We start from the raw sequence: 109,548 nt of genomic DNA, 5'->3' as shown, positions 1-109,548 counted from the left end.
CTGCCAGGAGACGATCGGGATTCGTCGGATGCACGGCGACGCTATTGACCAGGGTGGTGGCCTGCTGCCCGCCGTTGAGATTGGCCCAGGTCCCACCCGCGCGGTTGTAGCGCCAGACGCCGCCATTGTTGACGTAGATCAACTGCCCGTTGCTATCAAAGGCCATGCCATGACCGCCAGCGCGGGGGCCATTGCCAGCGGAAGTGGAAATGTCTCCCCAACTTCCGCCGCCGTCTGTGCTGAGATAGACGTGATTAGCTCCAGAGGGATTGCCGGTCCCGCCGATGGCCACGATGTTGGGATTGGCCGGGTCCACCGCAATCGCATTGTTTTGCTGACCCAAGCCTGCCAGCATGATTGCAGGCTGGGAGGTTTGACTCCAGTTCCGCCCGCCATCAGTGGACCTCCACACTCCGAAAAGGTTGCCGTTCGTCCAATTGACAATCATCGCGTAGATGGTGGAGGGAGTGGAGGGAGGGAACGGCGCGGGGGTGTGGCCTGCGATCTTGATCACACCCTGGCTAACATTCCCCGTGGGGAAAGGATTGCTCCCACCTTGGGAATAGACATGCTGGCCGCTGCTGTTGACAGGATTGCCATCGCCAACAAACCAGTTCGTAGTCGCAGCTGTGCCCGCCAGATGCGGATTGAGCAAGCGGTAGACGGCGTTGCTGGTGCGACCCGCTTGATTAACACCGAAGGGGTACCCCTGAGCGGCGAAGAGAGCCGGGACCACGTTGCCGAAGGCATTCACACTGTAGCCCAAATACAGATCAGTCCAGGCCTCGTTGACGAAACTGATGCGCCAGTCGTCATCCGGCCCTGGCGTACCGGGCGCTGTGGTGGGGAAACCGGTGTTCGGTGACGGCGGGCTGCCACTGCGCGTCGAGGAGACAATCGTTGTCAGGTTGACCCAGGTTTGCGATCCGTCATATCGCCAGACCCCCGCAGACCCTGGCGGAGTGGCGGCATTGTTAGCAAGCCGGCTGGTAGCGACGTAAATGCGGTTTTCGTCAAAGGGATCCACCACGATCTTGTTGACCGCTTGACCCTGCAAAGGATTGGGGATACCGACAATGTTGGTCAGGAGCGTCCAGGTCCGCCCGGAGTCGGTGGACTTGTACACGCCCGTGCCGTAGTAGGAATCGAAGGTATTATTCCCTTCCCCGGTTCCGAAGTAGATGACGCGCGGGTTGCTCGGGGCGACGGCAATGGCCCCGGAGAACATGGCCGCGGTATTGTCGAAAAGCGGCATCCAGGTGAGGCCGCCGTTTTTGGTCTTCCAGGCGCCGCCCCCCGCGGTGGTCACATAGATGACGTTGGGATCGGACGGGTCCACGGTCACCCCGGTGATGCGTCCCGTCACGGCATTATTGCCCGGCGTTGGGCCGTTGTTGATGGGCGCCGGACCGAGGGAAACCCAGCGGGTGGGAATGGCCGTCGGGGCATCCGCCAGCGTGGGACCGCTCCCCTGCAAAATCAGGGATTCCCCCGCGACCGTGAGATTGCCGCGTATCTGCAACTGGGCACCGGAAGCGACGATCGTGCCGCCGTAGCCGTCACGGACGGTGGCGACCGTGGCGGTCGTCCCTCCCGAACCGGCGGCAGACAGCGCGGGCTGATCGGCACCCGCCAGGACATCGTCAAAGGCAATCGTCAGTACATTCCCCGTGCGGGAGACACTGACGCGCCCGCCCACTCCGCCAATGCTGGGCAAGGCATTGAGGGCGCTCTCGACCTGCGCTGCCGTGGCGCCGAAGGGCAAAGCCGAGGTGCTGTGGCCCTCAAAAGTCAACGTAAAGCTACCGCTGCTGCTTCCTCCTAAAGTCACGGTCTGGACTTCGGAAGCCCCAATTCCGCCCAGGGCCTTGTTGTGGGCGATCGTCAAAACTCCCTGCCGTACATAAGTTGTGCCCCGATAGGTATTGTCCCCCGCCAGGACCAACTCGCCGGTGTTGCCGGAGCCAGTCAATCCTACATACAGACTTGAGCCGCTGGAGGCGGGATTGGAAGCATCATCCACCCGGCCATAGAGGCTCAAGCGGGCATTGTCCGCCACGTCGAGGAACCCATCCGTTGTCAGGGTCACCGGCCCGCGCCAACTGTGATCCCCGCTCAAGACCGACAGCGGTGCCGCCGTGCCGCTCACCGTGATCAGGAGATTGCCAGGAGCACCGCTCGGCGTGGCCGTGAGGAGGGGAAGCACCTGGCCTCGAAGCGTGCCGCCAAAGACCACCGTGAAGATATTCCCCGTCTGGGTCACAGTGACGTTGCCGCCCACACCCCCGATGCTCGGCAGGGCATTGAGGGCCGTCTGGATGTCCGCCGCGGTGGCATTGTAGAGCAGCGAGGCAGTCGTATGGCCATTGAAGGTCAAGGTGAAGGTCCCGGCGGAGCCGTTGATGGCAATCTGTTGGCCGGGGTCTCTGAGGATGAGCCGCTCATCCCAGATTTGCAAGCCCGCGGAGATGCCGCCGTTGTTCTGCGGGATGGAAGGAGCCAGTTCGAGCCGGGCGCCCGGCTGGACCGTGGTGCTGGTTTGCGTGTAGGTTTGGGTCTGGGGCGTCGTTTCAGTTCCGCTTCCTTTCCGTCCCAAGGCCGAATCATGCTGCACGCGCAGGGTGCCGGAGCGCACCTCGACGTTGCCGCCATAGGTGCCGTCCCCTTGAAGGGCCAGCATACGGCTGCCCATCTTGACCAGATCCGCGGACTGAGCGGCTGCCGTCGGGCGGATAACCACCTGGAGCAAATCCCAAATGGTCCCTGGAGGCTGGCCTCCGGGATTCATCACTAACTCGACAAACGTTGACGTTCCAGGCCCATAGTTGACTGTGATCGTACCGGCGCCATTGATCAGACCCGTGTCGAAAATCTTGGTACCCCCGCTCGCCTGAGGGGGATAGTAAATCTGCAACTGGTCGGGTATGGAGTAGAAGTCATAGTCCACGGTAATAGTCCCACCGAAGCCCCCCGTGTCGATGAGGAAGCGCTCTTCCTGTTCGGTGCCGCTAGCAGAGAACGTCAGTCGCAAGGGTGGCGGAACGAAGTCCGCCATGCTGCCCGTGATCGTCAGGGTGCTGGCACCGGGCGGGTTGTTGAGGAGGTCATCCACGCCAATGCCGACACGAGGAGCGCCTGGACTACGACGCAGGAAGATGTCCCCGCTGATGACGTTGTTGCCTCCCAGACTTAGAAGCGCCCCCTGCTGCAACATGGCGAAGGGATGCTGGATGCCTTCTCCCGAAAGGATCAGGCGGCGATTGGCCAAGTCGAGATCGCCACTGCCCGGCACCAAATGCAGAGCTGCTCCCCCGAACACGGTGATGCTGTTCGGTTGGACCGTCTCACCCCGCCTGATGTCCGCAACACGAGGTCCGAGAGATTCGTTATTGCCGACCGTAATCCATCCTTGTTCGATACTGGTCGGTCCCAGTAACTGCGTATTGGCCGTGGGCAACTGCAATTGGCCGCCGCCGAGCTTCACGAAGCTGACACTCGGCAATGCATCAAGACTGTTGACCGTGGGCAGGGTCAGACTGTAATCGAATTGGAGATAGCTGCTATCGGCCGTGGGATGGCCGGGGCGAGTGTCCGGGTCCACGCCAATCGAACCCACAGGGGTCAAGTTCCCCAAAGTGATGTTGCCGACCCACTGGTTCAAGCCGCTGCGGCTGCGCAGCGCCCCGGTATCACTGATCCCGCGGCCATTGAGGAACAACACCTTTCTCCCGATCAAGCCGTACATGGGATTGACCGAGGCCGTCGCAGACCCTGTGGTCGTCACCGAGAGCAAGGGCAAGGGAACAGGATTGAGAGGATCATTGAAGGTCCCGCCATAGAAGATACGGTAAACATTGGCATTTTGCGTGACGGTAAACGATCCTCCCACTCCGTTGACGCTGGACAAGCTGTTGAGGGCCGCTTGCACCATCGCAGCGCTTGCCCCCACGGGCAAGGGGGAAGTCGATGCCCCATTGAAGGTCAAGGTGAAGGTGCCGCTCGTGCCGTTGATGACCACTTCCTGTCCTGGCCCGTTGTAAGACTCGGAGTCAAAGCCCAGGTTGCGGCCGTGGCTGCGGGCAGGCGTACCATCCAGACCGCTATCCACTTCCATCTCCAGCGCCGCCCCGTTGTAAACCGTCACCACTCCGCCCGTGACGGGTCCCAGAGCGCGCGAATCCCGCATAGTAAGGGCACCGCCGCGGATCTCCGTGGCACCACGGTAGGTGTTGACATTGTCCAGAATCAGCCGGCCTGGAAGCGTCTTGATCAGGTCCGGAATGTCAGAGCCAGTCCGCCCCGGATCGTCGCTGACCACGCCGGAAATGGTCAACTGCGAGTTGCTATCTGCCCCAATCGTCACGTCACTGGTGTTGGGAAGCGGGCTGCCCAAGCGCACATCGCCATTCCAGATATTGGAACCGCTCTTGTTGTGCAGCGCGCCGAGATTGTTGAAGCCCGGACCGTTCAGCTCCAGCAGATTGTTGAAAACCTGGAAACCGATGTACGGATTGTTGACGGGATGGTAAGGCTGCGTGGGGTCGCGCAGGATACCGTTCGGGTCGCCGACAGCCAGAATGGAAGGCACGAATTCGATCTGGAGCGTGCCCGCCTCGCCGGAAACGGGATTGTAATTGACAATGGTGCGAGCCTGCGGCGTGCCGCTTTGGGGAGAGCCAAAGATGGAACCGGCGCCGAGCGATTGGGGATCGCGAATCGTCAGAGTGCCATTATTGATGACGGTCAATCCGCGGTAGGTATTGCCGCCCGTCCGGCTGAAGATGAGCTGGCCGGCACCCACCTTGGTCAGATCGTGTCCGGTCGCCGTGTCCGTCACCAAGCCGGTCACATTCAGGATGGTATTGGCCGCCACGCCGATGCTGCTGTTACTATCCAGCGTGATCGTCCCGGCCCAGGTCGTGTTGCCCGCAGCGTTGAACAAGGCGCCATCACTGCTGGGGCCGAAACCATTGAGGATGAGCGGTTCGTTGATGGCCGCCGCCACATTCCGCACTTGCAACTGCGCATTGGGGTTGACCACGGTGTGCGCCGTGGTGGTTCCCAGGGCGTTGACGTGAGTCATGACCAGGCGGCCTTCCTGAATATCCACCACGGCAGAGTAGGCGGTGTTGTTGCCGCTGAGGGTCAGGGTACCCGCTCCCAGCTTGGTGAGGTTGGCCGCGGTATTGCCGCTGATCTGGCCGCTGATGGTCAGCTCCGCAGAGGTACCGACCATGACCGCCACCGCCGTGGTCAGGTTGGTATTGAAGGTGATGCGGTTGCCAGTGGCTCCATTGCCGACGAAGACATTTCCTGCCAGTTGAATGGCGTTACCGCCGAGATTGTAGTTGCTGCCAGAAATGGTGATGGAACGGACGACCAGTCCGGAAATGTCATTGTTGGTGTTAAGTCGTGAAGCACCTGTTTGAAATACCAAGTCGGGATTAGCGGCACTTGTCGGCGCCACCCCCCCCTGCCAGTTCGCGGGATTGCTCCAGTTGTTATTGCCACCTGAGCCAGTCCAAATAAACGTGGCGGGCGTCACCCGTTCTTCCAGCATTTCCAGGTGAAGGCCCCGCTGCTGGGCGCGCCGCCCCGGAACCGAGCGGCGACCGGACCACATCTGTCGGATCCATCGCTTCCAGGTCTGGTGACTCATGGTGTCCACTTCCCGATGAATGACTGGAAAATGACAAAAACAGTCCACACCACGAAGATGAGGGTGTAATTCCAACCCTCAATAGTTCTCCAGGTTTCGCAGCAGGCAAACTTTATCGCACCGGTGTCGGCCATCCTTACACCACTACCACGGGAGACGCTGCACCGTGTTTTGCTCTCGCCTTAGTCGATCCCTGACTTTTAGCGAATACCCTGCCCGTTTCCTGCCACACCTGAACAGGCGCCGCGTCCTGCTCTCCTCGCCTATCCCTAATACTCCGAACCGGTCCGGAAAGTTTGCGCCGTTCCGGCAACTTCTGTATCTTTCTGTGATTATCATGCGCGCCATTCGCAGGCGGCGACAGGGAAAAACGCCATCCCAAAGCCACGCGACTCAGGTGAGCCAAAGGCAAGCCATGCGCAGACTATCCCATTGATATATCCCGATTCACCCGATCAAGCGGACAACCCTTCTGCTTCGACTTGGACGGAGCATCCCAACTGGCCGGCCGCTGGAATAAACCGCGAGGCGCTTCAGAAAGCGTTCGCAGGCAGCCGATTACATTTGATTTGAGGCTCAAGCGAAATTGTTGCAGACAAGCTCAGGGACGAGCGATGCGATACAGATGGGTGCGGGTGCGCAGGATGAGGCTGTCTTCGCTCACGGCAGGGCTGGCCATGAAGCCGTCCTCCAGGCGGTTTTCCGCTTCCAGGACGAATTCCCGCCCGGCTTTGACGACGAAGGTCTTGCCATTTTGGCTGCAATAGTAGATGAAGCCGTTAGCCCAAACGGGCGAAGCCGAGAACTCCCCATCAAGGCGTTCGCTGTAATACACTTTGCCGGTGCGGGCATCGAGGCAGGAGGCGATCCCCTGGTCGCTGACCATGTAGAGCAGGTCGCCATCGAGCAGCAAGGAAGGCCGAGTGGGCACGCCTTTGCCGGCACGCCAAACGACCGCCGATTCTCCCAGCACTCCGCGCCCCGTCGGACGGATAGCTAACAAGCGGGCATTGTGGCCGCTGGTCAGATAGAGCAAGCCATGCCCCATCACTGGCCGGGCGGCGCCATTCATCCCCCCGTGGCTGATCCGCCACAATTCCTCCCCGCTCTGAGGATCGTAAGCGATCGTACATTCCGCCGAGGGGCACACCAACTGCGGCCGGCCCTCGACCACAAACAAAGCCGGTGTGGCATACGCCTTTTTGTAGTCGCCGTTGTCCGTGCTGTATTTGATCTCGCGGTTGCGCTTCCACACCGTCTTGCCCGTGCGCTTATCCAAGGCCGTCACATACTGCTGGTCGAAACCGTCGAAGATCAGGTAGAGTAGATCGCCATAGACGACAGGCGAGGAGGCCGGGCCGCGGAAATGATTGCACGGCAAGTCGCGCCGTTCCCAGAGCACCTGGCCGCTGTTCGTATCGACACACCAGGTCCCGTGACTGCCAAAGTGGGCATAGAGCCGCCCGGCTTCCACATAGGGCGTACAACTGGCATAACTGTTGAACGGATGGCAGTAAGCGGGATTCTCTTCGGTTCCCAAGCGGAGGTCGTAGAGGACGCGGCCTGTCTCGCGGTCGACGCAAACGGCGTAGAAGCTGACGCGTGCCACGGGATTAGGGGGCGGGTCTCCTTTTTTGGGCGGCGGGGCCTTGTCCGCTTTGACTTCATCCGCGGTGGTCAGCCAAATCTGCTTGCCCCAGACGACGGGGGAGGACCAGCCTTTGCCGTGGATGCGGACCTTCCAGCGGACATTTTCCTGCTCGCTCCAGGTGGTCGGCGGCTGGCACGACTGCGGAGCGCGGCCATCGGCGGTCGGACCCCGATAACCGGGCCAATCCGTCGCCCACGCGGCCGCCAAGCCCCCAAATAGCATCCCCCCGATGGCCCACACGCCCCACCCGCCTAAGCCGCTGCACCGCACCCCTTGCTTCCCTCCTGACTTCATCACCGCTGCCTCCCCCTCTTCTCGTGAGGACCGAACACGAAAAAGACCCGACGCGAAAAATCCTTTCTCCAACCGCTCGCAGGGCCGCTGCGACTGTCCTGCTCACGCTGTCAATCGTGAACAGGCCGCAGAATAGCGCTATCCTACAATCCCTTCCCGTAACCGGGTATCCTGCCGGTGGATTCGGCGAAGCCCCGCCGCTATGGGGTTCTCCCTGCACCCGCTTTTGCCTTCCCTCGCAAAGGTGTGCCTATAATGCGTTCACAGAGTGGTTCCCCAAGCGGAGCCGCGGAATAGGAAAGCCTCCGGACTTGGGCCGTGGGGCCGCGCAGATTGCATGACACGAAACCGGCTCAAAGCGGCCGAACTTCCCTCGCAGTGACTGGAAAGGTACGAGAAAGTTTCCTATTCCTATGAGTACGGAGCGCCTGTAGCTCAGCTGGTAGAGCAGCGGCCTTTTAAGCCGTTGGTCGTGGGTTCGATTCCCACCGGGCGCATTCCCTAAACTGGCCTATCTTACCTGCTGCGTGCTGGACACCGTCCTGTCCCGTTTCTGTAAAGCCCCGGTCTCTGGCCCTGGAAAATTGCCCCGCCTGCTGGAAAACTGCTCCGGCTCTTTGGGAAACTCCTCCGACTCTTTGGGAAAGTACCGTCGCCGTTACGGCTGTTCGGTTTCCACCCACATCGCCGCCCCCTGTCCGCCGCCGACACAGAGAGCCGCCAGACCGCGGCGCAGGCCCCGTTCCCGCAAGGCCCGTAGCAGAGTTAGGACTAGCCGGGCGCCGGAGGTCCCCACCGGATGCCCCAGGGCGATGGCCCCGCCGTTGACATTGAGTTTTTCCAGCTCCAACTCACCGAGCGGCTGGTCCTCCTGCCAGTGCTGGCGAGCGAAGTCCGGAGAAGCCATAGCGCGGCGGCAAGCGAGAACCTGGGCCGCAAAGGCCTCGTTGATTTCGATCAGGTCGAAGTCGCTCAAGCGCAGGCCGTGGGTGCGAAGGAGCTTGCGGATCGCGAACACCGGTCCCAGGCCCATGCGGCGCGGCTCGCACCCCGCCAAGGCGTAACCCCGGATGTAACCGAGGACCGGGCGATCGGGCCAGCGCTGCCGTTGCTGCGCGACGGTCATCAGCACCAGGGCCGCCGCCCCATCGGTGATTGGGCAACTGTTGCCGGCGGTCACCGTCCCTTGCCCGCTGCGGTCGAAGATCGGCGGCAGCTTGGCGAGAGCTTCCAGGGTTTGCTGGGGGCGCGGTCCGAGGTCGCGCTCCACCGCCTGAGCACCTGTCACTTCCGCCGGCACCGGTACCACTTCATCCTGGAAAAAGCCGCGCTTCCAGGCCTCCGTAGCCCGCTGGTGGCTGAGCAAGGCGAAGCGGTCCTGTTCCTCCCGCGAGATGCCGAACTCTTTGGCCAGGATTTCCGCCGTCTGGCCCATGTTCAAACCGCAGACCGGGTCGGTCAGTCCCAGCTCCAGGGCCGGGATGGGGCGGAGGAAAGAGGGGCGCCAGCGAGTCAGCAAGCGGAGTTTACCCCACCAGCCCGCCCGCCCCCATTGCACAAACCAGTCCTTAGCCCGGCGGCTCCAGAGAAACGGAATGTTGCTCATCGACTCCGTACCGCCCGCCACGACCAACTCGGCCCGCCCTTCGCACAAGATATGCCAGGCCGCGATGATCGCTTCCATACCGGAGGCACAGTTGCGGTTGACCGTATGCGCCACCCGGTCGTAAGGCACCCCGGCGCGCAGGGCGATCACTCGCCCCAGGTTGGAAGCATCCGGCTGGCCTCCCACGTTGCCAAAGACGACTTCCCCGACATCCGCCGGGGTTAGCCCCGCCTTCTGCAATGCTCCCAGCAAGGCGATCCGCCCCAGTTGGTCCGCCGGAACCTGGGCTAGGGCAGTGAAAGCCTTGGCAAAAGGAGTGCGTGCTCCCGCTAGCACCGCCAGGGGCTCAAGAGCTACAGCCATGATGCCACCTCATCTGTCCAGGAAAGAATCGAACGCCACCGTCCAAATCGGAAGCCATCGTTGGAGCTGATCCCCCTCCTGCTTCCCGCGGTCAACGGTTTGGGGACGGCGGAGCGCTCGCCGCGGCGTCTGACGGAGTTGAGGCCCTGGCGGGGGTGTGATCCGTCCCGGCTGACGGGGCTGAGGCGCCAGCTTCTGCCGAAGCGGGGGCACTCTCCGCCATCTCTTCTCCATCCTCACCGCTGAACTTCTCCCGCAGCAAGCGGCGCAACACCTTGCCCAAGGCATTACGCGGCAACGGCAACTGGCTCACCTCCACCTTGCGGGGCCGCTTGTGCACCTCCAGATGCTGCCGCGCAAACGCATCGAACGCCCGCCGGTTGAAACTGATCCCGGGACGGGGAACGACCACGGCGGCCACCAGCTCGCCCCGATCCGGGTCGGGCACGCCAAAGACGGCCACATCCTCCACCTGCTCGAAGCGCCGCAACACCGCTTCCACATCGCCGGGATAGACGTTGACCCCGGAGGTGATGATCAAGTCCTTCTTGCGGTCGACGATGCGGAAGAAGCCGTCGGCATCCTGAGTGGCCAGATCGCCGGTGTACAGCCAGCCGTCGCGCAGGGCCGCCGCCGTCGCCTCCGGATTGTTCCAGTAGCCGCGCATCACCTGCGGGCCGCGGATGAGCAACTCCCCCACTTCCCCCGGCGGTAGCAGCCGCGTCCCCGTCTCCGCATCGACGATGATGGCGTCGGTGTCCGGCAGCGGCAGGCCGATCGTCCCCGGCCGGGCGCTCCCATCCAGCGGTCCAGCATGCGTCACCGGACTGGCTTCCGACAGGCCATACCCTTCCACCACCGTCGCACCGGTATGCCGGGCGAACTCCTCCGCCACCGCCTGCGGCAGGGCTGCACCCCCCGAAATCACCGAACGCACCCCCGCCACGTTGTACTTCCGCCGCCGCAACTCCTTGTTGAATGCCGTCAGCATCGCCGGCACCGCCGGAATGATCGTCGGCCGCTCTTGCTCAATGAGCCGCAGGACCTTATCGGCCCGAAAACGATGGTGCAGCACGATGGTGCCGTTCATCGCCACAGCGCTCAGGCCGCAACACATCAAACCGTAACTGTGGAAAAAGGGCAGGCAGGCCAGAATCACATCCTCCCCAGTGCGCCGCCCCGTCCAGTGATACAACTGCCAGGCGTTACTCAAAAGATTCCGGTGCGTGAGCATCACAGCTTTCGGATGCCCTGTCGTTCCGCCTGTGGGCAAAATGTTGGCTAGGTCCTCGCCTTCCACCGCTTCCGGTTCGCTCGTTTCGCTCCCCTCGGTCAAAAAGTTTTCCCACTCGATGGCGTTGGCCGGCAGGCTCCCGCTCAAACCCAGCCGCTGCACGCGCGCCATCCGGTACAACTGCCGGTCCCACCAGGGCAGATAGGCATCGATGCGGGTCGCCACCAGGACATCCGGCGCGCCCGGCCCGACATTGCGCACCAGGGGCAGAAGCAAATCCAGGCAAATCAGGATGCGGCACTGGGTGCTCTCCTGGAGGGAAGCCACTTCCTCCGCCACCATGAGCGGATTCAAAGGCACCGCCACTCCCCCCGCCATCCAGATGCCAAACAGGCTCGGCAGATATTCCGGGCAATTTGGCAAAAGCAACCCAACCCGCTCTCCCCGTTGCAAGCCGCGCCGCCGCAGCGCCCCGCTTACCCGTCGGGCCAACGCCAGCAGCTCCCGGTAGCTCCACTCATGGCCGAAAAAGCGCATCGCCGCCCGATCCGGCAACCGCGCCGCCGCTTCCTCCAATAGCCAATACACTGGCCGCGAGGGATACTCCAGGGTAGCCGGTACGCCCGCCGGATAATGCGCCAGCCATGGACGATCTCGCTCGCCTGTCACTACCATTGTTCGCCCCCCTGCGCGGCCCCACGGAACCCCAACCCCACCTCCCCTTAAGAAACCCTCACCTCGACCGGATACTGCTGTCCTTCGCCCTTCACACCATTATTCGATACCCCACCTCCTAAAGCAACCAAATCTTCCCCCGCCTTCGCTCAGTCGACACCCCGCCCCCTTTCCCCCGCGGCCCCGTCCCTAACCCTTCCCGATCCGATGGTAACGGAGCGAGCAGCTCACCTTTCTTCTCCGCGGCATCCTACTATCGACCGACTGGAACCATTCCCTCCCCCGCCCCGCCTGACACCTGTCTGCCGCCACTATCTGAAAATATGTATCAAAAATCGATAAACGTCAAATATGATGTTCAATTTTCCATAATTGACTCATTTGTCAAGTCAGCATTATACTCGGAAGAAATGGCCGTGGTCTTCCGGAGTCGCTGGGCTGCACCACGAATGCAATCCGCTGCCATCCCACTCCCTGCGGGATTCCCTTTTCGTCCGACGGGCTGGAATCGGAGATCGTCCCGGCAGTCTGGCACCCTCCCCGGCATTCCATACCCTATTACCGGCAGGGGAACGCGGGCCAAGGATGGGGACAGGTGCAAGACGCACCGCGGCCACTTTCCCTCCGCCAGTGAGGAACAAGGGAAAACCGCTTGGGGACCGCCTCGAATCGAAGCGGCGTAAGAGGGGCTGATCCGCAGCGCGGAAAAGTGGTATGATGAATGGAAAACCGGTACCCAGTCCACCGGTATGGGAAGGGTCAGCCCGCGGGGCACCGGCAGCGAAAGCCGCCAGGCCAACAGTTTGGGATGCCCGCAGCAAGAGAAGGCCTCAAGCCCTCGCAGAGCTAGGAAGATATGAAACAGCCGCAAGGAGAGAAGCGATGAGTCAAGAGCCGCGAGCGGCGGACAGTGCGGATACTTGGGAACGCCTCAGCGATCTGTGGCAGCGCTTCACTCAGGGGAAAATCATCAGCTACCGCTGGATGGCAGCGATTGTCATCGTCCTGACCCTCAGCGTGGTGGCCTGGTATATCCTCTCGGAGCGTCGGGCGGCCAACTCGGCACGCTGGGCCGAACTAGCTCAGGCCTCCTCCCTGGAATCCCTCAAGCGGCTGGCCGAGGATAGCCGTTACGCGGCCACCATGCCGGGAAAGGTCGCACGCCTCCAGTGGGCACGCTCGCTGCTGGGCGACCAGGGACTGGAAATGTTGCAGGCGAGCAATGCGGAAGTCCGACAGCGAGGAGTCGAGAACATCGAGAAGGCCCGGGAGCTGTTCCTCCAGTTGCAGAAAGACTTTGCCCATGATCCCATCGTGCAAGCGGAATGCTGGCTAGCCCTGGCCAAGGCGGAAGCGGCCCTGGTGGGAGTGCCCCGCCAACCCGACCAACTGACCGAATTCAAAGGGGACGTCGGCAAGGTCAAGGAGTACCTCCAGCAGTTCCTCACGGCGGCGGAAGGCACGCCCTGGGCGGCCCAAGGCCAGAAACTGCTCGAAGCCCTGGAGAAGGAAGAAAGCGAGTTCATCACCGTCCAACGTGCCTTGCTGACTCTGTCACCGGCGTTTCCGAGCACGCCGATAATGCCCCCCTTGCCGCCGGGAGGGGGAAGCGAACTGCCCACACTGCCGGTCCTGCCGGGAAGCCAATGAGCGGGTTCTTTCCAACTTCTGTTCCTTCCGCTGGAAGATGATGCGGACTCGGCCCCGCGGCGATCGACCCTCAGCAGGCAGCGGCAAACGTCTGGATCGGCCAGCGATCCGTCACCAACGGCCATGAACGAGTGGGACCTGGAACTGGACGAAGAGGACCTCCCTTCTGCCGCCGAAGCTCGGCCTTGCACCTCGGTCCGCCTGCGCGAACCCCTGGAACTGACGGTGATGGTCAAGGCGGAAGGCATGCGCCTAGACCAGTACGTGCACCTGCATGTCGCCGACCATAGCCGCACAGACATCCAGAAAGCCATCGAGGCCGGGCGGATCACGGTCAACGGCAAACCCAGCAAGCCGAGCTACCGCGTGCGCAAAGGGGACCGCTTGTGGATCGACCTGCCCCCGCCGCTCCACGACATCCCCGTCCCCGAAAACATCCCCCTCGACATTCTCTATCAGGATGCCTCTCTGGCGGTGATCAACAAGCCGCCGGACATGGTGGTCCATCCCGCCAAGGGGAACTGGAGCGGTACGCTGGTCAACGCCTTGCACTGGCACTTCCGGGACCAGTTAAGCACGGAGGGGGGCTACCTGCGGGCCGGCATCGTCCACCGCCTCGATAAAGACACCAGCGGGGTGATCCTCGTAGCCAAGGAGGATGCCGTCCACCGGGAGCTGGCCTGGCAATTTGAAACCCGCCAGATCTTCAAGGAATACGTGGCGATCACCCAAGGGGAACTGGACCGCGATGCCGACTACATCGAAGGGGCCATCAAGCTCCACCCGCACGATCGCCAGCGGATGACGGTGTCGAACGACCCGGATGCCAAACCGGCCTTGAGCTATTACGAGGTGCTGGAGCGCTTCCGCGGTTACACCCTAGTCAAGGTCCAGCCGCGCACGGGGCGCACCCACCAAATCCGCGTCCATCTGCTCCATGTGGGCTGCCCCGTGCTGGCCGATCGCCTGTACAGCGGTCGGGACCGCCTGCTGTTGTCGGACCTCTCCCCGGAGACGCCCGGAGCTGAGGAAGTGGTGCTCCTCCACCGTCAGGCGCTCCATGCTTACCGCCTCCGCTTCCGCCATCCGCGCACCCAGCAGTGGATCGAGGTGGAAGCCCCGCTGCCTGAGGACATGCGGCGAACCCTGGAGGCCCTGCGCCGCTATCGCCCCTGGCGCTCTCCGCCGGCGGACCGGTGACCCCGAACAGTTCGCAACACATCAGCTCCTCGTGCGGACAACCCCCTCGCTTCATTCCCTCTGCAACCGCTCAGGAAGGAACTGGTTCGTTGACAGGAGTGTTATCAGGAGGAGGCGGAACCGGCGGCGGAGCTGCCATCGCCCCGTGCTCGCCGCGAACCAAAGCCACCGCCAGGGTGATGAGAACGAACGCCAAAAGCGTCCGCCACGTCGGCTGCTCCCCAAAATACCACCAGGCGAACAACATAAACACCGTCAGAGATATCACCTCTTGCATCACCTTGAGTTGGGTCGCCGACATATAACGATGACCAATACGATTCGCCGGCACTTGTAATGCATATTCCGGCAGTGCAATACACCAGCTCACCAGTATGGCGATCCACAAGGGCTTATCCTTGTATTTCAAATGGCCATACCAGGCGATCGTCATGAATGTATTGGAAGCAATCAGAAGCAGAGCTGTGTACATGATGTGTTATGTGTTCTTCAATCCAGAAGAAGGCAGGATATTAATTGGTCTTCTTCATTCAGTTTCTGGAATGCCAAGCGCCTGAGGACCATCCCCAGGGGATTAAAACTGTTGTAGGTTCCTGCCGGTGATGGAATCAAGGGCGCGAGGCGGAGAACCCCGCGTACCGATCGGGAGGCAGTTTCAGGGTGTCTTCCGATCCGGCGGAGCAGGACTTTGTGCTGACGATGGTGTAACACCACTCGATGCTGACGGAGGCGTGACAGCCGGCGGCGTAACACCGGAGGGTGAAGAGGTGCCTGCCGGAGTGGAGGAACCCGGCGGCGGGTAAATGGTGATCTGCGCCCGGGGCCGCATCTGCTGGACCACCGCTTCCCGCAGCCGCATGGCAAAGAGCAGCCGGACATCTTCCTTGACATCCTCGAACTTCTTGGGAGTGCCCGGCTTACGCGCGGTCACCAGGATGAGGTGATACCCCACCTCCGTGGCCACGACATCGCTCATTTCATACGGCTTGAGCGAAAAGGCCACTTGGGCGAACGGTTCGACCATGGCTCCCGCCCGCGGGAAAAAGTTAAGATCGCCGCCATCCTTCTTGGACGGGCACTCGGAGTATTGCTTGGCATAGGCGGCAAAGAGTTCCTCGATCTTGGCCGCGCGCGCCTGTTCCTTGGCCAGGGCATCCGCCGTGGGGGGCAGAGCGGCCACCGCCTTCGCTGCTTCCTGCTCGATCACCTGCTTGATGCCGCGCAAGCGGGCCGCCGCTTCCTTCTTCTTGTTCTCATCCGCACCGGGATTGATCAAAATATGCCGGGCACGAACCATAGTGCCATCAAAGATATCTGGGCTGCTATCAAAGAGCTTTTTCAAGGCTTCATCTGTACCTTGTTGCATCACAAATTTTTCCCATTTCATCTGAGCTGTGACTTCCGCACGGAATTCCTCCTCCGTCAGCAATAAAGCTTCCAATTCCTTTTTGTAATCCTTCTTGGCCGCTGCTAACTCATCCTTAAGCTCTTGAATGACCTTGTCCACTTCTTTAGGATCGATTGTGACCTTAATGGCGGTCAGATATTGATCGATGAGGACATTTTCGATGAGATGAGCGAGGATTTCTTTGCGGGCCAAGGCGTGATGTTCGGGTGGGAATTGCCGCAAGGCGCGATAGACAGCCTTTTCGGGAATGGTCTGCCCGTTGACCACGGCGGCGGGTCCATTGGGGATCGGGGTCGGTGCGGAGGGGGTGACAGGCGGCACGACTCCCGTGGGGGTAGCCGACGCAGCGGGCGGCCTCCCCGCTGGCGGCGCACTGGGCGGTGTCTGACCCCATGCTATCACCGTCATCGTCCCGCTCAAAATCCCGACTGACAGACCGCGCACCCAACCACGCATCGCTGGCTCCTTGGTTTCCCCTGTCCCGACCCTGTCACTGGCGGTCCAACCCACCGCACGTCTCCCAAACAGACAGGCCTTGTTCCAGCGGGACAGTTTCGTACCGCCCCCATAGCAGCCCCGCCGCCTCTGTCAAGAGCAAACGGCCCCCTTGGCCATGCTTCCCTCCCGCTGCCCGGTTCAGGGCCGTTTCCCCCTCCGGTTCGGTTTCACCCTCTCGCCTGCCCCTTTCTCCCCGCAGGGGCTTGCCAAACCGAGCCGGCGAGTGTATTGTGGAAACACACGACGCTGCCAGGGCTTCTTCGGCCAAGTGGCGGAATGGCAGACGCACCCGACTCAAAATCGGGCGGGGAAACCCGTGTGGGTTCGACTCCCACCTTGGCCACTCTCTTGACCTCTTTCTGTTCATCCCGACGAAGCGAAAGCACCCTGGTAATTTCGATCATTTGTCGTTTGTTCAGCCAGTTCCTGGCCGTGGTCCAACCCGAAGCACCATCAAGCGGCGGGCCATTCCGAGCAGAAGATGAGATGAGGGTGAAGGGACGAAACATCCCTGGGAGAAATGACACCGTCCGCGGTTTGGGAAAAAATATCACGAAACGGTCAGCGAACTTCCTCAGTAACTCGGTATCTTGAGAGATACGGGAGGCTGCAACGGCGGCTGGCCCAGCTCGGCCATCGAGCTTAGCCCTTGGAGGAGGCCCGACCATGGGCGCCGTGGAAGTCCAGCAATTGGTCAAAGATTACGGGCGGGGCATCGTGGCCCTGCGCGGCGTAAGCCTGGAGGTAGAAGCGGGCCAGATTTACGGCCTGCTCGGTCCCAACGGCGCGGGGAAAACCACGCTCATCAAAATCCTCTTAGGCATCGTCCACAAAACCGCTGGAAACGCCCAGCTTCTGGGCCGCCCGGCCGGAGATGTCCAGGTGCGTTACCGCGTGGGCTACCTGCCGGAGGACCATCAGTTTCCGGGGTATCACAGCGCTTGGTCGTTGCTCGATTTTTACGGCCAGTTGTACGGTTTGAGCCGCAAGGAGCGGCAGCGGCGCATCCCGCCGGTTCTGGAGATGGTGGGCTTGCTCCCGCGCAGCCGCACTAAGATCCGCACCTATTCCAAAGGAATGAAGCAGCGCCTCGGTGTCGCCCAGGCTTTGCTCCACGAGCCGGAAGTGATCTTTCTGGACGAACCGACCGACGGAGTGGACCCGCTGGGGCGGCGGGAAATCCGCGAGATAATGGCCCGGCTACGGCAACAGGGGCGGACGATCTTCCTCAATTCCCACCTGCTAGGGGAAGTCGAGCTGATCTGCGACCGCGTGGCCATCCTGCGGCAAGGGGAACTCCTTCGCGAAGGCACGGTCCATGAGCTAACCCGGCAGCAGGGCTGTTACGAGATTGGCCTGGCCTCTGGGGAACAGCTCCCGCTGGAATTGGTGCAGCGGCTCGGCTATGCCGTGCGTCCTCTACCCTTGCCCCCGACGCCGCCCGGTGCGCCGCCCCTGCCGCCCCGCTGGGAAATCCTCCTCCAGGATGGCCAAACCATCGATCCGCTGCTGCAATTTCTCGCTCAGCAGCAGTTACACCTGCGCCACCTGGTGGAACGGCGCATCTCCCTGGAGGACGTTTTCATCGGCATGCAGGCTCAAGGGGCACCGCAAAGTTAGGCGTGAACGGTAGCGCCGACCCTAGCTCGTCGAACTGCGGGGACACACCCCGTTTCCCAGCGAGCACTTTAGCCAGCGGAATGCAACATCGACGCATTCGAGGTCCCCTAGATTCAACACAGACAATCAGGAGACAAGCACATGGGGCATCATCTGCGGCAATTCGGGGCCATCCTGCGGGATTCCTACCGCGAAGCGGTCGATAGCTGGATCATCCTGATCATGCTGGCTTTAGGGGCCGTGGTCATCGCCTTGTGCGCCAGCATGGGATTTGAGCCGCTGCCCGCCGAGAAGGCCTTTCCGAAGATCGTGCAGTCCTTCACCCAGTTCCTGCCCCATCGCGGCCAAGGGCGAAACATCGAGTATGCCGACTGCAACTTCCTGGCCCGCGACATTCAGAAAGTCGAGGAAGGATTCCAACTTATCGTGGAGGTCCAGGCCAAGCCATCTGCTCCGCTGCCGGAGGAGGGAAGGAGGCCAGATATTTTACCGCCGAAAGGACCCGCCAATCCTCCCGGTGCCGAGCGGGATGCAGACACTTTCCGGGAGGCCGTTGCCCGCTGGCTGCAAAAGGAAGGCCAGCAGAAAACCCGCCCCGCCCCAGAGCCCCCGTTTTTCCTCAGGCGCCCCCAAGTCTCAACCCAGGAGCAGCAGGCCGTGCAACCGGCGGATATGGAAGAATTCCTCGCCCAGCAGTTTCAATTCCATGCCGCGATGCCGGCCCAAGTCCGTTTCCGGGAAAAACGCACCACTCCACCGAACAACCACACCACTTACATCTTCGACGTCACTGTTCGCGGCGGGGTCTCGGTCCGGGGCTGGCCTCATACTATGACTATGTTCTTCGGCGGCATCACCCTGACACGGGAAACCAATCTGGGTATCATCTTGTATGTCATCGAGGATCAAATTATCAACGGCCTGGGAGGCGGTATTGCACTCTTGCTGAGTGTCATTGTCACTGCATTCTTTATTCCTAATATGCTAAGGAAAGGTAGTATTGATCTCATCATCTCCAAGCCCATTGGCCGGATGACATTGTTGGCTTACAAATATATTGGAGGCTTAATCTTTGTATTGATCATCACCACATTTACCGTGGGCGGCGTGTGGCTGGCCCTGGCCCTGCGCAGCGGCTACTGGAATCCCGCTTTCCTGGCCGTCATCCCCCTGCTCACCTTCGCTTTCGCCATCCTCTACGCCGTCTCCATCCTGGTGGCTATGCTCACACGCAGTGCTTTCGCTTCCATCATCGTGACGTTGCTCTTCATGCTTTTCCTCTATATTGTCGGACAGGTAAAATCCATACTCGATACTTTCAAAAAATCGAATTCTCCCAATGATATTTCCACCTGGGCAATCACAACGATAGACACATTGAATAATGTATTACCACGATATAAAGACCTAGATAAACTGACGACGAAAATTTTGTCCGAAGGCACATTGACTACTATTGAGTCTGCCACTATCGGCTTGCACGGGATTGAATATCCGTCCTGGTGGAACACTTTGGGTGTATCTTTGTTGTATATTGTGGTGCTGGTGGGTTTGGCCGGATGGTGGTTCCGCAGCCGGGACTACTGAGGCAGGTCCTCGAAGTGTCAGCGTTCTGTCATTGTATCTGCCTTCCGCTGTTCTCTTCCCCCGCCGCAGGCAACTTCGAGCCCGCCGCATGGGCATTCCTGCTGTCCGTGCGGTGTCAGTTGGCACTGCCAGGATCAGTGGCGGTCCGGAAACTGGTATCGAGGCGGCGGCCGTGGAGGCGGGCGAAGGCGTCCGGGTCGATCGCCTGGAAGCGGACGCGATCTCCAACGGCCAGGGGGAAAAATGCGTCGTCCAAATCGACGATGGTCAGCGGCGTGCGGCCGATGAGGCGCCAGCCGCCGGGGCGGGGCAAGGGGTAAATCCCGGTCTGTTTCCCTGCCACGCCGACACTGCCCGGCGGGACCTCGCGGCGCGGATTGGCCAAGCGGGACACTCCTTGCAACGACGGGGGCAAATAACCCAGATACGGGAAGCCCGGCACAAAACCGATGGCATAAACGGTGTATGTGACACTCTGATGGCAGCGGATGACTTCCTCCGGCGTCAAACCACTCTGGGCTGCTACCTGGGGTAGGTCGGGAGCGAACGGCTCCTGGTAACAGACCGGGATGGTCCAAAGGCGTCCCGGAAGCGGAAAGCTTTGCGAAGCAGCGGAATCTGGCCGCGGCAAGGACAGCAAATAGTCCCGCACCTCGGCATAACGCACCCGGCGGGCATCATAAAATACCCCCACGGAAACATAGGCGACGACGACATCCTCCAGCCACGGCGGAGCGCGGCGGCGGAGTTGCTCGGCCCAAACCCAAGCGGAGGCTTCATCCGGCCACGCCACCAGCACGGCCTGATCCCCCAGGGGGACCAGCGGCAAATCCGGTGGCAGCGGTGAAACAGCGTGCGGCATCATGGACAGGATTTTCTCCGCCGGCTCCAGCGAGGAGCCAATCGACATGCCGAGATTCTACACAGGACGTGTCCCCGGGCCTACCTCACCAGAAACGAAGCGGACAACTATATTTTACCCATGATAATCTTCCTCTGTCAAAACAGGAATTTCTCTATGGATTGTAAATCCACGATTCCGAGCGGCATCACCAAGAGGTAAAGATGAGAGAAGCAGGGATCATCTCAGCGGGGCGGACGCTGATTTTGGCTTTTCGTTTGGGCTGGCAGTTGGAGACGAATTGGGCGCGGCCCTGGCTGTTTATTCTTTACATGTTCGTCAAGCCGATTTGCGGTTCCCTGGTGCTGGTGTGCATGTATTATGCGGCCCGTGCGGCGGTTCCGGGACGGGTGCCCCCAGAGTATTTGCCGTTCCTCTACATCTCCAATGCCGTATATAGCCTTGTGGGCCTCGTCATGTTTGGCCTAAGCTATGCTGTGATACGGGATCGAGAACATTATCGCATGTTGAAGTACATCTACATCAGCCCCTGCGATTTCCGGCTCTATATTGCGGGTCGAGGGCTAGCCCGGATGGTGGAAGGGGTGGTGAGTGCGGCGGTGACGATCGCGGTGGGTCTCGCCGTGTTCGCGGAGATGCGGCAGGAGTGGCGGCTCGATGCGGGCTGGCTGGCCGTCTTTGCAGCGCTGGGTGTAGGGGTGCTTTGGGCCAGCGGCCTGATGCTCGCGGGGATGTGTTTGAATCTGACCCGGCAGGGGATGTTTTTGAGCGAAGGGGTGGCGGGGCTGGTCTATCTGCTCAGCGGGGTGCTCTATCCCATCAGCATATTGCCAACATGGCTTCAGGGGGTGGCGCTCGTGTTGCCGACGACCTGGTGGGTGGAGGGGATGCGCCGGGCCTTACTGGGACCGCTGCCAGAGCCGCTGCAAAGCCCTTTGAGCGCCTGGAGCACGGCCGAAGTGGCGGGACTGCTGGCCATCACGACCGCGGTGCTGCTGGGAGTCGCAGGAATCGTTTGGCGCTGGTGCGAACGGCGAGCGTGGCGCCGCGGCCTGCTGGAGGAGAACGCCGGCGTGTGACGCTCTTCCCATCCGTGACACTCCGCCGTCAGCCGGAAGTATTCGTCGGGGCTGTTCCGTGTTCGACTGGCAGGCCGGCCTGGACCCACGCCCGCCAGCCTCCCTCCATGCTGACCACGTTGGTGTAGCCCATCTTTTGAAGATTGTCCGCAGCCAAGGCCGAGCGGTAACCGCCGCCGCAGTAGAGCACCAGAGGCGTTTGCGGATCGGGAAACTTGCTCTCGATGTCCCGTTCGATCACTCCCTTACTGAGGTGGATGGCTCCGACGGCATGCCCCGCCGCATATTCACTCTCTTCCCGCACATCGATGAGCACGAAACGTTCACCGGCCTCGATCCGCCGCCGCACGTCCTCCACCGTGCATTCGCGGATGCGGCTGCGGGCCTCGGCCACCAGTTGCAGAAACCGGGGAGAATGTTGCTTGGCCATGAATGCGTTCCTCGTCAGGCGCAGCAGTCCGCCCGGCGGATTCTCGATCGGCCGGCAGCTCCGCAGACTGATAAAGCGACCTGCTGAGTTGGCGGACGCCGCCGGGACGGACAGGGACGGAGCGGTGGCAGCAAAGCCCCGGTGTCAGTAGCGGTAGATAGCGGCCAAACCGGTTTGGGTCGGCATGCGCTCATGGGGCACCACAACGACATCGCCCCCGGCTCGTAGCACCATTTCCGCCAGGTCATCCAAGGCGTCATCGACTTTGGGGTCCGCTAGATCGCCGTTGCGCAGCTCGCCCGTCGCCGGATCGATGACACCAGGAATGACCTGATCGGCATCGATGAGCAAAAGGCCGATCCGCGCCGCTACCGCAGCATGGGCAGCATCCGCCAGGTCCGCCGCACCGGCTCCCCGGCTATACGCCGTCCCGAAATCCTCGCACAGCTTCTGCAAGCGCTGGAGGTAGATTGGCTCGACCACCTTCCACGCCTTGCTCCGCAATTCTTCCAAACTCAGATGGAACGGATCGCCCAGGACGCCTTCGGGCAACAGATCCTGATGGCGGTGACAGGCGCTGCGGAACGGCGATTGATGCTCGGCCAGCGCGGCCAGGACCACCGGCACACCGTTGAGCGGCAGGCGGTCCGCCACGACCCGGAAGAACCGCTGGGTATCGATGTCGATCTCGTCCTTGCGGGAACCGCTGCCGTGAGCAATCGCATGTTGTGCGGCGTCCGCGGAGTGCCGGTCGCGGTGCGGCTCGGTCAACTCGCTACCCAGCACCTCGGTCAGCGTCAGGGGGAAGCCATTGCCCTGGAGCGGGTCGAGCTTGTACCGGTTCCCCTCGAACAGGGCCGCCCGATCGCGGGACAGGGCCAGCACCCGGAAGCGATCCGCCGATTGCACATGCCGCAACAGCGGTTTGACATGGAACGAATCGGCGGCCACCGCCCGTTCCGGCATCGTCCGCGGCAGGGTGAAGACGTCGAACCGCTTGGGAGACGCCAGGACCGCCAGGCCGTCGAGCGTGTTGCGCCAGAACAGGGCGTTACCCGCTAACTGCTGTAGCTTGTGCCGCAGCTCCTCCGTCTGCCGCTGGGGATAGGCCTTAGCGAGCGATTCCTCCACCTGCTTGACTAAGTTCTTGAAGCGGATCGGGTCCTGCTCATTATCCGGATAGGTGCGGTGCGTCGGCAGATAGATCGACACGCACGGCGCCTCCTGGGCCTGCAACAACTCGCGCAGATATTTCGGACCAAGGATCGGCATGGCGAATTCTCCTCAATCACGGGCTGCCGGCGGGGGAACCTCCCGGTGAACTCCATCAGTCGGGACCTATCCTGTGTCCCCCATTGCGGTCCTCTGTCCCGTATATCTAGTGTGCGAACCGCCGCGGTCCGAGGGTAGGGGTCCCGTCTTTCCGATGGCAATCCTGGTGCGGGAACCCGAAGTCAGCCGGAGCGGGACGAGCGGTCCTCTCCCGACGGCGCTGTCCAGGGGTTGTCCGCACCATACGCGGCTATCCAGGGGCGGTCCGATGTCCCTGTAGCGTCAGCGGAAGTAGCGGTTGAGGATGTTCTCCAGGTATTCCTGGCGGCCTGAAGCATTCGGCGCGGCTTCCCCTTTCTGGAGCATGTAGGCTTCCAGGCTCTCGAAATTGGCCCGGCCGCTTTCGATCTCCGCCCCGATGCCGCTGTCCCACGAGGCGTAACGCTCCCGCAAAAACTTCTCCAGCAGCCCTTCCCGCCGAATCGCCGCCGCGATTTTCAACCCCTGAGCAAACGCATCCATCGCGCCGATGTGGGCATGGAACAGGTCCACCGGCTCGAAGCTTTCCCGCCGTACCTTGGCATCGAAGTTCAACCCTCCCGGCGCCAAGCCTCCCTGCTGAAGCACCACCAGCATGATCTGCGTCGTCAAATACAAATCCGTAGGGAACTGGTCGGTGTCCCAGCCTAACAGCAGATCGCCGCGATTGGCGTCGATGGAACCGAGCATGCCGTGGACGCTGGCGTAGAGCAACTCATGGACCATCGTATGGCGGGCCAGCGTCGCGTGATTGGTTTCCACGTTGAAGCGGAACTCCTTCTCCAGCCCGTAGCCGCGCAAAAACGCCAGGGCATGGGCGCAGTCGAAATCGTATTGGTGGCTGGTGGGTTCGTGCGGTTTCGGCTCGATGAGCAGCGGCCCGCTAAAGCCGATCTTCTTTTTGTACTCCACCGCCATGTGCAGGAAGCGGGCGTAATGGTCCAGTTCCCGCTTCAAATCGGTGTTCATCCAGGTGACGTAACCTTCCCGCCCGCCCCAGAACAGGTAGTTGGCCCCGCCTAGCTCCAGGGTGACCTCCATCGCTTTCTTCACTTGCGCCGCGGCATAGGCAAAGACATCCGCATTGCAACTGGTCGCCGCCCCATGCACATACCGCTTGTTGCTGAAAAGATTGGCCGTGCCCCAAAGCAAACGGATGCCCGTGCGCTGTTGCTGCTCCTTGAGACGGCGGACCACCACGTCCAGATTGCGGTTGGTCTCGGCCAAATTCGCCCCTTCCGGCGCCACATCCCGATCGTGAAAGCAATAAAACGGCACACCCAGCTTTTCCATAAACTCGAAGGCCACATCGACCCGCTTGAGGGCCATCTCCAGCGAATCGCTTCCATCCTCCCATGGCCGCACGGCACAACCCGGACCAAACGGATCGCTGCCCGTTCCCCGGAAGGTGTGCCAGTAACAGACGGCGAAGCGCAGATGCTCCTTCATCGGCTTGCCTTCCACCACCTCCTCCGGGTTGTAATGGCGGAAGGCCAGCGGATTTTTCGACTCCGGTCCCTCGTACTCAATCCGGGGTATGTCGGGAAAGTAGGCCATCGTCAACGCTCCTCACTGGAGAACTGGCAGACTGACGCAAGCTGGACACGGCTACCCCCACAGCTCCGCGATCGCTACGCTGATTCCCTGCGGCCATGCAGACCATCCTCTTTGTACCTCCCCCGCCAGCCCGCAGAGCTGCAAGGACGCTGTGCTGTGAACGTAGCGGATTTGACCCTCCGCGGGTAGAGCGTCCCCCTTCCCTCTGCTCCCCCGCGCGAAGTTTGCCGCAACGCTTCACCGCGAGACTTCCCGCTTGCGGAAAATGATGATGTGTTGCCACGGCAACGTCCCGATCGTGCGTTCGTGCTGCAATTGCGGGAACAGGCTCATCTCCCGCAGCACCTGCCGCTCGCTCATCTTGTGCACGGTCAGAATCGGCACCCGGTCATCTTCCAGGCGGAACTCTACGAAGACGATCCGTCCGCCCGCCTTGAGCGCCGCCACCAGCTTTTCCATCATCTCGTAGGGATACTCGAACTCGTGGTAGACATCGACCATCAGGATCAAATCGACGGCCTCGGCCGGCAAGCGGGGGTCCTGGGGCGTGCCGCGGATCGTCTCGATGTTGGTGAGCTTGAGGCGGCGGGCCTTGGCGGCAATCAGGTCGAGCATCTCCGGCTGGATGTCGCACGCCAGCACCTTGCCGCGCGGTGCCACTCGCGGAGCGATCCGCACGCTGTGATAGCCGCTGCCCGCTCCCACATCCGCCACCACCAGGCCATCCTTCAGCTCCAGGGCCGCGAGCAACTTCTCCGGTTCTTCCTCCCGGACGCGCTCAGGACGCTCTAGCCAGCCGGCGCCGCGATAACTCATGACACGGGCTATCTCCCGCCCCATATAAAACTTGCCGATCCCATACGGATCATGCTGCTGGCGGTACTCGTAAAGAGGGCGCGGCGGCGGAGCCACTTCGCCCGGTTGCGACCAAACCGGCGGCACTAGCAGCAGCAGGACCCCTAAAACCCACGCTGCTAACCCCAAACCCCAAGCCGCCGCACCGCTCGTTCCACGCTTTCCCTTGCTGCCACCGCTGGCGCCTTCCCCCCTCGGCCTCCCACGCATCGTGTCCCCCTCCCACGGAAACGCTGCCTTCCGCTTCGCCCTCACCGGAACCTATGCCCTCTTCTCCCCCTGCCGCAGGATCGAAAGGGCAAGCGCTTCCCGCTCCTCCGCTCGTCCTGGCTATCCCGCCCCGCGGCTTATCCAAACCCATCCTAGCAAAATCCCCTGGAAAAAGCCGGGAAAAAATTTTTACTGAAAAAATTTCCATTTTCCGGTTGACAACTTTGAATTCATGTAGCATATGTATAGTATCAGTGGTCAAAAGAGCAGTAACTGGAGGTCCAGCCATGCGTCCGCTCAAGCCCTCGAATGCCTACAATCGGAATTTTTCCGGCGGGGAGTATCGCCCGGAGGAGGAAGAGTTTCTCCGTGCTCTGGCATTGTACCAGAAGCGGCAGGGGCGGCGCTTCCCGACCTGGTGCGAGGTGCTTTACGTGATCCACTGCCTGGGTTACCGCAAGGTGGCACCGGCGGTGGAGCCGCTGGACGAGGTGGCGGCCTGGCGGGAAGGGACTGCACAGGCGGAAGAGGCGGCGGAGGTGGAAAAACTAGTGGCCCAATTGCGCCAGCGCTGGGGCATCCAGGCGGTGCAACACCGGCGGAAGTGACGGCAGCAGCCCAACGGAACCGGATCGGCTTCGGAGAATCGGAGACAGCCAAAGGAGAACGGACCATGTGGCGGCATCTGTGGCAATGGTGGAAAGGCAAGCAGCGGTCCCGTTTCGACGGCGCGCCCCTGGGCACAGCGCTGCGCTTCCCCCTGCCGCAAGGCGGTTGGTGGCAGGACAACCCCCTCGAACAGGTGCGCAACTTCCGCTCCTGGGTTTATGTGGCTGTCCATGCCATCGCTCAGGAGGCGGCCCGCTATCAACCGCGCGCGATCCGCTCCACCGGACCAGGCGATGACGAACAATTGCCACTGCCCCAGCACCATCCCCTCTGCCGACTCCTCCGTCATCCCAACCCCTGGTTGACGCCGTGGGAATTGTGGTATCTCACCCTCGTCTATTTGGAACTGACCGGCAACGCCTACTGGTACGTGGCCCAATCCCCGGATGCCGCCGGGAATCTGCTGCCCCAGGAATTGTGGATCATCCCCGCTCCGTGGGTCCGCATCCTGCCCGATGCCCGCCAGTTCCTCCGCGGTTATGAAGTCGCTGCTCCTGGCCAACCCAGCGAATGGTTCGCCCCGGAGGAAATCATCCATCTGAAATATCCCAATCCGTTGAATCCACATTATGGCTTGTCTCCTTTACAAGCCAATGCTTTGACCATTGATGCTCATACGGAATTGCTCCAGGCACGCTATCAGACGTTCCAGGCTGGCCCCCGCCCCGGAATTGTCCTCCAAACGGAGCAGATTTTGACCGAGCAGACGGTCGCCCGGCTGGAAGAACGGCTGCAAGCCAAGTTCCAGGGCCGGGAAAGCTGGCATCGGCCCCTGGTGCTCGAACAGGGATTGCAGGCCAACCCTTGGACTCTTACCCCGGCGGAAATGGACTTTGTCAACTCGGCCCGAATGACCCGCGATGAAATCCTGGCCATCTTCCGCGTCCCGCCTCCCATCACCGGCATCGTCGAAAACCTGGGATTGGGGGCCGACATCTGGCTCGGCGCCCGCGTCATGTTCTGCGAAGGTACCATCCAGCCAAAACTCGACCTTATCGGACAGATTTTGACACGCTATTTAGCTTCCCGATACGGTGAAGACATTTTGATCGAATTTCCGGATTGTTCTCCGCGCTTGCGCCAGCAGCAACGGGAGGAAGACGAACAGGACGTGCGCTGGGGGCTGCGCACGATCAACGAGATTCGCCAGGGGCGAGGCTGGAAGCCGTTGCCAGACCCCCGGCTGGACCAGGTGCTGCTCCCGCGCGAGTTAGCGGGAAGTTGGGCGGAGCCGGCCCCGAGGGAGCAACACCGCCCGCCCCAGCGCCGGAGGCGAAGGCGCAGGCAGCTAGCCTTCCCGCCGGAATTGTCCCACAAGGCGGCAGCGGAACCAGCAGGTGCAACCTCGGCACTCGCCGCCAGCAGTGCGAAGGCAGCATCGGAAGCATCCCGACCTGCAGAACCATTTCCCCCCGCGGAATCCTGGGGGGCTGATTGAACCCGGAGGACCAAAGCTATGGGCATGACACGAATGGAAAGTGCCGCACGAACGCTGGCCGTGGACCCACAGCGATTCACGGTCCGAGCTGTGATCAGCACCAGCGACCCCGACCGCGCCGGCGATGTGGTCGTTCCCACCGGCTTGCGGAACCTGGAGGAATACCTGCTCAATCCCGTGGTGCTTTGGGCCCACCAGCGCGGGCCGATCCCACCGATCGGCATGTGCCTGTGGCTCGATGTCCAGCCGCAGCGGATCGTGGCCGAGACCCGCTTCGCCCGCGGTTTGCCCCTAGCCGAGGACATCTTCCGCCTTTACGAGCAAGGCATCTTGCGCGGCTGGTCCATCGGCTTTGTCCCGCGGGAAGTCCAGCGCGAGGTACGCCCGGACGGCTCGACGGGCCTGCGCATCCTCAGTTGGGACCTGCTGGAATACTCCGCCGTCCCGATCCCGGAAAACGCCGCCGCCCTGACCCTAGCCTTGGAGAAAGGTTACATCCGCGACCGCCGCCTGCAACGCTGGTTCGACCGCTATCGCGAGGATGTCTTATCGCCTCTGTATCTTCCCGACGTATTCTCTGAGCGCAATGTCCATCGGAAATAGTAATAGAAAAATTGAAATTAATCGGATTTGACAATAATCGAATTTTTCGGAAAATCCAGGCCGTATCGCAGATTGTTTTTGTCAAACGAAAATTAGCCTGACGATCAGCGGTGCGGCGGATGGCGAGTGTTGGTTTCCGGTTCCCTTGTGTTCTTTCAGGAGGTTCAGCCATGACCGGTGTGTCTGTGTCGAGCAGTGGTGGTGTCCCGGAGAAGTTCCACAGCCGGGAGGAATTGGTGGCATTCATTGAACAGGAGGCGCGCGCGGCGGTGAGCCGGGCGGCGCAGGCTCCTCCAGGCGGGACGGTCCGTGTGGAGCGGCGCGTGCCGTGGGTCACCAGCGGGCCGGTGCTCCAGGACTCGGCAGGCTATTCGGTGCTCAAGGCGGCTGCTTTGGCCCTGGGGTTTGTCGGTCCGGAGCAGGCCAAGGAGGAGCTGCACGTGCACGAGCAGTTGCGGCAGTTGTACGGCGGCTACGGCTTCGTGCCGCATCAGGGGCAGCAGTCGTTTCTGGTGCCACTGGCGAGTGCCCATCTGCCGGCCTTCGAGCCGCAAGGCCAGCGCCTGCGCGAGGAGCTGCGGCAGAAGCTCAGCGCAGCGACGGAGCGCTACGATCCGGACGAGGCGGCCTGGCTGCGGCGACGCACCTCCCCGTGGAGTAAGGCGCTGGGCACCGTGTCGGATAGCGCCGGGGGAACGCTGGTCGCTGGCCCGCACGTGGGCGAGCTGATCGATTTGCAGCGGAGCCTGGAGGTGTTCTCCGCCGCGGGAGCACGGGAGGTGGCTTTGCCGCCGAACGGCCGCCTGCAATTCCCCAAGCTGACTGCTGCCAGCACCGCCTACTGGGTGGGGGAAGGGACAAGCATTCCAGAAAGCCAGCCGGCAACCGGCATGCTCAGCCTCCAGGCGAAGAAGCTCGGCGTGCTGGTGCGCCTGAATAACGAACTGCTACGGTTTGCCAGCCCCAGCGCGGAAGGACTGGTACGCTACGACATGGCGCGGGCGGCAGCGCTCAAGGCGGACCTGGCCATGCTGGAAGGGAGCGGCGGCACACAAATCCAGGGGCTGCTGACTTATCCGGACATCGTGGTGCATCCGGCCTCGGCACCAGGAACCAACGGGGACCTGTTCCAGCCGCAGGATGTCGCCCTGATGGAAAGCCGCCTTCCCGACGCGGTGGAGGCTCCCACCGCTTGGGTCATGCGCAAGAGCATGTATGCCGCCCTGATGAATCGGCGGACGGACGCTATCAGCACGGGGGACAACCGCGGCGTGTTCCTCTTCCGCGAACCCCAGGCCGGAGACCCGAATCCGCCCAAGCTCTTCGGCACGCGCGTGGTCCGGTCCGCCCAAGTGTCCAACAGCCGAACCAAAGGCTCTGCCTCCAACCTGACCTACATTCTGCTCGGCTACTTCCCGGACTGGATCATCGCCCGCCTGGGGATCATGGAGTTTCTCGCCAGCGGTCTGGGAGACAGTGCCTTGCAGAACGATCAAACGGTTTTGCGGGGCATCCAGCACATCGACGCTGGCCCACGGCATGCGGCCAGCTTCGTGCTCTGCGATCAGTTGGTCATCGCTTGAGCGCTGCCAGTTCCTCGTGGCCAACCCGGAGGTAGCCCATGCGAAGATGCGGCGCGGGGAGAGGCACACTGCCGGTCCAGGGGGGCGGACGGTCCGCGACCGGTGGGGACGAGGCCGACTCCTCGCGCCGCCTGGTCTCTGCCTCCTCGATTCTCTCAAAATCCGATGGTTTCTATTGTATTGTCAAATATCCAAAACAAATAACTCAGAATTATTATGACAATTTTACTCTGTTGATTTTTCTAAAAGGAGGTTCACACATGCTGGAAACCTTGGCGAATGTGAAGCTGGCGCTGGGAATCAGCGGGACGGACAGCGACGGCCTGCTGGAGCGCCTGATGACCTCTGCGGGGGAATGGATTCGGGAGTACACCGGGCGGGAGTGGACCGGCGGGACCTTCACGGAGGTGCACGCCGCCGGTTACACCCTAGTGTTTTTGCGCAATTTCCCTGTGGAGACGCTGGTGAGCCTCAAGGTGGACCCCAAGCGGGAGTTTGGGCCTTACACGGAGCGGCCGTTGACCAGTTTTGTGGTGCACCGGGAGCGGGGCGTGGTGGAATCGGTGGATGGGCCGTTTCTGGAGCCACAGGACGGGGGCAACGGAGATTGGCCCGGCGCGTTGCAAGTGGTGTACACGACGCCGAGCGGAGCGACGCCGGTGGCGGTGCGGGAGGCATTCATTCAACTGGTCGGCTACTGGTACCGCTTGACGCGCACGGCGATGGTCCAGAATCACGAGTTGCTGGTGAGCCAGCAGAGCGGCACGGAGATGAAGACCTGGCCGTGGCCGGCGGTGTCGGGATTGCCCCGGATGCCCGCGGGGGTGGTGCAGTTGTTGCAGCCGTTTCGCGCCCCACCGTTATAGGGGAGTCACTGGGAGGCGAGGGGATGAAAAGCGCCAACGGGAACAGACGGAGGAGCGTTAATGGGGTTGAGCGGTGGAACGGACGCCGGCGGGAAAGCTGGGGCCGGAACCTGCTGGCTCCCCGGCGGCGCACATCCGTGCGGGAAAGGTGGTATAGTAAAGACAGTCGCACTGGAGGCTGCCAGGAATTCAGGTGGATGAGCCGCCGCGTGAATGCCAGCAATCGTTCCCACCCGGATGATGAAACCTGCTGGGTCCGGTCCGCGCAAGCCGGCGACCGTCAGGCGTTCGCTCAGCTTGTGGAGCGGTATTGGGACCGCTTGTACCGCTGGCTGTACCATCTGGCGCAGGACCGGCACACTGCCGAGGACCTGACCCAGGAGACCTTCCTCAAGGCGTTGGCCGGGCTAGACTCGTTCCGGGCCGGGAGCAATTTCCGGGCTTGGCTTTTCCGCATCGGGCATAACAACTTTGTGAACCGCAAGCGGGGCGAGCGCCACGGGAACCACCCGCTGCCGGAGGATGTGAGCGGTACGGCCCAGGTGCGGGCGGAGGTGGCCGCGGAACAACGGGAATGGCTGGAGCGTGTGGAGAGCGCAGTTGCGAGTCTGCCGCTGGATTTCCGAGCGGCCCTGTTGCTGCGGGTGTATGAGGGGTTATCGTTCCGCGAGGTGGCCCGGATTTTGCGGACCACGGAGGAGACAGCCCGCTGGCGGGTATTCAAGGCCCGACAATTACTCCTCCAGCAACTGGCCCCGGAATTACTCCCCCCCAAGACCCGCGACGGACCGGAAACCGCTTGAAAGGAAGCGCTTCGGCCTGAAAGAGCCTGGAAAAACAAGGGAACAGCGAACAGCCAGGACGCAAGGGAGACCCCATCATGAGCGATTCTTCCGGCCCGCGAGAATGGACCTGCCGGCAGTTCCGCCGGGCGGTGCTGGCACTGCCGGACCCGCGCTTTGTTCCCAGCCGCCTGCGTCAGCATGCGGAGCAGTGCGCGGATTGCCGGGTCTGGGCGGAGCAGGCCGCGGAATTGGAAAGCGCTTTGGGTCAACTGCGGGTTCCCCCCAGCAGCGGCGGCAAGGCACGCTTGCTCGCGCAATTGCGGCCAGCGTCCGGGACCGTTCCCTCCTCCCTACGCTATTCCCCACCGATGCCGAGCCGGTTCCCAGGGCGGCAGTGGAGGCTGCGAGCCTGGCTCATCACGGCGGGCGCTCTGGCCGCGGCAGCCGTAGTGGTTGGGATCTATGCCGGCGGGTCTGGGTCTGGGCCGCAGCCGGAGGCGGCGCATTCCGGCGTCTCGTATCCTTTCTTGGAGCAACTGGTGGCGCATGATGTCGCCTTGGCCCGCGCGAGTACCGCCGGTCAGCGCCTGCAAGCCCTCAGCGCCCTGGCGGACACCGTGGCCCAGGAAACCCAGGCCTTGGCCCGCATCGCTAGCCCTGAAGAGCTGCGGGAACTCGTCCGCTGGTACGACAAAGTGGTGGAACGCGGGCTGATTCAGCAAGCTGAGGAATGGGCTGCCCAGATGCAAACGGAACGGGAACGGCAGCAGTTATTAGAAATGGCGGGACGACTCGCCGCCACGGCCCAGGCCACGGAGAACTTGCTCGATACGGTCCCTCCACACGCCCAACTGGTCCTGCGGCAACTGGCCCAGACCGCCCGCGAAGGCGAACACAAAATCAAGCGCCTCAGCGGCACGTAAGCCCAGTGGCACGTAGGCCCAAAGTGACGGAACAGAAGATCGAATCGATGGAAGGAAACCGGCGCAAAGGTGGACGGTCCAGGAATCCGGTGAGGAAGCCCGGTGAGGTCAAGCTTCGGAGGAACTGGCAAGGGAGGGCGACAGAGCACGGGTGAGGTGAGGTGCCACAATGAAGGCGAAACGCTGGGGGGTGACCACAGGGGTGATGCTGGTGCTGAGCGCGTGGGTCGGCGCTCAGGCCCCTGGGCGTGTGTTGCCCGCGGCGGATCGTGCCCGCCTGTTCCAGCATCACCGGGTGCTGGCTGGGATGCTCGTGGATCACGGTCTGGACCTGGCGGCGTCCCGCCATCCTCTGGATCGGGCCGAGGAATGCCAGCGTACGGCGCGCACGCTGGGCCAGGCTCTGCACCGGGCGGCTCAGGAACAAGACACCTCCCGCTTGAATCAACTGAGCGAGCTGCTCGTTCTGGTCATCCGCGAGGGTTTGGCTCCCACGCTCCATGAGGCTGCCCGACTGATTTCCCCCCAGTCTCCGGAAGCGAAACGCTTGCGGGACATCCGGGATCGCAGCCGGGGGGAACTGGCCCAGCTTCGCCAGCAACTGACTCTGGAAGAAGCCGCGGAGAGGGGGTTGCCCTTGCAGACGGTACTGGAACGGCTCACCAGCGCGGAAAGCCAACTCCGCCTGCTCGGCGAGGAAGCCTCCACCCCCGCTTCCTCGTCGCGGTGAATCGACCTGTCCCAACCACTCGAAGTGACAGCTCCGTTTCCTGACCGGCCCTTGGGAGCGTCATTTTCCCGGAAGACGCGCTTCGGACTACTTTTTTCCCGAAGGACGCGCTTCGGACTACCCCGGATGGGAGCCATAGATGGGAGCCATAGGGGAGCGGTTTCGGACCGTTGAAGGTTAGGGCGATTGGCCCGGCGATTGCGACGGCAGTTTCCAACGGTTTTTTTGGAAAGGTACCTCCTACCGGAGAGTTTTCGGGAGGGCCACCTGTGGGCGTGTCAGGGAGTACCCGCCGTGTCTCCCTTGGGGAGATTGGGGGTCGCCTTGAGGAGGCGCATCATGTTGGCCTTGTAGGCTTCGACGCCGGGCTGGCCGTAGGGGTTGATCTTCATGAGGCGGCCTTCCACGACGGTGGCGAGCATCAGCATTTGGAACACCTGGCCGAGGGTGTATTCGTTGAGGGTGGGCAGGAGGATGTCGGCGGTGGGTCGGGCGGCTTCCCAATAGGCTTGCATGGTCCCGGCGTAGGCGGCTTCGAGTAGATCGGGATAGCCTTTGCGGCTGAATTGGTTGAGATCGTCCTCGTTGTGTTCGGCCATGCCGAGAATGACCGGCGGATGGCGCGGCGTTTTCACCACGAGGTTGTTGATGAGCTTGTCGCGGCTGCCTTCCTGATGCTGCTGCCCGCGGCTGTGGAGATCGCGGGTGTTGACCACGGTGAGGGGAGTCGCCCCGCGGCCTTGCTTGCCCAGGGATTCGGCGAGTAACTGATCGTACCACCAACCGATGGCTTCGAGCTTGCGGGACCAAACGGCCAGGACGCGGATCGGCTTGCCCAACTGTTCGGTCATGAGGTAATTGACGGCGGCGAATTGCAGCACGGGGTTGCGCTCGAAGGACTCTTCAAGGAAGCGCTTGGTCATGGCGGCGGCGCCCTGGAGCAACGCCCGCACATCCAGACCGACCACGGCGGCGGGTAACAGTCCCACCGGAGTGAAGATGCTGTAGCGCCCGCCGATGTCGTCGGGGATGGTCAGGATTTCCTCTTCGCCATACCCTTCGGCCTGGAACCATTCGCGCAGTTTCCCCTTGGGTCCGGTCACGGGCACGACCAGGCGGCGGAGCAATTCGGACTTGGCGCCATAGCAGCGGGCCAACTCCCGCCAAAGGACGCGGAATGCGGCGGCAGTTTCCAGAGTACCGCCGGACTTGCTGATGACAATCAAAGCCCAGCGTTCCTCCGGGATGTCCGGATCGACCAGGGTATTGTCCAGCAGTTCGATGAGTTCGTGCAGCGTGTCGTTATCGACGTTATTTCCTTCAAAGTAGATGCGGGGGCGGTTGAGGCGCAACTGGGCCGGCATTTCATTGTGGTAGCTGTGGCAGAGGGCGTCGATGAGGGCCTTGGCCCCCAGGTAGCTGCCGCCGATGCCGAGGACCACGACGCGGCCGGCTTCCTCCCGCAAGCGCTGGGCGATCCGCAGGAGTTTCCCTAACTCGCTGGCATCCTGGCGGCGACGGTAGGCATCGAGCAGCTTCTGGGGCAGGTCGATGAACCCGGCCTGGAGGGGTTGGTCCCTGGGAGGCACCGTTTGCAAATCCCGCTCGGCAGCCACTCGGCCTCGCACAGCCAGCACATCCTTTTTGATCTGTTCCAACTGGGCCGGGTCCAGGAAATGACGGGCTTGCAATTCCGCGAGCGGCGTCCAGGCGTCCGCCACCGGCAATAGCAGGCGGCGATAATCGTATTCCACCGATTCATCCGGCAATTGCATGACGGCGTCCCCCCCTATCTGAGGATCGGGCTTACCATCACTGTACGCTGCAAGCGAACCGCTGTAAACTTGGCCTTATGACCACCCAGGATTTGATCCGTGAGTTACGGGAACCGGCAGACAGTAAAATCGTTCTTCTCGTCGCCGACGGACTGGGGGGACTTCCCCTGGAACCGGGCGGCTTGACCGAGCTGGAAAGCGCCCGCACGCCGAATCTGGATGCCTGCGTCCAGGAGGGAGTTTGCGGCCTGTCCATTCCCGTGCTGCCGGGGATTGCGCCGGGCAGCGGTCCAGGCCATTTGGCCCTCTTCGGCTACGATCCGCTCCAGTATCGCATTGGTCGCGGCATTCTGGAAGCCTTAGGGATCAACTTCCCGATCGGTCCGGAGGATGTGGCGATCCGGGGGAACTTCTGCACCCTGGATGGCCAGGGACGGATCACCGATCGGCGGGCCGGCCGGCCTTCGCAAGAGCAGAACCTGGCGGCGGTCGAACGTCTGCGGCGCATTCAACTGCCGGGAGTGGAGCTGTTCGTTGAGCCGGTGCGGGAGCATCGCTTCGTGCTAGTGTTGCGGGGGACGGGACTGGGGGACCAGGTCAACGACACCGACCCGCAGGCCGTCGGCGTGGCACCCTTGACGGCCCAAGGTGCAGACCCGGCCTCGCAGAAGACTGCGGAGCTGATCAATCAGTTCACCGCCGCCGCTCGGCAAGTGCTCGCGGATTGCGCTCCCCTCAATGGGGTCACCCTCCGAGGGGCAGCCCGCCGGCCTGCCATTCCCGCCTTTACCGAGGTGTACGGCCTCAAAGCCGCCGCTCTGGCTGTTTATCCGATGTACAAAGGCCTGGCCCGACTCGTCGGCATGGACGTGCTCGACGCCGGGGCATCCCTCCAGGAGCAGATCGCCACCCTCGGCCGTGTCTGGAAAGAGTATGACTTCTTCTTCCTCCACTACAAATACACGGATTCGACGGGGGAAGACGGCAACTTCGCCGCCAAGGTCCAGATGATCGAGCAACTCGATGCTGCCATCCCGCAGATCCGCGCCTTGCGGCCCGATGTTCTCATTGTCACCGGCGACCACTCCACACCCAGTAAGCTGCGGAGCCATTCCTGGCATCCGGTGCCCACCCTGCTTCTAGCCGACACCTGCCGCCCGGATGAAGCGACCAAGTTCGGGGAACGAGACTGTCTGCGCGGCGGGTTGGGACAATTTCCCGCTCAGTATCTGATGCTCCTGGCGATGGCTCACGCCCGCCGCCTCGGCAAGTACGGCGCATGAACCGCCTGCCGTTCCTTCCTGCGTCAGCGATGACTTTTTCCCGTGCTCCAATCCCTTCATCGTGCTGCATTCCCTTCTGACTGCTTCGCATGGGGGAAAACCACACAGCCGCCGGTGAGGGTTTACCCGGAGTCACGCTTCCATTTCGGCTCCCGCTCCCCTGCGCAGGCGGCGGGTTGACGAGGGTGAATAGCCAAAGGATGACGAGGAAATGGGAGCAGACAGGGCGAAGGCTCGCGGCTGCCTGCTGCTCCTGTTCGGATGGCGGCTCGTAGAATGCCGGTATGAGGGGAAGTGTGGACATTGCGGTGGTGGGCGGCGGGGTGATCGGCCTGAGCTGCGCTTATGAACTGGCCTGTCGTGGCTGGCGAGTCGGAGTGTGGGATCGCGGGGCACTGGGCCAGGAAGCATCCTGGGCGGGAGCGGGAATCATTCCACCAGGTCAGGTTGACAAGGCGGCCCTGCCGTGGGAACGGCTGCGGGCGATCGGGGCAGCCCGATTCCCCTCCTTGGCCGAAGAACTGCGGGAGCTGACAGGGATCGACATTGGCTATCGCCGCTGCGGCGGGATCGAGTTCCTGGAAGCGGAAGAAGCGGCGGAAGTGACGGCCCTGTGGTCAGCGGAAGGCATCGCCTTCGAGCGCTGGGAAGCGGAGGAATGCCGGCGGCGGGAAGCAGGAGTGATTCCGCCGGAAGGTATGACGGCGTGGTATCTGCCGGGTATGGCCCAGGTGCGCAATCCGTGGCTGATGCGCGGCTTGATCGCTGCCTGCGAACGCCGGCAGGTGGAGTTGCATCCGCAGGAGGAAGTCGTGGGGCTTGCCGGTTCGCCGCCGCGGGCGCAGGGCGTGCTTTTGGCGGATGGAAGTGTGCAGGCTGTTGAGCGCATCTTGCTGGCCGCGGGCGCCTGGACGGACGGCGTCCTGAAGCACCTCGGCAGCGTCGGCGCGGGTATCCATCCGGTGCGGGGCCAGATCGTCCTGGTGCGCTTCGCCCCGCCTCTGAGCCACCGCATCCTCATAGTGGGCAAGCGGTACATCGTCCCGCGCGGGGATGGCCACTATCTGGTCGGGTCCACCGAGGAGCCGGAAGCTGGCTTCACCAAAGCGAACACCGCCGGGGCCGTGGCGGAATTGCTCGATTTTGCCACCCGCCTGCTGCCCCCTTTGCACCAAGCCGAACTGGTGAAATGCTGGAGCGGCCTGCGCCCCGGTTCGCGGGATGGCTGGCCCATCATTGGCCCGTTGCCCGGCTGGGAGAATGTCTGGATGGCCGCGGGCCATTTTCGCGCCGGCGTCCAGCTTTCCCCCGGTACTGCCCGGCTAATCGCCGAAGTCTGGAGCGGCCAGACACCCTGCGTCCCGCTGGAAGCCGTGGGCTGGCACCGGCCCTTTCCCTCCGGGCCGCGCGCCTTCCGTTCCTGACGCAAAATCCCAAATACACCGGCAAGAAGGGACAGACGCTCCGAGCACGACCGTTTCCCTGCCCGCAAAACAGGAGTCACCCTTCTCCCCGCCTCATGATAATCTGATAAAGGGCATACTCCCTAATCTAAACGTAATCATCAATAGAGAGAAGGAAGGTCCTCCTCAGCTTGGCGGCTTCCTCAACAGGAAGGCAGGAGCCTCCCCACAGCGTGGCGTCCTCAACCTGGGAGAACAGGAACCGCGGCGACGACCTGCAACAAGGAACAAATATGGCATTGTCCTTAGCCTCACTACGGCAGACGGTCACGGAGTTGGCCGAGTCTCTGGACTGGCTGGAAGAGCACCTGCGGCAGCAAGCGGAAGCCGGCAGTTCCGCCGCCGGGGAGCTAGCCTTGGCCTCCGCTCTGGTGCGCAACGTGATCGCTCCTTTTGCGGAGGGAGCCAGCGCACCGCCCTTGCATCTGGCCGTGGTTGGCGGCGCCGGAACGGGCAAAAGCACGGTGGTCAACTTCCTCCTGGGCCGCCCCCTGGCTCAGTCCAACCCCCAAGCGGGCTTCACCCGGCATCCGACCGCTTTCGTCTTGGCGGAAAGCCTCTCCGCAGTGTGGCCGGCGACGCCGGGATTCCTGGACGGCTTGCAAGCAGTCTCCACGCCGCGCCCCGCCGATGCCGACGAGGACATCTACCAGGTCCGCCATCTTCCCCCGCAGGCGGAGGAACCGCTGCGCGACTGCGTCCTCTGGGACTGCCCGGACATGACCACCTGGGCGGCCCAGGGCTACCTCCGCCGCTTGCTCGAAGTCGCCGCCTTGGCCGACTTGCTCGTCTACGTCGCTTCCGATGAGCGCTACAACGATCTGGTGCCGACGCAGTTTTTGCATCTGTTGGTGCGGGCGGGCAAGCCGGTCGTCGTCGTGCTCAACAAGGTGGCGCCGGAGCAGGCGGAGCGGCTCATCGAGCATTTCCGGCAGGAAGTCCTGGGCCGGCTCCCCCGGCGGGCCGACGGCACCTTGCCCCAAGTGCCGGTGCTGGCCTTGCCGCTTCTCACCGCGGACCAGCGGCGCGATCCCGCCGGTGCCGGTGCAGACCTGCGCATTCCCCTGCTCAATCAGGTCCTGGCTTTGCTCGATAATCCCCCAGCGGTCCGCCAACGTCAGGTGCAGCATGCTTTGAGCTTCCTCGAAGTGCTCATCGCCGGTCTGGAAACCGCCGCCCGCAGCGAACTGGAAGAATACCAGGGCTGGCAGGAACTGGTCCGCCAGGGACGGCTGGCCTTCGAGCGGCGTTACGAAGTGGAGTATCTGGAGGCGGAGCGCTTCGCCCTGGTAGATCGCTATCGCCAGGCGTGGATGGAGCTATTGGAGCTGCCTGCGGCGGGGCGGTGGCTCAGTGCCGTGCTGTGGGTGCTGCGCACCCCCTATCGCGCGGCGCGGGACTATGTCCGCCGCTGGTGGGAGACCGCCGTCATTCCCCCGCTGGAGGCGGACGTGTTGCGGGAAGCCGCCCTGGCCTGGCGGGACGGCCTCCATGCCGAAACCCTCCGCCGCACCGAACGCCACCCCTTCTGGCAACGCCTGGCCCAGCGCTTCCCCAGCGAACTGCTCCCGGCCTGGCAGCAGCAATGGGACCGCCACTGCCAGCAATTCACCCGGCAGGAGCAAGGAGAATTGGAACAAAGCTGTCAGCAGCTTCTGGAACACTGGCGGGCGCATCCGGGCCGCTTGGCTGCCGCGCGCGCCGGCAAGCTCCTCTGGGACCTCACCGGCCTGGGCGCCACCCTCTACTTCACGTGGCCGCTCGACTGGTATCACTTGCTCCTGGTTCCCCTCAGCGTCTCGCTCACTCATCAGGTGGTGGAAGGGATCGCCACGATGCAGGTGGACGCCTTGCGGCGGCGCCTGCGGCAGCAGCGGGCAGCCGACCTGCGGCAGGCCCTGACCGGCCCCCTGGAAAACTGGCTCCAACATTGGCCCGCGCAGGGGAACACTTCTCTGGCCCGCCTGCACCAGGTGCTCACCCAGGCTCCCCAAGCCCTCCAGCGCCTGCGCAGCGCCGTGGCGGAACGAATCTCCCACACTGCTGCCGCTCCGCCGCCGGCCCCCGCCGCCCCCAACGCCCAGCCCGGCAGTCTGCCTCCCCTTGTCCCAAGCCGTGCGGAGAACCCATGAACGAACAGCTCCCCACCGCTGGACCCGCCCCCGCATCGGCCGGTTCGCCCCCCGGCCCCTCGGATTCTGCCGCCCCCACGAACGCCCCCCTCGATCCTGCCGCCTTTTTCCCCAGTCTCACCGCCTTGCTGCGCATCCTCGAGCAGAGCTTGCACCAGTGGTTCGACCGGCCCCACCCCTTCCCCCTTTCCGCCGTCCAAAAAGCTCAGTTGCTCCAACTCTTCGAGGATTTGCGCCGCCAACTTGACCTGCTCGCCGCGGAGCACCCCTTGCTCCTGATCGTCTTCATGGGAGGAACCGGCGTCGGAAAGTCCACGCTCCTCAACGCCCTGGCCGGCGCTCCGATTGCCCCCGCTGATGTTCAGCGGCCGACCACACGCGAACCGGTGGTCTATCTCCATCACTCGATCCGGCCCGAACGGCTCGATCCGGCCCTGCGCCTGTGCCGCCTGGTACCTCACGATCGGGAAGAACTCCGCCACAAAATCCTCGTCGATACGCCGGACCTCGACTCCAACGTGCCGGAAAACCGCGACAAACTCGCCGCCATTTTGCCCATCGCCGACATCGTGCTCTACGTCGGCTCGCAGGAAAAGTATCATGATCAGCTCGGCTGGGAGCTATTCCGGCAGCAACGCCGCCGCCGAGCCTTCGCCTTCGTCCTCAACAAATGGGACCGCTGCCTGACCGACGAAGAGGGATTGCGGCCCGATGAGGACCTGCTGCGGGACTTGCAGGCCGAAGGATTCACCCAGCCGCGTCTGTTCCGGACGGCTGCCCACCGCTGGGTCCAAGCTCAGCAAGCCGGCCAGCCTGTGCCCCCGCCGGACTTGCCGCCCCAGGAGCAGTTCCTGGAGTTGCGCCGCTGGATCGAATGGGGACTGACCCGCCGAGAAATCGAAGCCATCAAGGCCCGCGGGATCGAACAACTCCTCGACACCTTGAGCCACACCTTACAGAGCTTGATGCCAGCCGACCTCCAACCGCTCCTTCCCCGGCTGCAACGTGCATGGGAAAATCTCCTGGCCGAACAGGCCCAGCAGCAGAGCGCCTCCCTGCTCCGTCTTCTCGACCCTTACCAGGCGGACATCGAGCATTACTTCCACGAACGGGACCAGCAGCGCTTCCGCGGCCTGATGGCAGCCTATTTGCGGGCCACCGTCTGGTTGCGCCACAGCGGCTCCCGGCTGCGTCATCCTTTGCGTTCGGCCTTGCCTTCCTTCACCGGCTCGGCCCGCCGCCATGACGCAGATGCGGCGCCGCTCGATTCCTTGCATCAACTGCTGCCCTGGGAGGGAATCGGACCGCTGGCAGCTTCTTCCCTCTCCAGCCGCGGGCAAGACCTGGCCCACCGCCTGCTCCTGGCCGCCCAGCCCCTCGGCCTGCCGGCCGCCCTGCTTCAACCGTACCTCGACCAAACCCGCTCGACCGGCGAGGGAGAACGCCGCCTCCAGCAAGCGATCGCTCAGGCCCTGCAAGATGTCGAACGGGAATTCCTGGAAGCCCCCGGACCCCGCCGACTCCTCCGCCGACTCCTCATTCTCGTGGCCAACTACGCCCCCGAACTCGCCTTCCTCGCCACCGCCGCCATCCTGCTGTGGCAATTCATCGTCCAGCAGCAGGTCCCCGGCCTCTTTTCCCTCAGCCTTGTCCTGCTCATTCCCCTGCTGGTGCTCGTCACCCTGCACCTGCTCCTGCATCTGCTCCTTCCCTTGCACTGGGAGCTTCTGCGCCAGCGCCTCCAGCATCACCTCCAAAAACGTCTGCACCAGGAGCTGTGCGAACAGTATCTGCCCTGGCTGGACGCCATCGTCCGCCAGGTCCGCGAAGAGCGGCAGCAGCTTCAGGAGTTGCTCGAAGAGTTGCGCCGCATCCGCCACTGGATCACCGCTCATGCCACCCAGGGCGAGATCGCTGGACTTTATGGCCAGTGACGCCGTACTGTCTCCTCAGCGGCCAGTGACATTGCCCAGACACACTCATCCAGGGTGCAGCCGCCCGTGCGAATCGTGAGACATGAAATCCCCCGAAGCACGCCTTTGTTTCCTCAACGGAGCCATCACCCCCCCTCACTTTTCCCCCGCCTGCTCGCATGTCAAGCAGCAACGGAAATGATATAATTATGGGCAAAATGTGTCGGCAATGTGAAGGCGATCCCGCGTTCTCTCACGCCCTTTCCCTGGACTAGCCGGATGAATGCCATGGCCGAGGGCAAATGGATCGAAGGGTTGACGGCAACGATGCCGGTGTCCGCGGCAGCGCACAAGGTGCTGAGCATCCGTCTCGCGGTGGTCCGGCACTATTTGCCGCTGGCGGCGGAGCGGCCGGAGGACGACATCGAGCATGTCCACCAGTTGCGCGTGAGCACGCGCCGGGCGGGCGCCGCTTTGCGCGTCTTCCGGGACGTGTTGCCCAACCGCCCCCGTCGCCGGGTCCGCCGCCTTCTTCGCCGCCTGCGCCGCGCTGCCGGCCAAGCTCGTGACTGGGATGTCTTCCTCCTGAATCTGCCCCAGGCCCGCGCCTTGCAGACCGCCGCCAGCCGCCCGGCTGCCGACTTCCTCCTCGGTTATGGCCTGGGACAACGGCACGCCGCCCAGCTCCTGCTGGTCCAGGCTGCGGAACAGGAGGGAGCTGACCTCAACACCGCTGCCGACGAACTCCTCGAAGCCCTGGAACAACCCCGTGATAACGACGACCCGCCCCTGCGCTCCTTCGCCCTCGAACAATTCCACCCCCTCTTCACCGACTTCCACCAGGGTGTGCTGGCCGACCCCGCTCAGCCGGCGGAACTCCATCAGTTGCGCATCAGCGGCAAGCGCCTCCGCTATGCTCTGGAAATTTTCATCCCCTGCTTCCCGGAATGGTTCCAGCAGCAGCTTTATCCCGCCGTCGAAGAGTTGCAGGAACTGCTCGGCACGCTCCAGGATGCCGTGGTCGGCTCCGAGCGGCTCAAAGACCTCGCCGCGCATCTACGGCGGCACTTCCCCCACTACTGGCCCCGCCTCCGTCCCGGCCTCGACGGGCGCATCCGCTCCCTCCGCGCCCAGATTCCCGCCCTGCGCAAAGCCTTCCAGAAATGGCGCTCCCGCTGGCTGGACCTGGCCGAGCAAGTCCATGAAGTCCTGCCCGCCCTGACCGCCTCCGCTGCCCGCTCCTGACACCCCGCTGTCCCGAACGTCGCGCCGACGTTCCCCTCTTCTGTCAAAAGGTTCGCCTCTTCGCCTTGCGCACCTCGCTCATCACTCCGGTGTCTCGCCCGCCCTTAGTCACTGTCAGCTCTTTGGCAGCGGCGGACTCAAATCCGCAGGCGGAGGCAAACGCTCCCCTGGCACTCCTCCCGCCGGCGGACCCAGCGGGCCAGGACCCACACTCGGCGGGCGCACCGGCGGCGCCTCCAGCTTGCTCGGAAAACAACAATCCAGCGCTCCCGCAATCGGCGCATTGCTGCATCCCCCCGCTCCCGCGCACGCCGCCGCCGCGACTACTCCGCTCCAGAACCACCGCTGACTCCGCATCGTCACCTCCTGAGGTTCTGCTTTCCTTCACATATGCCCAGTGAAACTGCTCGAACGAACCGGCCCCTAGGAGAACAAACCTCACCCCAATACCCCCTCCGCCACGCGCCCAGTCCGTTCCCACCGGCCCATGCCCCGCCAATCCAAACCCACCCCATAGCCTCCGCCCCGCCAACAAGCAAGAGGAAACCGGGGAAGTGCAAACCCCTAGACGCCGGCAGCCCCTAGCGACGCGGCTCTCCATGTGCTCTTCTGCATCTGACCTCAATCTAATCTCACCATGTCTCCAAAACCCTGACGGATGCAGTCCCTTTGTTGATCAATCGACTTCCGCTTTCTACACTGGAAGAACCCTTTTTGCAACATCAAAATCACCTTCTCGAAATAAAAGAAAAAACCAAAAAATGCTTGACAAGTGCAATCTATCTGTTAGTGTGGAATTCAAACTATCGCTTGCCTGTAGAGTGGACGCGGGTCTAGGGATACCTTCTCGGTCATCCCGCCGCCGCGTAGCTGGGACTTGTAAAACTTCGGATTCCCGGAGTCGGTCCCGCTTGGAAACCGCCTCTGAGCGCTCAGCCTTCATCCAGACAAGCGAACAGGATACGGAAAATCGCACGAGAAAAATTTGCTGTTTTCGGGCAAAGCAAACCCTCCGAGGAGCGAAGAGCAAAATAGCCGCCCCTGCTGTTCGGACACCGACCCCCTGGGAGTCGCAAAGACGGCCCCCTACTGTTCGGACACCGATCCCCTGGGAGTCGCAAAGACGGCCCCCTACTGTTCGGACACCGATCCCCTGGGAGTCGCAAAGACGGCCCCCACACTGTCAGGGTGAGGCGAAGTCGGAGGTAGATAGGAGATAGGGAGGACGATCCGGCCCCAGAGCCGCTAGGGAACATCCGGTCCCGGAGCCGCCGGTTCGGGGGCGTGCGTCCCGCCCCCACTCCGGGACCTCCTTCTCGATTGCATCAAGCAATCGAACAGCATGGCCCCAACCCATGAGGTACTTCCATGAACCAGATGATCGCCCGAGTTTTCACAGCCACTGCGGTGTGGTTGCTCCTGCTGTCCCCTGCTTGCGCCGATGATATTGGAGACTATCTCCCAGAACATGTGGATTTCATTATCACAGTGAATTTCGCCAAACTAGTGGAGTCGCCGCTAGCGAAGCAGTATCTTCCCGAGTTAATCAGGAAATACGGATTCGAGATTTTCCGCGAAATGGCTGCCGAGACAGGCATCAAGAAGAGGGCTTTTGATAACAATGAGGATAACATCCGTAGGGTTTTGAGCGACGCCGTGGAGAATCGTCGTTGGTTAGAGGCCTACGGCAAAGCCGTTCAGCGGATCACATTCGGTGGCAGATTAGATTCATCAGAAGAGCCAGAAATCGTTATATTTGAGGGCAATTGGGACGCGAGATTACTTGACGGCCTATGCACTTTTAGCGCACTAGCCGCTCCTGAGAACCTCAAGGTTATTAAGGAAGGTAAACGGAAGTACTTTCAATTCCTACCCCAAGAGGGTGCAACCCCATTCGGTGCCATCCTCAGCGATGAGATGGCGGTAATGGCACCCACCAAGGAGGCTCTTTTCAGGGCTATGGATCTTCATGAAGGAAAGCGAGTTCAGAGTAAAGCCAGGAAAGAGCTACGTGATATGATCCGAAAATTGGACCCAGATACGGTAATAGGTTTATGTCTTTATGATGCTAATAACAAGTTTTCTATTATGGCAAGCCTTTACGTAGACAAAGAGATCAGAATTATAGCTAGGGCGGTGGCGCTCAATGAAATTGGAGCTGTCCTGCTTGCCAATGGTATCAGGGGTTTTATTCGGGAATTGAAAGAGCAAACTGCCCAAATCGCAAGGATTAATCCTACCTTCAGGGGTGTCGTGGATGCTTTTGACAAGGTCGAAGTCGAGCAAATTGAGAATGAAGTGCATGTTCGAGGGCGGTTGCCTGCTGAGGCCATCCATAAGGTGATGAAGGAGCTACTAAGCAACAAGGAATAAGGTACAAAACATCTCTTATTATGCGCCCTAATCCGGCCACTGCTAGTAAACGGTGGGGCGTCCTGATTCGTAGGTTCAACACCCCGTATCCGTTGGCGACCGCCGTTAGGCCGCTCAGCGGGAAAGGAGGGGGCGTTCTGCGATGCTCTGCCCAAGTGTTCTCTCTTGCCTTAGCCTGTTGATTCTGCACCTTGCGGTGGCCCCGTCGGTCGATCTGTCCTCAATTGACCGCAGCCTCCGGCGCGAGCCGGTCTATCAGTCGAAAGCGTCGCACCATGCCTTGCTGGTGTTCGGGCCGCGGGCAGCACACCGCCTCTAGCTTGTAGCGGATGGCGATCTGCTCCCCACGATGTACCCGGCGCTTACCGAGGGCTTCCTCCGCGGGCAGGAAGGCGAAATCGGGGCGTGTCGAGACCCTCGGCGGGGGAACTTCCCTCCAGGAAGACCCGCGAGTTGCCGTGACAGTCTTACGTCAACCACTCTCGCTCCGAGACAGCCTTCCCCGTGTCAGTTCCAAGATCATCCCGGAGGGGATTCATCCCGTGGCCGAGATCGCACTTGCCGGTCCAAAGTCCGGTGACGAGCCGATCCGCAGGCGGGTGGTGCTGTCCCCGCGGTGCTGCGGGAAGGGGCTTCACGGCCCCGTGCGGCTCCCCCTCATGGAGCCCTGAGCCAGTCCACGGGGCGGCGGAGCTTTGCCGACGCAAAGGCGGACACCGTGGCCGACTCCACCTGGGAAGCCCCCCTCCAGATTTATTGGACATCCCATCGCGGCAGAAGATGCGGCTTCGGCGGCTTGACACCCGTTTCTCCCGGATTTATCCTGGAGGGTGGCGGGCAGGTGGAGTTTGAAGGGAACACGTCCGCGGAGCGCGGATCGTCCATGATGGATTTCTTCTACTACGGGTTGATTGAGCCATTCTTCCTGACATGGCTGGGCGAACGGCGGAGCGTGGTCGCCTTCGGCGCGGCGGCGGTCCTGTTTCTGGCGGCCCTCGTGCTGTGGTATGTCTATGAGGTGTGGTGGCCCTGGGGGATCGTGATGGCCACCTTCTGCGCCCTGATCGCGCTTTTGGGCATCAACGAGGAGTGAGCGCCACCCCAGCCTGATCCGTGAGGGTGTTTCCTCCCGCAGCAGACTGCCGCTACTCACCGGCCTTCAGCGGGCCAGTTTGACAACCGAAACGCCACGGCGGCGGACCAAATCTCGGCGGTGATAGAAGCCGTCCTGATTCTAATGATAAGAGCACTCGGCGCTCCATCTGTTGGCCTGGCGGGTCGAACTGAGGTCTAGCCCTGACAAATGGCCTGATGGGGGTAATCGGGATGAGAAAGGTCTCACTCCAAACGCGTAAGCCTTGCAACGAGTTGAAGGTGAGCGACTTTGCCGCCTTCCCGATCTGGGAATTCGCTCTAGACGAAGAGGACGTACCGGGCCGGGACGAAACGTGGGTTCGCCCAATCAATAGCAAGATCGTCCCCAAGGGAGCTTATGACTTATTTGTGGCTGCAACTTTCACGACAGCAAGCGGGAGAAAGCTCGACGGCTGTTTGATCGTGAACACCGCGGGCGAGTCAGTGGAAATCGGCGAGGGGATAGTGCTAGGCCGACTCGGGTATCGAGCCGTCCCACGGAAATCTGAGAACAAGGAAGCGATTGAAGAGCGCAAGAGATTCGTCGCATTGCTCGGCCAATCAGCCTCGAAAGTGTTCCCGATCCACTACAAGTTACAGGTCGTGATTGAGGGCGAGGAAAGCCCTAGAGAGGGAATCATCGCTTAGGGGGGAGGTCTGGCGACAATTCGTGCTGAGCCGCCCGGTAACGGAGAAAGGAGAAGCTGTGAAACGGCGCCTCGTGGCTCCACTACCGCTATCCGAACTGTAGTGTAGGACGACCACAGTCCAGTTGCCGTCCGCTTTGTCCGCGCTTTGACCGCCAGCGGCCCCTGCGAGCGCTCCCCAGGACAAGTGCGAGTGCAGGACGCTAAGCCACAACAAGGGGAGGGTCGCGGTGGTCCAAAGTGTTTCTCAAGTCTCTAGCCCCGGTTCCTTACCCAATGGTATACTAGGGTGTCCTGCGGGAAAAGCAGGAGACTCACACTTTGTCTTTCTGACTGAGAGGAGGTGGACGATGACTCATTGCGGGACGATTACTTCTGTTAAGTCTCAGTTTGGCCGGTGGATTCTCTTCGCGTTCCTGGGACTGACAGGGGCCGCCCTCGTTTCCAGAGGCCAAAATGCCGATCCACCTCAGAAATCCAAGGCCGACCCAATTTTAGCCAAACTGGACGCGGCCAAAAAGGCTTACGAGTCTGAAGTGCAGCGAATCAAGAAGAGCCTGTTCGACGCTTTTGACAAGAAGGAAGCTCTAGCCCGCCAGGATGGCAACAAAAAGCTAGTGGACCAAATCCTAGCCGAGCGACTGGCCTATACCACCACAGGAGAGCTGCCCAAGTCTATCCCTACCAACCAATACCTCTCCCAACTGGCTGCGGCCCGCAAAGCACTCCAGTCGGCTTACACCGAAGCGATCCGGCAACTCGTCCGCAACAAAAGAGATGCCGAAGCCGCGCTGCTGGAGAAAGAACTTCAGGACCTGGTGGCTGGGCCGGCCAATCCATCCCCTCCTCCCCCTCCTGATCCGCGGGTTCGCTGGGCCACACCTTCAGGCAGGATCTATGAGCATCTCGGTGGCAAGAATTGGCGGGAACGAAGTCCGCAAGGAGGAATTCGCACGTTTACTGAAGTAGCGCGCAATGGTGATTATATCGAACTTCAGGCAGATGATGACCGCAGGGTTCTTGTCCGAATCCACGCCACTGTTTACTATTGGGGTGAAATTGATCCGCACAGCCGCACGATCATCTGGCGGCAATGGCTTGCTCCCCAAGAGGGTACTGGCAGATGGATCCAACCCTAGACTGGGGCGGAGGATTGTGAGCGGGGGCCGCTGTGACAAAATCCACGCCTTTCGCTGCATTCACGCCTGTCGCTAGCCGCGGGAACCATCTCACCATTTCCAGCCAATAGCGAGTTTTGCAAAGCCACGCCGTTAGCGAGTTTTGCAAAGCCCAGGCTGCTGGCGAACTTGAGGAACCACCACCTCGCCGATTCCAGCCAATAGCAAGTTTTGCATAAGGTCTCTAGGATTATTCCCAGAGTTGTGGCCTCCTGGCGGCTTGTGGTGCTGCGGGCGGTCAGCTTCTATATTCGGAGGCCAAGGGGAGTCCAGGAATATCCTCGCGGCGTGAGCCTTCGGGGTTTGTTTCGCCAGCTTCGGGGTCCTCGAGGGCGGGGATGGTGTACCGCAGGCATGCGGGGAAAGAGGAGACGAGCAGGCGGCGGGGTGGGGTCTTCGCGTGTGTCAAGGCGGGGGGTGATCATGGAGCGGCGTCGAGATACTGATCCGGGCCAGAGGGAGGGGCAGGCGGCGGGCCAGGGAGAGGGGAACGGCATTCCGTTTGTGCCGCCGGAGCAATCGCCGCCGGAGTTCACGTTTCCTGCGGTGCTGGTGGGAGTGGTGCTGGGGATATTGTTCGGGGCTTCGTCGCTGTATTTGGTGCTCAAGGTGGGTTTGACGGTGTCGGCGTCGGTGCCGATTGCGGTGCTGTCGGTGACGTTGTTTCGGGCGTGCAGCCGGGCGTTGGGCTGGCGGCGGGCGACGATCCTGGAGAACAACATTGTGCAGACGACCGGCAGTGCGGGAGAGAGCATTGCCTTTGGGGTCGGGGTGACGATGCCGGCGCTGCTGCTGTTGGGGTTCGAGATGGACCCGATCCGGGTGATGACGGTGGCGGTGCTGGGGGCGGTGCTGGGGATTTTGATGATGATTCCGCTGCGTCGGGCTTTCATTGTGCAGCAGCATGGGCGTCTGCCGTATCCGGAGGGAACAGCGTGCGCGGAGGTGCTGATCGCCGGGGAGAAGGGAGGAGCGACGGCGCGGATGGTGTTTGTGGGGTTCGGGCTGGCGTTTGTGTACAAGTTTTTCCAGGCGGCGGGGAAGTTGTGGGCGTCGGAACCGGCGGTGGAGTTATCGCACCGGCAGGCGGATGGCAGTCGCAGCGGTTTGAAGGGGGCCGAGGCAGCAGGGGAACTGGCCCCGGAGCTGCTGGGGGTGGGGTTTCTGATCGGCCCGCGGATCGCTTGCCTGATGATGGCGGGAGCGATTCTGTCGTACTGGGTGTTGGGACCGCTCATTGTCACTTTCGGGGAAAAGTTGACGGAGCCGGTTTCGCCGGCAGTGTGGGCGGCGGAGCAACCCCAGGATAGCCGCAATGCGGGTTTGATCCGCAACATGAGTCCGGGCCAGATTGGGCGGACGTATCTGCGCTACATTGGCGCGGGGGCGGTGGCAGCGGGAGGGATCATCGCCATGCTGCGGGCCTTGCCGCTGATTGTGGCGTCGATCCAGGGGGGGCTGCGAGACCTGCGGGCGAGTCGAGCGGCGAACTCTCCGGCCCGCCGGCGCACGGAACAGGATTTACCCCTCAGCGCCGTCCTCTTCGGCAGTGTGGCCCTGGTGCTGGCCTTAGCAGCGATCCCTCAACTGGGCTTGGGTCTCAATGCCGAGGGACTGCTGGGCGGCGTGTTGATTTTGCTCTTCGGTTTCCTCTTCGTCACGGTGTCCAGCCGGCTGACGGGGGAAGTCGGCTCTTCCTCGAATCCGATCTCTGGGATGACGATTGCAACGCTGCTGCTGGTGTGCCTGATTTTCGTGGTGGTGGGGCGGAGCGGTCCCTCGGCCATGCTCAGTGCTTTGACGATCGCGGCGGTGGTGTGCATTGCGTCCAGCAACGGGGGAACGACTTCGCAGGACCTCAAGACCGGCTTTCTGGTCGGAGCTACGCCGTACAAGCAACAGTGGGGCATTCTGTTGGGCGCGATTTCGTCGGCCCTGGTCATCGGCTTTACCATGCTGCTGTTGAACACCGCGGGCACGCACTACAGCAAACAAAATCTGCCAGAACGGCGCTTGGCCATTCCTGCGGATGCTCCGCGGCAGCGGCCCGGCAAACCGTACCAGGACGATACCCAGGAGTACTTTGTGGTCCATGTGCGGCGGGGGGAATACCCGGCGGAACCGAGCCAGGGACTGGCGGAAGTGCGGCCCGGACGGTACCTGGTCGATGAAAGCGGCAAGGCGCACTACCGCACGGATACGCCGATCGCCCAGGAATCGCGGCGGATGGACGACGGTTCCTCCGCTCCGGCCGCCTTCACGGCACCGCAGCCGCACCTGTTCGCCAACATCATCCAGGGCATCCTGGGCGGCACGCTGGAATGGGGCTTGGTTTTGATCGGCGCGCTCATCGCTGTGTCCGTCGAGCTGATGGGAGTGACAGCCTTGCCCCTGGCGGTGGGGATGTACATTCCGCTCGCCTCCACGGTGCCGATTTTCCTGGGCGGGCTGCTGCGCTACCTTGCCGATTGGCGGCGGGGCGGACCGGAACGGGAAGCGGCGGCGGAAACCAGTCCCGGCGTGCTTTTAGCCAGCGGTTACATAGCGGGGGGCACGCTCTGCGGTCTGATCGTCGCCTTCTTTGCCTTCTCGGATGAGCTGGTGGCCGCGGTCAACCTCGGCGCGCACTTCTTCGGCACCCTGGACGCTAGCGGCAAGCGGGTGTGGGACCCCAACGAGGTCCCGTGGGCGCGGGCGTTGGGAGTAGCCCTGTTTGCCATACTGGCGGCCTATCTCCTGGCTGTGGGACGGCGTCCGACTTCCCCTCCCGCTGCGGACTCGGCCTCTCGCCCCTGAGCATTCCGTCCCCTTCGTCCTGCTGCCTCCTTCCCCTCGGGCGGATGTCGGCGTACTCCTCCTGTCCCTGTCTGCCCCTGGACCTGTTCGCCGAGGGCGGCTGGGTCCGCAGAGACGCTCTGGCCAGACTCCCGTCGGGGATGTACAACGAAGCGCTAGCATGACGGGTTCCCCGGTCTGCGGATCGGGGAGGCAAGAGGGAAGCCGGTGCGAATCCGGCGCAGGGCCGCTGCTGTGATCGGCCAGAACCCTCGGCATGCACGCCACTGTGACCTGCGGGTCATGGGAAGGCCGCCGACAGGTTCGCCACGAGCCGAAAGCCAGAAGACCTGCCCGTCATGATCTGAGTCGTTCGGGGCCTCGGACCCAGGTTGCCGGACGGGCCGGTCGATCCTTTCCTGTGCTGCGCGTGGGGCGCAGCCCCGTCCCGTTTTGACCGCACCTGGACAGTCCGCCCCGACTACCCCGCCCGGACCGGCGGGAGGAGTACCTGTCCATGTGGACCTGTGTGTTGACCGTTTTCCGTCTCCATGCCCTGCCGAACCTGCCTCAACGCGGACCGAGCCGCCGAGCCAGACTAGCCTCTGCTAGCCGCTTCCCGCTGCGGCACGCCTTCACGCTGATCGAGCTTTTGGTGGTGATCGCGATCATCGCCATCCTCATCGGCCTGCTCTTGCCCGCCGTGCAGAAGGTGCGCACTGCCGCCGCCCGCATCAAGGGCGCCAACAATATCCGCCAATTGGCACTGGCCTGTCACAACTACCACGACACCCACGGCAAACTGCCCCCGACCTCCGTCTTCACCTGGAGTACCCCCACCTACACCATCCAGTACTGGTACGGCCTGGTGACCTACAGCAGCACGACCTATCAGGTCGTCAGTGTGGACCCGACCCGCGGGATCCTGACCAACTTTTACGAGAACAACACGGAAGTAGCAAAATGCCCCGGAATCGAGGGGTATCCGGTGCGGGCGACGGTCGGCATGCTGTCGCGCGGCTACGCCTACAACCGCCACGTGCAGAATAAGCGTCTCCATCACCTGCCCACCAGCCAAACTTTCCTCTTTGCCGAGCAGGTCCAGCTCAACCCGGACGGCACGTTGCAGGAGGTGTTCGACAGTTTCGGCTCGCCGTATGTGCCCAATCCTTACGGAGGCACCAACGCCTTTACTTCATGGGGCGTCAATTGCGCTCACTTCCGCTTCGCCGGTGTCGGCAATGTCGCGATGGCCGATGGCCATGTGGAAACCCGCCGCCCGGTCGATGTTCCCTCCGTCGCTCCTTTCCCCCAGGCCGTCTGGGACGCCAACAAGGGGAAGTACTCCCTCGGCTTCCTCTCGAACATCCCCGCCGAGTACACGGGGGATCAGTGACGTCCTGAAGTCATCCGCCCCCTCGCGGTCAGAATGAGCCGCGGGGCGCTCCTCCAGCGGGATCAGCAGTCGCTCCTTCGCCCGGCCAGCCCTGAGAGGTTGGCCGGTGTCGTTTCTCCATTCCTTGCCCGCGGGAAAGACCAACAGTATGCTGGGATGAGACTCCAGAAACCACTCGACGACTCACCGGGACAGCGAGCTGTCAGGCACTAGGAAAGTTCCCACCATCCGAAGCCGAAACGGAGGAATTTATGCGTCACCTCTTCATGGTAGGCGGCATGATCGCCTTCACAATCGCAGCCCTGGCAATGGGGGACAGGGCAGCCCTCCGGCCCGCAGCCTCGACCATTCAAACCCCGCGTGCCACCGTCGTCAGTATCGTGAAGGACAAGTTTTACATCAACGGCCAGCCGACCTACAAGGGCCGCATCTGGAACGGTGTGCCCATTGAGGGGCTGCTATTCAACAGCCGGATGGTGCAGGCGATCTTTGACGATCGCAATCCCGCTACCGTGACACGCTGGGCTTACCCGGACACCAGGAAGTGGGACCCGGAGCGCAACACCGCGGAATTTATCGCCACGATGCCGACCTGGCGCAAGCACGGCTTGCTAGCCATCACGCTGAACTTGCAAGGCGGCAGTCCCGAAGGATACTCGAAGGCGCAGCCGTGGCACAATTCAGCGATCCACGCTGACGGCACACTGGACGAAAAATACATGGCGCGCCTGGCCCAGGTGATCGACAAGGCCGACGAACTGGGAATGGTGGTCATCCTCGGCTTGTATTACTTCGGCCAAGATGAGCGGCTTAAGGACGAGCAAGCCGTCATCGCCGGGGTCGATCATGTGGTCGATTGGCTCATCGCCCGCCGATACACGAATGTGGTGGTGGAAGTGAACAACGAATGCGACGTGAAGAGGTATGATCACGACATTCTCAAGGCCGAGCGCGTCCATGAACTCATCGAGCGGGTGAAAACACGGAGCCGGGAGAAAAACCACCCCCTCTGGGTCAGTACGAGTTACGGCGGGGGGAGCATCCCCAAACCCAACGTGGTCAAAGCGGCTGACTTCCTCCTGCTGCACGGCAACGGCGTACATGACCCCCAACGGATCACCGAGATGGTGCACCAGACCCGCCGAGTGCAAGGCTACCGCCCCATGCCCATCCTCTTCAACGAGGACGACCACTACGACTTTGACAAACCCAACAACAACTTCATCGCGGCAGTCAAGGCGTATGCGTCCTGGGGCTACTTCGACTATCGTCGGAAAGGCGAAGGGTTCGACGAGGGTTACCAGAGTGTGCCGGTGAACTGGCAAATCAGCAGTGAACGGAAGAGAGGCTTCTTTCGTTTGCTGTCCGAAATCACGGGGGAGAAGCCGTGACGTTGCCCGCCGTTGTGCTCATCACCGGGGCCAGTGGGAATCTCGGCGCCAAGTTGGCCGCTCATCTGGCCGGGCAGACCCGCCTGGTGCTAATCGACCGTCAGCCCCGCGACGGCGTCCACACCGCCGATCTAAGCCGATGGGGCGATTGGATCAAGCACTTCCAGGGCGTGGAGGCGGTCGTGCACCTGGCAGGCGACCCCGTCGCCTATCACGACTGGCCCGATTTATTGGGGCCAAATGTCGATGCCATGCTCAACGTCTACGAGGCCGCGGCCCTGCACGGCGTCCGGCGCTTCGTCTTCGCCAGCTCCAATCATGTCATGGGGGGCTACCAGGACGGGCCGCCGCTGCCGATCACCGAGGACCTGCCGCCCAAACCAGGCCTGCGCTACACTGCCGACGGAGCCGAACGCTTCAGCGGACCCTACGCCGCCGCCAAGCTCTTCGGCGAACGCGTCGGCCAGCACTACGCCGCCGTCCGGGGCCTGGAAGTGATCGCCGTTCGCCTCGGCTGGGTGTGGCGAGGAATCAATCGGCCCGACCAGTTGCCAGCCGATCGGGGCGAGTGGTTCCGCCAACTGTGGCTCTCCGACCGCGACTTTCTGCACCTGATGGAGTGCTGCCTGACCGCTCCCCTCCCCGAACGGTTCCTGATTGTCAACGGCATGTCCGCCAACTCCGGCATGCGCTGGGATCTGACCGTGGCGCGCACCCAGCTCGGCTACAGACCGCAAGACGACGTCCACCGCCCCGCATGAAGGAGGGCCAAATCCCTTGCCAACCCCTCCACCTCGCGGATTCGTGGATGGACCTGTCACAGCGCATTGGAGTAACCCTCTACGCCGACTGAAGTTTGTTCGTTTGCCGGAGAGACAAGCGGGGGCAGGGACAAGTGATTCAGCGCCCGCGCCCGCGCGAGGCAGGCAAGATGGCTGAGCACGAGCGGAGATTAAACTGCTGGCCTGCTGATTGAATCCAGCCGCCAAGGGATGGGGTTACGAACTCGGCCCTGCGGCTTCCGCTTTGTTGGATCCTAGGAACTTCGGAACTTCCGCGGGCTCATCTTTTTTCATTGACACACTGCCGGAACAGGTTAGCATAAATATGATTTGATCGTCTGAACCCTCTGCCGTTGGCTCAATCGAACCGAAAAGGCGGCGGAACCAGGTGGCAGCACTGATCCCAGCAGCGGCAGTCGTGATTGTGGTACCGAATCCGAGACTCGATGAAGGGGGTGCAAACCATGGCAGAGTCGGAAGTACAACCTGTCCATACTTCGGCGAAACCCGGTGAAAGAATGAAGAAGCTCGGTGGCCTCTTGGTCGGCTTGTGCTTCGCCTGTCTCATCATCGGCCGGGCGATCGTGACGATTTTCTTCCCGGAACTTCAGGGCCAGGGTATTCCTCCCGCGATGTGGTTCGTCCTAGTTCCGATTTGGTCGCTCGGCATCATCGGGCTTGTCCTTCTACTCGTAGGCTGGCTGCGAGGTAAGTTTGCCAAGTCGGGCAGTGCAGCGGAGGCGGGGGATATGTCAGCCTTCTCAGGGTCATAGCTCCCTGGTACCCCGAATGCATGCTTGGCTTCCGAGCTTGGATGCCGTTTCCCCTTCCTCCGCCTTGGTGCGAAGCTTATCTCCCTCTGCTCGTGGCACATTTGGCGCAGCTCAGCGGCGTCCTGTCGTTCCTCATTCTGCCGGGAACAATGAGGGGTGCCGGGGGCCGTCTCCCCGTTGGGCACATCCTGACCGAACCCCATGGGCAGCGGATATGTTGATACTGGACATTTTTACATAAATCATCTCACTGTCAAATACGGTAATTCCAGGGGGGCCGGTGGGCTTCCACTCACTTTTCGCGGGGGCGCGGCAAGGGGAGGTGTCCATCCATCGACAGGATGTAGATGTCGCTGCCCCCGTGGCGATTGGAGATGAAGGCGAGGCGGCGGCCATCGGGACTCCAGGCGGGGCAGGTGTCGTGGGCGGGGTGGCGGGTCAGATTGCGCAGGCCCTGGCCGTCGGGGCGGATGAGCCAGATGTCGTAGTTGCCGCTGCGGTGGGAGGCGAAGGCGAGCCATTGGCCATCGGGGCGCCATGCTGGCCAGGAGTCCAGTCCTTCTCCGTCTGTCAAGCGGCGGACGTTACTGCCGTCGGCATCCATGAGGTAAATTTTCTGCGGGCCGTGGCGGTTGCTGCTGAAGGCGATCTGCCGCCCGTCGGGACTCCAGGCCGGATGCAGGTCCAGGGCGGGGTGATTGGTCAGCCGTTTCTCGTTTTTCCCTTGGGCATCCACGGTGAAGAGGTCCGGGTTCTTCTGACGCGTGGACACCCAGAGGACGAACTCGCCGCGGGGATGGAAGCGGGGGGATTCCTCGAACGCTTGATGCGGGATGAAGACTTTATCCTCGCTGCCGTCGGCCTGGCAGATGTTGATCTGAAGTTTGCCATCGGTGCCTTGCAAGCGGTCATAGACATAGACGATGCGTTGGCCATCCGGGGAGAAGTGGCCGTCGAAGTGGGGTTCCTTATGGCCGGGGAGAAGACGTTTCATCGGCCCGCCGGAAATGGGGATAGTCCACAAGGCCATCAGTCCTTCGTGGATGCGGGTGAAGAGCAGCGTCTGGCCGTCCGGGGACCATTGGAGGTGGTATTTGTACGAGCCGTCGGTGGTGAGCCGCCGAGGTTCGCCGGGAGCATCAGGAGCTTGCGGGGCTGAGGAGGGCGGGTCCGCCGCCTGCGAGATGGCCAGAGGCATACCCAGACCCAGAAACGAGATAGTGAAAATCCATCCTAATTGTAAATCTGAACACTTTAATCTGGTTTTGTCAAATCCGCAAAAATCGCGGAAATTCCGGGATGAACCACGCCCTCTCCGTAGAAAAACTCCGCGCATGGTGTAATCCCCGCTATGGGCAGAACCTATACTGATTCATCGGCGATACCCTCTCTTTTTATGGAGAGAGGGGCATTGCTTTGCGGCAGCAGCCAAGCCCAATGTCCTGCCCGCGTTAGAGCAACTCGGTGATGACCCGGCCGGTGGGGGTCAGTCCCAACGCTGTGATTTGCTCGCTGGTCAGGCCCAGTTGGTGGAGGATGGTCGCGTGCAAGTCGGCGGGTGTCAGGGGTGTGTCCGCCGGTTTGGCCGCTTTGGCATCGCTGGTGCCGACGAAGCAGGCGCGGCGCAGTCCGCCGCCGGCCGCCAGGGCGCAGTAGCAGTCCGGCCAGTGGTCGCGCCCGGCTTTGTCGTTGATGCGAGGGGTCCGGCCAAACTCGCCGACGGCCAGAACCAGCGTGCTGGAGAGCAAGCCGCGCTCCTGCAGGTCATCGAGCAAGGCGGACATGGCCTGATCCAGCCAGGGGGCGTGCCGGTCCTGCATGATCTGGAAGTTGCGGTAGTGTTGGTCCCAGCCGCCGTCGCCGGCGTCCTCTTCCGCCTCGACGTGGTCGCTCCAGTTGACCTGAACGAAGGGGACGCCAGCTTCGACGAGGCGGCGGGCCAAGAGGCAGGACTGGCCGAAGCGGGTCCGGCCATAGCGATCCGCCAGGGCAGGCGGTTCGCGGGAGAGGTCGAAGGCCGCCCGGCTCTGCGGCGCCAGAAGCATGTCCAGCACCCGCTGCTGATAGGCGGGCAGGTTCTGCTGGCGGGCCAACCGCTCCGCCTCCCGCTGCACGCCATCGAGGGCTTGGAGCAACTCCTGGCGGTGGTGGAGCCGTTCCGGCGTCAGCTCCGGGGGCAAACGCAGCGCGGGAACGCGCGCCGCACCTTGCACCGGGTCATACTCCAGGCGGAAGGGGTCCCAGGCCGCTCCCAGCACGCCGCCCCCTTCGCCGATGATCGGCTTTTTCCCCTGATGCAGCTTGCCGCCGACAACGAAAAACGGATGGAGGGCCTTACCCCCTCGCGCCGCTCGCACCCGCGCCACCACTGACCCCAAAGCCGGCTGCGGCGAACCTGGCAGCGGCTTGCCATCCAGACCGACACCCCCTGCTCCGCTGCCCGTCAGGCCAATCGTTCCCGCGATGCCGTGATCGTTGGAAGAAGTCGTCAACGTGCGAATAACAGCCAGGTGGTGACTGCGCGCTGCCAGTTGAGGAAATAGCTCGGCAAAACGGACCCCGCTGATCCGCGTGGGAATAGTCCCGAACGGCCCGCGATACTCCGACGGCGCCTGCGGCTTGGGGTCGAACGTATCGAGCTGGCTGGGACCGCCCCAGAGCCAGAGCAGAATGACCGACCGGGCCGGTCCTGCGGGAGCCGTGCGGCTCGCCCCCTGCACCGCCAGCCAGCGCGGCCAGCACAGCCCCAGCACCGTCGAGGCTCCCACCTGCAAAAACGACCGCCGGTGCCAGCCAGAACACACCCGGCTCCGCTGCTGGCCCACCGCCAGCGGAGGTACCACCGCTTCGGATGGCATCGCATCTCTCATCATCGCCTCCTGTCCTGAGACGAAAGCTCATTTTTCCCCTTCGAGTCGATTCATTGCACACAGGCGAACTATTGCCGTTTGGGGTAGTGGTAATGATTAGCTCGGCAGGCAGGTTGTGCGTGGGAGCCATTTCAGAGTTGACTCTATCTTAACTCCTCTACAGGATCGCATCAACTTTTTTCAGATTCCAGAGCGTCGTTGGGTGCAACCAGATTTTCTGGGGGTTCTCTGCCGGGCAGCTCTGCTAGTCTGGGGAAACACCTCGCGGGTTCAGCCCCCACCCCCAGAGAATCTAGTTACACCCGGACTTCGAGATGGAGGAGGTAGGGTTGGGGGTAGTGGAGGCGGAAGACTCTGTCGGGGAAGCGTTGGATGGTGGCGAGGGCGGCGAGCCAATCCTGGCCGCAATGTTCGAGCAGGATGCGTGTCACCGTGTCGTACTCACCGGCCATCTCACTTTCTCCCCTGTTTGGTTGGACTTTCCTCATGACGTGGGGTGGGTTTCTCCCGCCGGTTTGGTTTCCCCCATTGTCGAGTTGGCTTTCCGTCGCCGTCGGTTTTCTCCGCTGTTAGTCCCGCCGTTGGTTTGCTTCCGCCGCTAACTTGCTTCCCTTGCCGCTGGTGGGCTTTCCCCACCGGCTCGGTTTCCCTCGTCGTCGATCTGCTTCCCCCTGCTGTTGGGTGGGTTTCTCCTGCACGCGGCGAGGGTCGCGGTGCTGGTTTCGCCCTGCCGCCGCGAGTATAACCGCCCCTTTCCCCGCCGCCAAGCACGTCCCGCCCCGCTGCCTGTTCGTCCCTGATTCCCCCGCAGTGGGAGCTGCGAAGTTCCGACGCCGCGGAGGCAGAGATTGCAGAAGGCCCCAGGAGGCGGCCTGATTTGCTAGAATAACACCACCAGGGTGCTATCCTTACCGAGGATGATTTTTTGGCCACGCCGTTGGGTGAATTTCCGACGTTGACGCCGGCGCTGGCCGGCCACCTGATCGCCATTCCTATTCTGATAGCGATCAACGGCTTCTTTGTGGCAGCGGAATTTGCTCTGGTGGCCATCCGGCGGACGCGCGTCGAGGAGTTGGTGCAGCAAGGCCGAGCGGGAGCCGTCACCCTTTTGGCCGCCATCCGTGACCTCAACCGCAGCGTCGGAGCCTGTCAACTGGGGATCACCATCGCCAGTCTGGCCCTGGGTTTTGTCAGCGAACCGGCCATTCACGCTCTCATCGAACCGCTGCTGGCAGGTCTGCCGCCGCAATGGACGCGTGCTCTGTCCGTCCTGCTCACGCTCACGGGCATCACCTATATGCATGTGGTCTTCGGCGAGCAGATGCCGAAAATCGCCGCCTTGCAAGACAGCGAGCGGATCGCCCTCTGGACGGCGGGACCGGTTCTGGCTTTGGCCCGCCTGAGCGACCCGCTCATCCGCCTGATGAACGGCTCCAGCGCCTGGCTGCTCCGCCGCTTCGGCTATCGCGATCAAGGAGATGCCGGGGAAATCCACACCGTCGAGGAACTCCGCCTGCTCATCGAAGACACCGAAGAAGCCGGACTGCTGGAACCGGACCAGGCTGATTTCGTTCTCAATGTCTTCGCCCTGTCCCAGAAGAAGGTCCGCGACTGCATGGTACCGCGGGAGAAAATGGCTGCCTTAGACCTGAACCTGCCGCCGGAGAAAATCCTGGAAGCGGTCCGCCACGGCGCCCATACCCGCCTCCCGGTTTATGATGGACAACTGAATAACATCGTCGGCATTGTCAACACGAAGGATTTGTTCTATCTCTTCAGCACATCCGGGGCGGTCATCCTGGAAGATGCCCTTTACCCTCCGATCTTTCTGGGGCCGGATGAACCGGTGGCCTACGCTCTGCGCCTGTTCCGCAAGTCCCACCGTCCCATGGCCATCGTCCGCGACGAGCAGGGGAACGTCCTGGGTCTGATCACCCTGGAGGACGTGCTGGAGGAAATCGTCGGCGATATTGAGGATGAACATGACGTACCGGTGCCCAAGCTCAAGCTCCAGCGCATACGGCGCCGGACGGGCCTGAGCGGTTGGAACAGCCGGCCCGTGGCTCCGCCGTCTTCCGCCACGAGTCCGAGCACGCCCGCGGAACCTGCCGCCTCTGCGGGACAATCGCCTGTCACGAGCGGAGTGAGTCCAACTCTTCCAGCTAACGGCCCCCTCAGCGGAGAACGCAAGCGGCCCCAAGCGGAGGCTGGCACGACGGCGGCTCCCCCGCGCAGCTCTGGGCCGGAGGGCACGGGAACAGGCGGCTCTGCGCTGCCTCCTTCCCCCCCTCCGCCCTCCGCTTCCGAAGGCCCAGCGTCTGCCTCCGGTCCGGCATCGGCATCTGGCTGAGCGGCTCTGCTTCGGCTTTCGGAGCGTCTGCGCTTCGGGCTTCTTCCCCGTCGGCAGGATGGGGCGGGCGGACCTGTCAGCGGCGGAGCAAGCGCCAGTTCAGGAGCAAGGCGCCGCAGCCGACGGTGAGGTTGGCGAGCCAGCAGGCCAGCGGCAGGGGCAATTTGCCATCCCGGCCCAGACCCACGCCGGCCAATTGCAGCGGATAGTACACCAACAGGGCCGGCAGGAAGCAGATGACGAACACGCTCAGGTAGTCGGCCCGATTGGCCCAGATACCCACAGGGCAGCCCAGGAGGGCGAAAATGAGGCAGCCGAAGGCCAAAGCCGGCCGCTGATACAGCTCCGCCTCGGCGTTGCGCATTTGCCGCTGGAGGAACTGAATCTGGTAGTCGTAATGCCGCTCTTCTTCGCGGGCGCGCAGCCGCAGGGCTTCCCGCTGCACCGGATCGGGAATCTGCTCGATCTGCTCCCAGACTTGCTGCCGCTGGCGCTCTTTGCTGGCGATCTGCTCCCGCAGGTCGGCGATGCGCCGGGGCAATTCGTCCCAGGTCAGGGCGGAGGTGCGCACGCGGTCCTTGCCGTTCCACCCCTCCGGCAAATCCATCTGGAATGGTCCCGTCGGGTCGGTGGTTCCTGTCGTATGCTTGTCATAAATGACGAAGCGGTCCGGGTCCAGATAGAGCTTGCCGTCGCTGGGATCGAAGCGCAGGCGGGCTTCCCGCGCCCGGGCCACCACATCGTAACCGAAGTAAAACTCCTGCCGCGTCTGCGGATCGATGACCCGATTGCGCCGCTTGACCACCACATCGATCAGCCGCCGGCCTTCCACGTCCCGCACGTAGATGACGTAGGGCATCTGCGGATGGCGCAGGCAGCGGTCCCGGCGCAAAAGGTTGTAGAGCAGCTCCTCCGGATCATCCAGCAGCCGCTGATAAAGTATCTGCTGCGAGCGGGGAATGATCGTGTGGTACAGATACGCGGTGACCAGGGTGTTGATCAACCCCAAAAGCAGGGCCGGCCGCAGGATGACGAACAGATGCACCCCCGCGGCCTTGATGGCGACCACTTCATTGTCATGGGCCAGGCGGCCATAGACCACGCAGGCGGCAAAGAGCGTCGTCGCCGGGATGGTGTACGGCAGCATGTTCGGAATCGTCAGCGGAATCGCTTCCAGGACTTGCATCAGCGACAGCCCCATGCGTGAGGCGTCCTGATAGACCGGCACGATCACCAACAGGCCGGTCACCGTGCCCAGTGACAGCAGGAAGACCTTGACCAACTCCCGGAAGATCAGGCGATTGAGGATGAGTCCAGGCATGGTTGCGTCCTTGCAGTCCGCGGGAGGAGGGAGCGGGACAGCCGCCGGGCATGGGCGTCCCGTCCGTCCTTGGTCCCGGAGAGTAGCGGCACCTTCGTTCCGGCAGGCGCCGGCCTCAGGGAGGATCGCTGCGTCCGAGCCAAGGGGCGGCCCGCGCCCGCAAGCGATCGGCAATCCGCCGCACCGGATCGGTGATGAGCGGCACCGCCTCCGGCTTGTACACCAGTTGCCCCCCTTCCCGCGTCAAGCGGATGCGAAACAGGTTTTTGCTCAAAAACGCCGTCAGGTCGCCCACCGGAGTATGCACCAGCCGGGCCAGAATCTGCGAGGCGATGGTGTAAAAGTCGAACTGGACATATTCGCCGCGGATGTCCATCTCGCCGGAGCCGCCCAGGCAGACGGCCTTACCGATCAGATCGATCTGTTCTACCAGGATACGGTCGCCGCGGATGCGGAAGACGGCGTGGGCTTCCTCGAAGGCGGTCTTGTCCGGGGCTTGCAGCTTGAGGACCTTGAGCAGGTCCAGGAGGATGGGCAGGTTGTAGAGCCGCCCGGCGGGAACATCGATCTTGCCGGCTCCTTCCAGGTAAGTCTGGCCGGTGGCGGCATCCGTGCGGTTGTACAAGTGGAGCTGGGCTTGGGCCAGCCCCTTGAGGTCGGCGTCCTTGTTGAGCTGATAATGGGCGGCCACCGCTTCCAGTTGCACCTCGGCGGCATTGAGCCAAAGCTGAAAGCCCGTCGGTTCCCCCAGCACCAGGCGGGCTTGGCCGCCGATGACTCCGTGGAACCACTCCCCGCGCAGATCGGTCACTTCCACCGCCACGGGAAGGAACTGGCCGGGCTTGTGGGGATCGGGCCGCTGCGGCTCAGTGCGAAACCGGGCCAAAATGCGCTGCAAGGGCTGATCGGCGATCTGGGCCCGATCCAGCCAGGCGGCCCCCAGGACTGCTCCGAGACGGTCCCCTTCGTACCGTCCGCGGCAGGCCAAGGTGCCGTGCACCTGGGCCCAACTGACCCCCGCCTCCCAGGCGGCATCCCGCAGGCGCACCTCCGCATCCCAGTAAATGATCGGATCGGAGGACGAAGCCGAACCCGCAGGAGGCGCGGACGGCGGAAAAGCACCAGGCGCCGGAGTCGCCGCGCCAGAGCCGGGAGGTTCCAACCCCGCGGCTGCCGGACGCAGGGGGGCCGGTTCCGGCGGAGCCGAGCCGGGCAGATGCGCCAGCTCCGGGGCCGTCCGCACCACCAAATGCTGCACCCGCAAGTGGACCTCCCCCCGCAAATGCAGCGCCTGGAGGCTCTGGGCCAGGCGGCGGGGCAACGCCCGCAACAGGTCGGCATCCACCTGCAAGTCCTGCGCTTCCAATTGGCCGAGATTGGCCCAAAGGCTGCCATCCGGGAAGAAGCGTACCTCCGCCGCCGGCAGACGGCAGCGGGTCAGACCATGCCGCGCTTGCCAGTGGGCCAGCTCCACCCGCCCGTTTTTGTACTCCAGCCAGCCGCTGACTTCGTTCAACTCATAGGGGAAGAAGCGGGGGGTAAGGGTCGGGCCGGCCAGATGCAAGCTGAGTTTCAAGTCCGTAGCGGGTTGAAAGGGGGGCGGCTCCTTCTGCTGGGACGAAGCGCGTGCCCGTTCCAGGATTTGCACATCGGCGGTAAAGTTGAAGTGTCCCCGCGGGGCGAACACCTCCCACAGCTCGCCCAGGCGCAAGGCGGCCAGAGACTGCCGCAAGTCCTCGTCGAGGGGGCAGTGGGTTCCGCCCAGGCGCAAAGTCAGCAAGCGATCACGCGAGCCGGGCAAGGGCCGATTCTGCCCGTGCAGCCAGATCGGCGCCCCGGCATGCACCGCCGTGAAACCGTCCAATATCAGCTCATCTTCATCCGGCGGCGGACCCACCGGTTCCCCCGGACGCACCGGACGCTTCGGGTCCGTATCCACCACCCGCACCACGAGCCGGCCCCGCACCTTCTCCAACGGATAGGGGAACGCCTCATACCGGCACCGCCCTTCCCGAATCTCCACCCGGAACTCGCTGCTCAGGCGATTGACCCCAGCATATTGCGTGATTTCCGCCACGAAGTCGCCATACCCCTGGGCGTGGAAGCGCCGGATAAGCGCCGCATACTTGGGCGGAAACGCCGCGATGAGGGTTTCATCCAGGGGAATGTTCGTCCCGCTCAGGCGCAGTTGAATCCCAGGGTCCGGGCCTTCGCCCGTCACACTCCCCTTGATCGTGATCGGATGGCCGGAGGCGGAAGCGACCAGATCGAGCACGGTCTGCGGCGGCTGCTCCGGGCGCAAAGTCTGGCGGATCGTGCCGCGCAGGTCCTGAAGCGGATAGGGGAACTTGTCATACGTGATCTGCATTTGCCGGGGTCGCAGCTCGATCTCCTGCTGGCTGCCCTGGGCCAGGCGCTGGTATTTGTACGTGAGGTCCAGCCGACCGCGGGGCGCAAAGCGCCGGCGCAACTCCTGCACCCGATGGGGCAAATGCGGGAACAGGGCATCCTCCAGCGCCACCCCCTGCACGGTCAGCTCCAGGCGCTGAAGATACTCTTCCAGGCGCTGCAACCAGGCCGGGCGGCTGGTGCTCGCGGACCGCGGAGAGGCAGCCGGGGCCGAGGCGTCCGTCCCAAAGCTCCGGCTCTCCAGACTCAACTGCACGGCAGCGCCGGCCATTTCCCCGCTGGCCCGCTCCACGACAATTTTCTGCCCGCTGACCAGGATGCTCGCCGACAGATTTTCCACCGGCCAGGGCAAGTCGGGATGCTGGAACCGCCCTTCGCGCAAATCCAGGCGTAGATCATAACGCCAGGCGGGGGACTTCTGGGGCAGATAGGTCAGGTCCGCGCTGATCGCTGCCAGAGCTTCCAGTCCGCGCCAGGGATCGCCGCCCAGGGGCCAGACGCGGGAACCCCAGGCGGCCAGCGCTGTCTGGAGCGGGCAGGCCGGCAATTCCACCCCGGCAGCCAGGGAGCCATCCAGCCGGTTGAACCGCGCCCGCAGGGTGACCGTTCCCCAGCCGTCCGCCTGAGCCTGCACCTGCACGCTGACCACCGGCAGCGGATCGTTCAGGATCGTCACCTGCGCCTGCCGCAAGGTCAGCGCGGGCCACGCCCCGCTGGGGTCCCGCAGATGCACCGTCGCCTGCCGCATCAGCACCGTCGGCCAGGACTTGTCCGCCGCCCCGCTGCCCCACCAGGAGCCTAGATTCCAGGACCCATCCGCCTGCCGCTCCCACGTCCACTCCGGCCCTTCCAGCTCGATTTTGCGAATGACAAGGCGGCCCCGATTGAGCTGTTCTTTGTCGTGATGGAGCAGCACATAGGGGGCGTGCAAGACGGGCGGCGCCGCTGCACTCGATCCCGGCCGGCGCAGGCTCAGCTCGCGCACGGCAATGCCGCCGAGCAGCCGCAGATGGGCCGAACCGACCTGAACCTGCCAGCCGGGCAACTCGGCGCGCAAATGGGCCTCCACCTGCTGCCGGACCCGTTCCGGACTGACCCACGTCCGCGCCAGCCAGACCAGGCCAGCCAGACCAGCGGCCAGACCCAGAATCATCCCTCGGATTGCCCAGCTCCGCATAGGTGCACGTCGTCCCTGACGTCCCGCCGTCGCCGCTGCGCTGCCCGGCGCCTTTCCTTGGCCCGGCGCCCACCATACCACGCCGCCCCGCCACGTCAAGCACAAGCCGACTGGCCGACTCAGCAACCCTGAAGGCAGCCGATAGGAAAAGCCTCGGAGCCAGACCCCTCCACGAAGTGCCAGGATGGACTACTTTCTTCACCCAAGCGAATGCCAGACAGAGCGATAAAGAATACCGGCCAGAGCGATCGGCACCACGGACACCCGACCCGCTCCGGCCTACCCTCGATCGCTTCCCCAGATAGCCACGCCCCCCACGGCCCGGCCAAGGAACAACCCAGAATGGGCAGGGCCGTGCGTAACGGGAGTGAAGGCGCCCGGCAGGACCCACGCGCTGCCGATCCCCCCACCTGCCTCAGACGCCGGACGCCTGCCTAGGAGCACCGGCACCTCAGTTGGTAGGTTGCTGAGCATTGGTAGCAATGGCGCCTGTTACCCTCGCCATCGATCTCGGTTCGGTGTCTGCACTCCGGCTGGCCCAGGCGGTTTATCCCTGCGCACACACATCGCTGTCCTAGGACCGCGCAGTGACGATTTCGCGCCGTGCAACGCTTATCGCATTCCGCTTGTGCAGCCTGCTGCAGGCTGGCCAAAGCATCCTGCAGGGCTCTATTTTGATTTGCATTGCATGCTTCAGCTCCGGCGACCAAGATGGGTCCCAAGACCCCACATGTATCTTGGAGGCAGTGGCAAATGATGTGAATTGTTCCTTCACAGGTACAGACAAAATCGCCCTGCTGAGGATCTCTTCTTGCTGGGCCACAGCGCACCACGTCCGCAATCTGAAGACAGACACACTCCCGACTTCTGCAGTTTGGATCATTGTTGTCCCTGGCACAATATTGATGGCAATTCCGGATGACCCAAAATATTCTCTGGTCGAGCCGTAGTCTGGCTTCATTGCAGGCAGCCTGTGCATTAGCTGCCCTGGCTGTTGCTCTCACCCTCACCCGAAGTGGCCCGCAGCCAGGAGGGTCATCGATCTGCTCGTCTTGACCGGGTGGTGGGATGACATCATCATCCCCCGGTGGGATGACATCATCATCCCCCCGCACACGCCCAAAGGCTCCCTGCCCCCAGACCAGGATCAGAGCGGCGCCCGCCTGATGGACAGCCAATCGCAACAGGTCGCGACGGCCCAAGGGCTGACCCAGGGCATTCCCCAGTTGCCGGATAGAGGCCACGTTCTTGCCTACAAAGGCCCCCCAGTGAGCCAACCAAAGCACGCTGAATAGCCCAGCTACTCCCAACGCTGCCAAACCAAGCACCGACGGGGCTGCCGCCATAAAAGCCGCCACGACCCCAAGCCAGGCGACTACAGTCCCCCACCACGCGATACGCATGCAGCGCACGCAACTCCCCAGTTTCGACCACACCCCCTGCCGCCCACAGGCCTGGCAACCGCCATTGCTCCCGTTACTCATAGGCCACCTCCCCTGAAAGATACCCTATGAGACGTGAACCCGACGATAGGTTAACCGACGCCTCTAAGATATTCGGTTGACCCCATCATGTCAATCGATTTTTTAATTTTTCGCCCCTGAATTTTTGGGCCGTCCCAAACAGGCTATAGAGATGACCAAGCTGAGACCTCGTTCCGTCCTTCAGCCGGAGAGTCGGCGAGTCTTCAGGGAAGGTGAGTTTTCAGCCAGTGTTCGACTTCGGCGGGTCGGAAGCCGCTCGGTCCCCGGCCCCCTTTGTAGGCAATGCGGCCATCGCTCCCGATGACGTACAGCCGGTCCGGCCAGGCAGCGTAGGCCCGGTTCACCCGGTTGTCCTCCCCGTCCACCAGGGCCGGGATCGAAAGTTTCAAAGTGGCTACGCACTGCTGGGCCCGCTCGCTGCGCTCGGCCAGGGTGTTCGTTTGACCCAATTTCATCAGTATCTCGTCGCCCTCCTCTGTTCCCTCGCTGTCTTGAGGGACATAGAGGAGGGAGTCCGGATGGGCCTCGCGGATGTAAATCAGGAAAAATTCCGCTTGGTCCTTGTACGTTTGGTACAGCCGCTCCAGGTCGCCAGACTGGCGACGGAAAGGTGGTCAGGTCAAGCTGCCAAAGATCAAGACCACTGGCCGCTGGCCGCGGAAGCTGGAGAGTCGAACCTCTCTCTTCCCGGTAGGATCGGACAGGACGAAATCCGGGGCCAGGTCACCGACCTTGAGCCGGTCGGGAAACCGCTCGCCTTTGGCCGGGGGCGTATTGACCTCGCCCGGCCGGCCTGCGGGCCGTGATTTGCCTGCACCTGGCGGGGCCGCCGCGCACAGGGCCGCACCGGCTACTAGGCTGCTCAGCACCAGCACAAGCCGAAAGCCGCACATCGGAACACCTCCGGGATGAACGGACCAGGAATTGTCACTTGCCCCCTTTGTCTTTTACACCCCCTTCTTCCTGAATAGGTGGCCATGCAGGGGTTGAAGAGGCGGGCAATGTCCGGCGGCACTGCAAGGAGCCACATTTTAAAAAACCTGCGATGGCTAGCAGGTTCCGCTTCCGCCGCAATGGCGGAGGCCCCCCTCTTCTCGCTCCTTCAACGCCGAATTGGCGGCCCGGCGGGACACGAACCCTGCCGTTCGCAGATCGCCCCGGAATGCCCCGGCCACGCGGGGGGAATCAACGGCTTCCCAGCAGCTTGTGGCTCCCTGCGATACGGCAGCACTTCCGCTTTCCCCTTCGCGCGGCGGGAGGGAATTGCTAGGGTGGGATTCCCTGGCAAACGCCGGGATTCCCTGGACAACTTGGCAAACGCCGGGATTCCCTGGACAACTTGGCAAACGCCGGGATTCCCTGGGCGATTGGGGAACCTCGGCGGACGCCGGGGATGGGCTGGCTTGGTAGTCGGTGGGGAACCCTGGGAACGCGGGGGAATCCTCGACCAATCCTCGACCGCTTCGGGATTTCCTGTCACCGCAGGCGGCTTGCTGCTCGGCCCGTTCGGCGGAAGGGGCAAAGGGGCAGGCGGCGGGACGGGAGGGCGGCGGCTTCCCTCCACGGCAGGAAGTCACCCTCTGGCGGGCTGGAAACCGGAGACCCTGGCAGAACGGAGAGCTTGGCATGCGGGAGCGCCTGGGCGATTATGCCGTGCTGCTGCTCGTGGTGGGACTGGTCAGCTTGCCGGGGCTAGGCAGCTACAGTCTGTGGGATGTGGATGAAGGGGTCAACGCCGAGGCGGCGCGCGAGATGGCCGAGGCAGACAGTTGGATCGTGCCGACGTTCAACTATCAGTTGCGGACGGCCAAGCCGGTGTTGTTGTACTGGTTGCAGCGGTGGAGTTATGCAGTGGGGGGGGTGTCGGAGGGGTGGGCGCGCGGGCCGTCGGTTCTCTGCGGTCTGGGCGCAGTGCTGCTGTGCTATGAACTGGGCCGTCGGCTGTGGGACCGGGCCAGCGGCCTATGGGCCGGGGTGATCCTGGGCAGTGCGGTGCAGTTTGCCATCCTGAGCCGGGCGGCCACGCCGGATGCTCCGCTGCTCTTCTTCACCGTGCTGACATTCTTCGCCTTCTGGTGGGGGCAGGAGCAGGGGCGGCGGGCCTGGTGGCATCCCGTGGCGGCGGCCTGCGGCCTGGCGGTGTTGACCAAAGGGCCGATCGGGGCTGCCCTGCCGGGACTGGTCATTCTGCTGTACTTCCTCTGGCAGAAGGAGGGGCGGCGCTTGCTGGACGGGCGCCTGTTGAGTGCGGCGGGACTGTTTTTGCTGACAGCCGGACCGTGGTACGCCTTGGTGGCCAGCGAGACACGGGGAGAATGGGTCAAAGCGTTCATTGGGCGGGAAAACCTGGAGCGCTTCGCGCGGCCGATGGAAGGGCATGGCGGGCCGTTCTTCTACTATGCTCTGGTCTTGCCGGTCTTTTTTCTGCCCTGGAGTCTCTGGCTCATTCCGGTGCTGGAGCACACCGGGCAGCAGGCGGTGGGACGTGTCCGCCGCTTTCTGGCCTTGGCGGAGCCGAGCACCGGGGGGGAAGCGGAGGACCCCCGCCCGTACCGCTTCCTTGTCTGCTGGATCGGAGTGTACCTGCTGGTCTTTTCCGCGGCGGCGACAAAACTGCCGAATTACATCTTCCCGCTCTACCCTGCGCTGGCGCTCTTGACGGGCCGGTTCTTCGCGCGCTGGCAGAGGGAGCAGGTGCCTCTGGCGCGCTGGGTGGTGCCAACAGCCTTGGGATTGCTCGCGGCGGTGGGTCTGGCGGCGGGGGTCGGCCTGCTCGTGGCGGAACGCTGGTACCACGGCCTGGGCCTGTGCTGCTGGCTGGGGCTGATTCCTGTCGGCGGAGCAGCGGCGGGATGGAAGGCCTGGAAGCGGGGCGAAGCGGCGGCGCTGCGGCGGCGGCTGGCCGTGGCGGGTATCGCCTTTGTCGCGGCCAGTGCCGCAGTCCTGCCGGTGACACTCGATCGCCATCGGGCACCGAAGGTGCTGGTGGAAGCCAGCGGTATCGCAGAGCCGCAGCGGGACCTGCGCGTGGGAACGCATCGCTGGTTCGCTCCCAGCCTGGTGTTTTACTGCGGGCGGGAAGTGATGAACCTGCCGGATGCCGCCGCCGTCCGCCGTTTCCTGGAAACGCCGACGCCGGCCTACCTCTTCCTCCCCGCTCCTGCGGCGGAAGAGGCCAGCCTGCGCGCGGTGCTCGCCCCGCATACGTGCCTGGCCCGACAGTACGACTTGCTCGCCCGTTGCGACATCCTCGTGGTGGCCAACGCCGCCGCCCTCACCCCTTCCGCTTGCACTCCTTCCGCCCGGTAGGCCCCGCTGCTGCTCCCCTGCCTCCCCCGCGCTCCTTGGCCCCTCCGGCGGACAATCCCGCCCTCGCTCCCTAAGCTGATGCTGCGGAGGCAAAGACGCCGAATGTGAAAGCCGAAGGGGCAGGACAGCCCTCCCATTCCCCGTGAACGGCCGGTTTGCCCAGCGGTCCGCCTGGGCCGACCGGAGCCAAAACCGACGGACGATCATGAGCGAGCCAGAATACGTCTGCCTGACACTGCTGGCGGAAGAGCAGGAAAGCCGCGAGGCGTTCCAAAGCCGCCTGACGCATCTGTGGACGCACCTGTTGCGCCAGCGTCCCGACGTGTATGAACAGGTCTATGCGGAAGCGGTGGACTTCACCCATTACCAGGGCCGACTGGCCCGGCAGTACATGGTCGCCCTCGACGCCCTGGACGCCCTCCTGGAGGAAGCGACCCGTCAGGGTCTGGCCCACGCCCCCGTCGACCGCGACGACCTTTACTCCCGCTACGAAGCCAGCGGCCCGGAATGGTACCAGATCGAGCACTGACGCCCCTTGCGGCACTCTCTCTTCCCCCCTTCGGCCCCCGTCTTCCCCCGTCAATGGTTCGCCTTGACAATCGAATTAAAATGGAAAATGTGTTCAGTTATGTCATTCCCCCGCCGAATGTTTGATTTGACAATCAAATCGGAATGGGAAATATGTTCAGATATCCTGGCTCGGCTGCTCGGTTGGGATGCGGAAAAAGAAGCTCAGAGAGGCGCCCGACCGATGTCAGACAAGTCGGCCGAAGTTCTGAGTGAAGAAGAGACGGCCCGAAGCGTCGGCCAGGACGCTGACCCCGATCTCCGTGAAGTTCGGATTGAGAATGTTGGCCCGATGGCCCGGTGAAGCCATCCAGGCGGACATGACCTCCGCCGGACTGCTGTAGCCGTAGGCGATGTTTTCTCCGAAGGCAAACGAACGCGTCCAGGTATCGTAGCCGGCGGCGTCCAGCCGGTCGAGCAACTGCGGACGCGTCGTGCCGAAGAGGGTGTGCTGGTGCCCGGCATCGGGACCGTAGCGATTGCTGATCGCCGTCATGTCCAGCGTGTGCAGATAGGCCGCCTGATTGAGTCGGCCGCTGACCGTCAGCGGGGCTAGTCCAGCGCGGGCGCGCTCCTGATTGACCAGTCGGATGATCTCGGCTTCAAAGCTCGTGTTGCCCCGATTCGGCGCCGGACTGCCCCCGTTGAGCACGTCCCCGCCGAGGGTATCAACCAGTTGGTCATTCCCCGAACCGCCGATGAGGCGGTCCACCCCCTGCCGCCCGTTGAGATAATCGTTCCCCTGCCCGCCGTAGAGCACATCCCGCCCGCTGCCGCCGATAAGCCGATCGTGGCCTATCCCGCCGTAAAGCGTCGCTGCGATCGCCGTGTTGTTGCGCACCAGATCATCCCCTTGCCCCGCCGACACCACAATCCGCCGTACCTGAGCGGCGGAAAAGCTCTGTCCCGCCACACTGATCGTGGTACCGCTTTGGCTGATGATGATGCTGTCCGCACTGTCCGTGCCCAAAACGGTCAGGATGCCGTTGAACAGGTTGACCGTCGCCGGACATTCCCGCCCTTCCAGGCATTCCAGATGCAATCGGCTCGCCGCCATCGCCGCTTCCCTCACGTTGTTCCCGTAGGCATGCTGGGGAACCCCCGCCGTCCCACCGCTGGCTCCCTGCGCCGCTTCGACCGGGATGCCCCGCCGGGCGCTCTCCGCCTTCTCCCTCAATATTAACACACACTTCCTGGAGGGCGGGCTGGGCCGGCCCGTTTTCCCCTGCTCGTTCCGCCTGGCCAACATTGCTCGCACGAGAACAAGGCGGTGTTCCAAGACCTCGTTGATTCCCCGGTGAAGGAAGCGGTTTGCGAAGCGAAAGGGGTTTTTCCCTTGTCAGTGGGGAAAGGCGGCGATAGAGTGAGGATGTTGGCATCCCGAAGGGAAGTGTAAGCCGAGGTAGCGATGGGGCGGCGATTGTCCCCGGTACTGGCGCAGCGAGCGTCCCGATGGCGTGGAGCGTCGGGGGCGGCGGAGCCATTCTGGGAGACGGAGCGGAAGTACGGCGAACAGGCCAAGGCAGGACGATGGGCCGCTGGGTCCGCTCCTGGGGCTTGTGTTCCCGCCGCAGCCCTGGCCGCTGCCATTCTGGCTGCCGCTGCAGCGATTGCCGCAGGAGGCAGCTAGCTCCGGGGTGCCATCACTCAGTCCCGCGAAGACCCAGTGCATGTCGGCCCCGGAGCAAGTTCCCGGGGCCGACGCCTTTTTTGACCTCGATGAAGAAAGGACGAACCACCCATGCCTTCCCACCTGCCCGATGCCCCGCCGCAGAGTGAACGGACCGCTGTGTCTGGCTGCACGTCCAGGGTTCCCCCCGGCACTGACAGCAGACTGTCTCCACCGCCGATCGTGCGCTCCCGCAAGTCCCTACGGACCACTGATTCCCCCATCAATTTCTACATCCAGAAGGCGTTGGAGACGCCCGGCTTGATCTCGCTGGCCGCTGGCCTCGTCGATGAAGGTAGCCTGCCCTGCGAAGCGGTGGCCCAGGCCTGCCAGGCCGTGCTGCTCGACCCCCGGCGCGGACCCGCCGCCTTGCAATACGGCTCGACCCAGGGTCTGCCCCGCCTGCGCGAACAAGTCCTCCACCTCCTTGGCCAGGCCGACGGCTGCTCCCCCCACGAGTTGAACCTCACCCCCGACGACGTCGTTCTGACCACCGGCTCGCAGCAGTTGCTCTACCTTCTGGCCGAAGTGCTGCTCGACCCCGGCGACATCGTGCTCACCGAGGCGCCCTCCTACTTCGTCTTCCACAGTGTCTTGCAAAGCCACGGCGTCCAGGTGCTCGGCGTACCCGTGGATGAGGGGGGCTTGTGCCTGCCGGCCCTGGAGGAACTCTGGGAACAACTCGCGCGGCAGGGAGCGGCGGAGCGCGTCAAGCTCCTTTACACCGTCGATTACTTCCAGAACCCCACGGGGTGGACGCTCGCCGCCGAACGGCGTCCGCAATTGTTGGAGCTGGTCCAGCGCTTCAGCCGCCGCCAGCGGGTCCTGGTCGTGGAAGATGCCGCCTACCGCGAGCTGCGCTACGAAGGGCCGGACCTGCCGAGCCTCAAGAGCCTGGATCGGGACAACCGCTGGGTGGTCTACGCCGGCACGTTTTCCAAGCCGTGCGCACCGGGACTCAAGTGCGGCTATGCCCTCCTGCCGCCGGAGATACGCGAGCCGATCTTGCACCTGAAGGGGAACCACGATTTCGGCTCGGCCCATCTCGTGCAGCATCTGCTGGCGGAGCTGATCGACCGCGGGGAGTATCAGCGGCAGCGGGACCGCCTGCGCCCGCTCTATCGGCACAAGCGCGACGTGATGCTGGACGAGTTGGCGGCCACTCTTGGCCAGGAAGCCGGGATTCGTTGGAGCCGGCCGGCAGGGGGATTGTACGTTTGGCTGGCGTTTGCCGATCTGGACACCGGCCCGCAGGGGGCACTGGCCCAGGCGGCCCTGGAGGAGGGCGTGCTTTACGTCCCCGGCGAGTTCGCCTATCTGCCCGCCGACGGGGAGCGCCCGCCACACCACGCCTGCCGCCTGAGCTTCGGCGTCGCCACACCGGAGCAAATCCGCGAAGGCATCCGCCGCCTCCACCGGGCCGTCCGCCGGGTTCGGCACAGCACCGGAACCGCCTCCGCCGGGCAACTGAACTCCCCAGCAGTACCGCCGCGTGGTACAGTGGCGTAAGATTAAAAATGGTGGCAGGAGCCGGAGGATGAAGAACACGTGTGGGGGACGGTATGCGCATTGGTGTGGTCAGCGATACCCATGATCGCCACGAAGCGATTGCGGAAGCCGTGCGCCGTCTCCAGGAACATCAGGTCGAACTGATCCTGCACTGCGGGGACATCGAGTCGGTGGCTGCGGTCGAGGCGTTTCGTCCCGTGCCGACTTACTTCGTTTTCGGGAACTGGGATCGCCAGCGTCAGGAGCTAGCGCGGGCCATCAAGCAGATCGGCGGCGTGCACTTCGAGACCTTCGGCGCGCTGGAAATCGGCGGCAAACGCATCGCCTGGCTGCACAGCCACGAACGGCGGCACCTGCGCCAGTTGGAAATGGCGGATTACTTCGACTACCTCTTCTACGGCCACACCCACATGCGGGAACAGCACCGCACCGGCCGCACATTGGTAGCCAATCCCGGCGCCCTCTTTCGGGCCAATCCCCGCACCTGCATCGTGGTGGACATTCACAGCGGCGAGATCAAGCCCTTGATCATTGCCCCGGCGGACAAAGCCAGCCCCGAAGCAGCACCAAGCTGGCCGACTCTCGACCCCAGCGATTCCGCCCCGCACTTGCCCCTCGCCGTCCCGCCGCCAAGCACCGCACCCCCCGCCCCGTCTTCCCTTCTGCCCCCGCCGTCCGACTCCACCCCCAGCCCCTAAGCCGGTTCCTTGGTCTCCTGCGCCGCTGCCTCTCTCCCAAGTCCGCCCCTGTTTCGTTCGCCCCTTTGTCCCTCCTTTTTCCTCGCCAACCTCCCCTGTTCCGCTCGCTTTCGACCGCAACGCAATCCCCCTTGACCCGCGAATTCCAGAAGTGCTACCTTGGGCCGCGATGCAGGAACTGGCTGAAGAGTTCCGCCAGGGCCAAACTCTACCGCCCGAAGATTCACCCAAGGAGAAACTCGATGTCGGGATTTTGTCGTGGTCGTGGGTTCGCCATTCCGCTGCTGCTGACGCTGGGAGTAGCGGCGCCGCTTCAGGCCGGCTTGGTTCCTGTGCGGGTCTCCGTCCTGCCGGATGGCGGCTACTATCGCTTCACCTACGCCATTGTGCTGCCCAGCGACGCCTTGCTCCGTCCGGGGGACTACTTCACCATTTACGACTTCGACGGCTTCGTCCCCGGAAGCGACCAGGTGGGTGGCACGCCTTACGCCAGTTACTGGAGCTTTTCCAGCAGTGGCACTGGCCCGACACCGCCCGGCGTGCTGCCCATGGACGATCCCCGCATCCCCAATCTGACCTGGACCTATCACGGGCCAGTCCTCGGCGCCGCCCAGACGGGTCTGGGGAACTTCTGGGCACTGTCGATCTATCCGGACACCAAGGAGTCCTGGTTTACAGCGCGGACGGGAACGGTCGGTGGCTACAATGACCACAACATCACGCCGACGACGGTGCCCACGCCGAAGGCGCCGCCCCCGCCGCCGCCGGTGCCGGAGCCGGCCGCCTGGGTGCTGGCCGCCCTGGGCTTACCCCTGCTCGGCTTCTGGCGCCGCCACCCCTGACCGGCCCACCGCCGATCCTGCCAGAAGGAATCGCCCAACCTCCACTCGCTTCCCTTCTTCCCGGTCCGCCTCGCGCCCAGAGACTCTCTCCCCTGAGAATCACTCCATTGCTGAATCGTGATTTTCTTAGTTCCCTTTTGCCGGGAAGTTCTAAGTAAGAGGAGCGCAGCTTCGCTTGGTGAGCCGGGAGTGGAGGTGTAGAATCGGGAGTGAGAGTAGGGTCGAGTGTGGAAACGGTGGCGGATGCAGAAGCCATCCTCGTCTGAGTCAGAGCAGCGTATGGACAAGGGGTTCTCTCCTGGGGGCCAGTTTGTGGAGCACGCGGAAGTGCACATCGGGGAGACGCGGCTGCTCATCGGCGATTGCCGGAAACTTCTACCGTTGTTGCCCAGCGAGTCGGTGCAGTGCTGCATCACCTCCCCGCCGTATTGGGGCCTGCGGGATTATGAGCATCCGGAGCAGCTCGGCAGCGAGCCGTCGCCGGCGGAGTATGTTGCTCATCTGGTGGCCATCTTCCGCGAGGTCCGTCGGATTTTGCGGCCGGAGGGGACGCTCTGGCTCAACATCGGAGATGGTTACGCCCGCAACGGCGGCACAGGCCGGCATGGCCCCAACGCCCGCGTCGGCAACACCCGCAAGCTCATCCAGAAGCGGAACTGCCGGGTTCCCGCATGCTGGGGACTCAAAGATCGGGACCTGCTCGGCCTGCCCTGGCGCGTGGCCTTTGCTCTGCAAGAGGACGGCTGGATCCTGCGCAGCCACATCGTCTGGATCAAAAAGACGCCGATGCCCGAAAGCGTGCGCAACCGCCCCAGCCGAGCTACGGAGGACATCTTCCTCTTCGCCCAGCAGCCCGGCTACTTCTACGACCACCAGGCCGTGCGCGAACCCAGCGGGGCAAACCTGAAGAACTACTGGCTGCTCGGTTCCGAACCTAATAGCAGCGATCATCCCGCAGCCTTTCCCAAGGACCTGGCCCGCCGCTGTATCCTGCTGGCCACTCGTCCGGGGGAGACGGTGCTCGATCCCTTCGCCGGTTCCGGCACCACCGCCCTGGCTGCGCAGGAACTGGGCCGCCGCTGCATCCTCATCGAGTTGAACCCGGCGTATGCCCAAGCCGCCGCCCGCCGCCTCCAAGCCCGCCCGCAGAGGGAACTGTGGCTTTCCCTGGGAAATGTCCTCTAACCCCGCCGGGACAAGACCAGCGCAAGGTCAGCGAGGTTCAAAACGCCCCTTCTCCCAGACGCTGAAGATGCCACCCTTTCCCCCGCTGGCGAAAATCGCGTTCCCCTCGCGCCGCCTTCCGCGGTTCGGCCCGGTACGGGAAAGTCTTGGGGCAGAATGCCCAGAGGCGGGAAAGCTCCAGCGGCAGGGTGTAACTAGATTCTCTGGGGGTGGGGGCTGAAGCCGCGAGGTGTTTCCCCAGACTAGCAGAGCTGCCCGGCAGGGAACCCCCAGAGAATTTGGTTGCACCCCAGCGGCAGGGAGCGGGAAGTGGCGTTGACAAGGAAGCGTTGCTGGCGGTAATACAGTCCCGCTTGGAAAGCCACCCGGCTCGCCGCCGACGGAGGGAAACGGCGGGCGGGAGCGGCGGCCCGATGGACGGGCCGTGCACACCGAGGAGTCGCCTGACACGGAGGATCATTTCGATGACACAACGTTTGTTCTGGACGCGCCGGCTCGCCTACGCGGGTGTGGGCCTGGCCATGCTCGCCTTGAGTTTGGGGCAGGCTCGGGCTGGCTTGCTCCCCGTTTCGGTCACGGTGCAACCCGAATCCGGCAATTTCCGCTGGACCTACTCGGTGGTTCTGCCCACCGATATGCAACTGAAAGCGGGAGATTACTTCACCATCTACGACTTCGAGGGGTACATCGCGGGTTCGGCTAAGGTCAGCGCCACCGGGCCGGACGCGAGCTACGCCGCCTACTGGAGCGTCTCCACCAACCTGACCGGCCAGACCCCGCCCCTGCTCAGTCCCACGGATGATCCCGGCATCGTCAACCTGACCTGGACTTACAACGGCCCCACGATCCCCGCCGGCCAGCTCACGTTGGGCAACTTCATGGCCACCTCGCTCTATTCGTCGAGCAAGCCCAGCTTCTTCACCGCGACCAATCCGCGAGCTGCCGACGGCGTTATCGACAACAACATCACGGAAACGATCACGCCAACCGGAAGCCAAGGCCCCACGCCAGGAGTGCCGGAACCAGCCACGCTGGCCTTGGCTGCCCTGGGATTGCCCCTGATCGGCGCCGCCCGGATGCTCCGCCGTCGCTGACACTCTCCTGACATCTCGCTAGCAAACTTTGACGCAAACCGCAGCCTCCTACCGGCCTCCCCTCCTTCGGACGCGGACAGCGGGAGGCCGCCCATTTTTTTCCTGTCCTCCAACCGTTCCCCCTCCTCATCCGCAGGGGAAAATCCGCCTCCGCCCTTAGTCCTTTCCTCATCCTACCGAGAGGGAAAGGGCAGCCGGGACGTAAGGCGAGAAAGGGAGGGACAGTCGCGAAGCGCGAGGAGATGTTCGCGAACAAGCAAAGCCAGGAGAAGAGCAATAGCACCCGCAGGGGATAGGAAAAAGTAAGAGGGAAGGTAAGAAGGAAGGGCAGCGGCAAACGGTCGAGAAGACCTTTCAGCAGAAACAAGGGGACGGTGTGTAAAAGTCACAAGAAAAACCAAGACCCGATGCCGCGCCCGCCCCCGGATGACAGGCACGAGGCCTTCCAGCCAAAACAGGCCGATCAGAAGGACAGCTTGTGGGCCAGCGGGGCGCGCAACACCGCACGGGCTTCGTAGAGCAGACGCTTGATGGTGCCTTCCGGCTTGTTCAGCTCCTGGGCAATCTCCGCGACCAAACGGCCGTTCAAATAGTGCTCTTCCACAACTTTGCGATGGAGTGGCGAAAGGTGCGGCAGCACTTGGCGGAGCGTCTCGCACATTTCCCGGTCAGCGACTCCGTCCATGGGATCGGTTTGCTCAGGATTGTAAGCTTGATCTTCCCAACCCACCTCCCCAGAATCGGTTGGGTTGACACCGCCGCGAATGACCTGACGAATACCGCTGCTCACCGAACGCCGCAAGCTTTTCTTATCTCGAATTTTTTTCTTCGTATGGCGATAGACGATATTTTTCGCAATTTTTGTCAACCAGCTTTCGAAAGCTTTGGGGTCCTTGAGCGTTTTCAATTTTTGCCATACCTTGAGAAATGTTTCCTGAACAATGTCTTCATCTTCGTTGGCTAAATTGGCCTTGCGGCAAAGATCAGAAATATATCGAAGCAATTTTTGGTAGTATTGACTGTACAATTTGTCGAACGCTTTTTTGTCGCCATTTTGCACTTGCAGAATCAGCTCGATCGTGTCTTGGGTCATGTGTTCTCCTTAGTTGATGTCCCGGAATGTTTCGCCCTCGGCACGAGACACGCCTCGGCTTCGGGCACGCAGGACCGCCTCCCGCCGCACTTCAGGTGGTCCCTGGTCCAGGGGAGTTCATCGAGGTTCGACGGCGGGACACCTCGGCCGGCAACCACAGAAGCAGTCCCATCCGGACGGCTTCGGCGACCGGCTCAGCTCCTAAATCACACCAAGAAGTCCCCGCACTCTGAGGTCATGCGGTCAAGCACAAACCTTCGAGCAAAGAACCTAGCTCAAAAAACCCGCTGAGGGTCAACAGAAAAAGTCAGTCCAAACTACGTAAGACAGAGCCATATCTCCACAACTTAGTGGAAATAGAGACTCTGAAATGACAGGATGCCAAGACCAGCGGATGGCATCGAGGCAATCGCTGGGCGTAGCGAGTAATGCAAGATGCAATCCTCCCACAGGAACAGGAAATCGGGGCAGGCCGCTGCCGCCACGGCTCCCCTGATCGCACCGAGGGAACCGGAACCGGGAACCTGGCGCTCCGAGCAGTGTTCGGGAGGTGAAACCATGCGGTTGATGTTCATGGCGTGTCACTCGCCGGGGTCGCTGGCGTTCGCCGGTTGCCGGCCGCCCTCTGGCTCTTTCCACACACTAGATGCAGAGCGGTCGGATTATTCCCCGAAAATCTCGATTTTTTCCCGAACCGCCCCGCCAGAACATCCGCAGTGCCCACCGTGGCTCTCAGCGGTCAATTTTTCTTCTTGCCTTTTCGCAGTTCGTAGGCCTTTGTGACCTTTCCACCGAAGATGCCCGGACGGGTCCGGTAACGAACCTTCCGGCCGGTATCGTGGTAGGTCACATCGGTGATTCGATCACCGAACCAACCTTTGCGGGTGTGGACCGTCTTGGTTTTTTTGGCAAATAGCCAGTCAAACATGTTTTTCTCCTTTCAATTAGAGTCTTCGTTTTGGACACTAAACTTACTGAGATCCACTAGTTCATTCGTCAACGGCGGATGGACATTATTAGGAGACCTCCGTCGTAGCTGGATAACTGAACAAGCCGCGTTTAGCTCGTTCCCAGAGCACCAAACAATCCCCCGCACTCTGAGGTCATGCGGTCAAGCACAAACCTTCGAGCAAAGAACCTAGCTCAAAAAACCCGCTGAGGGTCAACAGAAAAAGTCAGTCCAAACTACGTAAGACAGAGCCATATCTCCACAACTTAGTGGAAATAGAGACTCTGAAATGACAGGATGCCAAGACCAGCGGATGGCATCGAGGCAATCGCTGGGCGTAGCGAGTAATGCAAGATGCAATCCTCCCACAGGAACAGGAAATCGGGGAAGGCCGCTGCCGCCACGGCTCCCCTGATCGCACCGAGGGAACCGGGAACCTGGCGCTCCGAGCAGTGTTCGGGAGGTGAAACCATGCGGTTGATGTTCATGGCGTGTCACTCGCCGGGGTCGCTGGCGTTCGCCGGTTGCCGGCCGCCCTCTGGCTCTTTCCACACACTAGATGCAGAGCGGTCGGATTATTCCCCGAAAATCTCGATTTTTTCCCGAACCGCCCCGCCAGAACATCCGCAGTGCCCACCGTGGCTCGTGCGTTGGTCCCTTCTCCTTTCCGGGAACCAGGGTTGTCTACCGAAGTCCTTCGCGGACTGCTGAAGGATATTTTGGGAAAATTCCCCTTTTCGCTCCCTGCCGCTGCCGTTCCTCCTTTCCCTGGGATAAAACCAACAAACATCGGTTTGCATATCAGGGTGATGATCATCTGCCCCCGATCCGATGAAACCCTCCATTAGAAGGACAACATAGGACTCTTCCGATCGGACCCCTTCCTCAAGGGAAGAATTCCCCCGATTTATTCCCCACTTAATTAAGGAAGGATTCTTCACAACTAAAACGGAAACAGATAGGTGAACCAACCCTCCTTCTTAAAAAGGAGGGTTTCTTCGCACCTAAGACAGATAGGTGAACCAGGCCCGTTATTCTGAACGCTGGGCATACTCCTCCTTGCGCGACGGACCCTCGATTTTCCCGAAGCGAGGCTTCCCCGGCCCGAAATGGGCAGAGTTCCCCCTTACCCCCAAAGATAGAAGACGCAGTTGGCCGCCCTCCGGTTCGGAAATTTTTTACTTTTTTTGGGTCCCCATCCTGGGGCGGATGACGGGGCCGCCTTTCCCCTGGCTTGGAAGTGTTCTCCTGTTGGTCCGCGGCACACCGGAGGAGGCGAAGGGGTCTGAATCCGCGCGTTTTTACTCCGGCAGAGGTCGGCCACGGGTTTCCGGTGCGAGGGCGATGAGGAGAAGGCCGACGAGGTACACCGCGGCGACGACGGCGCAGGCTTGGGCGTAGTCGTTGTCGAAGGCGGCCAAGAGGTTGGCCATTTGCAGATTGCCGGCAGCGGCGATGATCCGCCCGAAGTTGAAGCCGAAACCCTGGCCCGTGGCCCGCACCGCCGTGGGGAATAGCTCCGGCAGGTAGAGTGGCAGCCAGCCGTAGAAGGCGGCGGAGACCAGGCTCATCAGCGCCGCGGTGAGCAGGAACGTGGTGCCGTAATGGTCATTGAGGCGGTAGAAGCCGACCATCGTCAAGAGCGACAGCAGGCAGAGGGCGGCATAGACAGCTCGACGTCCCAGCGGGGCGCAAAGCAAGGCGGCCAGGAAACAGCCCACCGCGGCGGAGACCGACGAGATGATTTGCAGCAGCGGTTTGGCTTCGGGGACATCGCCGCCCGGCAGCTTCCCCACCCACATGTACATCCACATCAGGCCGGCCCAGGTGCCCAGAAGGGGCACGCCGCTCAAACCCGCCCCCAGAAGCATGCGGCCCAGCACCCAGCGCCGCTGAACCGCCGGTAGTCCGCTGCGCAGCAGATAACCCCGCGCCGGATACAAATACCCCCCCACCACCAGGAGCAAACCCACGAGCGAGCCGGCCAGCCGCACAGAGGAAGGCAAGGCACCCGCCGGAGCCGCCCACAAGGCGATCACGCCACAGGCCGACGCCGTCCCCAGCAGCACGCCCAAAAGGTCCCGCTCCGACCAGTGGAAGGCTTTGCCCGCTTGCCGCGCGTGTTCCCATTTGTCCGACTCCGGCACAAACAGACGGATGAGCAGCGTGAGCAACGCGGGAATCGCCCCCAGCAGAAAGAGGAGGCGCCAGTAGCGATGGGCCGTCAGGGCGTGGGTCCACTCCTGGGGCAGGCCCAGCGCCAGAAGCGACTGCTGGACTTGCTCCGGGGTCAGGTGATGCAGAGCATAAGCCATCCCGCCGCAGATGGTGTAACCCAGGTTGCCGAAGGCGCCGATCAAACCGGCAAGCAGAGCGCGGGACGCTCCCGGCCACAACTCCATGACCAAGGCGACGCCCAACGCCCACTCCCCCCCCATGCCCAGGGCGCCGAGAAAGCGGAGGATGGCCAGCACCGCCGGTCCCGACGCCGCCGCACTCAAACCGCTACAGAGCGAATAGAGGAGAATGCTCAAGGTCATGGCGCGAACGCGCCCGAACTTGTCCCCCAGATAGCCGAAGAGAACGCCCCCCGTCGCCGCCCCCACCAGAAAGCAGGCCAGCACCACCCCATACCACAGGTCCAGTGCCGCTTGTTCCGCCTCCGCCCCCAGCAATTCCCGCAAGGCATCCCGCCCCACCAGCGGGAACAAACCCATCTCCATACCGTCGAACATCCAGCCGAGCAAAGCGGCAATCACGGCCAACACCCGTCCCGACCGGCTTGCACTCATGGGGAAGTCCTCACGAAGGCTTGGTCCTCGCACAGTCCGCTTCTGACAGGTTCCGCCCCCACCGCCCCCTCGGCAAGAGCCCCCCGGCCATCCTCACAAAAGCCAGCCACAAACCGCAAACCGCACACTCCCACCCCAACCGCTGGGAAAAACGGCACGCTGCACTCACCAGAAAGACAACGGCTTGCCCCCACCCCCCCAGTCGCCGAACCTACACCCTCTTCTCGAAAGCGAAAAAATCCATCCGGCGAAAAAAACGCAGCGTTTGGACGCACGTCGATTGTATCCACCCAAACCGATCATTAAGATGCATCAAGGTCCAAGGAACGATTGAGCTTTGACGAGCGATTCTTTTCAGGTACCACCTGGAATCCTGCCGCCGAGCGATGATGTGCTCGCGCGGTCAACCCCAGAGGAGTAAACCTGGCTACGACGAAGCGAGAGCTACTCCATGACGACCTGGCCAATCGATCTGGACTACCAAGAAACCATCCAGCACCCGAAGCGCTGCTTTCAGGACCCCGACCTGAAAGAAGGACAGGTTACGGTGGACAACAAATTCGGCATGCCCAAGCCCATAAGTGGCGCCTTCGGCATTGTGTTTCAGGTCACCTCTCCGAACGGGCAGCGGTGGGCCGTCAAGTGTTTTACACGAGAAGTGCCCAGCTTGCGGGAGCGCTATCAGGCGATCAGCGAGCATCTCCAGCGTGTCCGCCTTCCCTGCATGGTGGACTTCCATTATCTGGATTCTGGCATCCTCGTCCGCGGCCGTTGGTACCCGATCCTCAAGATGCACTGGGTCGAGGGGAAGCCCCTCAACGCCTTCGTGCGCGATTGCTTGAACAATCACAATGCGCGTGAGACGCTCCAGGCCCTCACCCAACTTTGGCTCCGGCTTGCGCAAAACCTCCGCGACAAAAACATTGGCCACGGCGATTTGCAGCATGGCAACGTCCTCATGGTTCCAGGCAGCGAAGCCCCCGTGGTGTTCCTCAGGCTCGTGGACTACGATGGCATGTACGTCCCCGCACTGGCTCAGACCACGTCAACCGAACGCGGACATCCGAACTATCAACACCCGAAACGCCTGGAGCAGGGATATTACGGCCCGGACGTGGATCGCTTCTCCCATCTGGTGATCTATACCGCCTTGCGCTGCTTGATGGTCGATCCCACCCTCTGGGAGCCATTCAACAACGAAGGTGACAATCTGCTCTTCACCAAGGCGGACTTTGAACAACCCAAGGACTCGCGTCTCTTCCGCCGGCTCTGGGAATTGCCGGAGGAGGACGCCCGCCATCTGGTCGGCCATCTTCTTCTGAGCGCGGTCCGTCCGATAACTGCCACCCCCTGGCTGACGGAATTGGTCCGCGACGGGAAAGTACGCCCGCTGTCCCGCGAAGATCGAACAACCGTGCAGCACTATCTGGAACCAAGGCCGCATTACACTCCGACTTCTCCCTCTTCCGATGATTTTTTCCTTGTGATGCCGGGTGAAACGTCCTCGTCTTCTTCTCGCCCGCCGTCCTCTCGCCCGTCGTCCCGCGGTTTGCCTTCCTGGTTGTCCCAGGTTGCACCGAGCATGGCGGCGCCGCCACCGCCACCCCCGCCGCCGCCCGCAGCACGTTCCTCGCTGAAGTCTTCGCTCTCTGAACTGCTATCCCACTTGTGGTCGCGGTTGCAGGCAGTGCTCCGTGATCCCAAACGTCGGCGTCAAATTTTGTTCGGTGGGGGAGTGGCAGTGGCTGTGTTGCTGGCTTACGAGATCGGCTCCTGGCAGACCACCCACACCACCCGCCACCCAACCGATGCTCCGAGACCAGACCAAACACCCTCCTCGAATCAGCCGCCGACGGTGGCCATCGCGGGAACCGATCCGGCGGAACCAGTGCCAGGCCAGCCCTTCACCATCCGCTTGGATGGGAACGACCCGGACGGCGACACCCTCACCTTCGAGTATCGCCGGGTTGGGGAGAACAACTGGCAGATGGCACCAGAGGGCCAGGTCCGCCTGGAACGTGTGGCACCAGGAGCATTGGAACTTGAGTTTCGCGTCGCGGATGGCCGAGGGGCTGTCTCTGCTTCCCTCCGCCGGACATGGCAAGTGCCCGGCGAAATCCGCCAATTCAGCGGGCACACCGAGACGGTCTGGAGCGTGGCGTTTTCTCCCGATGGTCGCTATGCCCTGTCGGGAAGCGAGGACAAGACCCTGCGGCTGTGGGAGGTGGCCACGGGGAAGGAAGTCCGCCAATTCAGCGGACACACTGATGGAGTCACGAGCGTGGCGTTTTCTCCCGATGGCCGCTATGCCCTGTCCGGAAGCGAGGACAAGACCCTGCGGCTGTGGGAGGTGGCCACGGGGAAGGAAATCCGCCGCTTCACCGGACACACCGATTTGGTCAGGAGCGTGGCGATTTCTCCCGATGGCCGCTATGCCCTGTCGGGAAGCGAGGACCAGACCCTGCGGTTATGGGATGTGAAAACGGGACAGCAAGTCCGCCGCTTCACCGAAAAAACCGACAAGATCCTTTGTGTGGCGTTTTCTCCCGATGGCCGTTATGCCCTGTCGGGGAGCTATGATCAGTTCGATAAAAAGCATATCCTGCGGCTGTGGGAGGTGGACACGGGGAAGGAAGTCCGCCAATTCAGCGGACACACCGAAGAGGTCAATAGCGTCGCCTTTTCTCCCGATGGCCGTTATGCCCTGTCGGGGAGCTATGATCAGTTCGATAAAAAGCATATCCTGCGGCTGTGGGAGGTGGCCACCGGAAAGGAAATCCGCCAATTCACTGGACACACCGGTGGGGTCTGGAGCGTGGCGATTTCTCCCGATGGTCGCTATGCCCTGTCGGGAAGCGCAGACAAGACGCTGCGGCTGTGGGCACTGCCGGAGGAAGTGTGGCTCAAAAAATAGCCCCTTGCTAAGGCAAGAGAAGCTCTCTCGCGTCGGCCAAACAAACGGAGGTCTCCAATGGGTTCGCCAACTCGATTGCGGAATGCCACGAGTCCCAAACGCCCCTCGAATCGGCATGAGCTGAGTCGGCCTGGTGTCGGGCTGGTTGGCCTGGGACTGTTGATCCTGAGTTCCCCCTGGTTAGCCCAAGGTGTGAGCCAAGAGAAACCAACAACGAATCAAGAAGTCCGCCGCTTCGAGGGACACATCGGGGGGATCACCAGCGTGGCGTTTTCTCCCGATGGCCGCTCTGCCCTATCGGGAAGCTTGGACACGACGCTGCGGCTGTGGGACGTATCCACCGGGAAGGAAATCCGCCAATTCACCGGACACACTGATTGGGTCTTCAGCGTGGCCTTTTCTCCCGATGGCCGCTCTGCCCTGTCGGGAAGCAGGGACAAGACCCTGCGGCTGTGGGAGGTGGCCACGGGGAAGGAAATCCGCCGATTCACCGGACACACGAGTGGGGTCGAGAGCGTCGCCTTTTCCCCCGATGGCCGTTATGCCCTGTCAGGAAGCTCTGACAAGACGCTGCGCCTGTGGGCACTGCCGGAGGAAGTGTGGCTCAAAAAGTAGCCCATCGCAGAAGGTGGTCCGAAGAGGAGCGAGGCGGAAAGGTTTCGGCGGCGGAAGGCCAAGGCGGGGGTCCGTAGCGCAAGGCTGGCCCGTCAAGCTGCGGGGGGAGGCATCCAGCTCCGAGATCGCCTGGACCGAAGCGGCTGGGATGGCGTAGAACATCCTCCATGTTCGACGCTCTGTTGCAATCCTACCCGGTGGTGGTGGAGTGGGACGTGGCCTGGGGAGACATGGATGCCTATGGCCATGTCAACAACGTGGTCTACTTCCGCTATTTCGAGCAGGCGCGGATCGCCTATCTGGAGCGGATCGGCTGGCTGAAGCTCAAGGAGGAGCGGGGACTGGGGCCGATTGTGGCTTCCACGTCGGCGCGCTATCGCAAGGCCCTGGTCTATCCCGATCATCTTTGGATCGGGGCGAAGGCGGTGGAGGTGCTCAGCGATCGGGTCCGTTTCGTCTATCGGCTGGTGAGTCGGAAGCATCAGGCCCTGGCGGCGGAAGGGGAGGTGGTGGTGGTCAGCTACGACTATCACCGCGGGGAGAAGGTGCCGATCCCGGAGGCGATCCGTGCGGCGATCGCCGCGCTGGAAGCCGGCAGCACGACAGCGGAGCACCAGTCGAGGGCAAGCCCTTCAACCGAGCCGTGAAGCGATCCCGGAGGCGAACTGTGCGGCGAGCACGGCACGGCAAGCTGAGGGCGGGACCACGAGCGCATCTGGACTTCGTAGCTCACCAGACGAGCCGGTAGGCGGAACGGAGGCGCTCGGCGGCGCGATTCCCTGGCGTTGGCACGGAGCGGTGAACCATGAACCGACGGTTCCTCACGGCGGAATGGCGGTACTTGGCAATGCTCAACTTCGAAATCGATCCGGACCTCCTCCGCCCCTTTGTCCCCCCTGGCACCGAGCTGGATACGTGGCAAGGCAAGACGTTCATCAGCCTGGTGGGCTTCCGCTTTCTGCGCACTCGCCTCCTCGGCATCCCCATTCCATTCCACCGCAACTTTGAAGAGGTCAACCTGCGGTTTTACGTGCGTCGGCATGTCGGCGGGGAATCGCGGCGCGGCGTTGTGTTCGTCAAGGAGATCGTCCCGAAGTGGGCCATCGCTGTCGTCGCCCGCTGGGTGTACAACGAGAACTACGTTGCCTGCCCGATGGACTCCCACATTCAGCTACCGGACCCCGCGCGGGGACAGGGGGGCATTGTCGAATACAGTTGGGGAAAGGGCGCCGCCAGAAATACCCTGCAAGCGGAGTTCGCGGGGCTGCCGAGCTACCCGGTGGCAGGCTCCCTGGAGGAGTTCATTGTGGAGCATTACTGGGGTTACGTGTCTCAGCGTTCTGGAGCAGTGCTGGAGTACGGCGTGGAGCATCCGCCGTGGCGTGTCTGGAGGGCGACGGCGACCCGCTTGGAGTGCGACGTGGCGAATTGCTACGGCCGCCCGTTTGTCGAGGTCCTGGGGCAGGAGCCACGTTCGGCGCTCGTGGCGGAGGGATCGGCTGTGACGGTGTTCTGGGGCCGACAGCTCCCGCAGCAGACTGCGATGCCGTCGAACCCCGCACTGTAACCGACCAGGGCGGCAGATCAAAACCCCGGGCTGGCACCAGGACGACTGACACCGGAGGATCGAGACCCAACCCTGGCACCGAGAGGTTTGCTACCCCTGGCTGCACTGGGGCGGGCAGGAAATTCCAAAGACCGCTTGACGATTGACAACAGGTCGACGGGATGATACGCTGGTTAGATCAAGAATCGGAGGAGTTGTGCCAGGATTCGGTTCGGTAGTGTGACAGGTCGCACAACAGAAGGTAGTGGGACAGCACGCCCACCTGGAGGTGGGGGATAGCTTGCGTAGCCAAGGGTAGGGGGACAACTCGTCCAGCACTGCGAGAAAATCGCCGGCCCCATGAATCTCCGGGCAGGCGGTTCAATCCCTGAAGCGGACCGATCCCGCAGACGACGCGAGCGGAATTGATGGCGCGGGCACAATCGAATAAATCGAATCACCAGTTCGGCGCGGGAGGGGAGGGCAACCGATGCGACGTATTGATGCTTCTGTCGTGCGAGATGTCTTAGCCGAGCGCCAACATGCGGGGTATCGCGTTAATGAACGCTTGCTCACCGAGGTCAATCGACCGGAAGGGGAACTGTTCCTGATCCAGCTTGAGGACGAGGATAGCTTCCTATCCCTCATCTGGCAGGAGAGTGACCCAACCCGTCTGCTTACCCCCCCAGGACAACCGCGGACCTTGCGAGACGTGGCGAGACGGATGATTGAGGGGGGCATACGTTCGAGAAGCTCAATTGCGACCTCGGATTAGACCAGACACACCACCTCCCAGAGTGGTTCGAGCCGTGCGTTCGCATCAACTGCTCCTTCGACTACGCCTTCTCACCCTTTTGTTCCCCCTGCCCGCTCGCCTCCTCACCCCCCACGTCTCAAGTTCTCACTTTTTCCTGTTGACATCCTCACGTCAGTGAGATGGGATAACTGATAGGTGAAGATGCAGCCGAAACACTTGCAATCCACTACCAAGATTTTCATTCCTTGGGAGGGCGATTACGATATTATCCGGTCCAGAAAATGCTGGGGTAGGAGGATGTCAATAGGACAATGGTTTTAATCTACATGGTAAACTTAGATTTTGATCGGCGGAAGTCTGTTAGATTATCCGGCGATGCAGGCGATGGGAGATTACCAGCTTCCCCAATCCCGCAGCGGCAGAGCAGCGAAGTCCTCCTGAGCCAAGTAGGTGTTGTTCGATGCGCGCGGCCAGGTGCAAGCTAGTAGCGACCGCTTTGGATGGTAATGCCTGCAATGCTTAGTGGATGCGATGGGTCAGGCTAATCCCGAGTTCGGCGAGGAGATACGCGGATGGCAGCCGTTCTACACTGTCCTCGATGTCAGGCACGTCTGATCCTTGACGATGACCGAACTGAAGAGCGATTCCAGTGCCCGAAATGCGGGGTGACGATCAAGGTTCGGTTCTCTCGGTCGCCATCTCCTTCGCCTCCCCCAACTGCTCCCCCGAGCGAGCCAGTGGTGCCAGAAGTTCCCTTGTCGGACCCGACCACGCGGAGCATTATCTGTCCCTCCTGCAGCCGCCCGGCCGTGCTTCCGCAGCCATGGCCTCACCCCGCTTTCCTCTGCCCGCATTGCTACGCCACGGTCGTTCTTTCGGCCCCCTCTCCATCGCCGGAACCGGCGCCGGTCCCCCCCTTCACAATGGACAATCAGCCATCCGCACCAGCCTCCTCCTTCACGTTGGAGGATGAGCTGTCGATATCAAGGATCCGCCAGCGGATGGCTCGACGAAGAACCACAGCACCCACCAATCAAGCTTTAGCCGGAATCGGGGCCGCCATCCTGCTCATCGGCCTGTTTCTGCCTATGGTGAGCGCTGCCGGTTCCTGGCTCTCCTTCATCGATGTCACCTGGAAGGCTGCGACCCTCGGGCGGATCCTAGTGGAAACCGACGACGGAGCAAGACCACCCCAAGGACGTGGACTGCAACTCCAGGATGAATCGAACAGAAAATTGAGCCATCCAGAAATAGCATTGGTTGTCGTTGGAATTTTTGCGATTTTATATCCGATTTATACTTTCGTATTAGTTGCAATAACATTCTTTCAGATTTGTGTAGGTACGAGGCGGGGTGTTTATGCCCTCCTTGGCGGCTTAGCGCTGTTTGCCACAATTTTTTACGGGATTGCCCTCTATGCACTGAGCACGCATAAAGAGTTTGCCTTCTTTGCAGTGTTAGCGTCTCCGGGGTTTGGCTGGGCGGTGGTGTTGGTGGGTGCCGTGGTTTTGACCATAGCGGGCATGATCGAAGCTCAGCCGCCGATTCGCGGAATCCCCTGACGGCAAACTGGTGGGACGCCCCATAGCGCCGGGCATCGAGCTACCCCCAGGAGATCGTTCGGAAACGGCAACTTGCCCAGCACTGCGAGAAAATCGCCGGCCCCATGAATCTCCGGGCAGGCGGTTCAATCCCTGAAGCGGACCGATCCCGCAGACGGCTTGATCGAGTACCAACGGCTTGACCATAATCGATGTCGCCATCGTTGTCGTAGCACAAGTTCGGTAAGGGAAATGGGAATACGCTAGGATACGGTGCCCATACTGCCGCCGGGGTTCCACAAGTACCTACACTCAGTAGCTAGGGAGGCAATGCTATGTCAACTCTGTCACGGTGCCTCATACCGTTGGTCTGCATTAGCTGGATGGTGGTCGGCCCAACTTCCATGGCGAGGGCAGCCGATCCTGAGGTCAATTTCAAAATTGAGATGGGTTGGAGCGAGACAAAGTATATCTTCTCTCTAAACAAGGAAGCCGCAATTCGATTACGAGAGGCCCTGAATCGCGCGGATCCCAAGCTAATCGGTGATGCAATCGGTAATGCTTTAGCTGTCGCTATCCCGGATGTCCGTATCAAGATCGGTATCAAAATTCTAACCATGCTGGTGACCAACAACGTGGAGGCGTTCAGGCGGGCGCTGAACAAGGAGGGAGCCATCGGGCCAAATGGGATCACAATCACCCTGACGGCTAGTGGATGGCTTCCGATGTTGTTGTCCGGTTCGTTCTCTGGGAACCTACCGTTGCTCGATGTGGCGAATATCGCCATAAACCCCAGGTCATGGAGTATCGCGCCTCGCGAATGAGGTTGTCAATAGGAGGCCACTCCAGTGCTACGCCCGAATGGGGGGTGTACCTAGATTCTCTGGGGGTGGGGGCTGAACCCGCGAGGTGTTTCCCCAGACTAGCAGAGCTGCCCGGCAGGGAACTCCCAGAGAATTTGGTTGCACCCTCCTGCGAAGGGGACTGGAAGTACTCTGTTCCTAGCAAACGAATCGCGGCATAATAAACAACTGAAGCTTAGCCTGGTTGCCATCCCGGTTCGGGCCGCATGAAGACGTTACAGATGGCCCAACAGGTTAGCCTTGCCGTTATAGGCCCCGCACACCTTGCTCTGTTGCCATTCAAATCCACGCTCTCCACGCGGCTGCTGCTGCCGTCCTTGTGGGTCAGAACGGGATGGTGCTTGCCACACACGATGCCCTGGCCTAAGTAAAGGCCGTGGGCCTTGAGCAGCGAGGGAATAATTGCCGAGGTTCGCGTAGCCGCCCCAGATGTCGAATGCCTGCCCGCACCGCAGCATGATGCCTGCGACGATGGCGTTGTTCGAGCACGGACCCACTTTAGCGTTGTAAGGCGGACCGGGGCGGCGGGCAGGCTTTCTCAATGCTGTAGCTCCCGGAGTGGCACTGGGCAGACGAAGGGGGTCGTTCGGCTTCCGTCATCAGCCATCTGCGGGGAACGTCATGGACTATAAGGAATTCGATGTAGCAGCCAACAAAAATCTCTCGGACCGGTTGGCCGACTTGCTGCGAGAAGCCGGTATCCGGTTCGAGCAATGCACTGTGACGAATAGGGGAAGGCGGCCGTTGTATATCATCAGGGTCCACCCCCATGACCTCAAACGCGCTCATGACGTCCATGCCGAGGCGACAAGACGAGAAATGGAGGCCTTTGTTCGGACGCTCCGCTTTTGTCGCCGCCCCTTCAGCAACCAAGACATGCTATTGGCACTGGAGTCGAACGAGGCGGGATACTACGTCTCCGGTATCTATCATGGCGAGCCATTCGCTCCCACGCGGTATCGACTGGTCCGGGGCGGCTGGGATCACGAGCACTGCTATCTTTGCTGGGCGAAGGTGTTCCCAGGCGAGGAGTGGTGGGTGGCCCATCCCGCCAACTGCGAGGATGAAATTGGTCTGTGTTTGGATTGCTATGCGAGGCTGTTTGGCTGAGGAAGACATCGCACCCGGCGCGGCGGAGCAGCGGGGCGGCGGCGGGGGACGCCGTCGGGGATTCCGGCACTCCGCTCCTGGCGTAGAGGGGCGGCTGAACTTCATCATTCGGTGACCTATGGCGAAGTCTATCAAACAACTGTTAGCGGAAGCGGACAACTTCAAGTTATGTGACGGTGTGGTCACCCGCATCATCGAGTATCACGGCGACAACATCGACGTGTCGGCCCTGCGCCAAGAGGAACGCGTGGTGTTCCTCGTGTGGCAGGCAGCCGGCATCATTGGGAACGGCGGCTTCCGGTATCTGTTTGAGGGAAACTTCAAAGGTGATCCGTACTTCGCCTTGACTGCGGAGGCATTCCGAACGGTTGGCTGCCAGAAGGCTGCCGAGGCGGTGCAGAAGACCCTGGCCATCTTCCCCCATTCTCGGCCGCCTACCGATATTGACAAACGGCTGCGCTACTACCTCAAGCGGATCACCAGTTGGCCCACGGACATGGACATGCAGTTCTTCGAGGCCCAGGACGACCTCACCAACTGTCTGGCCCGCTACATTCGGTCCCATGCTGAGGCGTTCGCGCATCTGGACAGCCGCAAAAGCAGACAGCCGCCGAGGAAGTCTCCAGCCTCGGCGGAGGCGGCACCGCCCCGGACGAAGACCGGCCCGACCCTGGCGGACCTGCCCCGATGGGCGCGGGTTGCCTTTGCCGCCCACTGTGCGCGGCAAGTCTTGCCGTTGTTGGCCCAGCATTGGCCCGGAGTTCCTACGAAGCATTCCGAGGCCGTCCGGCGAGCTATTGAGTTGGCGGAGCAATCGGCTGAGGAAGGCCGGGCGGTTGAAGGTCTCCAAGATGCCGTCCGGCGAGCCATCCTCGTTGCCGGGGCGGCGCTGAGAGGCAGATCCGATTCTGCCCAGGGTGAATCGGGGCCAGAGAATGCCTATTCCGGGACCATCGCTTCGTACGTGGCCAAGGCGGCGGAGAAGGCGGCCGAAGCGGCGCAGGCCGATGCCGACGCGGCCCTGCAGGCCGCAGCGGAGGCGTGGATTTATGCGATAGACGCAGCGAGCTGGGCCGAAGACGAAAGCGTCGTGGCAAAGTTGCAGGAGGATTTCCACAAGCTTTATCGCACGGCCATCCGCGCCCAGTGGACCGATCAGACCAAGATACCGTCCGAGATTTGGTCGCTGCTGTAGCAGCGGAGCGGGGGTGTTTCATCAACGGTGTGACTATGAGGTGGCGCGTGCTAACTGTGGCTGCTATCCTGACCGCCGCGCTGGGGTGTAGCCGGTCGGCGATCCCAACCCCACCCCCCGCGAACGAGTCCGGCCGGATGGACGAGATCCGACAGGAGATCCTGCTGTCGGGGTTCGACCCGCTGGGCGAGCCGGTCCTCCGGGTGATGGCCGACGGCAGCGTGCAGGTCGTGTTCAACTTCATGCCCCCCTCCTACGTCCCGGACGAGCTTGGGTGGGGGCCGTTCGCGGACTTCGACCAGCAACTCGAGCGGGCGGTGGGCGTGCCGGTCTTGTGGGACGACCGGGAGGTGTTCATCATCCACCAGCCCAAGCCGGACACTGTCGAGCGTCTGCGGGCGTTCATCGAGGGCTACCGGGGCAAGTAAGGCAAACCGCAGCCGGCGCGGCGCGACGGACTGGGGCTGCGACATCGGTTCCGGGAGCTTGTAGCTCACCGGAGTGGTCCGGACTAAGGAGCGGGGACGTTCGGGTGGAAAGACACCATGGGTCTGCTCGCGAAGATATTCGGTGCCGTCTCGCGCGAAGAGATGCGAGGCATTTCACTTGATACAACCGGCCCGTACTGGGAACTGTCGGGGGCGACCGACTTCCCCTCGCTGTTGGAAGCCCTTGAGACGTTACTACCTCCGGGATGCGTTCTCTACTTCGAGGACGGCGGTCCTTCCGGGGAGCTGGCCCGTTTTCTGCGCGAACACGCGGTACCTGAGCGCGCACACCTCGCCTACGGGACGATTTGGCCAAGGCCGTTGATTTTTCATGTGCCAGCTACAGCAGACACGATCCGGCGGTTGGCGGAGTTGATGCGATCACGCCTCGCGGTTGAGCTGGCTGTCCATTTTCACGTTTACCGTGATCAAACCGTTCTGCTGGAATGGTATGATGCGTTTACCCAGCCGATGCGGCTCGCCGGTCTCTTCTCGGAAGATCAGGTTCGGCTCTTTGCCCAGCGATTGGGGATGGTGTACGAGAAGCGCGCGGGGAGCGGCGGTGGCCCGCCGGTGGCTCCAGCGTGACCCGCCGGAAGTGGGGCAGTTCTGACGATGAGCGACGATGAGCAGGGCTGGTCCAGTCCAGGGCAAGGGGATAGGGGTGGCGAGCCGAGTTGAGGCGTTCCCCGCGAGGCGGCTGAATCCTCTGAGGATGGGGCGGTAATGGAGGGCAGAGGCGCCCGTGCGTCTGCCGGTAGGCCGATGGCTGATCGACTGCGATCCGGACACGACCCGGCGCTGCTATGCTCAGCTTCCGGTGGGCACCGGCTGTTCCTGCCAGCAGTGCCGCAATTTCGACGCCGCCGCGGGCCGGACCTTTCCCCCGGAGTTTGTCCGCCTGCTCGACACTCTCGGCGTGGACCCGACCAAACCCGCGGAGCTGTGTCACTGGTGCCGCGAGCCGTCCGGCCTGTATCTGACGGGCGGTTGGTTTCACCTGGTCGGGTCGATCGTCGCGGGCAAGGACTTGGTGGAGTGGGTCAACAACGTCGGCTTAATGCGATTCGAGGAGTTGGTGCCGGGCTTGAAGTTCGGGTTCACATCCGACCTGGCGCTGGTGCGCGAGGTGTTCGCGGGTCTGCCGCTGGTGCAATTGGAGTTTGAGACGCGGGTGCCGTGGGTATTGGCCGAACCGGAACCAGAAGATTAGGCCGGGGCGGCATGTGGGGTATGATGCGTGGGTGGGAAGTCGAGCGCGCCGCTGGTGTTCCCGTTGGAGCGGAGCGTTCGGCGGCGGAGGCGGGCCATTCGGAGGATCACCCTATGCTCGGATTGATTCTCGGGGCGGCGATTCTGGGGATCATCATCACGGCGATGGAGGGAGGGGAATTTCCCGGCTGGGGCAAGATGATCCTTTGCGTACTCGCCGCCGTCATTCCCGCAGCGGTCCTCAACGCCGTCTTGCCCCCGGCGCTGTTTTTTGTGGGATTGATCGTGGGGGCTGCGTGCGCTACCGTGGCCATCATGTTGACTTGCGACATGGACCTCAAGCGGGCGGGGTTAGCAGCCGGCCTTTATCTGGTGATCCAGGTGGTCATCTCGCTGGCGCTGGGTGCCCTCGTCCGCTCGTGAGGCGCACCGCACCCGGCGCGGCGCGACGGACTGGGGCTGCAACATCGGTTCCGGGAGCTTGTAGCTCACCGGAGTGGTCCGGACTAAGGAGCGGGGACGTTCGGCGAGGAGGACAGGCCAATGGACGACGATGGGGCGATGATCGTTGTTGCGGCCCTCGCCATTGGCATGGTGCTGGTATTGGGTATCGGCGTGTTCCTCGTGGTCCGTGACACGGTCCGCAAGCGGGGTCGCTGGGGCATCAACCTCCAGCCAGTTCAGTGTCCTGCGTGTGGGACGCCGGCGCCGGTCATCCGCCGGCCGCGCAATTGGCGTCAGTTCTTGTGGGGTGGGTGCACTTGCGACGAGTGCGGCACTGAGTACGACAAGTGGGGTCAGAAGGTCCGCGGCCCAGATGACGAACCCAATACGGCGGCGGGCGGCGGCGGATAGGCTTTCCCAGGCTCATAGCTTTGGCAACCCCGCCGCGGAGCTGGAGTGTTCAGCGAGGGAGGGGGTGCGATGGACTGGTCCTCGCTCGTCTTCGCGCTTCGCTACAGCCTGAAGGGTTTCACCGACCGAGCGGTCAACGTCCTGGTCGCCGCACGGAGGCACGCGGTCCGCCGTGGCCATCAGGCCGTCACTCCCGAGCACGTGTTACTCGGCCTGGCAACGCTCGAAGCCGGTTGTGCCAACGCGGTGCTGCGGCGGCTTGGCGTGGACCTGCGGTGCGCCCTGGCGGAGATCACGGCGCTGGCCGAAGCGACTCCACGGGCGCCGTCGCCACGACGGCCGGTGCTCAGTCCCGAACTGGAGTGCGTCTTGGAGCAGGCCAAGAGGCAGGCCCAAGCCTGGGGGCATCGGCATGTGGGTACAGAACACTTGATCATGAGCTTATTGCTGGGCAGCCCTTGCCCCGCGGCCGATTACCTGCGCGGACTTGGAATCACAGCAGATCAGCTCCGTCAAGAGTGGCTGGCCATTTTCCGACGATCGTAAGTAGTCGGCCGCAGCCAGCGCGGCACGGGACGGGGCGGAGCGGCAGGTGGACTTTCTCAGGCGGGTCGGCTTGCTCAGACGTGCAGCTCCCCGGAGCGGCGGCGCAATGGTGTCGACTCGGAAGCTGGAGGGGGAATTGACTTCTCGTTCCGGTTGGACCTCGCCTCGGAATCCGTCCACAACCGCCTTGCACTGACCCAGATCAAGGGGCAAAATGGCGTTTGTGGGAAAGTTTCCAGCTTGTGGTTGAAGGGAAGGACAGGCCTCCTCCTGGAGATGGCCAGCCGGCGGCGGTCATAGATTCGTTCGGTCCGTTCGTAATGATTGTGGCACGTCTTCACCTTCGGAGGAAAACAGATGGCAATACGAACCTTTGACCTCAACATCGTGGAAGTTTTGGAGAATTGGGAAGTTGAACACGCCTTGCGAGAAGTCATCGCCAATGCGCTTGACGAGCAGGTCATCTCCCAAACTGCCGAGATAGAAATTTTTAAGGACAGTCAGGGCGCTTGGCATATTCGCGATTTTGGGCGTGGGCTGAAGATCGAGCACTTTACCCTGAATGAAAATGAAGAAAAACTCAATGCGCTTTCAGGGGTCATTGGCAAGTTCGGTGTTGGACTCAAGGATGCATTGGCGACTTTTCATCGCAGGGGGATCGGCGTCCTTATTCGTTCTCCATTCGGCACATTTCGCCTTAGACAAGAGCATAAGCATGGGTTTAGTGACATTGTGACCCTTCATGTGGAGTATGATGACTCGCCCAACAACATGCACGGTACAGAGTTTATTTTGCATGGTGTGACCGACGTAGATATGGCGAAGGCCAAATCACTCTTTCTGAGATTCTCTAACGAAGAAATCTTGGAAACAACTACTTACGGCCAAATCCTACGGCGTAAAGAAGGGAGCGCGGCCCGCATATACATCTTGGGGGTGTTTGCTAGCGAGGAACCTAATTTTCTTTTCTCATACAACATCACCAGTTTGACTGACTCCATGAAAAAGAAACTCAATCGCGAAAGGTTAAATGTGGGCAGGACCACTTACGCCGATAGAGTAAAAGCCATCCTCAAGAGTGCAAAAAGTAAAACAATTGAAGATATACTTGTCGACCAAGTGGAAAAGCGTGCAACGGGAGACCAAAGCGACGAGATGGGGTGGATTGAAATCAGTCAAATGGCTCTTAACCTCATGCACCAACGACGAAAGGTGGTTTATTTCACGGAGCAGGAAGTTCAATCAATGCCCAACATCCTCGATAATGCTAAGTTGGATGGCTATGAAGTTATCGTTATCACCGATCAGCAAAAATCCAAGCTGCAATCCCAAATTGAGGCGGGTGGACTACGGGTTCGGATTCTCGAAGAGTATGTCCGAGAATATAATGATAGTTTTGAGTATAAGTTTGTTGACCTCCATCAATTGACGCCAGAAGAACGCCGCATCTACGATTTTACGCCGAAGATACTCGCGCTTGTCGGTCTGACTCCCGATCGAGTCCCCCCAATACGAATTTCCGAAACCATGAGAGTGACCACTGATGACACCGAAGGAATATGGGACCCGTCTATTCATGCTATCGTAATTAGGCGCAGAAAGCTTTCCTCTCTCAGGGACTATGCGGCAACTCTCTTACATGAGGTTGCACATGCAACTACAAATACAGTTGATGCAACACGGGAATTTGAACGTGTACTAACAGATTATTTGGGGCAAACGTCGGTAGCGGCCATTGGAAATTGAGCAATCATGGTCTTGATCCTTGAAATCCAAAAGGCGATACAACAAGCGCATCCAACCGACAGCTGCTTCGCTCCCTCCCTTCTTAGTAGCTGACGCCCGTGCCGTTCGGCGGCGGGTGGATGGCGGTTCGTCATCTCGACTTGATCTCACTAGCTGTGCTCCTCGTCTGTCCCCTAGCGGTGGTGCTCTGGTGGCGCCCTCAACGATCGTACAGCTCCGGCGTTCATACTGGATCACCTTTCACTTCAGCCTTGATTGACGGCTTAAACCAGAAATTCCCGTCCCCATAGCGTGCGGCAGTCGAGAACGCCGCGGTGCGATGTTGTTCCTGAGAAAGATAGATGTCGGTCTCTCAGGAAAGGCAGGCGGAAGTCCGGTGGCCCAACGTGGCGTGGTGGAGAAGGATTCGTACAACACCAGCAGCAGGAGGAAGAGTTAGACGGTGGCACGGAGGGAGGACAGGATCGGGGTTTGGAAGGGGAAACGGAGACGGGTCTGGAAGCGGAGGGGGCTGTGAGCGGGGGTCTGGAAGCGGAGGGGGCTGTGAGCGGGAGTTGGGAGGCGGCGCAGCAGCCGTGCCCGGTGGTGGTGCCGGGGAGCGTGAGTGAGGCCGGGGAGTTGATCCGGGCGGCGCGGAGCCGGGGCGAGGGGGTTTTTCCCCGCGGGGGTGGAACGCAGCAGGAGCTGGGCTATCCGCCCTTGCGGCGCGGCACCATCGTGGAGACAACGGCCTGGCAGCAGGTCGTGGATTATCCGTCCCGCGATTTGACGATCACGGTGCAAGCGGGGATCCCGCTGGGGCAGCTTCAGGCGGTGCTGGGGCAGGAGGGGCAGTGGCTGCCGGTGGATACGCCCCAGGGGCCGCGCGCGACCCTGGGCGGGGCGTTGGCGGCGAACACGAGCGGTCCGCGGCGCTATGGTTACGGCACGTGGCGGGACTATGTCATCGGCATCCGCTTCCTCAGTGACGACGGGGTGGAAGTGCAAGGGGGCGGGCGGGTCGTCAAAAACGTGGCGGGTTACGACCTGATGAAGCTGCACATCGGCGCCCTAGGGACCCTGGGGCTGATCACGCAGGTGACGCTCAAGGTGCGTCCTCGGCCGGAATGCTCGGCGGCGCGCGTCTTCGGCTGCGCGGACGAACACCTGGGGCCGATGCTCGATGCGCTCCACGGGAGTGCGACGCGACCGGTGGCGGTGGAAGCCCTGAGCCGGGAGACCTGGGAGGCGATGGCGCTGCCGCCAGACCGTCCGGAGGCGCCGTGGCTGGTGGCGGTCGGCTACGAGGAGAAAGCGGTGACGGTGCGCTGGCAGTGGCAGAAGCTGGAGGAGGAATTACGCCAGGCGGGGCTTCCCGCGGAGGGGGTCGAAGTGGCGGACCCGGCGGGATTGTGGCAGCGGCTCACGGATTGGCCCAGCGCTTCGCCCCGGCCCGTGGTGGAGAAGGTGCGCTGCCGACCTAGCCAGATGGCGGAGGTCCTGCGGCAGGCGGCCCAGGAGGGCGATTGGGTCCACGCCCACGCGCTCAGCGGCATCCTCTGGCGGCACCGGCTCGCCCTACCGGAGAACCACGGTCCCCCCGGGGGCATCCTCTGGCGTGCCCCGCTGGCCGGCAAACGCGGACGCTGGCTCTGGGGTGCCGACCCCCCCGCCGACACCTGGACCTTCCTGCGGGAACTCAAGCGCACCCTGGACCCGGACAACGTCTTCAACCCCGGCCGGCTCTTCGGCGACCTGTAAGATGAGAAAGGGAACGGACGCCGCCCCGCCTTCCTTCCCCCGGATCGAGAGCACCCCAGCGGCGGGCTGGTGCGGGACCGGAACGTGAAAGCCGAGATGCAGCTATGGTGACAGCGACTTGTCCAACACTTCCGACAGCAGCAGACGCCGGGAAAGCCCCGGAAATTCCTACAGGCGGCGACATGACAGCCGGGCGTCATCCCTTGCCGGTCGTCACGGCTGCCCACGGCGGACCAGCGCGCTTGCAGCCCCATCTGGATTACGAACTGGTGCTCGACTGCGTGCATTGCGGCCTGTGCACGGCCAGTTGCCCAACGTATGTGGAAACCGGTCATGAGGCGGACTCGCCCCGCGGCCGGATTTACCTGATGCGCCAGGTCCTCGACGGCGTGCTCCCCTGGGATGCCGATGTGGAACGGCACCTCGACCTGTGCCTGAACTGCCGCGCCTGCGAAACAGCCTGCCCCTCCGGCGTCCAGTATGGCCGCATTCTCGAACCCTTCCGCCTGGCCATCGCCGAACGCTTCCCCGGCCGAGCCGTACGCACCCTCACCCCCTGGCAGCGCTGGCTCCTCTTCCACGTCTTCCCCTACCGCTGGCGGAACCGCCTCCTGCTCGCCCCGGCCCGCCTGCTCCAATGGACCGGCCTGGACCGCCTCCTGGACCGCCTGGGACTGGTCCGCCTCCTCCCCCGCTCCCTGCAAACCCTGCGGGCCATGCTCCCGCCCCTGGAGCCACATTACGGCGAACTGCCGGAAGTGCTCGAACCGATCGGGCCGCGCCGGGCGAGAGTCGCCCTGTTCCTCGGTTGCGTCGCCGATGCCCTCTATCCGCAGACGAACTACGCCACGGCCCGCGTGCTGCAAGCCAATGGGTGCGAAGTGTGGATTCCCCGAGGCCAAACCTGCTGCGGGGCGCTGCACTACCACGCCGCGGAGGAAGCCGCCGCTCAGCAGTTCGCCGCCGCCAACTGCCAGGTCTTCGGCGCGGAACAGGCCGACCGCTTCGCAGAGCTAGACGCCATCATCACCAACGCCGCCGGCTGCGGGGCGCAACTGAAGGACTACGCCCACCTGCTGCACTCCACCCCCTGGGCCGAAGCCGCCGCCCGCTTCCAAAGCAAAGTCCGCGATGTCCACGAATTCCTGGCCGAACTCGGTCTTCGACCGCCGCGCTACCCCCTGCCCCTGCGCGCCACCTACCATGACGCCTGCCACCTGCGCCACGCCCAGCAGATCGCCCGCCCGCCCCGCGCCCTCTTGGAACAAATCCCCCAACTGGAACTCGTCCCCCTCGCGGAAAGCGAACTCTGCTGCGGGGCTGCTGGCAGCTACAACCTGACCCAGCCGGAAATGGCCGCCCGCCTCGGCGATCGCAAAGCTCAGCGCATCCTCGCCACCGGCGCCCAGGCCGTCTTCACCGGCAACGTCGGCTGCCTCATGCAGATCACCCGCCACCTCCGCGCCGCCGGCGCCTCCCTCTGGATCGCCCACCCCCTGGACGCCCTCTGGATCGCCTACTCCGGTGACTACCCGGAGTCACTCACCCCCTTCCTGCCTTCCTCCCGTCCCTAATCTTTCTGCCCCCAAAGCCGCTGCCCGGCTCCCAAGCCGCTTGCTCCCGCACCGCTCCCTTTCCTCCCGCACACGGCCCCGCAGGAGGCAGGACAGCCTGGGAGATTGCAACGTTTCCGCCTGTTGGCTTTGGGTTTTTGGCTTTTGGCTCCTGGCTCCTGGCTTTTGGCTTTTGGCTTTTGGCTTTTGGCTCCTGGCTCCTGGCTTTTGGCTTTTGGCTTTTGGCTTTTGGCTTTTGGCTTTTGGCTCCTGGCTTTTGGCTTTTGGCTCCTGGCTACTAGCTTTTGGCTCCTGGCTCCTGGCATTCCTAGGCGTTCCGCAACTTTCGATTAGCTCGCTGGCTCAAGCGCAGGCGACGAACTGGTGCAGGCGACAGATCACGAACAGCGATACGCACGACTCCAAAGCACGATAACTCTCAAGATAACAAATTACGAACAGCGATACGCACGATTCCAAAGCACGATAACTCTCAGGACAATAGATCACAGACGGAGATACGTACGACTCCAAAGTATGGATGACTGATGCGATCAAAAAACGGAGCTGAGATAGGCCGTGGGGGCAAATGTCGGGAAACTTGCGATTCCCTACAAAAAATAGGGCTGGTACGATGAGGCTGTCCAATAAGCCAGTGGGTGCATCATGATGCTTTCTTCGTCCCCGCCCTCAGCGCCGACGGTTTCACCGTCCCCATCCACCTCCGTGCGATGGAGCAGGCTGTGGTCGTGGCTGCAATTTGTTCTGGCGTTAGCCGGCTCGATAACCTTCCTCGTGTATTTGCTGACGAACCCTCTGGAACCGCCGACGGAACCGGTCAAACGGGTCGCTCCCCCGCCGGAAGTCGTCACCATCCGGGGGCCGAACTGCATTCACATCGCACCGGGCAGCCTCTTGGCCCAAAAAATCGAGGTGGTTCCGGTACGCAAGGTGGTGCTCAGCGAGCCGATCCTGACCGTCACGGGGCGTGTGGTGGCGAGCTTGCGTCCAGGCAATGGCAAAGGGCGAGACTTCTGGCAGTTCGACTCCAACGAGATGTTGACCGCCTACACCGACTGGCAAAAAGCCATCGCCGACATTGCGTTCAACGAGCGGCAATTGGAGTTGGTCCAGCAATTGGCCCAAGCCCGGCTGGAGGCGCAGCGTCAAGTCGTCCGGCGTTTGGAAAAGCTGGTGGAAGCGGGGACCGATGCGGTCAACAACCTGGCCGTCGAGCGGGCGCAGTTGCTCCAGATGGAAATTAGCGAACGGCGGGAAATTCACCAGGCGGAAATCGCCCTCCACGCTTCCCGACGCGAGGAAGCCATTCAAGTCCGCCGCTTGCAACAGACGGGTTTGGACCCGGAGTTGCTCCGCTCCGCCGCTTCCGACATCGACATTGTGCTGGCCGAAGTGCCGGAGGGATGGCTCCATCAGATCAAGATCGGCCAGGGGTGCAGGGCGCGGTTTTTTGGCTTGCCCAAAGAAACGTTTACGGGCCGGGTCAAGCGGATTGCGCCGATGCTCTCGGCGGAGCGGCGCCTGCTGCGGGTGCTGTTCACCATCGATGATCCCGCGGACAAGCTGCGCCCTGGCATGTTTGCGGAGATCGGCCTGGGCACGGACCCACGCGAGTCGTTGCTCGTTCCCGCCGAAGCCGTCCTCCACATAGGCCGCTCGGACTACGTTCTGGTAGCCGGGGAGGACAACACCTGGCTGGTCACGGAAGTCCAGCTTGGCGAACCGTATGGTAACGACATCCAGGTCCTCTCTGGGGTGGCAGAAGGAATGCGGGTGATCGGCCAGAAAACCATTTTGTTCAAGCCGCTGGCGATCCGCGCTCTGCAACTGGGGGAGAGCCAACCGTGATCGCCTCGTTGATCGCCAGTGCCCTCCGTTGGCGATGGGTGGTGCTGATTTTGGCTGCTGCCGTCTGCGGGGCCGGCTGGTACTCCTTTCGGCATCAACCGATCGACGCCTACCCCGATATTTCCGCCCAGATGGTCCAGGTGATCACGGTGTATCCGGGCCGCGCTCCGGAGGAAGTCGAGCGGCAAGTCACCGTACCCATCGAGACGGCTATGCGGACGGTGCCGAAGGTCGAGACGATCCGCTCGCGGACCATTTTCGGCTTATCGGTGGTGCAATTGATCTTCGAGGAGGGAACGGAAAGTTACTGGGCGCGGGCCCGCGTGCAGGAGAGGCTCGCCACCGTCTCCTTGCCCGAAGGAGCCGAAGCAGAGCTGGGACCGCTGGCAACCGCCTACGGAGAAGTCTATCGCTATGAACTGGTTTCGGATGGCAGCCACAGCCTAATGGAGCTCCGCGAGCTAAACGATTGGGTGGTTATTCCCCGGCTGTTGCGGGTACCCGGCGTGGCGGAGGTGACGAACTTTGGCGGCTTGGAGAAACAGTATTCGGTGACGTTTCGCCCGGCGGACCTTGACCGTTTCGGCCTGACCCTCCAGGATGTGATCGAAGCCATCCAATCGAACAATGCCTCGGCAGGCGGCAGCTTGCTCCAGCGGGGCAGCATGTCGTTTGTGATCCGCGGCAGCGGGGCGATCCAGTCGTTACAGGACATCGAGAAAATTTTTGTCAAGTCGGTGCGTGGGATTCCGATTTATCTGCGGGACGTGGCGGCTGTCGACCTGGATTACCGCCCGCCATCGGGCATTTTCAGCAAGGATTATCACGATGAAGGGGTGGAAGGGATTGTCCTGCTGCGCAAGGGAGAGAATCCTTCGCGCGTCCTGTCCCAGATCAACGCCGCCGTTGAAGAGTTGAATACCGCCTTGCTGCCGCCGGGGGTGCGCGTGGCTCCCTTCTACGACCGCCAATATCTGGTGGATGCGACGCTCCATACGGTCACCCATAGCGTCCTGCTGGGCATCACTTTGGTGGTGCTGGTGTTGCTGCTGTTTTTGGGTCGTCCGGCGATGGCCGCCCTGGTGGCCCTGACCATCCCCTTTGCCCTGCTGTTTGCCTTCATTTTGATGTATCTGACGGGCATTCCGATTGGTTTGCTTTCGATCGGCGCGATTGATTTTGGGGTCATTGTCGATGGTGCGGTGATCATGGCGGAGCATATCGCCCGACGGCTGGGGGAGGCGCGACAACGGGGTGACAGCCGCCCGGTCCCCCGCCTGGTACTCGAGGCCGCCTTGGAGATGGAACGGCCCATCTTCTTTTCCGTGCTCATCATCCTGGTGGCGTATCTGCCGCTGCTGTCCCTGTCCCGCATCGAAGGGCTGCTCTTCCGCCCGATGGCCCTGACGATGGTGTTCGCGCTGCTGGGAGCCTTGCTCTTCGCCTTGTTCGTCGTGCCGGTGTTGGCCAGCCTGATCTTTCGCCGGGGATACGACGAATGGGAGAACCCACTGCTCGCCCTAGCGCGCCCGATCTACGAGCGCTTACTCCGGGCCTTTCTGGGTGCGCGCTGGCTGGTGCTGGCCGGCGTGGTCTGCGGCCTGGCCACCGTGGCCGGGCACATACTTCCCCGCCTCGGCACCGAGTTTCTGCCCTACCTGGACGAAGGCGTCATCTGGGTGCGGGCCAACTTCCCGGAAGGCACATCGCTGCGGCAATCCAGCGAATATGGCCGGCGCATCCGGGAAGTCGTCCTGGAGTTTCCCGACGTCCACTTCATCACCGTGCAGGCCGGCCGCAACGACTCCGGCACCGACCCCTTCCCCCCCAGCCGGCTCGAAATCCTCATCGGCCCCAAACCCCGCGAGCACTGGACGCAATTCCGCAGCAAACACGACCTGGTCGCCGCCATCGGCCAACGCCTCCGCGAAGAATTCCCCACCACACGCTTCAACTTCACCCAGCCCATCATCGACAGCGTCACCGAAGACACCAACGGCACCTCCGCCAATCTGGCCATCGAGTTCTCCGGCCCCGACCTGGCCATACTCCTGAAGCTGGCCCAGCAAACCGCCGACCTCATCCGCACCATCCCCGGCGCCCAGGATGTCAACATCGAACAGGAAGGACCGCAACCCCAACTGGTCATCACGCCGGACCGCCAACGCTGCGCCCAGCACAACGTCCGCATCGAAGATGTGACCGACCTGATCAATATCGCCCTGGGCGGAGAACCAATCGGCACCGTCTACGAGGGCGAACGCCGCTTCCACATTGTGGCCAAAGTCGACCGCGAAGTCGCCAACTCCCCCCTCGCCATCGGACGCCTGCCCGTGTACACCCCCGATGGACTACCGGTGCCCCTCAATCAAGTCGCCCGCATCGAACTGGTCGATGGCCAAACTATCATCGCCCGCGAAAATGGCCGCCGCCGCCTCACCGTCCGTTGCGACATCGTGGGACGTGATCAGGGCGGCTTCGTCAAAGAAGCCCAGCGACACTTCGACGACACCATCCGGCCGCTGCTGCCCCCGGGCTACCGCGTCGCCTGGCTGGGCATGTTCGAAAACCTCGAACGCGCCCGCCAACACTTCCTCTACCTCATCCCACTCACCATCCTTTTGATCCTCCTCCTGCTCATCATCACCTTCCGCTCCCTCACCTCCGCCATCCTCGTGATTGCCGGCATCCCCTTCGCCTCCCTCGGGGCCATCATCGCCCTGGACCTACGCCACATGCACATCAACGTCTCCACCGGAGTCGGCTTCTGCGCCCTCTTCGGCATCGCCATGATGGACGGCGTGCTCATGGTCCGCGGCATCAACCTCCTCCGGGAAGCCGGCCTCGACCTCAAAACTGCCATCCTCACCGGAGCACAACAACGCTTACGCCCCATCCTCATCACCGCCATCGTCGCCATCTTCGGCCTCTTGCCCGCATCACTCGCCACCGGCCTCGGCTCCGATGTCCAACGCCCCCTGGCCACCGTCATCGTCTGGGGCCTCTTCAGTGCCATGCTCTTGACACTCTTCGTGCTTCCCGTCCTCTACTACCTCCTGCCCCCACACATAACCCCCGGCCCATCCTCCCCATCCCCAGGGCATTGAACGCCGCAACCCCCAACTCTCCGCCTCCAATCGCAACACCCCCCAGCCCCTTCGAGCAAGGGACCAACCCCCCGCCTAGCGGCTCCCCTCCTGCAAACGCCGCAAGGCCGCCTCCGCTTCCCACACCAGCGGGTGCCCCTCAAAACCCGTCACCGCCTTGTAATGCTGCATCGCCCGCACCCAGTCCCCCAGCGCCTCATAACAGCGCGCAATCTGATACAGCGTGTCCGCCCCGCTCTTGTAATACTCCTTGTACTGAAGGTAACAGTGCAACGCATTCTCCGGCTTGTTCAGCTCCTCCAGATAAAGCTGCCCCAAAAGCTTCGTCGCCAAATACCACGCCTCCTCCTCCGCTCCGCTCCCTTTCTCGCTCTCGTAGTGGATGTCTTCGAGAAGTTTCAGGCCCTCCTCCCGCTGCCCCCGCCGCAACAACACCCGCGCCTGCACCAGCCGCACCGCATTACTCTGCGGACGCATCAACGCCGCCAACTGCGCCAAATGCGCCGCCCAGTCCAAAAGCTCCACGCTCGCTTGCTGAGCATTGAGCACCGCCGTCGCCTTGCGCACGCAGTAATCGACATCGAACCATGGCGCCACCTTCTCGCGCACCTCTTCGAGACGCTTAGAATCAAGTGAATAGTAGAATGTATCCTTCTTCCGCAACAAATCCGCGTCGCTCTTATCATAAGTTAACGCTGTTTCTACCATGAGTAATCCATTGAGTGGATCGCCGATCTGTCCGTACAACTCGGCCAGCTTGCGATACGTCTCCAGCGCCGCCGTCCCTCCGTCTTCCAAATACCGCCGCCAATAACTGATGGCGCGGGCATAATCCTGCTGCCGCTCCGCCTCCTGGGCCAGCCGTTGCAAGGCCGCCAAATAATGCCGGTACTGCTCTTCGCTCAGCCGCCGCGGGCCAATCTGCTGCGCAACTTGACAGGCCATCGTCAGCGCCCGCTGGGCATTCTCCGCTTCCCCGTCCTTCTCGTAAGAATCGGCCAATTGGACATACAGCCCCACCGCCCGCCCCGCCAGACCCCGCGCGGCAATGCGGAGCAATTCCCGCCCCCGCTCCCGCCGCTGCCGTTCAGGATCGTCCAACAGCGCCTGCCCAAGCTGTGCTGTCAATTCATAGTCAAAATCCTGGGGCACCTCGCCCTCGGGCGACACCGCCGCGATGAATTCGCTCTCCGTCAACTCCGCGTACAACTCGCGCTTGAGCTGCCGGGCCGACTCATTCTGCGGTTCACGCCGCAAGCGCCGCTCCACCGCTGCGATCGCCTCCATCCGCCGCCCCGGCTGCCGCAGCGCCGCCTGGCCCACCTCCGCCATCCGCGGATGCAGCCGCAATGCCAGCTCCCACGCCTCAAACAACACCTCCTGCCGCACCGCCGGATCATATCCCGCCGACGGGTCCAGCAGCCGCGCCAGCCGCGCCGCCGCCGCCTCGTAATCCTTCCGGTGCAAATCCGCCAGCGTCCGCAAATAATCCACCCGCGCCTGCAACCGCGGCTGCTTCTGCTCCACCAACGCCAGAAAATCCTCCGCCTCCCGCATCTGCTCCGCCGTCGGCGGGTGCATCAAAAGGGCACCCGCCCGATCCAAACACAAACCATAATCCACCACCCGCGCCAGCTCCGCATCCGCTGCAATCACCGCCGGCGTCAACCGCCGATGCAAACGAATCATCCCCTCCAGCGCCCACCGACTGCGCGGATCCAACTTCAACGCCCGCCGGAAAAAACCCAACGCTACCCGCAACTGCCCAATATGCATATAACTATAACCACGCAACACATGCTTGAATACACGCAACGGCGGAAGCAAAAAAACCGCATAAACATAGTAAATCAACAAAGGAACCAAAAACGAAGTTGCACCTCCCATACCGGGTATCTGTTGCCCAAATCCCAAGAGATGTAATGATGCTCCCAATGTAGCACATAATGCCATAATCTCCACTTCTGACTCCTCCGCTTCTCCACAAAATGACAATATGTAGAAAAAGGGTATTCCTAACATGAGATGAATACCAAGATACCACCGGCTCCAGGGGGAATCCAACGCCTCCAACCGCTGGAGGAAGGCCACCGCCACATAGGCCAACGCCGCCGCCAGGACCAGCCCCAGCCACAGCCGCCAGCGCGGCTCCTCCGTCTGCCGCAGCCGATAAAACCCATAACCTAACAGCAATCCCCCAGCAATACAATAACTCAACCACTCGGAACTGGGAAAACTGTGGCGGATGTCCTCAAAACTGCTGCCCAACCGCTCCACCAGCGGTCCCACCCAGCCCTCCGCCGCCGGATTCCCCGAATACACACTAATCACCACACCCATCAATATGCCTGTATATATAAACGTCGGACTCTCTAATAAAACAAATATCGGAAACGCTAACCAATTCCTCCACGGACGTATTCCCCGAATTACCTGCCAAAGAGAAGCCAGTAAAAATACAACAACAAATGCTATCACCATCCAACTCGTCGTCCAGACAATTTTTACCCAAAGATCAGCCTCTTCCTGTGGCACTTGCAATGCCAGAAATACCCACAAACCCAGATACAATCCCTTGAGAAGGTATTCATAAATTTCCCATCGTGTCATAGCAGTGTCACCCTATTGCTCGATGTTCACAGGATGGGTCGGGAACGCCGGGAGATCGGCGGCAGACCGCGGTGCGCTTCCCCTCCAAAACCGGTAGATCGGCAGGCGAGAGGTGCAGCGCCGGGAGTTCTCACTCGCTGAACCAGATGTTCATGTTTTATCCGCCCGCGCCCCGCCGAACAGAGGCCGTCCGCCCCAGCGCTTCTCGACAGGAGCTTTTCACTTCCTCCCTCTCCCCCACGGGAAGGACTGGGGGCAGCTTTCCCCCCTTCCCGTGGGCCGGAAGGGTGGAGCCGGCATGCGCGAGGATGAGGGGAAGGGCAAATCCCGCTGCTGGACTCCAAAATCCGCCCGCTC

At 62.4% G+C, this 109,548-nt stretch carries 84 protein-coding genes, 2 tRNA genes and 1 riboswitch; of the genes, 58 read left to right on the top strand and 28 right to left on the bottom strand.

The features are described from left to right. Both H0921_RS15550 and H0921_RS15545 read right to left on the bottom strand, forming a co-directional pair. Positions 1–5,659 (bottom strand): sialidase family protein (locus tag H0921_RS15550; protein WP_194539436.1); only part of this gene is annotated, 5,659 nt, incomplete at its 3' end. Between the two features lie 601 nt (positions 5,660–6,260). Continuing rightward, positions 6,261–7,604, bottom strand: a complete 1,344-nt coding sequence (locus H0921_RS15545; RefSeq protein ID WP_228499869.1) for a PQQ-binding-like beta-propeller repeat protein — start codon at positions 7,602–7,604, stop codon at positions 6,261–6,263. A gap of 424 nt (positions 7,605–8,028) precedes the next feature. Between H0921_RS15545 and H0921_RS15540 the strand changes: the two genes are divergently transcribed. Next, a tRNA-Lys gene (locus H0921_RS15540) sits at positions 8,029–8,101 on the top strand. Positions 8,102–8,262: 161 nt separating this feature from the next. Here H0921_RS15540 and H0921_RS15535 read toward each other — a convergent pair. Both H0921_RS15535 and H0921_RS15530 read right to left on the bottom strand, forming a co-directional pair. Further along, on the bottom strand, positions 8,263–9,573 hold the full coding sequence (locus H0921_RS15535) for a thiolase family protein (RefSeq protein WP_194539435.1): 1,311 nt from the start codon (positions 9,571–9,573) through the stop codon (positions 8,263–8,265). Positions 9,574–9,664: 91 nt separating this feature from the next. Then, positions 9,665–11,482 (bottom strand): long-chain-fatty-acid--CoA ligase, encoded by a 1,818-nt coding sequence (locus H0921_RS15530; RefSeq protein ID WP_194539434.1) that lies wholly within the window; start codon positions 11,480–11,482, stop codon positions 9,665–9,667. Between the two features lie 882 nt (positions 11,483–12,364). On the opposite strand from H0921_RS15530, the gene H0921_RS15525 reads away from it, so the two are divergent. Continuing rightward, entirely contained in the window at positions 12,365–13,132 is a 768-nt protein-coding gene (locus H0921_RS15525; protein WP_194539433.1) for a hypothetical protein, read from the top strand. A 123-nt stretch (positions 13,133–13,255) separates the two neighbouring features. Next, positions 13,256–14,332: an RluA family pseudouridine synthase gene (locus H0921_RS15520; protein ID WP_194539432.1), complete on the top strand. Its 1,077-nt coding sequence runs from the start codon at positions 13,256–13,258 to the stop codon at positions 14,330–14,332. A gap of 70 nt (positions 14,333–14,402) precedes the next feature. Here H0921_RS15520 and H0921_RS15515 read toward each other — a convergent pair whose 3' ends face one another. Both H0921_RS15515 and H0921_RS15510 read right to left on the bottom strand, forming a co-directional pair. After that, the gene (locus H0921_RS15515; protein WP_194539431.1) at positions 14,403–14,804 is read right to left on the bottom strand and encodes a DMT family protein; all 402 of its coding nucleotides are present in this window, start codon (positions 14,802–14,804) and stop codon (positions 14,403–14,405) included. 183 nt (positions 14,805–14,987) lie between these two features. Continuing rightward, complete coding sequence (locus H0921_RS15510; protein ID WP_194539430.1) at positions 14,988–16,196, bottom strand: peptidylprolyl isomerase; 1,209 nt, start codon at positions 16,194–16,196, stop codon at positions 14,988–14,990. Positions 16,197–16,500: 304 nt separating this feature from the next. Between H0921_RS15510 and H0921_RS15505 the strand changes: the two genes are divergently transcribed. The 3 genes from H0921_RS15505 (at position 16,501) to H0921_RS15495 (ending at position 19,445) form a co-directional block, all read left to right on the top strand. Then, positions 16,501–16,581, top strand: a tRNA-Leu gene (locus H0921_RS15505). A gap of 323 nt (positions 16,582–16,904) precedes the next feature. After that, positions 16,905–17,858, top strand: a complete 954-nt coding sequence (locus H0921_RS15500) for an ABC transporter ATP-binding protein (RefSeq protein WP_194539429.1) — start codon at positions 16,905–16,907, stop codon at positions 17,856–17,858. A gap of 141 nt (positions 17,859–17,999) precedes the next feature. Then, positions 18,000–19,445, top strand: a complete 1,446-nt coding sequence (locus H0921_RS15495) for an ABC transporter permease (RefSeq protein ID WP_194539428.1) — start codon at positions 18,000–18,002, stop codon at positions 19,443–19,445. Between the two features lie 115 nt (positions 19,446–19,560). On the opposite strand, the gene pxpB is transcribed toward H0921_RS15495, so the two are convergent. After that, positions 19,561–20,310 (bottom strand): 5-oxoprolinase subunit PxpB, encoded by a 750-nt coding sequence (pxpB, locus tag H0921_RS15490; RefSeq protein WP_228499866.1) that lies wholly within the window; start codon positions 20,308–20,310, stop codon positions 19,561–19,563. Between the two features lie 200 nt (positions 20,311–20,510). Here pxpB and H0921_RS15485 point away from each other — a divergent pair, with 200 nt between their 5' ends. Then, positions 20,511–21,386 (top strand): ABC transporter permease, encoded by an 876-nt coding sequence (locus H0921_RS15485; protein ID WP_228499863.1) that lies wholly within the window; start codon positions 20,511–20,513, stop codon positions 21,384–21,386. Positions 21,387–21,414: 28 nt separating this feature from the next. On the opposite strand, the gene H0921_RS15480 is transcribed toward H0921_RS15485, so the two are convergent. The 4 genes from H0921_RS15480 to H0921_RS15465 form a co-directional block, all read right to left on the bottom strand. Next, positions 21,415–21,816, bottom strand: a complete 402-nt coding sequence (locus tag H0921_RS15480) for a rhodanese-like domain-containing protein (RefSeq protein ID WP_194539427.1) — start codon at positions 21,814–21,816, stop codon at positions 21,415–21,417. Between the two features lie 144 nt (positions 21,817–21,960). Next, complete coding sequence (locus H0921_RS15475; RefSeq protein ID WP_194539426.1) at positions 21,961–23,088, bottom strand: baeRF3 domain-containing protein; 1,128 nt, start codon at positions 23,086–23,088, stop codon at positions 21,961–21,963. Positions 23,089–23,370: 282 nt separating this feature from the next. Next, the gene (gene xylA / locus H0921_RS15470) at positions 23,371–24,684 is read right to left on the bottom strand and encodes a xylose isomerase (RefSeq protein ID WP_194539425.1); all 1,314 of its coding nucleotides are present in this window, start codon (positions 24,682–24,684) and stop codon (positions 23,371–23,373) included. A 237-nt stretch (positions 24,685–24,921) separates the two neighbouring features. Further along, positions 24,922–25,749, bottom strand: a complete 828-nt coding sequence (locus H0921_RS15465; RefSeq protein ID WP_194539424.1) for a class I SAM-dependent methyltransferase — start codon at positions 25,747–25,749, stop codon at positions 24,922–24,924. A 287-nt stretch (positions 25,750–26,036) separates the two neighbouring features. Here H0921_RS15465 and H0921_RS15460 point away from each other — a divergent pair, with 287 nt between their 5' ends. The 8 genes from H0921_RS15460 to H0921_RS15425 all read left to right on the top strand — a co-directional run bounded on the left by H0921_RS15460 (position 26,037) and on the right by H0921_RS15425 (position 33,346). Further along, a complete protein-coding gene (locus H0921_RS15460; protein WP_194539423.1) occupies positions 26,037–26,357 on the top strand; it encodes a hypothetical protein in 321 nt (106 codons plus the stop codon). A gap of 65 nt (positions 26,358–26,422) precedes the next feature. Further along, a complete protein-coding gene (locus H0921_RS15455; protein ID WP_194539422.1) occupies positions 26,423–27,856 on the top strand; it encodes a phage portal protein in 1,434 nt (477 codons plus the stop codon). A gap of 18 nt (positions 27,857–27,874) precedes the next feature. Further along, entirely contained in the window at positions 27,875–28,459 is a 585-nt protein-coding gene (locus tag H0921_RS15450; RefSeq protein WP_194539421.1) for an HK97 family phage prohead protease, read from the top strand. A 170-nt stretch (positions 28,460–28,629) separates the two neighbouring features. Further along, positions 28,630–30,042 (top strand): phage major capsid protein, encoded by a 1,413-nt coding sequence (locus tag H0921_RS15445; protein WP_194539420.1) that lies wholly within the window; start codon positions 28,630–28,632, stop codon positions 30,040–30,042. Between the two features lie 260 nt (positions 30,043–30,302). Beyond that, positions 30,303–30,908: a phage head-tail connector protein gene (locus tag H0921_RS15440; RefSeq protein WP_194539419.1), complete on the top strand. Its 606-nt coding sequence runs from the start codon at positions 30,303–30,305 to the stop codon at positions 30,906–30,908. A 197-nt stretch (positions 30,909–31,105) separates the two neighbouring features. Continuing rightward, the gene (locus H0921_RS15435; protein ID WP_194539418.1) at positions 31,106–31,711 is read left to right on the top strand and encodes an RNA polymerase sigma factor; all 606 of its coding nucleotides are present in this window, start codon (positions 31,106–31,108) and stop codon (positions 31,709–31,711) included. 77 nt (positions 31,712–31,788) lie between these two features. Then, the gene (locus H0921_RS15430) at positions 31,789–32,616 is read left to right on the top strand and encodes a hypothetical protein (RefSeq protein ID WP_194539417.1); all 828 of its coding nucleotides are present in this window, start codon (positions 31,789–31,791) and stop codon (positions 32,614–32,616) included. 169 nt (positions 32,617–32,785) lie between these two features. Further along, entirely contained in the window at positions 32,786–33,346 is a 561-nt protein-coding gene (locus tag H0921_RS15425) for a hypothetical protein (protein ID WP_194539416.1), read from the top strand. Positions 33,347–33,624: 278 nt separating this feature from the next. Here H0921_RS15425 and H0921_RS15420 read toward each other — a convergent pair whose 3' ends face one another. Then, the gene (locus H0921_RS15420) at positions 33,625–35,121 is read right to left on the bottom strand and encodes a glucose-6-phosphate isomerase (RefSeq protein ID WP_194539415.1); all 1,497 of its coding nucleotides are present in this window, start codon (positions 35,119–35,121) and stop codon (positions 33,625–33,627) included. 77 nt (positions 35,122–35,198) lie between these two features. Here H0921_RS15420 and H0921_RS15415 point away from each other — a divergent pair, with 77 nt between their 5' ends. From H0921_RS15415 to H0921_RS15395, 5 genes are all read left to right on the top strand, one after another. After that, positions 35,199–36,404, top strand: a complete 1,206-nt coding sequence (locus H0921_RS15415) for a 2,3-bisphosphoglycerate-independent phosphoglycerate mutase (RefSeq protein WP_194539414.1) — start codon at positions 35,199–35,201, stop codon at positions 36,402–36,404. Positions 36,405–36,688: 284 nt separating this feature from the next. Further along, the gene (locus H0921_RS15410) at positions 36,689–37,828 is read left to right on the top strand and encodes an NAD(P)/FAD-dependent oxidoreductase (protein ID WP_194539413.1); all 1,140 of its coding nucleotides are present in this window, start codon (positions 36,689–36,691) and stop codon (positions 37,826–37,828) included. A 272-nt stretch (positions 37,829–38,100) separates the two neighbouring features. Next, positions 38,101–39,999 carry a GTPase gene (locus H0921_RS15405; RefSeq protein ID WP_194539412.1) on the top strand — a complete coding sequence of 633 codons (1,899 nt, stop codon included), beginning with the start codon at positions 38,101–38,103 and terminating at the stop codon, positions 39,997–39,999. Beyond that, positions 39,996–41,933 (top strand): GTPase domain-containing protein, encoded by a 1,938-nt coding sequence (locus H0921_RS15400; protein WP_194539411.1) that lies wholly within the window; start codon positions 39,996–39,998, stop codon positions 41,931–41,933. Before H0921_RS15405 ends, H0921_RS15400 begins: the two co-directional genes overlap by 4 nt. 267 nt (positions 41,934–42,200) lie before the next feature. After that, complete coding sequence (locus H0921_RS15395) at positions 42,201–43,157, top strand: CHAD domain-containing protein (protein ID WP_194539410.1); 957 nt, start codon at positions 42,201–42,203, stop codon at positions 43,155–43,157. Between the two features lie 114 nt (positions 43,158–43,271). Here the strand turns inward: H0921_RS15395 and H0921_RS15390 are convergent, their stop codons facing one another. After that, entirely contained in the window at positions 43,272–43,514 is a 243-nt protein-coding gene (locus tag H0921_RS15390; RefSeq protein WP_194539409.1) for a hypothetical protein, read from the bottom strand. A 1,011-nt stretch (positions 43,515–44,525) separates the two neighbouring features. Here H0921_RS15390 and H0921_RS15385 point away from each other — a divergent pair. From H0921_RS15385 to H0921_RS15345, 9 genes are all read left to right on the top strand, one after another. Further along, complete coding sequence (locus tag H0921_RS15385) at positions 44,526–45,530, top strand: hypothetical protein (RefSeq protein WP_194539408.1); 1,005 nt, start codon at positions 44,526–44,528, stop codon at positions 45,528–45,530. Between the two features lie 718 nt (positions 45,531–46,248). After that, entirely contained in the window at positions 46,249–46,623 is a 375-nt protein-coding gene (locus H0921_RS15380) for a hypothetical protein (RefSeq protein WP_194539407.1), read from the top strand. 281 nt (positions 46,624–46,904) lie between these two features. Beyond that, the gene (locus H0921_RS15375; protein ID WP_194539406.1) at positions 46,905–47,312 is read left to right on the top strand and encodes a hypothetical protein; all 408 of its coding nucleotides are present in this window, start codon (positions 46,905–46,907) and stop codon (positions 47,310–47,312) included. Between the two features lie 349 nt (positions 47,313–47,661). Continuing rightward, complete coding sequence (locus H0921_RS15370; protein ID WP_194539405.1) at positions 47,662–48,450, top strand: hypothetical protein; 789 nt, start codon at positions 47,662–47,664, stop codon at positions 48,448–48,450. A gap of 462 nt (positions 48,451–48,912) precedes the next feature. Next, on the top strand, positions 48,913–51,285 hold the full coding sequence (locus H0921_RS15365; RefSeq protein WP_194539404.1) for an OPT family oligopeptide transporter: 2,373 nt from the start codon (positions 48,913–48,915) through the stop codon (positions 51,283–51,285). 148 nt (positions 51,286–51,433) lie between these two features. Continuing rightward, positions 51,434–51,636: riboswitch (cobalamin riboswitch) on the top strand. A gap of 145 nt (positions 51,637–51,781) precedes the next feature. Beyond that, positions 51,782–52,660 carry a DUF1559 family PulG-like putative transporter gene (locus H0921_RS15360; RefSeq protein ID WP_194539403.1) on the top strand — a complete coding sequence of 293 codons (879 nt, stop codon included), beginning with the start codon at positions 51,782–51,784 and terminating at the stop codon, positions 52,658–52,660. Between the two features lie 308 nt (positions 52,661–52,968). Further along, positions 52,969–54,051 (top strand): glycoside hydrolase family protein, encoded by a 1,083-nt coding sequence (locus H0921_RS15355; protein ID WP_194539440.1) that lies wholly within the window; start codon positions 52,969–52,971, stop codon positions 54,049–54,051. Further along, positions 54,048–54,812 carry an NAD-dependent epimerase/dehydratase family protein gene (locus H0921_RS15350; protein WP_194539402.1) on the top strand — a complete coding sequence of 255 codons (765 nt, stop codon included), beginning with the start codon at positions 54,048–54,050 and terminating at the stop codon, positions 54,810–54,812. The genes H0921_RS15355 and H0921_RS15350 overlap by 4 nt, the downstream gene beginning before the upstream one ends. Positions 54,813–55,297: 485 nt before the next feature. After that, complete coding sequence (locus tag H0921_RS15345) at positions 55,298–55,606, top strand: hypothetical protein (protein WP_194539401.1); 309 nt, start codon at positions 55,298–55,300, stop codon at positions 55,604–55,606. A gap of 292 nt (positions 55,607–55,898) precedes the next feature. Here the strand turns inward: H0921_RS15345 and H0921_RS15340 are convergent, their stop codons facing one another. The 3 genes from H0921_RS15340 to H0921_RS15330 form a co-directional block, all read right to left on the bottom strand. Next, entirely contained in the window at positions 55,899–56,804 is a 906-nt protein-coding gene (locus H0921_RS15340; RefSeq protein WP_194539400.1) for a TolB family protein, read from the bottom strand. Positions 56,805–57,057: 253 nt separating this feature from the next. Continuing rightward, complete coding sequence (locus H0921_RS15335) at positions 57,058–58,464, bottom strand: DUF1501 domain-containing protein (protein ID WP_194539399.1); 1,407 nt, start codon at positions 58,462–58,464, stop codon at positions 57,058–57,060. Positions 58,465–58,772: 308 nt separating this feature from the next. Next, a complete protein-coding gene (locus H0921_RS15330; RefSeq protein ID WP_194539398.1) occupies positions 58,773–58,928 on the bottom strand; it encodes a hypothetical protein in 156 nt (51 codons plus the stop codon). A 473-nt stretch (positions 58,929–59,401) separates the two neighbouring features. Between H0921_RS15330 and H0921_RS15325 the strand changes: the two genes are divergently transcribed. Then, positions 59,402–60,826: a hemolysin family protein gene (locus H0921_RS15325; RefSeq protein WP_194539397.1), complete on the top strand. Its 1,425-nt coding sequence runs from the start codon at positions 59,402–59,404 to the stop codon at positions 60,824–60,826. Positions 60,827–60,902: 76 nt separating this feature from the next. On the opposite strand, the gene H0921_RS15320 is transcribed toward H0921_RS15325, so the two are convergent. The 3 genes from H0921_RS15320 to H0921_RS18355 all read right to left on the bottom strand — a co-directional run bounded on the left by H0921_RS15320 (position 60,903) and on the right by H0921_RS18355 (position 68,110). Further along, positions 60,903–62,147: an LptF/LptG family permease gene (locus tag H0921_RS15320; protein ID WP_194539396.1), complete on the bottom strand. Its 1,245-nt coding sequence runs from the start codon at positions 62,145–62,147 to the stop codon at positions 60,903–60,905. A 115-nt stretch (positions 62,148–62,262) separates the two neighbouring features. Then, positions 62,263–65,733, bottom strand: coding sequence for a hypothetical protein (locus H0921_RS15315; RefSeq protein ID WP_194539395.1), 3,471 nt, complete (start codon positions 65,731–65,733; stop codon positions 62,263–62,265). Between the two features lie 1,687 nt (positions 65,734–67,420). After that, positions 67,421–68,110, bottom strand: a complete 690-nt coding sequence (locus H0921_RS18355; RefSeq protein ID WP_263013137.1) for a deiodinase-like protein — start codon at positions 68,108–68,110, stop codon at positions 67,421–67,423. A 733-nt stretch (positions 68,111–68,843) separates the two neighbouring features. Here H0921_RS18355 and H0921_RS15295 point away from each other — a divergent pair. Further along, entirely contained in the window at positions 68,844–70,526 is a 1,683-nt protein-coding gene (locus tag H0921_RS15295; protein WP_194539392.1) for an ArnT family glycosyltransferase, read from the top strand. A 205-nt stretch (positions 70,527–70,731) separates the two neighbouring features. Next, positions 70,732–71,055, top strand: coding sequence for a hypothetical protein (locus H0921_RS15290; protein WP_194539391.1), 324 nt, complete (start codon positions 70,732–70,734; stop codon positions 71,053–71,055). Positions 71,056–71,280: 225 nt separating this feature from the next. Here H0921_RS15290 and H0921_RS15285 read toward each other — a convergent pair whose 3' ends face one another. After that, the gene (locus tag H0921_RS15285; RefSeq protein ID WP_194539390.1) at positions 71,281–72,279 is read right to left on the bottom strand and encodes a CAP domain-containing protein; all 999 of its coding nucleotides are present in this window, start codon (positions 72,277–72,279) and stop codon (positions 71,281–71,283) included. 222 nt (positions 72,280–72,501) lie between these two features. Here H0921_RS15285 and H0921_RS15280 point away from each other — a divergent pair, with 222 nt between their 5' ends. The 6 genes from H0921_RS15280 to H0921_RS15255 all read left to right on the top strand — a co-directional run bounded on the left by H0921_RS15280 (position 72,502) and on the right by H0921_RS15255 (position 78,090). Beyond that, positions 72,502–72,723 (top strand): hypothetical protein, encoded by a 222-nt coding sequence (locus H0921_RS15280; RefSeq protein WP_194539389.1) that lies wholly within the window; start codon positions 72,502–72,504, stop codon positions 72,721–72,723. Between the two features lie 111 nt (positions 72,724–72,834). Then, positions 72,835–74,271, top strand: coding sequence for an aminotransferase-like domain-containing protein (locus H0921_RS15275; protein WP_228499856.1), 1,437 nt, complete (start codon positions 72,835–72,837; stop codon positions 74,269–74,271). A gap of 41 nt (positions 74,272–74,312) precedes the next feature. Beyond that, positions 74,313–74,969, top strand: coding sequence for a metallophosphoesterase family protein (locus H0921_RS15270; RefSeq protein WP_194539388.1), 657 nt, complete (start codon positions 74,313–74,315; stop codon positions 74,967–74,969). Between the two features lie 242 nt (positions 74,970–75,211). Then, on the top strand, positions 75,212–75,811 hold the full coding sequence (locus H0921_RS15265; RefSeq protein ID WP_194539387.1) for a hypothetical protein: 600 nt from the start codon (positions 75,212–75,214) through the stop codon (positions 75,809–75,811). A 279-nt stretch (positions 75,812–76,090) separates the two neighbouring features. Continuing rightward, entirely contained in the window at positions 76,091–76,996 is a 906-nt protein-coding gene (locus H0921_RS15260) for a DNA-methyltransferase (RefSeq protein WP_194539386.1), read from the top strand. A gap of 464 nt (positions 76,997–77,460) precedes the next feature. Then, complete coding sequence (locus tag H0921_RS15255) at positions 77,461–78,090, top strand: PEP-CTERM sorting domain-containing protein (protein ID WP_194539385.1); 630 nt, start codon at positions 77,461–77,463, stop codon at positions 78,088–78,090. Positions 78,091–78,553: 463 nt separating this feature from the next. On the opposite strand, the gene H0921_RS15250 is transcribed toward H0921_RS15255, so the two are convergent. The 5 genes from H0921_RS15250 to H0921_RS15230 all read right to left on the bottom strand — a co-directional run bounded on the left by H0921_RS15250 (position 78,554) and on the right by H0921_RS15230 (position 82,924). Next, positions 78,554–79,183, bottom strand: coding sequence for an RNA polymerase sigma factor (locus H0921_RS15250; RefSeq protein WP_194539384.1), 630 nt, complete (start codon positions 79,181–79,183; stop codon positions 78,554–78,556). A gap of 347 nt (positions 79,184–79,530) precedes the next feature. Continuing rightward, a complete protein-coding gene (locus tag H0921_RS15245) occupies positions 79,531–79,758 on the bottom strand; it encodes a hypothetical protein (RefSeq protein WP_194539383.1) in 228 nt (75 codons plus the stop codon). 164 nt (positions 79,759–79,922) lie between these two features. Beyond that, complete coding sequence (locus tag H0921_RS15240) at positions 79,923–80,111, bottom strand: hypothetical protein (RefSeq protein ID WP_194539382.1); 189 nt, start codon at positions 80,109–80,111, stop codon at positions 79,923–79,925. A 287-nt stretch (positions 80,112–80,398) separates the two neighbouring features. Then, positions 80,399–80,620, bottom strand: a complete 222-nt coding sequence (locus H0921_RS15235) for a hypothetical protein (RefSeq protein ID WP_194539381.1) — start codon at positions 80,618–80,620, stop codon at positions 80,399–80,401. 813 nt (positions 80,621–81,433) lie between these two features. Next, entirely contained in the window at positions 81,434–82,924 is a 1,491-nt protein-coding gene (locus H0921_RS15230; protein WP_228499853.1) for an MFS transporter, read from the bottom strand. Positions 82,925–83,375: 451 nt separating this feature from the next. On the opposite strand from H0921_RS15230, the gene H0921_RS15225 reads away from it, so the two are divergent. The 7 genes from H0921_RS15225 to H0921_RS15195 all read left to right on the top strand — a co-directional run bounded on the left by H0921_RS15225 (position 83,376) and on the right by H0921_RS15195 (position 91,121). Next, entirely contained in the window at positions 83,376–85,838 is a 2,463-nt protein-coding gene (locus H0921_RS15225; RefSeq protein WP_194539380.1) for a protein kinase family protein, read from the top strand. A 57-nt stretch (positions 85,839–85,895) separates the two neighbouring features. After that, positions 85,896–86,453: a WD40 repeat domain-containing protein gene (locus H0921_RS15220; RefSeq protein WP_194539379.1), complete on the top strand. Its 558-nt coding sequence runs from the start codon at positions 85,896–85,898 to the stop codon at positions 86,451–86,453. A 167-nt stretch (positions 86,454–86,620) separates the two neighbouring features. Beyond that, positions 86,621–87,100, top strand: coding sequence for an acyl-CoA thioesterase (locus H0921_RS15215; RefSeq protein WP_194539378.1), 480 nt, complete (start codon positions 86,621–86,623; stop codon positions 87,098–87,100). A gap of 158 nt (positions 87,101–87,258) precedes the next feature. After that, positions 87,259–88,020, top strand: a complete 762-nt coding sequence (locus H0921_RS15210) for a YqjF family protein (RefSeq protein ID WP_194539377.1) — start codon at positions 87,259–87,261, stop codon at positions 88,018–88,020. A gap of 469 nt (positions 88,021–88,489) precedes the next feature. Beyond that, the gene (locus tag H0921_RS15205; RefSeq protein WP_194539376.1) at positions 88,490–88,774 is read left to right on the top strand and encodes a hypothetical protein; all 285 of its coding nucleotides are present in this window, start codon (positions 88,490–88,492) and stop codon (positions 88,772–88,774) included. Between the two features lie 983 nt (positions 88,775–89,757). Then, on the top strand, positions 89,758–90,318 hold the full coding sequence (locus H0921_RS15200; RefSeq protein ID WP_194539375.1) for a hypothetical protein: 561 nt from the start codon (positions 89,758–89,760) through the stop codon (positions 90,316–90,318). Between the two features lie 314 nt (positions 90,319–90,632). After that, the gene (locus tag H0921_RS15195; RefSeq protein WP_194539374.1) at positions 90,633–91,121 is read left to right on the top strand and encodes a hypothetical protein; all 489 of its coding nucleotides are present in this window, start codon (positions 90,633–90,635) and stop codon (positions 91,119–91,121) included. A 254-nt stretch (positions 91,122–91,375) separates the two neighbouring features. Here H0921_RS15195 and H0921_RS15190 read toward each other — a convergent pair whose 3' ends face one another. Beyond that, entirely contained in the window at positions 91,376–91,702 is a 327-nt protein-coding gene (locus H0921_RS15190; RefSeq protein ID WP_194539373.1) for a hypothetical protein, read from the bottom strand. Next, positions 91,659–91,949 carry a hypothetical protein gene (locus H0921_RS15185; protein ID WP_194539372.1) on the bottom strand — a complete coding sequence of 97 codons (291 nt, stop codon included), beginning with the start codon at positions 91,947–91,949 and terminating at the stop codon, positions 91,659–91,661. The genes H0921_RS15190 and H0921_RS15185 overlap by 44 nt, the downstream gene beginning before the upstream one ends. Before the next feature lie 87 nt (positions 91,950–92,036). Here H0921_RS15185 and H0921_RS15180 point away from each other — a divergent pair, with 87 nt between their 5' ends. From H0921_RS15180 to H0921_RS15120, 13 genes are all read left to right on the top strand, one after another. Continuing rightward, positions 92,037–92,270 carry a hypothetical protein gene (locus tag H0921_RS15180; protein WP_194539371.1) on the top strand — a complete coding sequence of 78 codons (234 nt, stop codon included), beginning with the start codon at positions 92,037–92,039 and terminating at the stop codon, positions 92,268–92,270. 118 nt (positions 92,271–92,388) lie between these two features. Next, complete coding sequence (locus tag H0921_RS15175) at positions 92,389–93,465, top strand: DMP19 family protein (RefSeq protein ID WP_194539370.1); 1,077 nt, start codon at positions 92,389–92,391, stop codon at positions 93,463–93,465. Positions 93,466–93,602: 137 nt separating this feature from the next. Then, the gene (locus H0921_RS15170; RefSeq protein WP_194539369.1) at positions 93,603–93,893 is read left to right on the top strand and encodes a hypothetical protein; all 291 of its coding nucleotides are present in this window, start codon (positions 93,603–93,605) and stop codon (positions 93,891–93,893) included. 117 nt (positions 93,894–94,010) lie between these two features. After that, on the top strand, positions 94,011–94,541 hold the full coding sequence (locus H0921_RS15165) for a hypothetical protein (RefSeq protein ID WP_194539368.1): 531 nt from the start codon (positions 94,011–94,013) through the stop codon (positions 94,539–94,541). A gap of 157 nt (positions 94,542–94,698) precedes the next feature. After that, entirely contained in the window at positions 94,699–95,166 is a 468-nt protein-coding gene (locus tag H0921_RS15160; RefSeq protein WP_194539367.1) for a hypothetical protein, read from the top strand. A gap of 20 nt (positions 95,167–95,186) precedes the next feature. Then, positions 95,187–95,588 (top strand): hypothetical protein, encoded by a 402-nt coding sequence (locus tag H0921_RS15155; RefSeq protein ID WP_194539366.1) that lies wholly within the window; start codon positions 95,187–95,189, stop codon positions 95,586–95,588. 120 nt (positions 95,589–95,708) lie between these two features. Continuing rightward, positions 95,709–96,020 carry a hypothetical protein gene (locus H0921_RS15150; protein ID WP_194539365.1) on the top strand — a complete coding sequence of 104 codons (312 nt, stop codon included), beginning with the start codon at positions 95,709–95,711 and terminating at the stop codon, positions 96,018–96,020. A 69-nt stretch (positions 96,021–96,089) separates the two neighbouring features. Beyond that, complete coding sequence (locus tag H0921_RS15145; RefSeq protein WP_194539364.1) at positions 96,090–96,566, top strand: Clp protease N-terminal domain-containing protein; 477 nt, start codon at positions 96,090–96,092, stop codon at positions 96,564–96,566. A 357-nt stretch (positions 96,567–96,923) separates the two neighbouring features. Next, positions 96,924–98,312, top strand: coding sequence for an ATP-binding protein (locus H0921_RS15140; protein ID WP_194539363.1), 1,389 nt, complete (start codon positions 96,924–96,926; stop codon positions 98,310–98,312). A 513-nt stretch (positions 98,313–98,825) separates the two neighbouring features. Further along, positions 98,826–100,052 carry an FAD-binding oxidoreductase gene (locus tag H0921_RS15135; RefSeq protein ID WP_194539362.1) on the top strand — a complete coding sequence of 409 codons (1,227 nt, stop codon included), beginning with the start codon at positions 98,826–98,828 and terminating at the stop codon, positions 100,050–100,052. A gap of 182 nt (positions 100,053–100,234) precedes the next feature. Then, a complete protein-coding gene (locus H0921_RS15130; RefSeq protein WP_194539361.1) occupies positions 100,235–101,626 on the top strand; it encodes a (Fe-S)-binding protein in 1,392 nt (463 codons plus the stop codon). Positions 101,627–102,400: 774 nt separating this feature from the next. Further along, the gene (locus H0921_RS15125) at positions 102,401–103,474 is read left to right on the top strand and encodes an efflux RND transporter periplasmic adaptor subunit (protein ID WP_194539360.1); all 1,074 of its coding nucleotides are present in this window, start codon (positions 102,401–102,403) and stop codon (positions 103,472–103,474) included. Beyond that, positions 103,471–106,581 carry an efflux RND transporter permease subunit gene (locus H0921_RS15120; protein ID WP_194539359.1) on the top strand — a complete coding sequence of 1,037 codons (3,111 nt, stop codon included), beginning with the start codon at positions 103,471–103,473 and terminating at the stop codon, positions 106,579–106,581. Before H0921_RS15125 ends, H0921_RS15120 begins: the two co-directional genes overlap by 4 nt. A gap of 75 nt (positions 106,582–106,656) precedes the next feature. On the opposite strand, the gene H0921_RS15115 is transcribed toward H0921_RS15120, so the two are convergent. Next, positions 106,657–109,191 carry a tetratricopeptide repeat protein gene (locus H0921_RS15115; protein WP_194539358.1) on the bottom strand — a complete coding sequence of 845 codons (2,535 nt, stop codon included), beginning with the start codon at positions 109,189–109,191 and terminating at the stop codon, positions 106,657–106,659. Positions 109,192–109,548 lie beyond the last annotated feature (357 nt).

The organism is Thermogemmata fonticola (genome assembly GCF_013694095.1).
In the GTDB taxonomy this organism is placed as follows: domain Bacteria; phylum Planctomycetota; class Planctomycetia; order Gemmatales; family Gemmataceae; genus Thermogemmata; species Thermogemmata fonticola.
Note: the sequence above shows the minus strand (reverse complement) of the source record. Positions and strands in the feature narration are given on the sequence as shown.

Coding starts and splice junctions, on each gene's coding strand:
- H0921_RS15545 (WP_228499869.1), bottom strand. CDS start 7,604: ATGAAGTCAGGAGGGAAGCAAGGGGTGCGGTGCAGCGGCTTAGGCGGG.
- H0921_RS15535 (WP_194539435.1), bottom strand. CDS start 9,573: ATGGCTGTAGCTCTTGAGCCCCTGGCGGTGCTAGCGGGAGCACGCACT.
- H0921_RS15530 (WP_194539434.1), bottom strand. CDS start 11,482: ATGGTAGTGACAGGCGAGCGAGATCGTCCATGGCTGGCGCATTATCCG.
- H0921_RS15525 (WP_194539433.1), top strand. CDS start 12,365: ATGAGTCAAGAGCCGCGAGCGGCGGACAGTGCGGATACTTGGGAACGC.
- H0921_RS15520 (WP_194539432.1), top strand. CDS start 13,256: ATGAACGAGTGGGACCTGGAACTGGACGAAGAGGACCTCCCTTCTGCC.
- H0921_RS15515 (WP_194539431.1), bottom strand. CDS start 14,804: ATGTACACAGCTCTGCTTCTGATTGCTTCCAATACATTCATGACGATC.
- H0921_RS15510 (WP_194539430.1), bottom strand. CDS start 16,196: ATGCGTGGTTGGGTGCGCGGTCTGTCAGTCGGGATTTTGAGCGGGACG.
- H0921_RS15500 (WP_194539429.1), top strand. CDS start 16,905: ATGGGCGCCGTGGAAGTCCAGCAATTGGTCAAAGATTACGGGCGGGGC.
- H0921_RS15495 (WP_194539428.1), top strand. CDS start 18,000: ATGGGGCATCATCTGCGGCAATTCGGGGCCATCCTGCGGGATTCCTAC.
- pxpB (WP_228499866.1), bottom strand. CDS start 20,310: ATGATGCCGCACGCTGTTTCACCGCTGCCACCGGATTTGCCGCTGGTC.
- H0921_RS15485 (WP_228499863.1), top strand. CDS start 20,511: ATGAGAGAAGCAGGGATCATCTCAGCGGGGCGGACGCTGATTTTGGCT.
- H0921_RS15480 (WP_194539427.1), bottom strand. CDS start 21,816: ATGGCCAAGCAACATTCTCCCCGGTTTCTGCAACTGGTGGCCGAGGCC.
- H0921_RS15475 (WP_194539426.1), bottom strand. CDS start 23,088: ATGCCGATCCTTGGTCCGAAATATCTGCGCGAGTTGTTGCAGGCCCAG.
- xylA (WP_194539425.1), bottom strand. CDS start 24,684: ATGGCCTACTTTCCCGACATACCCCGGATTGAGTACGAGGGACCGGAG.
- H0921_RS15465 (WP_194539424.1), bottom strand. CDS start 25,749: ATGCGTGGGAGGCCGAGGGGGGAAGGCGCCAGCGGTGGCAGCAAGGGA.
- H0921_RS15460 (WP_194539423.1), top strand. CDS start 26,037: ATGCGTCCGCTCAAGCCCTCGAATGCCTACAATCGGAATTTTTCCGGC.
- H0921_RS15455 (WP_194539422.1), top strand. CDS start 26,423: ATGTGGCGGCATCTGTGGCAATGGTGGAAAGGCAAGCAGCGGTCCCGT.
- H0921_RS15450 (WP_194539421.1), top strand. CDS start 27,875: ATGGGCATGACACGAATGGAAAGTGCCGCACGAACGCTGGCCGTGGAC.
- H0921_RS15445 (WP_194539420.1), top strand. CDS start 28,630: ATGACCGGTGTGTCTGTGTCGAGCAGTGGTGGTGTCCCGGAGAAGTTC.
- H0921_RS15440 (WP_194539419.1), top strand. CDS start 30,303: ATGCTGGAAACCTTGGCGAATGTGAAGCTGGCGCTGGGAATCAGCGGG.
- H0921_RS15435 (WP_194539418.1), top strand. CDS start 31,106: ATGAGCCGCCGCGTGAATGCCAGCAATCGTTCCCACCCGGATGATGAA.
- H0921_RS15430 (WP_194539417.1), top strand. CDS start 31,789: ATGAGCGATTCTTCCGGCCCGCGAGAATGGACCTGCCGGCAGTTCCGC.
- H0921_RS15425 (WP_194539416.1), top strand. CDS start 32,786: ATGAAGGCGAAACGCTGGGGGGTGACCACAGGGGTGATGCTGGTGCTG.
- H0921_RS15420 (WP_194539415.1), bottom strand. CDS start 35,121: ATGCAATTGCCGGATGAATCGGTGGAATACGATTATCGCCGCCTGCTA.
- H0921_RS15415 (WP_194539414.1), top strand. CDS start 35,199: ATGACCACCCAGGATTTGATCCGTGAGTTACGGGAACCGGCAGACAGT.
- H0921_RS15410 (WP_194539413.1), top strand. CDS start 36,689: ATGAGGGGAAGTGTGGACATTGCGGTGGTGGGCGGCGGGGTGATCGGC.
- H0921_RS15405 (WP_194539412.1), top strand. CDS start 38,101: ATGGCATTGTCCTTAGCCTCACTACGGCAGACGGTCACGGAGTTGGCC.
- H0921_RS15400 (WP_194539411.1), top strand. CDS start 39,996: ATGAACGAACAGCTCCCCACCGCTGGACCCGCCCCCGCATCGGCCGGT.
- H0921_RS15395 (WP_194539410.1), top strand. CDS start 42,201: ATGGCCGAGGGCAAATGGATCGAAGGGTTGACGGCAACGATGCCGGTG.
- H0921_RS15390 (WP_194539409.1), bottom strand. CDS start 43,514: ATGCGGAGTCAGCGGTGGTTCTGGAGCGGAGTAGTCGCGGCGGCGGCG.
- H0921_RS15385 (WP_194539408.1), top strand. CDS start 44,526: ATGAACCAGATGATCGCCCGAGTTTTCACAGCCACTGCGGTGTGGTTG.
- H0921_RS15370 (WP_194539405.1), top strand. CDS start 47,662: ATGACTCATTGCGGGACGATTACTTCTGTTAAGTCTCAGTTTGGCCGG.
- H0921_RS15365 (WP_194539404.1), top strand. CDS start 48,913: ATGGAGCGGCGTCGAGATACTGATCCGGGCCAGAGGGAGGGGCAGGCG.
- H0921_RS15360 (WP_194539403.1), top strand. CDS start 51,782: ATGTGGACCTGTGTGTTGACCGTTTTCCGTCTCCATGCCCTGCCGAAC.
- H0921_RS15355 (WP_194539440.1), top strand. CDS start 52,969: ATGGGGGACAGGGCAGCCCTCCGGCCCGCAGCCTCGACCATTCAAACC.
- H0921_RS15345 (WP_194539401.1), top strand. CDS start 55,298: ATGGCAGAGTCGGAAGTACAACCTGTCCATACTTCGGCGAAACCCGGT.
- H0921_RS15340 (WP_194539400.1), bottom strand. CDS start 56,804: ATGCCTCTGGCCATCTCGCAGGCGGCGGACCCGCCCTCCTCAGCCCCG.
- H0921_RS15335 (WP_194539399.1), bottom strand. CDS start 58,464: ATGCCATCCGAAGCGGTGGTACCTCCGCTGGCGGTGGGCCAGCAGCGG.
- H0921_RS15330 (WP_194539398.1), bottom strand. CDS start 58,928: ATGGCCGGTGAGTACGACACGGTGACACGCATCCTGCTCGAACATTGC.
- H0921_RS15320 (WP_194539396.1), bottom strand. CDS start 62,147: ATGCCTGGACTCATCCTCAATCGCCTGATCTTCCGGGAGTTGGTCAAG.
- H0921_RS15315 (WP_194539395.1), bottom strand. CDS start 65,733: ATGCGGAGCTGGGCAATCCGAGGGATGATTCTGGGTCTGGCCGCTGGT.
- H0921_RS15295 (WP_194539392.1), top strand. CDS start 68,844: ATGCGGGAGCGCCTGGGCGATTATGCCGTGCTGCTGCTCGTGGTGGGA.
- H0921_RS15290 (WP_194539391.1), top strand. CDS start 70,732: ATGAGCGAGCCAGAATACGTCTGCCTGACACTGCTGGCGGAAGAGCAG.
- H0921_RS15280 (WP_194539389.1), top strand. CDS start 72,502: ATGGGGCGGCGATTGTCCCCGGTACTGGCGCAGCGAGCGTCCCGATGG.
- H0921_RS15275 (WP_228499856.1), top strand. CDS start 72,835: ATGCCTTCCCACCTGCCCGATGCCCCGCCGCAGAGTGAACGGACCGCT.
- H0921_RS15265 (WP_194539387.1), top strand. CDS start 75,212: ATGTCGGGATTTTGTCGTGGTCGTGGGTTCGCCATTCCGCTGCTGCTG.
- H0921_RS15260 (WP_194539386.1), top strand. CDS start 76,091: ATGGACAAGGGGTTCTCTCCTGGGGGCCAGTTTGTGGAGCACGCGGAA.
- H0921_RS15255 (WP_194539385.1), top strand. CDS start 77,461: ATGACACAACGTTTGTTCTGGACGCGCCGGCTCGCCTACGCGGGTGTG.
- H0921_RS15250 (WP_194539384.1), bottom strand. CDS start 79,183: ATGACCCAAGACACGATCGAGCTGATTCTGCAAGTGCAAAATGGCGAC.
- H0921_RS15245 (WP_194539383.1), bottom strand. CDS start 79,758: ATGAACATCAACCGCATGGTTTCACCTCCCGAACACTGCTCGGAGCGC.
- H0921_RS15240 (WP_194539382.1), bottom strand. CDS start 80,111: ATGTTTGACTGGCTATTTGCCAAAAAAACCAAGACGGTCCACACCCGC.
- H0921_RS15235 (WP_194539381.1), bottom strand. CDS start 80,620: ATGAACATCAACCGCATGGTTTCACCTCCCGAACACTGCTCGGAGCGC.
- H0921_RS15230 (WP_228499853.1), bottom strand. CDS start 82,924: ATGAGTGCAAGCCGGTCGGGACGGGTGTTGGCCGTGATTGCCGCTTTG.
- H0921_RS15225 (WP_194539380.1), top strand. CDS start 83,376: ATGACGACCTGGCCAATCGATCTGGACTACCAAGAAACCATCCAGCAC.
- H0921_RS15220 (WP_194539379.1), top strand. CDS start 85,896: ATGGGTTCGCCAACTCGATTGCGGAATGCCACGAGTCCCAAACGCCCC.
- H0921_RS15215 (WP_194539378.1), top strand. CDS start 86,621: ATGTTCGACGCTCTGTTGCAATCCTACCCGGTGGTGGTGGAGTGGGAC.
- H0921_RS15210 (WP_194539377.1), top strand. CDS start 87,259: ATGAACCGACGGTTCCTCACGGCGGAATGGCGGTACTTGGCAATGCTC.
- H0921_RS15205 (WP_194539376.1), top strand. CDS start 88,490: ATGCGACGTATTGATGCTTCTGTCGTGCGAGATGTCTTAGCCGAGCGC.
- H0921_RS15200 (WP_194539375.1), top strand. CDS start 89,758: ATGGCTCGACGAAGAACCACAGCACCCACCAATCAAGCTTTAGCCGGA.
- H0921_RS15195 (WP_194539374.1), top strand. CDS start 90,633: ATGTCAACTCTGTCACGGTGCCTCATACCGTTGGTCTGCATTAGCTGG.
- H0921_RS15185 (WP_194539372.1), bottom strand. CDS start 91,949: ATGAGCGCGTTTGAGGTCATGGGGGTGGACCCTGATGATATACAACGG.
- H0921_RS15180 (WP_194539371.1), top strand. CDS start 92,037: ATGCTATTGGCACTGGAGTCGAACGAGGCGGGATACTACGTCTCCGGT.
- H0921_RS15175 (WP_194539370.1), top strand. CDS start 92,389: ATGGCGAAGTCTATCAAACAACTGTTAGCGGAAGCGGACAACTTCAAG.
- H0921_RS15170 (WP_194539369.1), top strand. CDS start 93,603: ATGGACGAGATCCGACAGGAGATCCTGCTGTCGGGGTTCGACCCGCTG.
- H0921_RS15165 (WP_194539368.1), top strand. CDS start 94,011: ATGGGTCTGCTCGCGAAGATATTCGGTGCCGTCTCGCGCGAAGAGATG.
- H0921_RS15155 (WP_194539366.1), top strand. CDS start 95,187: ATGATGCGTGGGTGGGAAGTCGAGCGCGCCGCTGGTGTTCCCGTTGGA.
- H0921_RS15150 (WP_194539365.1), top strand. CDS start 95,709: ATGGACGACGATGGGGCGATGATCGTTGTTGCGGCCCTCGCCATTGGC.
- H0921_RS15145 (WP_194539364.1), top strand. CDS start 96,090: ATGGACTGGTCCTCGCTCGTCTTCGCGCTTCGCTACAGCCTGAAGGGT.
- H0921_RS15140 (WP_194539363.1), top strand. CDS start 96,924: ATGGCAATACGAACCTTTGACCTCAACATCGTGGAAGTTTTGGAGAAT.
- H0921_RS15130 (WP_194539361.1), top strand. CDS start 100,235: ATGACAGCCGGGCGTCATCCCTTGCCGGTCGTCACGGCTGCCCACGGC.
- H0921_RS15115 (WP_194539358.1), bottom strand. CDS start 109,191: ATGACACGATGGGAAATTTATGAATACCTTCTCAAGGGATTGTATCTG.